This is a genomic window from Bacteroides sp. 11BF (genome assembly GCF_019633765.1).
In the GTDB taxonomy this organism is placed as follows: domain Bacteria; phylum Bacteroidota; class Bacteroidia; order Bacteroidales; family Bacteroidaceae; genus Bacteroides; species Bacteroides hominis.
The window spans coordinates 1-115,343 of sequence record NZ_JAFKPJ010000014.1 but is presented as its reverse complement, the minus strand read 5'-3'; the positions used below and the strand labels follow the sequence as shown (position 1 = coordinate 115,343).

Here is a 115,343-nt window from a genome sequence, read left to right as displayed (position 1 = left end):
TGTGTTGACAAACGAGAACGATTTGTTTGTCCCAAATGCAGACAAGGAAGTTAAGGATGTCGAAGGACCTATGGTGATGGTTAATCATGCACGCAGGGAACTTCGTCAACTCATGATCGAAAAAGGAATCTGCTATCTGCGTGCAGGTAACACAAAAGGCTCTGTGTTAGTTCAGGCTGGATTCGAACGTTTGCAATATGTATTGCTGCATACAGCTGGTTACGAACCTCAGTTATTCAAATTGAAGACAAAGGGTATGTTCCAAATCTGGACAAAAGAGACGCTTATTGAAAATGGCTTCAGTCCTCAAAGCTCACCCTATTATGTGGTACTCCATTTTGATAATCAACATCCATTACTGATGAACAAAGTACCTGAACTTAAGGAAAACAAGAATACATATAGAGCTAAAATTAAGAAACTAAGTGAATTTGTGGAGTAAAAGGAAAGGATAGGCTCAATCACCTATCCTTTTCGCTTTATATTTTATTGAAAATCTTCTGGATTGTAGTCAAATATTATAGTCTTATTGCTTTTTTGGTATGATATTACAACACATTGCATTTCTTCGTTATGAAGTCTTCCCGTTCTATCATATGTATCTGACTTAATTTGGACTGGATGATTATTTATGTAGCCATCAATACCTTGTCGTTCTTCCTCGGGTGAAGCTAACCGATAGTTTTGAGTGTTTATCTCTTCTGCTATTTTCTTAACGATGGCATTTTGGACCATTAATCCATCATAGGTTTTCGAAAACACAAAATCCTCTTCCCACTTTTGAATATCTTCTTTAGTTACAGTATTGAGACTTTGTACCATCTTTTGGAACATATCCCATGTTGCATCAGTAGCCTTTTGTATGCCCTCTGGATATTTATTTTTATGCCAGTTTATCCAATCTTGGTTTGTATATCCTATAAGAGTCTCATCATCTCTGAAAGTTTTTATATCTTCAGATACCTGTCCAACGTTTGCCGGTCTGGTTGCCTTTGAATAACCATTTGCAAGGTTAATAACTTGAGAAGAGTATTTTGGAAGCTGTATTTTCTGAGTACCATTAGCAGAAGACACATCATTAAATTTTATCTTTGACTTTGCCATTTTATTAAAAGTCAGTTGGGTTATACTCAATACTTATGCCATCCTTCTTCTTGTCGTAGTACACTATTGGTGCATTGATGGTTTCAGAAAGGCGTGCTTCTAATTTATATGTAGCAGACTTAATCTGAAGTGGCTTGTCACCAATAAAGCCATCAATACCTTGAGCTTCTTCTTCAGGATCAGCCTCTCTCCAAGACTTGTCTAACTGATTGGCTATCGCTGAAATAATAGCTGTCTGGAATTTCAAACCACAGAAGGTTTTACCATAGACAAGATCTTTCACCCAATTCTCGACCATCTCTTTGGTGATAGCATTGAAAGCACCCTTCATGGTCTCATACATGGCCCAGATCTTTTCAGTAGCATCATTAATTGCATCAGGGTATCTCTCCGTGTACCACTCAATCCACTCGTCAATGGTCCTACCATCAAACTCTTTAACCAGTTCTGACATCTGACCAACTACCTTAGGGCGAGTACCGCCAGCGTTACTATTTACCAAGTTAATAACCTGAGTCACATACTTTGGAAATTGATATTGAGGAGCATTTGACAACTCCGTAACCTCATCATTTGAAATCTTGAATTTCTTCATAAGATAATTGAGATAATAGCGATTTATAATTATTAAAATAACTCTGTTACATGAACACCCAAACCGTTTGCTATTTTGTGGATGCACACAAGTGAAGGGTTACGTTCGAGTCTTTCCACCATACCTATATAGGTGCGGTGAAGCCCGGCCCTTTCCGCGAGCTTTTCTTGTGAGATGCCTTGCGCTTCTCTAAGTGTTCTGACTCTTTGAGCAAACTGCTTCAAATAATTGCTATCTTCGATGTTTTGCATACAAATGTATAATAGTCTTTTGTGTATAATATAAAAGGATGTCAACATACAACTGTATGTATGTTACCGTAAACTCACTATATTATATTAGATATTTATCTTTTATTAATACAAAATAAGCAGATAATGAATTGTTTAAGCCACAAACCGACTAATCTTAAAAAAACAATCCTAAGTTCAGTCGGTTTCTTTATTAAGTGCATTTGCTTGCATATGACAAGCACAATCTCCATAAAAATTATTGTCCACGCTGTGAAAGACAAACTAAGCATCCAAGCCTTCGATATCATTGATCTCGTTAAACCGATACCTCTGCTTTACGAACAGTTGTTTCACTTGGACCTCGTATACTTTATAGTTTCATCGTTTTATTTTATTTTCACTCCACGGCAAATCCGATTGCGAGCCACCTCCACCAATACTCACATGAACTTGTGCCAAACCACTGCTGGACAATATAAGAGCAGCACCAAGTAGTTGGGCTTGCGCTTCACTGACTTGTTCCTACAATTCAAAGACAGTATTGACAAATGCCTCATCTGTCAACTCACCACGTAAATGTTGTTAGGCGATAGAATAGGATATCCTGATTTTCGTAGCCTCAAAAAGTTCATCCCCGACTTTCGTCCAGATATGGAGGGAAGAATTGTGGTAGTTCGGCACGAAGATTCGGATTAGTTTGTAGACAAGTAAACAAGAAAGTTTAATAAGAAAACTATCTATACAAACAGTAGCCTTTTTATTAAACCTTCTTATTTGTCATGCTTAAACGGAAATTAGGTCTATAAGATGCAAAGTTTACTTTTGGAACGGTGTTTCAAAAGACGTACGTCTGATGCAACAAAGATAAGGCGCTTTTTTCATCTGTGCAAATCTTTCTGCATCGTTTTAATTATCAGTTATTTATCTATTTCTCTTATATTTAATGCAGAGAGTAAAAATAATGTTTTAAAAGACGTACGTCTTTTGAAACGCCACCGTGTATTCAAGAGCGTTATATCTGATTGTAATACACAAACTTACGCATAATAAAAGTTGTATCAGACAGTCTTACGGACTTATACGAGATGTATAGGTTCGCAATGAGTCTTTGATATAATTATTCACTTTAATATCATAGTATATGAATAGAACTTTTATTATGCGAGAGTGTCTCGGTAAAGCCTTATGGCTGTTTTTGTGCCTTTCGGTGGCAGGATGTGCTGAAGATGACGGGATGCCCCATTTATCTCCTGACAGCGGGGATACTACCGACGAGTTAATCCCCATCGATGTCTGTCTGACAGGTGACAATAACTATCACTCTTCTTCTTTTAACAACGCTTCAACCCGTAACCATCCTCCCTTGATCGCCGAATGGGTGGGGGTAAAAGCTTTCTCACCTACACGCACAGGAGAGCAACCGGACTATGACGGTCCCCGGATAGCCTCGATGGAACTGGCGGAAGATACCCTGCCCCATGTAAATACCCGTGCAACCGTACCTGCAGGAGTTTATTTCCGGCTGATTGTTTTCTGGAAGTCCGGAAATAGCTATGTCTTCCAGTCGGCCGCCGATTACACCTCAAATGGTACGGGCACTCCTGTACTCAAACAAGGGAAATTGCTGACACGCTCGGGAACGATACGTGTAGTGGGTTACTCCTTTAATACCGCTACAGCTGCCGATCTGGGAACTATGCCTTCCACGTATGCCTACAACAGCAGCACAGTATCTATCCCTAATATGAGCAAAGACTTCATGACCTTCGATTCTGGAGATATAACGAATGTAAATAGCCTCAGCCACAACCTTCCGGTGAGTTTCAGTCAGAAGTTGTGCAAACTGACAATTACCATTAGTCCCACCGGATACCCGAGCAATACGATCAGTAATTGCACGGGTGTATACGTAAAACAAGGAGGAAACTCCACATCATGGACAATCGGTCCCTCGACCAATGTGGTAGCCGCCAATACGAATAATACGACCGCATTCAATCCGAACACGACCTTGAGTACAACCATACGCATGGTTCCATTTGCAGGGGCCAGAACGATTACAGTGCATTTCAATACGCTGACGGTAGGCGGACGGATTGTGAACAACAACACTGAAATTACCTCCACCCAAAGCGTACAACTGAAAGAGGGAAGGAGCTATACACTAAAAATACAGTTTAAGAAAGGTCCCGGCATCAATGTGTTGGAGAGTGATATAAATCTTACAGGTAACGGGTGTACGGCTCAGGATAAAAAAGACCTGGCCAAATTAATATGGGCGGACGGCAATCTGAAAAGTACAGGAGCGAGTAATAATTATGTGTGGGGAACAAATACAGAATATGGATACTATTATCAATGGCATAAAGATTATGGTGGAAACAATATAGATCCATGTACGAGACTTAACCCTACGACATATGGTTCGGGGTGGCGACTGCCAACAAAAAACGAATGGATAAAATTTGCAAGATGCTGTAATGTAAACTCCAAAGTAACTATTGGAGGTGCAAATGGGGTGTGGTTCTTGAACTCAACAAAGGGAGTATTTATGCAATTGGCTGGTTGGCGTGACTCTGGTGCAGGAACATCCGCAACAACCTGGCCCGGTACTTTTGGCGATTATCTATGTGAAACAGCAGGCTGGGTGTTAGATGTTGACCCGGGCCATATTCGTGTGCATGATGGAGCCAGCACTTCTTCTGGAAACTCTGTCCGTTGCGTAAAAGGTACCAAACAGTAATGTATTCACTTTTAAAATAGATAAATCATGAAAACCGAACTCAAAGGCTGGCTTGCGGACAATACCGTGACCACCGACAACAAAAAAGACAAAATCCTGGTATTGGAAAGCGCCGGAAACCTGACGCTATCCGATGTACTGGATGAAATGAAAAAAGAAGATACCGGCTTGCGGGCAGAGACTTTAAAGCATGCCGTCGATCTCTTTCAGCGCACAGTATCAGAATTGGTACTGAACGGATATTCTGTCAATACGGGGCTTTTTCGTGCTGTCCCACAATTTCGCGGGGTAATAGACGGTGGAGTATGGAATCCCGAGAGAAATTCTATCTATGTTTCCTTCAATCAGGATAAGGATTTACGTGAAGCCATCGCACGGACCAATGTGAAAATTCTGGGAGCCAAAGGTGACCCGGTCTACTTCATCGGCGGTGAGGACGCTGCCACCCGTGCTACGGATGGTAGTGCAACTGCCGGACGTAACTATCGCCTACAGGGCAAGAATATCAAAGTAGCGGGCACAGACTCTGCTGTAGGTATTGTATTGATTGACGGGAAAGGCATCGAAACGAAGTTACCGATGGATATGATTGCCATAAACAACCCCTCGGAAGTATTGGTGCTACTTCCTGCCGACATGAAAGACGGAACCTATGAGCTGCGACTGACTACACAATACTGCCACAGTTCGCAGACAATGCTAAAAACACCGAGAACTGTCAGTCGATTTATCAATATCGGCGCATCTCAAGGAGATGGCGATGGTGATATTGTAGATGACCCAACGGCCTAATAGTAAACATACCGGAACATAGCATATTGTTCCGCATTGAGTTTTCTCAATGCGGGACAATTTTGTATAATGTGTATACAGCATTATCTACGTCTCGTATACTACTCTATATACGTACTGTATACAGAGTTGCATACGGTGCGTAGACAGAACGGATCTGTTTCCCATATTCAGTTAGCCACCATTGCCTCTGTCGGAGTGACCCCATAAAGTGTACGGAAACATTTAGTGAAATAGGCGGGCGAAGTAAAACCGGTCATATAAGCTATCTCACTGATATTGTACTGCCGGGCTTTAAGCAAAAGCATTGCTTTATTGAGCCGGTAATTCCTCAGGTAATCAGTGGGTGAAACCCCGAACAGAGTTTTCATCTTCCGGTAAAGGTGCACCCTCGACAATCCCAAATGTTCACTCAGGTCTTCGATGCTGAAATCGGAGTTTTCATATTGCGTGTCGACAATGCTCAGCAGCTTGTCCCTGAACAACTCGTCTACCTTCATCAGTTTGCATACCTCCACATTGTCCATCGTACCGGCCCGGAGATTCTTCATATAGGCTTCCTTCATCTTTTGCCGTTCCGAAATCATGTTGATGATACGTATTTTCAGGAAGTCGATGTTGAAAGGTTTGGGAATATACTCGTCCGCCCCTTCGGCAATGCCGTAAATGCGCTGGCTGTCTTCGGACAAAGCAGTCAGAAGTATGATAGGGATATGGCTGAAAGCAAGATCGTTCTTCACCCGGTTGACCAACTGGAAACCATTCATACCGGGCATCAGCACATCACTCAGAATCAGGTGGAAAGCGACATCCTTCCCCAACAGGTCCAACGCTTCATTGCCATTACCGGCCACTTCGACCCGGAAATTGTCGGACAGCTCCTTCCGCAGGCTGTATCGCACATCGGGGTCGTCTTCCACCACCAGAATATGATAATCGTAGGTCGTGGACAGCATTTCATTCACTATCGTCGTATCCATTTCCATGTCATGATAACTCAGATTGAAACGGTCGGTCTCTTCCAGTATATATTCGTGGGTATAGTGAGCCATATCTTTGTAAAGCCGGACGCTGAACAAGGTATATTCTCCGGGCTGGCTCTCTACACGAATTTCACCGTCATGCAAATCGACGTATTCTTTCGAAAGATTAAGTCCGATGCCGAAACCTGCCGTACCGAATGTCTTATTACCGGTATAAAACCGCTCGAAGAGATGTTCCATGCTCTCTTTTGAAATCCCCCGCCCGTGATCCTCCACTTCCACCAGAACAGTTTCTGCCTCACCGATAACCCTGACGGAAATATCTCCGCCGCCATCCGAATATTTAAAAGCATTCGAAATGATATTCACCAATACCTGCTCTATCTTATTGACATCGATATGGATATTCAGCTCGTCGATGTTGGTGCAGAACTGATAATGGATCTGCTTCTCCTGAGCAATACCGGTAAAGTAATCGAAGACCTCTCTGACCATTCCTATCAGATCTACCTGACGCAGAATCAGTTTCATCTTGTCGTTGTCAATCCTGCGAAAATCAAGTATCTGGTTGACAATCCGGTAGAGCCGGTCTACGTTCCGCTTCATCAAAGCCACATCTTCCTGAATAGAAGGATCGAGCCTGGAGTTTTTAATCAGTTTGTTTACCGGCCCCAGTATTAACGTAAGGGGAGTACGGATTTCGTGGGAGATATTGGTAAAGAACTGCAGTTTCTGGTTCGAGATGTTTTCTATCTGGTTATTCTTGACCGCCAGTTCCTCCTTCTGCGCCTCTACAAGCTGGTTTTTATCATACAGTTCTTTGTTTTTGTTCTTGATACGAAGATTCATGTACATGACATATCCCAACAGAGGGATAATGAGTAACATCAACGCCAGGATCAATATGGTAGAGTTACGCAGGAACTTGAAACGAGACAGCAGATTGTCTTCTTCCTGCTTCTGGCGGTTGATCCGCTTCTGGTAATGATTCAGTTGTTCGGACTGTGCCAGAATAGTTTTTGCGTTTCCCCGGTTAATGATAGCGGTATTCAATACGTAGTTTTTCTTCACCTTCTCCCCATTGATAATGGCCATGGCCACCTGAATGGAGATAGCTCCTCCGGTAGGATACTGAAAAGAGGCTTCCAATTTCTCGTCGGCTACAGCCTGCAACCCGGCTCCATCACCATATACTCCGTCGATACCTATAAACCGGATACGTCTGCCGGACACAGAGTCACGCTTCATAATGACATCACGTGCAGCAAGAGCCATCACATCATTATGGGCATACACCAAGTCGATATCTGTAAAAGCAGGCAGCTTGCTGACAGCATCGTAAGCACTGTTATAGTGCCACTTACCAAAAACCTGGGTCACCCGGAAGTTTTTGTCGCTGCGGAGATGGTCAATAAACCCGTCATGGCGTTCCATGGCGGGCGAAGAACCTTCCAGTCCCCATATTTCAAGTATTTGGGAATTGGGAGAAAGTTGTCCGTTGATATATTCGCCGATGGCAGAACCGATGTTGTAATTATTGGCGCCGATAGAAACCGTATACTCATCCGACTGTATCTTACGGTCGTGGATAATGGTAGGAATACCTTTCCGGTAGGCTTCCACTGCCACGTCGGTAATGGGAACAGCTTCGTTGGGTGAAATGATAAGTACATCCACATTCTGCGAGATCAGTTTACGGATCTGGGCTACCTGCCGACTGCTGTTATCCATTGCATTATATACTACCAACTCCACGTTGCGGTAATTGGAGGCTTCAATCTGCATTTCGAGCAATACGGCTTCGCGCCAGGAATCGGAAGTGCACTGAGAAAAACCGATAACATATTTTCTGTCCGCCTCTTCCTTCCGTTGGCAAGAAGACAGGAATACGAACAGGCCTGCAAAAAGCAAAATGCCGAACCGAAATAGATTTGTGTTTTTCATGCTGTGTTCTCCTTAGTAATACGTATATAAGACGTCCTGAAGCAAAGAAACAGGACGCCTTATCAAAAGAAAATGTTCGTTACCAGATGGATTTTACCGAGAACACTTCCAAGTTCTTGACTTCTATGTTGTTACCCCAGAAGTGAAGTCCTTCGCGATTTCCTTCACGCGGGCTCCGTTTCATCGAATACGAATAAGCTCCTCCGTCGATGAAGACTTCGATGGAGGTACGGTCGATGTATATGTCGGCTGTCAGTTCCATACTGGTGCGGTCGTCGGGTGAATAGAACACACCGTTTATCAGATTGGAGTTCATGTCATAATCCACCAGAGGCTGTCCGTAAAGATTCAGTCCGGCACTGGTGGCATGTGATAACTTGATGGTAGTCCGTATCCGCAAACAGTCTTTATCGGAAAATGATTGCAACCGCCCGTTGGCTGCATCAGAAGTAAGTGATGTCCAGTTTCCTACCGGCCGGAACAGTTGCTCTGCCTCCCTGACAGGAACACTAAACAAACGGACTCCCTTTGAAGTAGTACGAAGAGTCAGTTCATTGGGCAGCAGCATCATTCCGTTGAACGGCATGCCATCGTGTGAAATTCGTCCCCAGCCTATCTGGATGCGACGTCCGTCGCTGGCAGGCAGGTTGCTATAGGTTTGGGCAGCATACATACTTCCTGTATAATAGTAGTACTTACCCGCCTCCGGAGTAAATGTCTGACCATCGAACGATCCCAGCATATAAGTACCCGAGGCTCCGTACATCACCCATTTCGTGTGATTCTTATCTCCGTCAACCGGCAGCTCAAACAGTTCGGGACATTCCCAGAAACCGGTAACATGGCTCTTGTACTCCCAGTTCTTCAGGTCGGAAGAGTTGTAGATGGAGTGTCCGTCCCGCTCGTTGAGCACCATCACCCAATGTTTGCCGGGTGCGTACCAGAAAACTTTCGGATCACGTGTGTCTTTACTATTCCATTTTGCCTTTGAGTCTATCACCGGATTGCCTTCGTATTTGGTAAACGTACGTCCCCGGTCGAGGCTGTAGGCAATGCACTGCCGCTGTTTCTCCGGATTATCCACTGTATAGGCGGCTACCAGTGCCGGCTCTCCTTTTTTATTAAATCCGGCGGTATTATCATAATCGATCACGGCCGAACCGGAGAAGATGGTTCCCAGTTCATCGGGGTGCAAAGCATCCGGCAGTTCCTCCCAATGTACCAGGTCACGGCTCACGGCATGTCCCCAGGTCATGTTCTCCCATTCCCGTTCGTAAGGATTATGCTGATAGAAAAGATGGTATTCACCTTCATAGTAAACCAATCCGTTAGGATCGTTAATCCATCCGCGACGGGTAGTGAAGTGAAATTGCGGACGGTTCTTCTCTTTATACAGGCTGTCTTGCCCCGCAATCACATCGTCCTGATAGATCTTCTCCAATCCAGCAGACTCTCCTTCATAGCTGATTCGGAGTGTCTTGCCTTTCCAGAAAGAAACATCGCAAAATACCCAATAATCGGGTTTCCCGTCGGCCAGGCGAATCACGAAATTACGTTCCGGAGCCCCTTTCACCTCGAATGTCATTTTCTTCCGGTCCATTTGGTGGGACACGGGAAGGTTGATATACTTCTTCGTAATCTTCAGCGTAACATCGCCGGCAAATGAAGCAAACAGGTTACCGGCAAGCAGCGTTGCGGCAAGAAATAATTTTGTAGTCAAATGCATAGTTTTATTTTGTTAGTTAATAATGGAAAACCTGAGTGCAATTTTACGCATTTTTTCAGGGATAAGCTATCACTCAGCGTACAAAACGTATCACTCAAGTTACCCGAAAGATATTCCCAATGGAAGCGACCGGCAGAGAATGACGGATTTAGCAAAGTTTATCACGGATTCAGCCAGAACCGGTAACCATAAAATGACCATCTTTGCAGCATATTACATTTTATATTATATCTGATCATCATGAAACATCTTACAAACATTTGCAAAGCAGCCTGTGGAGTCTGCCTGGGGGCAGCCTTATATGCCTGTACATCTACTGCCGTACAAACCGGGCCCCTGCCCACCAAAGGGCAACAAGCCATGATTGACCGTAAATACGGCATGTTTCTCCACTTCGGCATGAACACTTACCTCAACGTGGAATGGAGTGACGGCACTGCCCCCGCCTCAACGTATGCCCCTCCTGCCGACATCGCGCAGAAAGCCGCACAATGGGTGAAAACAGCCAAAGAAGCCGGAATGCGCTCCATCGTACTTATTACGAAACACCACGATGGCTTCTGCCTTTGGGACAGTAAATATACCGACCATGACATCGCCAATCCGGGCATCAAGCACAAAGTAGACATCGTACGCGCCGTATCGGATGCCTGCCACGAACAGGGAATCGCATTTTCCATATATTATTCTCTTTGGGACCGCCATGAACCCAGCTATAAGGATTCCGACAAATATAAATACATCGGGTTTATGAAAAATCAACTTGAGGAGCTGATGACCCAATATGGAACCGTACACGAACTCTGGTTCGACGGTGGATGGGACCGTAAAGTGGAAGACTGGCATCTGCAAGAGGTATACGATTACGTCAAAAAGATGCAACCAGAATGTCAGATATCTACCAACTGGACTATCGGCAAACGTCCGGTAGACATGCAGGAGGGCGATTCAATCATCTACTTCCCGTCTGACTTCCGTTTATGGGACCCGTTTCTCCCGGTAAAGGATGATCCTAAAATATATACACATAGCGGGAAGCAATACTATCTGCCTTTTGAAAGCACACAGACCATTTCTGTCCTTGGCAGTTGGTTCAATCATCCGGAAGACAGTACCGTACGTGAACTCGACGAGTTGGAGGAAATATTCTATGTGGCAACATCCAATGACAACTGTTTGCTACTGAATATCCCACCGGACACCAACGGCGAACAAAGCCCCAAAGCAGTGGAGCGCATCAAAGAACTGGCCAAGCTGCTGGGTATCGATTCCGGTAAACCGTTCCCGAAAACGTTGAAGCGTCCCCAGTCTATCACGACCGATGCACGGGCCGAAGCAAGCAGCACACTCAAAAACGACACCCTCCATTACGGAGCCAATTATGCAGTGGACAGTGACGTTACAACCTCCTGGATCAGTGCAGACTCCATCGGCTCCATCACTGTCACTCTGGACAGGGAAGCCAGTTTCAGCAAGTTCTTTATAATAGAATCAGAGAACAGCATCCGGAAGTTCTCCGTCGAGGCAATAAAGGAAGGAAAAGAGATACAGGTTTACCAAAGCGAAGTATTGCCACTCACCAATTCCAATAGTTTCATGGGATACGGAATCATCGAATTCACACTTCCCGAAGTATTGACAACCCGACAGTTCCGTATACAAATTCAACAGTCCGACGGACATCCCAGCATCTATTCCATCCGTTTAAAATAGTCCGACTGTCCCAATATAAATGGATAACGTATAAAAACACGTTATCCATTTGTTTTTTTAGCCCCAAACATTTACCTTTAAACCCGCATAAAACAATGTGTTTGCCTCAAACGATACATATGCCAATCTCAAACACGACATACACCTTTTCATTATCTATGCTCTACGCTGGCTTCAAGCGTGTAGAGAACTGGTGGAATTTCAGGAATGTCATCAGTCCGTTTTACCGCCTGTACTATATTGAGAACGGACGAGGAAGAGTATATATAAATAATGTGGTTTATGACCTTTTACCGGGCCAATTGTTCCTAATCCCCAAGTTTGCCTTCCACAGTTATGAATGCGATGACTTTATGGATCACTATTATATCTGTTTCTTTGATGATTTGAACGGAGTGCCGGGAGTGCTCAATCCACTTCAGCTAAACTTGCAACCGGAAGCCGCTCCGATGGACTTCTCACTGATAAAACGTTATCTGGAACTTAATCCGTACAAGTCATTACAGGTTGTAGACCCACAGAGTTATGACAATACCAAGTCACTTTATGAAAACAGGACCGAGAAAAATCTATCGCAGTTGTCCCACACCATAGAGAGTCATGGAATCCTGCTGCAACTTTTCTCCCGCTTCATTACAGAAGCCAGTATGAGTCAACTACACGGCAGTAACTCATACATCAAACTGGACGAGGTGATACAATACATCCACAAGAACCTCGACAAACGTATTACGGTAATCGAGCTATCCGAGCGGATGTGTCTCACCCCTGACCATTTCTCGAAAGTATTCAAAAAGATAATCGGTGTGTCTCCCTGCGAATACATCCAGATGAAACGTATCGAACGGGCACAAGCCATGCTGATCTCTTCGAAACTCAATATCATGCAGATAGCGGAATGTGTCGGCATTTATAATCCTGCGCAATTCACCCGCTTGTTCAGCAAGCTGACCCAATGTTCGCCCAGAGAATACCGGGCGAAACAATTGAATGATATCACTTACTTACGGAAGAAAGATTCAGCTTCTCACGCAAGCGGTTCAGAATCGTGATATCTTCTTGCCTCAGTTTGCCGTCACGACCGGGAGGGCAGTTTAAAATCAAAATATTGTCATTCCTGGTACATTGACGGTATAGTTTCGCCAACTCGTCAACAGACTTGAAGTTTGTATCCGTAGTATGATAAAACCAACGGTCACTAATACAAACGGTCGACTCCCAAGGCATATAATAATCTTTGCCGTCATGGGTAAACAGCTTCGGGTCATCGTCTGCCGGCAGGTACGGATCGCCCAGTCTGAAGTCACTCGGAAAATAACGAATCGGATATCCCGCCCGTTGATCACCCGGCAACACAGGATGCGCATCCGCATTTTCAGGTGAACCGATGCTCCAGTTGATGCCTATCTGGCATTCGGGTTCTTTCGACTTGATGGTTTGATAGATATCCATCACCGGCCAACGGTAATTCTGTTTCACCCATCCTCCGTCAAACCAGAACTCAACAATAGGAGTATGCTTTCGTGCAATGTCGACCAGTTCGGCGAGTTGCCGAAGCATATACTCATTGTATCCGGCATCTTTACTCCGGTCGTCAACGTCCCGGTTCATTTTGCGGTCCCAAAGTGAGTAATATAACCCAAGCCCAATTTTATACTTTTTGCAAGCCTTGGCCACAGCTTCTACCACATCGGTTTTGTTTCCGGAAGCAGCCACATCGTAATCGGTATACTTACTGTCCCAAAGACAGAACCCATCGTGATGTTTAGTGATCAGAATCACATATTTCATACCCGCGTCCCTGGCGGTTCTTATCCACTGTTCGGCATCAATGGCAACAGGCGCATACGAGGAAGCCGGCTTGGAACCGTCCGTCCACTCTTCATTATGGAAAGTATTGATGCCAAAGTGAATGAACATGCCATACTTACGTGCGATCTGCTTCTGTTGTGCCTTGCCGGGGAGGTCAGAGGGAACAGGAAGAATCAGTTTTTGTGCATGAGCACTTATGCCCAGCATCATTAAAAGAAAGCTGCTTAAAAAGAATCTCTTCATAACTAATAATAAACTTGATGGTACATCACAGGATTATTCTCTACACAGCACAAAGATACCGGACATCCCGAAAGGTAACTTTTCAAAAAACGGGGTATTATTGACTGTTTTAGTGTTATTGGGTAAGAAGATAACGACAGACAGGCGATAACAGAATCGTAACATCTTTGTCACCCAGCGTTCAAACAACTGTAAAAGTGACGAAACTTCCTCCCTCTACTTTTGCAACAAATTATTAACGCATACTAACAAATATGAAACGAATTCTGAAACTGGTATCATTCGTTCTTTTATTATCGAACATGGGCGGTCATCTCTACGCCGATGAAAAAGCAAACGTAGTAAAACAAGGTACGATCCGGGGACGTATCATCGACACATCCAAACAGACATTACCGGGGGCCTCGATCTACATCGAGAACCTGAAAACAGGAGTAACCAGCGACGTAAACGGTTTTTATACCTTCGCCAATCTCAATCCGGGAACTTACACCGTAAAAGTAAGCTATGTGGGATATGCTCCCGTAGAAATGAAAATAACGATTCCCGAAGGCAAGACGCTCGAAAGAGATGTCATACTGAATGAAGGGGTCGAATTGCAGGAAATTGTAATAGGCGGTGCTTTTCAAGGCCAGCGCCGCGCCATCAACTCACAAAAGAACAGTCTGGGCATCAAGAATGTGGTTTCTGCCGATCAGGTAGGTAAGTTTCCAGACTCAAACATCGGAGATGCGCTGAAGCGCATCTCGGGTATCAACGTTCAATATGACCAGGGTGAAGCCCGTTTCGGACAGGTACGCGGTACATCGGCAGACCTCAGTTCTGTCACGATCAACGGTAACCGTATCCCATCGGCAGAAGGTGATACACGTAACGTGCAGCTTGACCTGATTCCGGCGGATATGATTCAGACCATCGAAGTGAGCAAAGTGGTAACCTCGGACATGGACGGCGACGCCATCGGAGGATCGATCAATCTGGTCACCAAGAACTCTCCTTATAAACGTACGCTGACAGCCACAGCCGGTTCCGGCTACAACTGGATCAGCGAAAAGGCACAGCTGAACCTGGGATTGACTTATGGCGACCGCTTCTTTAATAATAAACTGGGAGTCATGCTATCGGCTTCGTATCAAAATGCCCCTTCGGGTTCGTACGATACGGAATTCCTCTGGGAGAAAGACGATAAAGGCAATGTATATATCAACGACTATCAGATACGCCAGTATTATGTGACCCGCGAACGCCAGAGCTATTCGGCAGCCCTGGATTGGGACATCAACGAAAACCATAAACTGATGTTCAAAGGTATTTTCAATAACCGGAACGACTGGGAAAACCGGTACCGCACTACTCTTAAAGATCTGGACGAAGAAGGCAAAGCAACCGTACGCGTACAGACTAAAGCCGGCACACCCGACAATCGGAATGCCCGTCTGGAACGCCAGCGCACAATGGACTTCACATTGGGCGGGGAGCATCTGTTCGGACCGCTATCTATGGACTGGAACGCCAGTTATGCCCAAGCAACCGAGGAGCGTCCGAACGAGCGTTACATCGACTTTCAGCTCAAGAAGCAACAATTCGATATGGATCTGAGTAACGAACACGAACCATTGGCTACTCCGAAGCCCGGCTCTACGATGACGCTGAACAAGGATTTCGGCCTGAAAGAACTTACCGAACAACAACAAGACATCAAAGAAGAAGATCTGAAATTCTCTATGAACTTCAAGCTTCCGTTCCAAAACGGAAATAAACTGAAGTTTGGAGCCAAAGTAGTGCGCAAAACCAAAGACAAGGAGGTGGATTTCTATGAATATACCCCGAAAGATGAAGATGCATTTATGACCCACAGCCTGCAAAATACGGTAGATCAGACTAACAAAAACTTCATGCCGAGTAACAAATACAAGGCAGGTGTTTATGCCAGCAAAGAATATGCAGGCTCACTGGATCTGAACAATCCTTCCTTATTTGACAAAGAACAGGTACAGGAAGAACTGGCAGGCAACTTCGAAGCACGCGAGACTGTAAGCTCGGGATACATCCGCTTCGACCAGAAACTCACCGACAACGTGGAGCTGATGACAGGACTACGCATTGAGAATACCAGCCTCAGCTATACCGGACGGACGTATGACGACGAAACAGACCAAACCTCAAAGACTGCCCGAGAGACAAACAGTTACATCAACTTCCTTCCGTCACTCCTTATGAAGTGGAGCATAAATGAAGATTTCAAGGTACGCGGTTCGTTTACCCAGACGCTGTCGCGCCCGAAGTATTCCGCCCTGGTGCCCAGCGTCAACATTAAACGTTCGGATAACGAAGTGACAGTGGGTAATCCCGGCCTGAAACCGACTCTTTCTTATAACTTCGACCTGAGCGCGGATTATTACTTCAAGAGTATCGGCCTGGTCAGCGCAGGAGTATTCTACAAGAAGATAGACGACTTCATTGTCAACCAGGTGGCTACGAACTACGAATACAACGGCAACCTATACAACCGCTTTATCCAGCCCAAGAATGCAGGCAATGCCAATCTGATAGGTATGGAACTCTCTTACCAGCGTGATTTCGGATTTATCGCTCCTGCCCTGAAATGTGTCGGCTTCTATGGCACGTATACTTTCACCCACTCCCGTGTAGAAGACTTCAACTTCGAAGGACGCGAGAACGAAAAGGACCTGAGCCTGCCGGGCTCTCCGAAGCATACCGCCAACGCATCACTTTATTTTGAGAAAAGCGGGCTGAATCTCCGCCTGAGTTATAACTTTGCCTCCGCCTTTATTGACGAGATGGGTGAAGACGCCTTTCACGACCGCTATTATGACCGTGTGAGCTATCTGGACGTAAACGCCAGTTACACTTTTGCAAAACACTACACCCTCTATGCCGAAGCAAACAACCTGCTGAATCAGCCGCTCCGCTATTATCAGGGGACAAAAGACCGCACGATGCAGGCGGAATATTATGGCGTAAAGATTAATGCCGGGTTTAAGATCAACTTCTAACCGGCTATCAGAGGAGGTTGAATCAACGGTGCAGCGGCTATTGAAAAACGGTGCACCGCTGATTAGGAAACGGTGCATCGCTCCTTTAAAAACGGTGCACCGTGAGTCTGAGATTAAAACCGTCTTCTCGCATCACTGATGAAAAAACGTATTCAATTCATTAATAATCAATATAAAAAACCATATTTATGAAATTAAAGAACTTACTGACACTTCTGTTTATCTTCATCGGGGCGGTAGCCTCAGCCCAGATCAGGGACTACTCTATATTCGACAAGAAGTTTAACTTCTATATTGCCAACGATCTGGGACGTAACGGCTACTACGACCAGAAACCAATCGCCGAATTAATGGGAACCATGGGCGAGGAAATAGGCCCTGAATTTGTACTGGCTCCCGGAGACGTCCATCACTTCGAAGGAGTACGCAGCGTGGACGACCCGCTTTGGATGACCAACTTTGAGCTGATCTACAGTCATCCGGAGCTGATGATCGACTGGTATCCTGTGTTGGGAAACCACGAATACCGGGGTAATACACAGGCTGTACTGGACTACAGCCGGGTGAGCCGCCGCTGGACCATGCCTGCACGTTATTACACCAAGACATTTGAAGAAAAAGGTGCCACCATCCGCATTGTCTGGATAGATACCGCTCCCCTGATCGACAAATACCGCAACGAAACCGAAACTTATCCCGATGCCTGCCGGCAGGATATGAACGGACAACTGGCTTGGCTGGATTCTGTGCTGACTGCAGCCAAAGAGGACTGGGTAATCGTTGCCGGCCATCATCCTATCTATGCCGAAACACCGAAAGACCAGAGTGAGCGCGGTGATTTGCAAAAACGGCTCGACCCTATCCTGAGGAAGCATAAGGTAGATATGTACATCTGCGGACACATTCACAACTTCCAGCATATCCGTGTACCGGGCAGTGATACCGACTATATCGTAAACTCTGCCGGATCGCTGGCGCGTAAGGTGAAACCGGTTGAAGGTACTCAATTCTGTAGTCCCGAACCGGGCTTTTCTGTATGTTCTGCCGATAAAAAGGAATTGAACTTACGTATGATCGATAAAAAAGGGAATATACTCTATACAGTGACCCGAAAGAAATAAATCACTCTCTCTTGAAAAATACACAACTTTCAAAGAGCCGGCTTCTTCGCGACGAAAGAGCCGGCTCTGTTTTATGGGGCACAGGAGCCAATTACGCAAACTGACACTGAGTTTTAATCTTTAGGAATATATAAGATAGAATCAGTCTCTATATCCTCTATAGTAAATCAGAACCTGAAAGCTCTATAGTACTCCTGCTTCTTCACTCTGCAATGAATCGGAGAACCAACTCTCTGAGAGATTCTATTTGTCAATATTCAAAAACAAATCAACAATCCACAAAACGTATTAAATAATTACCAAAAGTGAATTAAGAGCGTTTACCTCTCGAAAAATCGTCGTCTAAGACGACAAAAATTGTCATCTTAGACGATGTTTTGTTGAGATCGTGACGACGGTATATCGCCCTCTGGACGACGATTTTCAATTTTCCCGATTTTGTATAAAAAGAAAACCGCTACGGATAGCGGTTTCTAATGGTATTATGTCTTAATTTTTACTTATCTTGATTTCTGCTTTTTTTTAGAGGATCTATCCAGATGCTGACCAAGCGGGTGGGATTCTTCTTTTTAATCTCCGTAAAGATAGGAACAATCGTTTGAGAAAGCAAAGAAACAGGGCGAAAACTTATTTCTTACGATAAAAGACATAGAGTGTGCCATAAAGTATTTATTCTTAATTAACCGGAAACTTAACCGCTTGGGATCCTCCGTGGTGTGAGTTTTTGACTCATCCGCTTACTACTGCTTATCGGTTTTAGGTCTCAGATCATCTTTCGGAATGGTAGACTCGTTGCCGTCACGCATAGCCATATAGTGAGGTGACATGATTTCGACGCCCGCTTCATTAAAACGATCCTGAATGTTCTGATGCAGATCCGAATAAATTTGCGCCAGCTTATCCGCCTCGCGAATATAAGCATTGATCTGATAAACCGGGTACCAGTCGCTTAATGACGTTTCAAGTACAAACGGACGAGGATCATCAATCACTCCGGGAGTATTCAAGGCGGCTTCTATCAGCAACTGGTGCACCTGACGCCAGGGAGCATCGTAACCAATGGTCACCTCTGAGTGAATAATCAATCCGTATTCGCGCGCCGAAGAGCTATAGTTCACCGTATGGGACGACATGATAAACGAGTTGGGGATTGTCACCACTTCATTCTTCGGTGTCCTGATCCTGGTCACCAAAGGTGTTTTTTCTATCACGTTCCCGGTAGTATCATTCAGCTGGATGCGGTCCCCTAACTTGAAAGGACGCATATAGGTAATGACGAGTCCCGCAATGATATTACCGATCACCGTACTGGACCCCAACGAAACGATCAATCCGACGAAGACCGATATTCCCTGAAACACCCCGCTTCTGGATCCCGGCAAATAAGGATAGATCATCGCAATCATAAATGCATAAAGCAAAAAGCGGATAATATGGAAAGTAGGCATTGCCCAGTCGGGATAAAAACCGCCGAACTTAAGCCGCCCGGCCTCAATCTCACGGGACAGATAGTGGACAAAACGCACCAGATATTTAATAGCATACCAGATAATAAAGATGGTGAACAGATTGGGAATATAATCGACGATGCCTACCAAAATATCCTTCACCGGATTCCAGATGTACGAAAAGATCGTGTCGGCCAACCCCTTGGTCTGCGGAAAAATAACAAATAGAAGCGGAACAGTAATCAACAACTGGAGAAACACCAGCACATAACGCAACAGGTTGGAAAGGAAGATCAGCAAATTAACCTGCCGTTGTGTGTCCAGCAGTTCATAGTCCTGAATGGAAATGGGTTTCAACTTTGTGTCCTTCAGCTTCTGGATACGTACTTTCAGCTTACGGAAAAGCCAGGTAGTAAGCCGGAACAAGAGATATTGCCCCACCAATACTAAAACGAAATAGAGAATCCGTTTACCCAATTGCCAGAAGCTGTGTTCCTCTTTTAGTTCCTTCAGCTTCTTCACCACCACGATACGCTTATCTGCCGCCAGTTGCTCACGGGAACGTCCTTCCCACAACCCGTCCTGATCGGTAAACGAAGCAATGACCTTATTGCCATACATCAAATCGGACACTATATCACTGCTCTCTATATATACCGAATCGGGATGCAGCGTAAACCGTCTACCCAATTGGGTAATGGCCGCGTCAATCATTTCAGCCCTCTGCAACGGAGTATATCCTCCACGCTTGGTGTAGAGATAAAACAACGTATCACCCTCAACCACCACCGGTACGCCCGGAGTGAACTGACGGAGCGAGTCGATGCGTGCTTTCTGCTGTGCCAGCTTCACAGAATCGGCAGCAAAGGCCTTCAACCTCAACTGCTCCATTTCCATACGCATATTGGCTTCATTCAGACGTGCCTCTTCCAACTCCCTTTTCATATTTGCCATCCGTATGGAATCCGAATCATTCCGGACCGTGGTATGGGTAACGGCACTGTCGCCGGTCAGTATCTCCCGGACCGCTTTCCCTAACTGGGCAAACATACTGTTGGCCACTAACAGAAACAACAAAAGGCTGAATAATCTGTTCTTCTTCATATCAAAAACTCATATAGTCATTGTCACTAAAATGGATAAACGTGCCAAACATACAGATTGTTTTTGACATAGCATAGAGTGAAATCACTATATTTGCACCCGAATCAGTAATTTAAGGTATCAACATGGATATATTACTACTTATCGGAGGATTACTCCTTATTTTAGTGGGCGCCAACTGCCTGACGGATGGAGCTGCGTCCGTAGCCAAACGTTTCCATATTCCTTCCATTGTGATCGGACTGACCATTGTAGCTTTCGGGACATCGGCACCGGAACTGACGGTAAGTGTATCATCCGCCCTGAAAGGCAGTGCGGACATCGCTGTCGGCAACGTTGTGGGAAGCAACATTTTCAATACCTTGATGATCGTGGGTTGCACAGCCCTCTTCGCTCCCATTGTAATCACCCGGAACACCTTGAGAAAAGAAATTCCCTTGTGTATTCTTTCTTCCATTGTTCTGCTGATATGTGCCAACGATGTCTTTCTGGACAAAGCTCCCCGTAATACATTAAGTATTTCAGACGGATTGATTCTGCTCTGCTTCTTCACGATCTTTCTGGGCTACACATTTGCCATAGCTTCTCGTAATACGAACGACGCCCAGCCACCGGAAGAAGAAATCAAAAGTCTCCCGATGTGGAAATCCGTACTTTTTATTCTGGGCGGATTAGGCGGACTTATCTTCGGAGGACAGTGGTTTGTAGAAGGAGCAAGTAACATCGCCCGTAATCTGGGTGTCAGCGAATCCGTTATCGGACTCACACTCGTAGCCGGAGGCACCTCCCTGCCCGAACTGGCTACCTCCATTGTGGCTGCCTTGAAAAAGAATCCCGAAATAGCCATCGGCAACGTCATAGGCAGCAATCTGTTCAATATCTTCTTTGTGTTGGGGTGCAGTGCCTCCATCACCCCCTTACAGTTGGCAGGCATCAATAATTTCGATCTTTTCACGTTGGTCGGATCAGGCATCCTGCTCTGGTTTTTCGGATTATTCTTCGCCAAACGCACCATCACACGGATCGAAGGAAGCATTCTGGTCTTGTGCTATATAGCCTATACAACCTATCTTATCTATCAGATCTGAAAACATTGAGGCACACAGTTTTTAGTTTCTGTACGTGGTAATTTAAAGATTATCACGTATCTTTGCTGCCTCATCATAAATACAAGTTATGGCCATTACAATTAAAAAGGTATCGACGAAAAGAGAACTTAAGAAATTCATTCGTTTTAATTACGAATTATACAAAGAGAATCCCTATTCCGTACCTGACCTCTACGACGACATGCTGAACACATTCAATAAGAAGAAAAACGCGGCTTTCGAATTTTGTGAAGCCGAATACTTTCTGGCTTATAAAGACGGGAAAATCGTAGGGCGCATCGCAGGTATCATCAACCACCGTGCCAATGCCACCTGGAACAAGAAAGATGTCCGTTTCGGTTGGATCGATTTCATCGACGACCTCGAAGTATCTTCGAAACTCTTGCAAACCGTAGAAGAATGGGGCAAGTCCAAAGGAATGGAAAATATTCAGGGTCCCCTCGGATTTACTGACTTTGATGCAGAAGGCATGCTGATCGAAGGGTTCGACCAACTCAGCACCATGGCCACTATCTATAACTATCCCTACTATCCGCAACATATGGAGAAACTGGGATTCGACAAAGACGCCGATTGGGTGGAATATAAAATCTTCATTCCCGATGCCATTCCCGAAAAACATCAGCGCATATCCGATCTTATCCAACGTAAATATAACCTCAAGGTAAAGAAATACACTTCATCCAGAAAGATCGCAGCCGATTACGGACAAGCCATCTTCGAATTGATGAACGAAGCTTACAGCCCGCTGTATGGCTACTCTCCCCTCTCCCAACGCCAGATTGACCAATACGTAAAAATGTATCTCCCGATTGTCGACCTGCGGATGGTGACCCTGATTACCGATGCGGAAGACAAACTGATCGCCGTAGGAATTTCAATGCCTTCACTTTCAGAAGCATTGCAGAAATCACACGGACGATTACTCCCCCTCGGATGGTATTATCTGCTGAAGGCATTATTTATGAAACGACGGGCCAAAATGCTTGACTTGCTGCTTGTAGCCGTAAAACCGGAGTACCAGAACAAAGGTGTTAATGCTTTGTTATTTTCCGATTTAATTCCGGTTTATCAAAAATTAGGTTTTATCTTTGCAGAAAGCAACCCTGAACTGGAAATGAACGGAAAAGTTCAGGCACAATGGGAATACTTTAAAACCGAACAACATAAACGACGTCGTGCGTTTACTAAGAAGATAGACTAAAAACAATGGAAGAGAACGAACTGATACCTGTAGACAACAACCCTGTAGAATATACAGACGACAACATCCGCCACCTGAGCGACATGGAACATGTGCGCACCCGTCCGGGTATGTACATCGGTAAGCTGGGCGACGGTTCGCATCCCGAAGACGGAATTTATGTCCTTCTGAAAGAAGTTATTGACAACAGTATCGACGAGTTCAAAATGCAATCCGGCAAGAAGATTGAAATCAGAATTGAAGAGAATCTTCGTGTCAGCGTACGCGACTACGGCCGTGGTATCCCACAGGGAAAACTGGTAGAAGCAGTCAGTGTGCTGAACACCGGTGGTAAGTATGACAGCAAAGCATTCAAGAAGAGTGTCGGACTGAACGGTGTCGGCGTGAAAGCTGTCAATGCCTTGAGCTCAAATTTCGAAGTACGTAGTTACCGGGATGGTAAAGTGCGCTGCGCCACTTTTACCAAAGGTGAGTTGATAACAGATCACACCGAGGATACCGAGGAAGAAAACGGTACTTACATCTTCTTCGAGCCCGATAATACTTTATTTCTGAATTATACTTTCCGTCCCGAATTTATCGAGACGATGCTGCGCAATTATACCTACCTGAACACCGGGTTGGCCATTATCTATAACGGGCAGCGGATTCTTTCGCGTAACGGTCTGGTCGATTTGCTGAATGATAATATGACAGCTACCGGACTCTACCCCATCGTCCACCTCAAGGGAGAGGATATCGAAATCGCTTTTACCCATACAGGACAATATGGCGAAGAGTACTATTCATTCGTCAATGGACAGCACACCACTCAGGGAGGTACCCATCAAAGTGCGTTCAAAGAACACATTGCCCGCACTATCAAGGAATTCTATAATAAGAACCAGGACTATACCGACATCCGTAACGGATTGGTAGCCGCCATTGCTGTCAATGTGGAAGAACCCATGTTCGAGAGCCAGACTAAAATTAAACTCGGCTCTACCAACATGTCGCCGGGTGGCGTTACTGTGAATAAGTTCGTTGGCGACTTTGTAAAACAAGAGGTAGACAATTTCCTCCACAAGCACGCGGATGTAGCCGAAATCATGTTACAGAAGATACAGGATTCGGAAAAAGAACGCAAGGCCATTGCCGGAGTTACGAAACTGGCACGTGAACGTGCAAAGAAAGCCAATCTGCACAACCGGAAACTGCGTGATTGCCGTATCCACCTGAACGATGTGAAAGGCAAAGGCCTGGAAGAGGAATCGTGCATCTTCATCACCGAGGGTGACTCGGCAAGCGGTTCCATCACCAAAAGCCGGGATGTAAACACACAAGCTGTATTCAGCCTCCGTGGTAAACCACTCAATTCTTTCGGCCTGACCAAGAAAGTGGTTTACGAAAACGAAGAATTCAATCTGCTGCAGGCCGCATTGAACATAGAAGACGGCATAGAGGGATTGCGTTATAATAAAGTGATTGTAGCGACCGATGCCGATGTGGACGGTATGCACATCCGCTTGCTGCTGATCACTTTCTTCCTCCAGTTCTTCCCCGATCTGATCAAGAAAGGACATGTATACATCCTTCAGACTCCTCTTTTCCGCGTACGCAACAAAAAGAAAACACTCTATTGCTATACCGAAGAAGAGCGGGTGAATGCCATCAAAGAACTTAGCCCGAATCCGGAAATCACCCGGTTTAAAGGTCTGGGAGAAATCTCGCCCGACGAATTCAAACACTTTATCGGTAAAGACATGCGTCTTGAACAAGTGTCGTTGCGCAAAACAGACACGGTCAAAGAACTCCTTGAATTCTATATGGGTAAGAATACAATGGAACGGCAAAACTTTATTATTGACAATCTGGTTATAGAAGAAGACATCGCATAGACATGAGAAGAGCCATCTTTCCGGGAACGTTCGACCCGTTTACTATCGGACACTATTCTGTTGTACAACGAACCCTGACATTTATGGATGAAGTTGTCATCGGCATCGGTATCAACGAAAATAAAAATACGTACTTCCCGATAGAGAAACGTGTGGAAATGATTCGTAAGTTTTATAAAGACGAACCCCGGATCAGGGTTGAATCTTACGATTGCCTGACTATTGATTTTGCCCGTCAGGTAGATGCCCGATTTATCGTCCGTGGCATCCGTACCGTGAAAGATTTCGAATACGAAGAAACCATTGCCGATATCAACCGGAAACTGGCAGGAATCGAAACCATTCTGCTGTTTACCGAACCGGAACTCACTTGTGTCAGTTCTACCATTGTACGCGAACTGCTGGGCTATAATAAAGATATCAGTATGTTTATTCCCGAAGGGATGGAAATGTAATAAATCCATGTGATCATGAAAAAAATAATATACCTGCTTACCGGCTTGTGTTCCGTTTTAGGATTACAGGCACAAAACTTCGGCTCACCTGCCATGCGAAAATTGCAACTGGCAGAGTTCGCCATCTCTAATTTATATGTAGATACGGTCAATGAAAACAAACTCGTTGAATCGGCCATTATCGAAATGCTGGCACAACTCGACCCTCATTCCACCTATTCGGATGCCGAAGAGGTTAAGAAAATGAACGAACCTCTCCAAGGTAACTTTGAAGGAATAGGGGTACAATTCCAGATGATTGAAGATACGCTACTCATTGTACAACCGGTGAGTAATGGCCCTTCCGAAAAAGTGGGTATTCTGGCAGGAGACCGCATCATCGCAGTTAACGATACTGCCATCGCAGGAGTCAAAATGAGCACAGAGGAAATCATGGGACGTCTGCGGGGTCCCAAAGACTCGAAAGTAAATCTGACCATTATCCGGAGAGGTGTGAAAGAACCACTTTTATTCAACGTAAAAAGGGATAAAATCCCCATCCTCAGTCTGGACGCTGCTTATATGATTCAACCCAAAACAGGATACATCCGTATCAACCGTTTCGGAGCAACCACTGCAGAAGAGTTTCTGAAAGCCCTGAAAGAGTTACAGAAGAAAGGAATGAAAGACTTGATTTTAGACCTGCAAGGCAATGGAGGAGGTTACCTGAACGCTGCCATCGACCTGGCAAATGAGTTTCTGGGACAAAAAGAACTGATTGTTTACACGGAAGGACGTTCTGCGCAACGCAGTGAGTTCTTTGCCAAAGGTAACGGAAGCTTCCGTAACGGACGCTTGGTGGTATTGGTAGATGAATATTCGGCCTCGGCAAGCGAAATTGTAACAGGAGCCATTCAGGATTGGGACCGGGGTGTCGTAGTAGGACGCCGTTCTTTCGGAAAAGGATTGGTTCAACGCCCGATCGACCTGCCCGACGGCTCCATGATCCGCCTGACCATAGCCCGCTATTATACTCCTGCAGGGCGTTGCATACAGAAACCTTATGATAGCAACATCAACGAGAAGCCGGGAAAAGGAAAGAGTAGCGAAAGCAGTATCGATAAATACAATCAGGACCTTATCGACCGTTACAATCACGGCGAAATGGTAAGTGCAGACAGTATCCACTTCCCGGACTCACTAAAATGCCAGACTAAAAAGCTGGGACGCACCGTCTATGGCGGCGGAGGTATCATGCCTGATTATTTTGTTCCGGTTGACACGACTCTGTATACTGATTACCATCGTAACCTGGTAGCCAAAGGGGTAGTAATCAAAACGACTATGAACTTTATTGAAAATAACCGCAAGGCTTTATTGGATAAATATAAGACCTTTGAGAAATTCAATGAGAAGTTTGAAATAGACGACCAGATATTGAATTTCCTGAGAGAGGCTGCCGACAAAGAAAAGATAGAGTTCAACGAAGAGCAGTACAACAAGGCTTTACCACTGATTAAGACCCAATTAAAAGCTCTGATAGCCCGTGACTTATGGGATATGAATGAATACTTTCAAGTAATGAATGCTACCAATAAGAGTGTGGAGCGGGCATTGGAAATCTTAAATGATAAAGAATACGAGAAAATATTGAAATAACGATTCTCTAACGGAGAGTTATGAACGGTGAATGATGATCAGTCTACGCTTTTGGCAGAGTGTGCATCATTCACCGTTTATTGTTAATAATTTATGGTAACCTGCTTTTTCTCACCGAACAACCATTTATTGAGCCAGCGATTCACATAAATATTGGCTACCGCGCAACCGGCACCTATCACAGCTCCTGCCGCTACATCCGACGGGTAATGCACACCTTCGTTCATTCTTGAAAAGCCCACAGAACATGCCCAAAAGGCTGATGGAGCTATCACATACCACTTAGGATAACGGATACTCAAAGAAGTAGCCAACGAAAAGGCGGCTGCCGTATGCCCGGAGGGAAACGAAGGACTCGATTCATGGCTGCGCGCATTCACCCGATCCGGATAACGGTCATATGGCCGCTCACGGTCAAAAGCATATTTCATACCATATGTAATTACAACTGCCTCGGCTACACTCGTCCCAATATAAATAGCATCCTTCAATAACTCTTTATCTTTATCAATCCCTGCATATACAGCCATCGCCACCGGAACACCTACTGCGATATAAGGTGCCGATTTAGAAAAAGCCTTGCTATAATTCCTCGCAAACTTACCATCAAGACTGTTTATTTTATGTAACGTATTGATATCCCAGTTCTGAGCATACCCTCCCATCGAAGAAAGCACACAAAAACAAATAAGCACAAATTTCTTCATTTTTCTACTAATTTACTATTTTGCAGCAAAGATAGATTAAAAAGACAGAGTTTTCGCAAAAAAAACCTATCTTTGTTCCCCAAGTATTATTTACCCTGACACCTAACTTTAATTCATGGCCAGAGAAACTCTTTGTAATAGACAGACAGATTGTGCGCAATGTCCCAAAGCTACAGAAGGCATACTTGTTCATCGGACGTTTCCAAAAGGACAACATTTCCCGGCTGACAAATGCACACAAAACTGTATTCTGTTTATGCTACAAGGAGAGTTATTGATCAACAGCGAAGAGTATCCCGGCACAACGTTACGCGAAGGACAGTTTATCCTCCAGTCCATCGGCTCAAAATTAGAATTATTGGCGCTGACAGACGTAAGTTATGTAGTGTATTGGTTCAACGAACCACCTTTGATCTGTGAGCAACATTATCAGGAAATCCTCCAACAATCAGAATCACCCTTAACTTATACGCCTTTGGTAATGACCCAACGTATTACCAATTTCATGAAAGATATTTGTGATTACCTGAGTGAACAGATTCCTTGCGGTGCGTTTATCGATCTCAAATGTCAGGAACTTATGTATCTGATTACCTGCTATTACCCGTCACCCCAATTAAGTAGATTCTTTTATCCCATCAGCAGTTATACAGAAAGCTTCCAATATTTCGTCATGCAAAATTACGAAAAAGTGAAAAACGTGGAAGAGTTCGCACACTTGGGAGGCTATACAACTACTACCTTCCGCCGCTTATTTAAGAATATGTATGGAGTGCCGGTATACGAATGGATTCTGAGCAAGAAAAGAGAAGGTATCCTGGAAGATCTCCAGCACACCAAACAACGCATCACTGAAATCAGCAATCGTTATGGTTTCGATTCCTTATCACATTTTGCACATTTCTGCAAAGCTTCTTTTGGAGACTCCCCGCGTGCCCTTCGTACACGTGCAGCCAAAGGTGAAAAAATTACTACTCTAAAAACAGAATAGAAACCGCCCTTTGCCTGGCAAAAGAAAAACGGCCCGCTATTTGTCACCCATAGTAAGCAGACCTTCTGTTCCATTACCCTCCATTATATACCAGGACGATAACCATTACCACAAAACTTTATAAACATCCACTTCCTTGATGAAGCTTTTATTGGTGAGTTATTCCACGAATTATTTATTTAACAGTGCTCTAATTCGCCTATTCATCGGCTTCTCAAAATAATAGTAAGAGAGCAGGCTTAACGAGACGATGACACAAAATAGAATTGGAATGGAAACGTACCAGACTATATGAAAGTTATTTTCTTTCTGCCACTCCGCATAAGATAACAAAACAAAAAGATGAATCAGGTAAAAGCTAAAGCTAATCTCTCCCCCAATCACTAAAATACGATTGGACAAAAGACGTGAGACCCATCCCTTTTGCAGAGAGAAACTGATCAGGATGAACGCGATTGGTAGCCAATAGTAACAGGAATACCGATATACTTTTGGAACTTCAGCAGCATATAGATAGAATACCCAAAATAAGACGATCGATATTATTTCAATAATACTTCCTTGGAAAGATGTGATGTTTTTATTTTTCAAACGGTCGTACAGTTGAAACAACAACATGCCGACTATAAAATCCGGAAATCGAGCAATCGGATTAACGTACCAATATCCTTTTATATCACTTTCCGGAGTAAAATACATACCGACAATAACCAATATAGCGGAAATTAAAAATACACAGAACAAACCCTTATAGTTTCTTGCTATCGGCACCAGAAATGGAAAACAGAAGTAAAAAAGCTGCTCGCAACATAAGCTCCACGAAGGACTGTTAAATGAAAAAAAGTAATCAGCTTTAGGTATATAGGCATTTGTTAATGTGAGTGAAGCCAAAAAATGCTTGCTCCAATCCGTAAATCCCGATGCAATTACATAGCCTCCTAAAGCGGCAGCAATCAATAAAGTCAGGACATGCAAAGGATAAATACGGGCTATGCGCGCTACCCAGAAAGATCGTTTGGTCATTTTGCTTTCACTTAGTTTCTTTTGATAATTGTATGCTATAATAAAACCGCTTAGTACGAAAAAGAAACTAACACCGACAAAACCTTCTTTAAAAAAATGAAGATTGAAAAAGTCGTCTATTACATAACAATGTGCTCCAAAAACCATTAAAGCAAATATAAGTCGCAAAGAGGTGAGTGTGTTTATCATAAATCTGGTATTGCCTGTTTCTTTTGATCATTCCTTCTCTGGGATGCAAAATTAAGAAAAGAACAGTTCAAATATGCACTAAACAACTTCTTTTTATACAGATTAAGGTTAACTTCTTAAAAACAAATAATTTACTCTTCTAACAGATTCACAATAAATCACTTATAAACACAACCGGCAATCCTTTGCCAGGTTTCCTCATGGAGTGCTTTCAGTCAATCAGTTACTATTTTACCGGCCCTATTTATCCTGTTCCCTCCGGCCACTTCGGATTAAAGAATTATTTCTTTAATTCTTTGGTTAATCAATGTATTTCGTGTACTTTTGCACAATGAGAAAGAAGGCTCGTAAAACAGAAATTATAGTTCTAACAATTAAATAATTTAAAATCAATCATTTATGTGGTTAAGTAATTCATCTGTAGGAAGGAAAGTGGTGATGAGCGTTACCGGTATCGCCCTTGTCCTGTTTCTAACGTTTCACATGGCGATGAACCTTGTTGCGATCATCTCGGCTGAGGGTTACAACCTGGTTTGTGAGTTCCTGGGAGCAAACTGGTATGCGTTGGTAGCTACGCTGGGCCTGGCTGCCCTCTTCGTGATTCACATTATCTACGCTTTCTGGCTGACAATCCAGAATCGCGCAGCACGTGGTAGCGAACGTTACGCCGTAGTTGACAAACCCAAAACCGTAGAATGGGCATCACAGAACATGCTGGTGCTGGGTATTATCGTTATCTTAGGTTTGGGCCTTCACCTCTTTAATTTCTGGGCTAAAATGCAGTTACCGGAATTGATACACAACATGGGAGGAGTAGCAGACACAACTTATGCTGCCGATGGTGTTTATCACATCATGAACACTTTCTCTAACCCCGTATACGTAGTGCTGTACCTCGTTTGGCTGGGCGCCCTTTGGTTCCATCTGACTCATGGTTTCTGGAGCTCTATGCAATCTCTGGGCTGGAACAACAAGATTTGGATCAACCGCTGGAAATGCATCTCCAACATCTATTCAACCATCGTTGTTGTATGCTTTGCTCTGGTAGTAGTCGTATTCTTCGTTAAATCGTTGGCATGCGGTGCTTGCTAAATTGTAAATTGTAAATGATTAAATTGTAAATAGCATTATGACTAAGATAGATTCAAAAATTCCTGAAGGCCAGCTCGCCGAAAAATGGAGTAACTATAAAGCTCATCAAAAACTTGTTAACCCTGCCAACAAACGTCGCCTTGACATTATCGTTGTAGGTACCGGACTTGCCGGGGCATCTGCCGCCGCTTCTCTGGGCGAAATGGGTTTCAGAGTATTCAATTTCTGTATTCAGGATTCACCCCGTCGTGCTCACTCCATCGCAGCACAGGGTGGTATCAATGCAGCTAAAAATTACCAGAATGATGGTGACTCGGTTTACCGTCTTTTCTATGATACAATCAAAGGTGGTGACTACCGCGCACGTGAAGCCAACGTTTACCGTCTGGCCGAGGTATCAAACGCTATCATTGACCAATGTGTAGCTCAAGGTGTACCTTTTGCACGCGATTACGGTGGCACACTCGATAACCGTTCATTCGGTGGTGCACAGGTATCCCGTACGTTCTACGCCCGTGGCCAGACCGGACAGCAGCTATTGCTGGGCGCTTATTCAGCATTGAGCCGTCAAGTACAAAAAGGTACTGTTAAACTTTACACTCGTTACGAAATGCTCGACCTCGTTGTTATCGAAGGACGTGCACGCGGTATCATTGCCCGTAACCTCGTAACCGGTGAAATCGAACGTTTCGCCGCTCATGCTGTAGTAATCGGCACAGGTGGTTACGGAAACGCTTTCTTCCTTTCTACAAACGCGATGGGATCCAACGGTTCTGTTGCCATCCAATGCTACAAAAAAGGTGCTTACTTTGCTAATCCTTGTTTTGCTCAGATTCACCCGACCTGTATCCCGGTACACGGTGACAAGCAGTCTAAGCTGACATTGATGTCAGAGTCACTTCGTAACGACGGTCGTATCTGGGTTCCGAAGAAGATTGAAGATGCCAAAGCATTGCAGGCAGGAACTAAAAAGCCGACTGAAATTCCTGATGAAGACCGTGACTTCTATCTGGAACGCCGCTACCCCGCATTTGGTAACCTTGTTCCCCGTGACGTAGCTTCACGTGCTGCCAAAGAACGTTGTGACGCAGGTTTTGGTGTCAACAACACCGGTTTGGCCGTATTCCTTGATTTCAAATATGCCATCGATCGTCTGGGTGAAGATGTAGTTCGCGCCCGTTATGGTAACCTCTTCGACATGTACGAAGAAATCACTGACGAGAACCCGTACAAGACTCCGATGATGATATTCCCTGCTATCCACTATACAATGGGTGGTATCTGGGTTGACTATGAATTGATGACCTCTATCCCGGGTCTGTTCGCTATTGGCGAAGCTAACTTCTCTGACCACGGTGCCAACCGCCTGGGTGCATCTGCATTGATGCAAGGTCTGGCTGACGGATATTTCGTATTGCCTTATACTATCCAGAACTATCTGGCCGACCAGATTCAGGTACCACGTTTCTCTACAGACCTGCCCGAATTTGCGGCAGCAGAGAAAGAAGTGAAAGATAAAATCCAGAAGATTAAAGCTGTAAACGGAAAACATTCTGTTGACTCAATCCACAAGAAACTGGGTCACATTATGTGGGACTTCGTAGGTATGGCTCGTACTAAAGAATCTCTGCAGAAAGCTCTGACAGGTATTCAGGAAGTGAAAAAAGACTTCTGGACCAACGTTCGCATCCCGGGTGAAGTAAACGAACTGAACGTAGAACTTGAAAAAGCCCTCCGCCTGATCGACTTCATTGAAGTAGGTATGTTGATGGCTCGTGACGGTCTGAACCGTGAAGAATCTTGCGGTGGACACTTCCGTACAGAATATCAGACTCCGGAAGGCGAAGCATTGCGCGACGATAAGAATTTCTCTTACGTAGCATGCTGGAAATACACCGGTGAAGATTCAGAACCGGAATTGATCAAAGAAGACTTGAACTATCAATTCGTGAAAGTTCAGACTCGTAACTACAAGTCATAATTCGGTTAATCAATTAAAGGAAAACAAAAATGGATAAAAATATATCATTCACGCTGAAAGTATGGCGTCAGAAAAGCCCTAAAGCGAAAGGTGCTTTTGAAACATACCAAATGAAAGATATCCCGGGTGATACTTCATTCCTCGAGATGCTGGATATTCTGAACGAACAGATTATCAATGATGGTGGCGAACCTATCGTATTTGACCACGACTGCCGCGAAGGCATCTGCGGTATGTGTTCTCTTTACATCAACGGACACCCACACGGACCTGCAACTGGTGCTACTACCTGCCAGATGTATATGCGTCGTTTCAAAGACGGAGATACTATCACTGTTGAGCCGTGGCGTTCTGCCGGTTTCCCGGTAATCCGCGACTTGATGGTTGACCGTACGGCCTATGACAAGATCATGCAGGCCGGTGGTTACGTAAGCGTAAACACAGGTGCTCCTCAGGATGCCAATGCCATTCTTATCTCTAAGGACATCGCTGATGAAGCCATGGACGCTGCCGCATGTATCGGTTGTGGTGCTTGTGTAGCTGCTTGTAAAAATGGTTCTGCCATGTTATTCGTATCAGCCAAGGTTAGCCAGCTGAACCTGCTTCCACAAGGTAAAGTAGAAGCTGCCCGCCGTGCAAAAGCAATGCTTTCTAAAATGGATGAACTGGGATTCGGTAACTGTACAAACACACGTGCTTGTGAAGCAGAATGCCCGAAGAACATCTCCATCAGCAACATTGCCCGCTTGAACCGCGATTTCATCATCGCAAAACTGAAAGACTAAGCAAAACTTAGCATTTGATTAATAAGTAGGAAAATTCCCCGCCGGCATCGGCGGGGAATTTTTTTTATATGAAAAGTATTATTTCTTACGATGTCTACGATACCAGATAATGAAGCCGGTCAGGGGAAGTGAAGCACCTATCAGGCTTGCAAAGAACATTAGAATTTTACCGGGAAGCCCCCAGATACGTCCGTCATGAATTTCCAGATTCATACGACGGAATTTATCAGCAGCAGAAGCCTCGGTATATTTACCGGCATAAGGACCCGATCCTTTCAAAGGAACCAGTGTATATTGATCAAAAAACAAATTATCCGTACGGTAGTAAGAACCTCTCTTATGCACAACACTGACACGGAAAACTCCGTCAGCTTGCCCGGGCAAAGCAAAATAAAAGGTTTTGGCGGCAGGTTCTTCACTGCGTAACCGCGTATAAAGTAGGTCCAAAGGCGCCTCTACACGACTGCCCACCTGTAACGTATCAGATAAAGGAAGCACATAAGGCTTCAACTCTTCACCACCGGATGTAATGCCATATACGGCCTTACTAAACCAGTTCAGACTAAAGATCAATCCGGTAAAACACAAAATGAACAACAGAAAGGACGCATAGAAACCTACGATATTATGCAGATCAAAATTCAACTTTGAAAATGTACAAGGACGTTTCATTGTCAGTCGTTGTACAAGCGCCTTACGTGTCCAGCGCCTGGGCCACCAAAGCACAATACCCGTTATCAGGGTAATCAGGAAAATCAATACACTGTAACCAACAATAGGACTCCCGATCTCCCGTGGAAGCCACAAAGTGCGATGCCCGCCAAGTACAAACCGGAAGAAATCAAAATCACCGCTCTTCTTTATTACCGATTTCAATACCCGTCCATCATATGGATCGATAAAAACCGTGCTCATACCCATCTCCGGACGATAATAATCCACCCATACCGCATCTGATTCTTCTCCGTAAGTGATGGCTGTGGCAGACGCTCCTTCCATGACAGAATCTGCAATGGCAAGTATACGGGAAGGTAACAAAAACTCTTTCTCTTGCGGGTCTACAAAACGCCAGGGCTGTATGGCATCGGTTATTTCGTCTTTGAATGCATACAGACAACCGGTGATACAAACAATGAAAACGACTATTCCCGAAAGCAATCCAAGCCACAGATGCAGTTTTGCACAAGCCTTCCGAAAAGTTTTGCCCATCTCTTATCAATCCAAGCGGAAGAACCCGCCAACAAACGTAGTTGATACTTTGGCACCTCTGACCGCAGTAGCTGTCTGAGGATCTACCTGATATATATAAGTACCTTCTGAGGTAGTTACCGGACGATAGACATAGCCTCCATCCACCAAAGCGGCAAAACGTCGCCCACCATCTCCGTTATGCACCGGAATCTCTTTAATATCACGTACCGTTTTGTTATTAAGATCGATGATGCAACACTTCAGGCTTTTATCTCCCCAACGGTCAGCCGACGTTTGCGGACTGATGGTACTGACCTCAGCAAATACCAAACCATTGCCGATATATTTGATATGGGCAGGCTTCAGACCTCCGGAAACCGTTTCAAAGTCAAAATAATAGTCATCGAAACGCGTTTCACCTTTAGGGATGCGAAGGAAAGCAGCATTCTTGGTGCCCTGCGAGAATCCGTTAGCTATGGCAGAATTAGACATGACATACATGTCACCGGACTCTACCTTAAAAATGCCGTTAAACGCATTCCACGAACCGGCAGGGCCGGTACGAGTATCTTTCATCAGCGTTTTAAACTTCATATCCGGATAAGAATATACCGCAACAAAAGTAGTATCCGTATATAAGGTTTCAAAATTTGTAGGGTTCATCGGGAAATAGGTAACATATACATTGCCTTCGCTATAACACATACCGGTGATACTCGGCCATTCGAGCTGGTTCAGTGGAAATACCGGAGTCCGGACCTGGGAGGTGATGGAAACATCACTGATATTCACCGTATATAAAGTCATCTTGTCTCCACTCTCCTTATTGGCCGGAAGCTCCAGACCGATCATAGCCTGTCCGTCCATTTGAGTAAAGGCATTCAGCGAACTATTAAAGACAAAATCTCCACGCTCTGCCAGGTAGCCGGCTGCATCACGCACAATTCCTGTTGCACTGGTCAATCCCAGTCCACCTATACTAAATATGGTTTGCTCTCCTTGCTCATAATCACGGTATCCGTTCTGCTCAATCCCTTTACCCACCGCATTGATCGTACCGGACATCAGCTCAGATGCAGTAACCACGTAGTAAGTGGTAGTTCCATTTGAATTGATACCCAAGCTAAGCACATAGGGAGCAAAAGGGGTTTCCTCGTTCCCCAACCCCTCTTCTTCGCACGCCGTAACAGTCAATAAAGTGCAGGCAGCAAAGAAATACATATAAATTCGATAAATTGTATTCATCAGACTTTTTTTATTTGCTAAAGAAATATCTTAGTTTCACATTGAAAGCACGGCCGGGTTTCTGTAACCGGTAGTTATCATATAATTTCTGATTGGTCAGATTGGTACATTCAACGACAACACTGTACTTCCCGTTATCTATTGAATATCCCAGTGCCAGGTCGTGCGAAAACTGTTCGGGGATCACCTTCTTGGAGCTTTTCGCTCCCAGCCCCGGGAACGAAAGATAATATGAATGAATGTAATTCAGATTATAATCAAACGTCAGTACGGAGTTTCGCCAAAACAAATCATGGAAACGGAAGCCTGCATCGGCATTGGCAAATAAATACGGAATGTTTGGCAAACGCTCTTTGTAGGTAATGTTCTCTGTGATGCCTTCACCCACAAAGCTATCTTTAGTCTTTTCATACCGCTGTTGGTCTGTAATATCCTGATAAGTGAAATTGGCCCCCATATGGAACAGATCTTTATAGTTGTATCTGACGGCTGCCTCCACGCCTTTGGTCAAGACCTTGCCCAGATTCTCGTAACCCGTAGTCGGGTTACTGGTCAGGCTGACTCCTTTCAGGATGAAATCCGTCGTATAACGATAAATAAAATTTCCGTCGGCCGAAAGCTGGTGTGCCCCGAAAGTTCGAATGAAGCTCAATCCCAGATTCAGGTTCCGGCTGCTTTCCGGCTTCAAATCCGGATTCCGTTGCTGAATTAATCCGTCTCCAAACATCTCAATACTTTCCGGCAAACGATAAGCATGCTCATAAGAGAATTTCGCCTGCAAAGAAGGCAAGATATAATAAGTAGCGGCTGCGCCATAACCAAAGTTGGTCTTGTGGTCCCGTACCTTCTCCCAACGGGCATTTTCGGTATATTCATCCAGCCGCTTATAGGTAGAGCTATATAACTTATACATCTTCCCAAACACATTGGCATTCCAGCGGTCATAGCGAATCTGCCATCCCAGCCCGGTAATGTTCTTGGTCAGCTGTTGAGGTACATTGTTGTTTTCGTCATCCGGACGTACTTTATCATTCATTGTTCTTCGCATTGCAGAAACAACATGATTCAATATCAATGATTGGTGAGTATCGATCACATAACTGATGTTTCCGTTCCCCAGCCATTCGCGGTTCTTGATTTTAGAATCTGTATAATACCCTTCACCGGCCGAAGTAGATGGAACCGACTCTCCCAACCAGTTGTAGCGGCGGGTGATCGTATCCACATTAAAAGAATTTACCGAACTATACGTTCCATAAAGTGACAGCGAAAGCCCGTCAAGAAATAAGTCGTCTTTCTTATAACGGATAGAAGGGATAACAGACTCACTTTTCATTTTCACTCCGCCGTAGACAGCATCCATGGTAGCACCCGTCTGCACATCCTTATCGTTCTTTGACACAATAATGCCCGCAAGCAGATAATCTGCAAAAGGTTTACCGGTTATTCCCGTTTCCAGGCGGATACCGCCCGATTGATAGCCATCATGAAAGCGTTTCACCCATCGTTCGTCCACCTTTTTATTGGTAGCAAGGTCTATGATGGGTGCAAATACCTTATAATCATTATCCGAATAGTTATAGAACGCATTGGCGCGGACAGTAAATCCGGTCTTCAAATGGGTATAAGCCCCATTTACCGAGACTTTATGAGTATTGAAAGATCCAAACGAATAAGTGGCATCCAGGTAATTAGCATCTTTGCGGCTGACAATATTCACTGCCCCTCCCAGGGCATCAGCACCCAGGTTCACGGGTAATACACCTTTATATACCTCTACACGCTCTGCCATGTTGGCGGAGATATTGGCCAGATTAAATGATGATCCGAAGTTGTCCATCGGTATACCATCCAGAAAGAATTTCACCTGATTGCCCGAAAACCCGTTCAGGCTGAAATTATAGTTGGATCCTACCCCACCTTCTTCACGGATGCGGACGCTCGATACATTATTCAGCAATTTATTAAGGGGAGCAGCACTATTATAGGCCTTTTTGATATCAAGTACCGATATGGCATACGCCTGTTCCTGCTGACGACGAGCCTCGGATTTCCCAATCACTTGCACTTCATCCAGTTCTTCCGCCTGAGTATCAATCTCTATGTCCGGAATCCGGTTTACCGTCCCGGCAATCACACGTACCGGAACTTTCTTAGTCTTTACTCCTATGCCCGATACGACAATAGTCTGATTACCCGCCGGCACATCATTAATATGATAGATTCCTTTTTCATTGGTATATCCGCCGATATAAACCCCTTCAATAGCAACGGCAACCGGATAATAGGGCTGTTTCTCCCGATCGACGATTCGACCTGTAACCGTACCCTTACTTTGTTGTTGAACACCGGCATGTAAAACGCTTATAGACAAAGCAGAAAAGAAGCATAACAGAAATATTCTGTACAACAATTTGTGGTTCATCAATCACTATGTTTAATTAGGGCGCAAAGATACAACCCTATCCATAGAGGGGCAATCACTATATATAGGTATTCCGAAAAGGATGAATACCTACTTTCTGCGAGCAGAACAGCTATTTATCCTTGGGATTCCGAATTGCCCGGGGCGAAGCACCGAACGACTTCTTACAAAAATTAGAGAAATGGGGTAAAGACTCAAAACCATATTTGTAACAAATCTCCGAAATGGTGGCATTGGTATGCTTGAGATCATACATAATCCCCTCCTTACGGCGTTTCAGCATCCATTCGTAGACCGGTTCGTGGAAGATGGTATTAAAAATGCGACGGAATGTAGTTACGCTATATCCTCCCATGTGGGCCAGTTCCTCTACGGTTTTCACCCTCATATAGTTTTGCAGAACAAAATACTGAAAGCTATTGGTATATTGTGAGAGCGGATGAACCAATGAAGACAGGTCATAGTCTGAATAATAATACCCCAGAATAAAGCCAAGTTCTTTCCGTTTGAGTGATAACAGCTCCCGACAAATTTTATTTTCACTCAAATAGTTTTTTGATCCTTCAAGGAAATATTGCAACTCCGGGATAATTTTGAGAGGTGAGTAAATCAACGGTGCCGGAATTTCATTCATAATGTAGTCATAGCGTTGTTCACAAAAAAGCTCCGGCTGGTTAAAACTGTAACACACACACTCTACATCTGTCATAGCCAATACTTCCAACTTTGATCCGATGGCTTGAAGAATAAACTCTCCGGCACGTAACATCGTTCCGGCATATTCCTGACTATTGACTAATATTTCCCCTTTTAAGAGGAAAATCATCAGGTTCTCTTCACACTTCTGGGCAGGACGATGAAAACCTCTCGGATGAGAAGCATGCATAATGGCATTATCAACAGCCTTGGGACATATCTGACAGTTCATCTTATCTCCACAGAAGGAGTCGGACATAGCGCGTTGTGTTTTGTTTATGTTGCCGACAAATGTAGGAGATTTTTTTGAAAAAACAATTAAGAAAGAAGAAAATGGCATAAAAATAGGTTCATCCGACAAATACGTAACTGGATATCTTTCTCAATAGAGTTGATAATCAAAAGATTATATTTACCATAGTTTTCTTTTCAATGTAAAGGCATTTACCCCGGCATGTAAAAGCATTTACCTCGGCATGTAAAGGCATTTACCTCGGTGCGTAAAAGCGTTTACCTCGGTACGTAAATGAAGCCGGCATGCAAAGTAACGGATCCTCTACCGTAGGATAAACGTCGGCAAGACGCATCCTTCGGATGAACCTAAAAATAGCCCTGAGGTTTTTCTCAGAGCTATTTTTATACAATTCATTTATAACTATTTAGCATCATTCTCTTCGTCATCTGCATCACCCCAATCGCTGACGGCCGGTACGACTGTCATCTCCGTACCACCAGCAGGCAAAGTTAGAATATAAAGCACATTTTGCCCAACTTCCCACTTTGAATTAGCTGGAAGTGTCACTGTTTTATCACCACTAAACACGGTCATTCCATCAGCATCCTCACTTTTATAAGTTACAGTGATAACTTTACCTGTCACGTCCTGAGGAAAAAGCATCAAAGAAGCAGATTCATTTCCTAACAAATAGTAATTCTTATCTGTAACAAGTGTCGGAGACTGCGTTACTGTATATACATAATCTTGAGAAACCTTATCAGTCGGATCCGGGGTCCATTCTCCATTGGTGGCATTAAAACTATATTTAGCCTTTCCACCGGTAATACCGGCTATTTTTATAGCACTTACTGTATATGTAAGGTCATCACGACTCGGAACATACGCAAAATTAATACGGGATAGAATGTGCTTAAATCCCAAGGTCAAACTACCATTATTAACTCCCTCGGAAGTAGCTGTCTTATTCTGTTCATGCGCTACCACTAAATCTTTTTGATCGGCAACTGTAGTTGCCATAGTATATGTAAAAGAAGGGTATCCCGTAGCAGGAGCAGAAAAATCTGTCACCAATGTTGAAGGATAAGCAAAAAATTGAACTGATTTATCCGAGGCTGAAGGCCAATAATAGGTCTTAGTGTCACCTGCATCTTTAGTCCAGGTTAGATTATCTGATGTTTTATAGAGAACACCATTCATATAAGCATCGCCTAATGCAGTTCCGTCATAGGTTGCCCCGGTAATATAAGAGTGCACTTTAAAATCTCCTAAGTTAGCTTTGTTCGTAACTACCGCCCTGGTCGTAGTCTTTACAATAGTTCCAAATCCAATTTCCACCGGCTGTGCAGCCTTTTCAATCTCTTCATTCTGTGAGCAACCCGTAATTGCCATTGCAGCAACTGCTGCGAATAAAATCTTCTTCATAATAGTATGTTTTTTAAGTTATTAATGTTTTATCTGTATGTATTCCTTTTTTCTTATCCAACGGGCAACTCCACATTCGTTTCGTCGTCCCAGTCTCCTACATCACCGCCAATGCCACCACCTCCACCCGGAGGTACCTCCACATCGTCTACTTTTATTTCGTCTTCTATTTCAACTTCAACCAATGTCGGCGGTTTCGTTTCATCTCCTTCTCCTCCTTCACCACCGCCGGTAGGTTCTTGTACGGCTTCCGTTATATTAATCTTCACTTCCTGCACCGACTTGTCCACCTTAATAATCATCAGGTTCATCATCACCGGAAGTTCGATTTCGGCACGGCTAATAACAACTTCGGGTAGCCCAAAAGTGGTAAATACCCCTTCTATCTTTCCGCCTTTCACGTTCAGATCAATATTAATCGGACAGGCATCACACATGGCATAACCTTTTCCTAAAAAATAATGGTCTGCCATCCCACCGACACTCCCTATCACAGTAGAAACATTACTCAACCCCTGTGCTTTGATGCTAAAAGAGTAAGTTCTGACTACCAGCCTTGGTTTCAACTCCAGCGTCAATGTCTCCTCACTATTTCGTACATCCAGATCATCTATGTTTATCACATAAAGCGGATCCGGCCCCCAAACCATCTTTTCTGTTCCGGCAACCCCAAACTTACAGAGATTGGTGTAAGCCTGAATGGTTTCATAAGATTCTTCTCCACGAATCAAGACCGTTTCTGTATCGTAATTGTAAACCACAACCGAGTAATGTCCGGGAGGTACCGGTACCTCTCCACCGGTTGCCGACAAATATGCACTCTTCTTTTTACCTCTTCCATCTTTCGGATAAAAGATAACCTGCATTCCCTCCGGTAGTTTCTCTGTCACTCCTTCCCAGTTTAGCGCGATCCGTACTCCGCTAACCGGATAATCATCCAGCAGTTCCCGCCGGCTGCATCCAGTCATCAGCAACAACGGGCAGAAAAGCACGAAAAGCAACTGTCCTATATCTTTCATCCATCTCTATCTCCTTGCCGTTATAAGCCAGACCAATGATACCTTGGCTTTGGTAGGCCCGATAAAATTGTAACGTCCGCTATTTGTCCAGACTAACGAGCCTTCGTAAGGAGTATACTTACGGTATTCTGTTGTCAAGTATCCCACTCCCACACTAAACTCAAACGAAAGATGGCGGGCTACCTGTTTCGCATATCCATACGTAAACCCCGAAGCTGCATAATACTTTCCCTGATAACCATCTCCCTTAAACTGGAAGTCGTAAATACCTCCTTCTGCATAACATCCCAGAAAATGTCCTGTCAGCCTGCCGTGTTTCCGGCGATTTCCTAACCAGCAACGTCCTTCCACCCCTCCCGAAAGCAGCTGATAGCAGAACTCTTCTCTGCTGTTCAGCCACCAGGGACATTTGTATTCAGTATTCAAAGACCAACGCTTACCTAATGGTATTTCCACTTCTATATTGGGTGCCAACGCCAAGTCATAAAGCAGATTGTTCTTGACGGCCAATACCGTTTGCCGCCGCACCTTCTCCGATTCCATTACTGATTTTTCCCTATTTACCATGACAGGCTCTCCTCCGGCAAGTTTACCGGGAAGCGGTTTAGCAGTTTCCACTCCATATACCGGCTTTACTTCTTTTACCGTCATTGCCGGAAGCCGTTTTCTTTGCGGTACCGACAGTTCCGGTAATATCCGGTTCGCAATGTAATGGTAAGCTTTTCCTCCGTTAAGCCGACGCAATAAAGACTCACATTTTACAGGATCATCACGATGGTAATCCAACAACATCAGTACATCTCTCTGATCGGGCACCTGTGAATCTGCAGCAATCTTCTCGTACAAAACAGACCAGTCTATTTTTTGAAAATCGAACCCTTCTTTCCTTATGGCATCCGTCATCGTCATCATCGCAAAACCTTCACCCGGCAAAAAGAAAAGGATCCCCCAAAAGATGAATATATAGATGCGATTCTCCATAGTTGCTCTATTTGTATAAAGCAAATATAGAGCTTTGAAATTAAACGAAATACACTTAATCTAACTAAATAAAGGGGCTGGTTTGTTGTGTGAAACGATTGGAACGATTTTGCAAGTTTGACGGGATTTATCCTTCCCTAAAGACTGCTAAATAAACAGGAAGAAGAGACATTATAAAGGCATATCCGTGAAAAACCGTGAAGGAATTCAAAAGAGAGACAATATTCAGGGAAATATTTGGAGAATCATCCGAAGAGAATTACATTTGTAATGTGATTTTTTTCATAGTATTAGATTTAAGGTTAACAAAAGGTTGGAGTCAGGCGTGACTCCTTTTTTTTGCCCCTTTATTTAAGCAACTGATAGACTCCTCCCGCCAAGACCCGGATTACTCCTTTCATTTCCAGTTCAAACAGAATGACACTGATCTTATTGATAGGAATATCAGCCTGCACCATCAACGCATTGATCTGCAAATCTCCCAGCCGTCCGAGAATATCTACAATCCTCAGTTCTTCGGCAGATAAATCAGGAAAAAGATTCCGCTGTACGGTTGTCGGTTTAATAGTATGTGAACCGGTATCCCACCCCATTGCCTTCACAAAATCCGCCGCAGACTCCAACAAAACAGCCTTATTGTCCCGTATCAGCTGATTGCACCCTTTCGAATATTCATCAGTGACCCGCCCCGGGAAAGCAAAACAGTCGCGATGATAACTCCCGGCAATATCCGCCGTAATCAGAGAACCGCCTTTAGCGGCAGACTCCACCACAATAGTGGCATCGCTGATACCGGCAACAATACGGTTCCTACTGATGAAGTTATGTTTATCCGGATTTGTTCCGGAAAGAAATTCAGTTAACAGTCCACCCTGCCGGAGCATATCAATGGCTGTTTTACGATGTAACGAAGGGTAAATACGGTCCAGCCCATGAGCCAATACTCCCACAGTAGGAAGTTCGACAGCCAGTGCTGCCCGGTGGGCATTGATATCGATCCCATAAGCCAATCCGCTGACAACAAGTACATCCGGACATAAAGCCTGCAAATCCTGCAGGAAGCTAACGCAAATTTGTTTCCCGTAATCCGTTGCATTACGGGTCCCGACCATATTAATAATGTGGAAAGCATTGAGATCGGCTTTTCCTTTAAAGAATAATACGACAGGAGCATCATCGCATTCACGCAGTCTGGAAGGATAGCCCTCATCTGCCATCGTAAGGCAAGAGATACGGTTATCCCGTACAAACTCATATTCCTGTTCGGCACGCTTCAATGCCTGTGGAGAATCCAATGCTGCGACAACTGCCCGATTCACTCCGGGTAAGCGATCGGGCAATTCAGTCCGGTAACGGAATACATCGGCAGCACTCCCCATACCGTCTACCAGACGTTTGGCACCTATATGCCCAACGCCCGGTATTTGCGTGAGTGCAATACTGCATATCCGTTCTTCATCGGTGCTCATTGCAGGTAAGGCGCGAAAATCCGGTCGAATAATTCACTATCGCTCAAACGTCCATTTACCACACATACCGTTTCCACCGTCGATTTAACGACAACCTTATTATCGCTTTTCCGGAAGATGTCCTGATAGAACACATATTTGATACCTTCTTTCTTCATATACAATTTGGAAACGAATTCATCACCACTCTTTAATGGGGTTTTGAAGGCCATATTAATGCGGGCTACCACCGGGTCCACTCCCTCTTCGTGCAGTTTTGCAAAACTTACGCCTACCGATGAAAGAAACTCATGACGGGTATGTTCCAGATAATGTTGATAATTAGCGTTATTCACAATGCCTTGCAGGTCGCACTCGTAGTCACGTACCTTTAAAGTAAGTTCATAGATATACTTTTCCATCTTTATTCCAGTCCTTTAAATTTTTTCAGTTCTTCGGTCGAAACCAATTTATACAGTTTGTCACTCGGACGTATCTTATCCAGCTTCATAGAGAAGTGCTCTCCCTTCTTCACGGTTTCTACCGGTTTCAGGTCCACACGGGCCTCATCGAGCGTAGCAAACACAGCTCCGGTAGTAGGGCCGGTAATCAACAGCTTATCGCCTACACTCACTTCAGCCGCTTCCACCAGGAATTCGGCTACACCAATGTTGGAGAAGTATTTAATACCTTTCCCCACATAGATCTTACGTTCGGTTGCCGCCGATCCGTAATTCTTAGTCCATTCTCCCAGACGCTGTCCCAGATAGTAACCGTCCCAAAAGCCCCGGTTGAATACCGTTTTCAAGCGTTCATCCCACGCCGCAATCTTCTCGTCGGTAAACGTACCATCCAGACAGGCCTGAATAGCCTGCTTATAACACTCGACAACAGTACGTACATATTCGGGCCCGCGGGCACGGCCTTCGATTTTGAATACACGCACCCCGGCATCCATCATTTTATTCATGAAATGAATGGTCTTTAAATCTTTGGGCGACATGATGTACTGGTTGTCAACCTCAAGTTCCACATCGGTATCCTTATCACGGACAGTGTAAGAACGACGGCAGATCTGCATGCAGGCTCCCCGGTTGGCAGAATGATTCATTTCATGCAAAGACAGATAGCACTTGCCCGAAACAGCCATACAAAGCGCTCCGTGGCAAAACATTTCGATACGGATCAGCTCTCCGCCCGGTCCACAGATATGTTCTTCCTGAATCTGACGATAGATCTCCGCTACCTGTTCCAGATTCAGTTCGCGCGCCAACACCACTACATCGGCAAATTGCGCGTAAAACTTCAAGGCTTCTGCATTCGAGATATTCAATTGCGTAGACAGATGCACTTCCTGACCAATCTTGTTGGCATAACTCATCACCGCCACATCGGCGGCAATCACAGCCGAAATACCCGCTTCCTTGGCCGCGTCGACAATGGTACGCATCAGTTCAACATCCTTGTCATATATGATGGTATTCACCGTCAGATAACTCTTCATTCCATGTTCGTCACAGGTCCGGGCTATCTCGCGCAAATCCTCAATGGTGAATGTATTGGCCGAACGTGCACGCATGTTCAGATTCTCAATACCAAAATAAATAGAATCGGCTCCCGCCTGGATGGCTGCCGCGAGCGATTCGCGTGAGCCAACCGGAGCCATTATTTCAAAGTCACTTATCTTATACATAGTTACCAATTATAAGTTACGAGTCCGTAACTACTGAATATATCCTTTTTCTTTCAGGTTTGCCACTATCTCCTGGGCAATCCCCATTCCGATCTGCTGACCCGCTTCCATGGCCTCGGCAGTCATCACCGGAGTGGACTCGGCCAGCTTCTTTCCCACAGGCGATTCATAGAACTGGGTAATCTTCTTCAGGTCGTTTATCGTCAGATACCTGTAATAAATAGATACATATATATCCATAAACTGTGTGTTTGCCTTTTCGGACAACTGCTCTTCAAAAGTTTTCCAGAATTCATCCGGAACGTTCGAATAAGTATGTTTCATCATCCCGATCATCTGCGGAACCATCGATTTCACAGTAGTCATAGCGCCCGAGGCCTCGAGCATCTTGCTTAACGCCTCTTTATAAGCAGCATCCTGAGCCGAAACGGAAGTGGCAGACAAGATAAAAGTCAGGCACAGAGCAATGGAAAATAGTCTTTTCTTCATAATTTCTATCCAGTTAAATAAATGAATGGAGTGCAAAGGTAGGGGTTTTTTCCGTACTTTTGCAGCCAAATAATGAATAGAAAATCGTAAAAAGATGAAAATAGGCCACATAGACCTGGGTGAACGCCCTGTATTTTTGGCTCCGATGGAGGATGTCACCGATCCCGCTTTCCGCCTGATGTGCAAAAAGTTCGGAGCCGATATGGTATACACAGAGTTCGTCTCGAGTGATGCTTTGATACGTTCCGTCAACAAAACAACTCAAAAACTGACCATCTGCGACGAAGAACGTCCCGTCGCCATTCAGATATACGGTAAAGATACGGAAGCCATGGTTGGCGCAGCCCGGATTGTAGAAGAAGCACAACCGGATATATTAGACATCAACTTCGGCTGTCCGGTAAAGAAAGTTGCCGGAAAAGGCGCAGGCGCCGGTATGTTGCAGAATATCCCGAAGATGCTTGAAATAACCCGTGCCGTAGTAGACACGGTCAAAATACCCGTTACTGTAAAGACCCGTCTGGGATGGGATGCGGACCATAAAATCATTGTTGACCTGGCCGAACAATTACAGGATTGCGGTATTGCGGCATTGGCCATTCACGGACGTACCCGAGCACAGATGTATACGGGCGAAGCGGACTGGACCCTGATAGGGGAAGTAAAGAACAACCCGCGTATGCATATACCGATCATAGGAAATGGCGACGTAACTTCGGCTACCGGTGCCAAGGAGTGTTTTGAGCGGTATGGAGTAGACGCTATCATGATAGGACGTGGCAGCATCGGCCGCCCATGGATATTCCGCGAAGTGAAGCATTATCTTGAAACCGGAGAAGAACTGCCGCAGGAATCCTTTGAGTGGTATCTGAATGTATTGCGTGAAGAGGTACTAAACAGTGTAGCCCGCCTGGACGAGCGCAGAGGGATTATCCATATCCGCCGCCATCTGGCAGCAACTCCTTTATTCAAAGGAATACCCAACTTCCGGGAAACACGTATCGCCATGCTGCGAACAGAGTCGGTAGAAGAGCTTTTCCGGATATTCGATGGACTTCACCCCATCACTTAAACATCGGCACTGCAAACCATTTCTTGAACATCTTTGTCACCAGCACATACAGCACGAAAGCAGAGATAAAGCCCGCAATCGCATCAATCAGATAATGTGCCTGAATATAGACAGTAGCTCCGCAAAGCAACAGATAGAGCGGCAACAGGCAGGCAAAAAGTTTCTTGCTGCCACGCCAGGCCATAATCATCAGAATAGTCGAAACACCGACATGCGAACTGGGAAAAGCCGCCGTAGGACGCTCTCCCACTTGTTGCGAACCCTCTACCAGGCTATAAAAGAATCCATGCTGATAGCCGGGACCCGGAAGCAACTCCTGATTGTGATTGAAATAATCGCCAATAGCAGGAAAGACACCTTGTGAGACAGAATCCATGCCAATGGCAGGGAAATAGAACTGAGGACCGGCAACCGGAACGAATATATAAATAAGGTAGTAGATGAAAAAGCAGGTGACCAGTACAAAAGACATCTTCTCAAACAGATCGAACCGATAGATGAAATAGAATAACGTCACCACGAGAATCATCGGATAATATGCGAAGTACCCCATATTGAAGGGTTCGCTCACCCACATTTGCGGAAACGCGTGACAAAACCATACGGCAGGTTGCCCTCCGAACATCCACTGTTCGGCCGTAGCAAAAAGATGATCCAGGTTGGGGAAGACACGGTTGAACTCAAAGGTATCCGGATACCAGTATGACAAAAGACTCATCTGGATAGCGATACGCACAAAAGCGGAAAACTTACATGGAGCCAACCGGTAGAGATACATCAGCAAAAAAGTCATTGCCGCAATCACTGCCCTGTCCCACAACATGTGGAGCGGATGGTCCATCCGTTGAAACATGAATAAAATCAAGATAGAAGTTAACAGATTATATATCAATGTTATCTTCTCAACAGCAAACAAGCCCTTACGGCTTTCTACACGTTTAAATAAATCTAAAGCCATCCTTCGTTCTTATACCAGGCAATCGTTTCCTTCACTCCCTTTTCCAAATCGTATTCAGGAGCATATCCCAGTTCTTTCACAGCCGGAGTTATGTCGCATTGCCAATTTCTTTGTTTCATTATTTTATATTTGTCCGAATTCAGTGTGCTGCTCTTTCCCGAACGGGTCGCTATAAATTCGGCGAGCAAAGATACGACTTTTAGCACAATTAACGGACATTTGATGTGAATAACAAACGGACTCCCCAATTCTTTTTGAATCAGATCGGAGAAAGCACGGCTTTTATATACCTTCCCGTCAGCCAGAAAGTAAGCACGCCGGGATACTTCCTTCTCAATTCCCAGAAAAATAGCCTGTACAATATCTTTCACATACACAAATGTCAGATCCTGCCGTTTATATCCCACGGAGAAATCCGTATGTTGCCGGATGGACTTCGCCATCAGGAAATAGTCTGCCTCACGAGGTCCGTACACTCCCGTCGGACGGTAAATGACATACGGAAAACCGGGCAGGCTCTGGATATAAAGTTCCGCTTTCAGCTTACTTAATCCGTAAGCCGTATTCGGAGCCGGAGTATCTTCTTCACGGATGGGAGTATAATCCTTTTCACGTATCGGACCAAATACACTCAGGGTACTGATATAGATGAACTGCTTGGGAATCATATTGAGTTCGCGCAACGTATCGACAAAATATTTGGTCTGCAGATAGTTGACACGGTCGAAGTCGTTCTTGTCCGCACACTTGGTCACGCCGGCACAATGGACGATATAATCGAATTTATTGTACGTACCTTTATGGCCGGACAGTTGTGCCCGCAACTCATTGGGGTGTGCAAAGTCCAACTCAAGGAAGTGAATCTTGCGTTCTTTCAGGTATTTCTTACTGCTGGATGCACGGATCCCCGCCCAGACACCAAACCTGCGTTTCAAAGCTTCCTGAACAATGAAACTGCCGATAAATCCGCTTGCTCCGGTAATTAGAATACTCTCCATAAAATTCAGATCAAATGATAATTATTTCGTTGGTTCCACATGAATGCCTACATGGGTTCCTTTCCCAAACATCTCTTTTAGTTTATTTTCGATAGCAGTAGCCGTGCCATGCGCCTCTTCCAGAGTTATCTTCCCATCCATGCGGACATGAATTTCGATGGCATAATAACTGCCGATCCTGCGGGTACGCAAATGGTGGGGCTGACTCACTCCCGGAAAAGAGAGTACGGTCTGTTCAATCTCTTTCTCGACATCGTCCGGCAAGGACTTTTCAAGCAGTTCGTCCACACAAGGAATCAGCAACTGCACAGATACCTTCATAATAAAGAAACTGACTACCACTGCGGCAATCGGATCGAGTACCCGCCAATGATCTCCCAGCAAAATGGCCCCTCCAATACCGATAGCCGTTCCGATGGATGATAACGCATCACTCCGGTGATGCCAGGCATTGGCTACCACGGCCTGAGAATTTAACTTCTTGCCCTGAATCACGGTATACTGATACAGTATCTCTTTTGACACAATCGACACCAATGCCGCCACCAATGCCACTACACCGGGAGACTCCAACTGTCCGCCCTGCAAAAAAGTATAAATGGAAGAGGCACCATTCCAAAAGATACCGAAGCCGACACACAAAAGTAACAACCCGATGATGGCCGTAGCCAATGTTTCATATTTGCCGTGCCCATAATCGTGCCCCTTATCTTCGGGCTTCCCGGCGATACGGACAAAGACAATGACAACAATATCGGTGATGAAGTCGGATAGTGAATGGACAGCATCGGCCAGCATAGCCGCACTATGCCCGGTAATTCCGGCAAAGAATTTAAAAACGAGCAAAAGGAAGTTCACGACACTTCCCACGATCGTTACTTTATAAATTCCCTTCTCCCTGGAAGACTTTTCACTTTCCATTTGTTAGATTATTCATAATGTGAGGGGCAAATGTACATGAAAATCTTGAATTATTAATATTTAATCGCTTACTTTGTACTGATTGATATAAAACGAACCGATTATGGCTAAAAAGAAAGAAAAAAAAGCCGGCAAAAGAATGAAGAAGAAAGAACTGTCAAAGGTGGTTCTCGATTTCTTCCATGCCAAACAAGACGAGGTTATCAGCCTGAAATATATTTTCTCGGAACTGAAGTTAACCACTCATCCGCTAAAAATGCTCTGCATGGATATCCTGTCCGATCTCCTGGCCGATGACTACATTACCGAAGTAGATAAAAGCAAATATAAACTAAACAATCACGGTGTTGAAATGACCGGAACTTTCCAGCGTAAAAGCAACGGGAAGAACTCGTTTATCCCCGAAGGAGGCGGAGACCCGATTTTTGTCGCCGAGCGTAACTCCGCTCATGCGATGAATAACGATAAGGTGCGCATCGCCTTTTATGCCAAACGTCGCGGACGCGAGGCCGAGGGAGAAGTGATCGAGATACTGGAACGCGCCAACGATACATTTGTCGGCACACTGGAAGTGGAGAAATCGTATGCCTTCCTCGTCACGGAAAACCGTACGCTTGCCAACGACATCTTTATCCCTAAAGATAAACTGAAGGGCGGAAAGACCGGCGACAAGGCAGTGGTAAAGGTCACAGAGTGGCCGGACAAAGCTAAAAACCCGATCGGACAAGTGCTCGACATTCTTGGCAAAGCCGGTGACAATACGACTGAGATGCACGCTATCCTGGCCGAATTCGGATTGCCATACGTCTATCCGCAGTCGGTAGAAAAAGCCGCAGATAAGATTCCCGCAGAGATTTCCGCCGAAGAAATAGCCCGCCGCGAAGACTTCCGGAAAGTAACCACCTTCACCATCGACCCGAAAGACGCCAAAGACTTTGACGACGCTCTTTCCATCCGCCCGTTGAAGGACGGACTTTGGGAAGTCGGCGTACACATTGCCGATGTGACGCATTATGTCAAAGAGGGAAGCATCATCGACAAAGAAGCCGAAAAGCGTGCAACTTCCGTTTATCTGGTAGACCGCACCATACCGATGTTGCCCGAACGTCTCTGCAACTTCATCTGCTCACTTCGCCCCAACGAAGAGAAACTTGCTTTCTCTGCCATATTCGACATTACGGAAAAAGGAGAAGTGAGAGATTCGCGCATTGTACACACGGTCATAGAATCGGACCGCCGCTTTACTTACGAAGAGGCACAACAGATCATCGAAACCAAAGAGGGTGACTTCAAGGACGAGATACTGATGCTCGACACCATAGCCAAGGCCTTGCGTGAAAAGCGTTTTGCGGCAGGAGCCATCAACTTCGACCGTTACGAAGTGAAATTCGAAATCGATGAAAAAGGAAAACCCATCAGCGTTTACTTTAAGGAGTCAAAAGATGCCAATAAACTGGTAGAAGAGTTTATGCTGCTTGCCAACCGCACCGTAGCAGAGAAAATAGGCAAGGCACCCAAAGGAAAGAAGGCCAAAGTGCTGCCTTACCGTATCCACGATCTTCCTGATCCGGAAAAGCTGGACAACCTCGCACAGTTCATCGCCCGTTTCGGTTACAGACTTCGCACAAGCGGAACCAAGACGGATGTCTCTAAATCGATCAATCACCTGTTGGACGACATACAAGGAAAGAAGGAAGAGAACCTGATTGAAACCGTATCTATTCGTGCCATGCAGAAAGCGCGTTACTCTACGCACAACATCGGTCACTATGGACTGGCTTTCGACTATTACACCCACTTCACCTCTCCTATCCGACGTTTTCCGGACATGATGGTGCACCGGTTGGTAACCAAATATATGGATGGCGGACGCAGCGTATCGGAAACGAAGTACGAGGATCTGTGCGACCACAGTTCGAACATGGAACAGATTGCAGCCAACGCCGAACGTGCTTCCATCAAATACAAACAGGTGGAGTTCATGAGCGAACATCTGGGACAGACTTATGACGGAGTGATCTCCGGCGTAACGGAATGGGGACTTTACGTAGAACTGAACGAAAACAAATGTGAGGGCATGATACCTATCCGCGATCTGGACGATGATTATTACGAGTTCGACGAAAAGAACTACTGCCTGCGCGGTCGTCGCAAGAACCGTATCTACAGCCTGGGAGACGCGATCACTATCAAAGTGGCACGGGCCAATCTGGAGAAGAAACAACTGGACTTCGCACTGATAGAGTAACATTTTGTCAAAATGATAATCGGGACCCGCTCAGATTGCCTTATTTCTGGCAAGAGTACGTCCGCAAAGAAAAATCGCCTTCCACACGGATCGGCGATTTTCTTTTTATTATCCGGATAAGGGAAGTTGGCACAAAAGCGAAAGCATAAGTACATAGAAGCCGGACAAAGAAAAAGAAATAAAGGATATAAGGAATCATTTTATCTTTTCCTAAGCGCTCGCCATTCGGAAGCAACCAGAGAAATATATGGATTCACGCCGCTCCGAAACACCGGTAAAAGAAGATGTGAAACAAAAGACCTTTATTTTTCTTCAAAAGAAGTAAGCATTTCACCCGAAAGAAGTAAGCATTTTCGGAAAGTGCTTACTTCTTTTCGAGAAAAGCAAGGGGCTTCAACCCGAAAAGCCCGGGTTTCCGATCCCCTAAGCCCGGCTGTTGGAGTCCAAAAATCTGTTTTTGTGTTCCTGTGCTCCCTATCAGCCTGATAAAAGAGAAAGTACATGTAAGCGGAAACAGCCATTTACTCACTTTTTGAAATGAAACACAGACAAAACGCAGCAATCGGATCATCCTACAAGTTCTAATATATAAAATCCATTCCGACAATGTATCCAAGGTGCCGTGCAACACAACCTTTTTTAGTAATCTTGTAATAATAACATCGTTCGCCCGACTATAAAGTAAAGATTAGAACAAATGAAGTCAAACAAAAATGAATTTCTGAAGATGTTGACTGCCTATCAGGGGATTATCCACAAGGTAAACCGGGTATATTTCAGATCGGAAGCGGACAGAGAGGACAACTTTCAGGAAACCGTCTATCAGCTCTGGCGATCTTTCCCGGCATTGCAGAACAAGGAGAAACCCGCATCGTGGATCTATAGGGTAGCAATCAATACCTCTATTTCGAAAATAAGAAAGGATAGTCGCATCGAGTTTCATGACTCGCCGCCGGAAGGAGAGACCGTTGACCCTTGGGAACAGCAGGAACAGGACGAAAACTGGCAAAGACTTGTCAATGCCCTTCAAAAACTGAATGAAATAGACAAGTCTATCATGCTGCTTTATATGGAAGACTATAGTTATGAAGAAATAGCAGAAATAGTGGGGATAAGCAGCTCCGCCGTCGGCGTAAAGATTCACAGGCTGAAAAGCCGATTACAAAAACAATTTAAAAAGTAAAGCATCATGGAAGCACATGACATTAAAGAAACCTGGAAAGCGGGAGTGGAAAAGAATATCAAACCGTATCCCGAAGAGAAACTGAACGAGATGGTAATCAAATCCGCGAGAAAATCAATCAAGACAGTGTATCCCGGAACCGTCTTCCGACTCGTTGTGGTCGCCGTGGTTGTTTACCTTATTGTAATGCTGTTTATAAGAGAGCAAAGCATGGAAAGAGCGTACGTGGATATAGCCGCTTTGGCCGTATTGTCCGTTTCCTATTTCCTTTGGGAACGTTCCGCTTACAGAATGCGGAAATACACCAACGGCATGGCTGTAAAGGAATGGTTGGAATACCGGATAAAAGAAGTTGAGAAAAGCGTAAAGTTCAATACCAAATATGGTTGGATCGTATATACGTGTTCCTTTCTCTCGGCAATGGGCTTCTATGTGTTCTATCTGATGGCAATGAATATAACTCCCGGTATATTGAACGTCGTAGTTGTCCCACTCGGCATAGCCATTTACCTGCTGATCATAGACCGTTCTTTAGGACGGAATTACCGGAAAACCCTCCGTAAACTGAAAGATTTATATAAACAGTTTGAAGTGGAGGATTGAAAACAACTATATCAAGGAAACGAATCATCATCGGACAGGCACAGGCACTTACTGTAAGCACTGGCACATCCCATCCGACCGGAAATCAGAAAGTAAAAAAAACAAGTAGCCCCGGTCGGAAGATGAAAGTCGGAAAGACGGACTTTTATCTTCCGGCCGGTCCCGGAAAAGAGGAAACATTATTACCCCAAGCATCCATCAACGTTCTTGCTGAAAGGTGACGCCGCTTCAGAGACAGCCGGTCATTGCCCCATGCCGGACTACCGCTTAACCGTAAAGACCTGACTCTGACCTGCCGGAATTACAACTTCCTTCACCTTCCGCCCGATCTTCAAACGGCAGGCATTTCCCTGTTCGGAAAATACCTTTACCACAGTTTTACCTGATTTACTCCAGGCAATATCTATAATGAAACCACCGCGGGCACGCAGCCCCGTAACCTTTCCTTCTGCCCATACATCGGGTAATGCCGGCAGAACGTCTATCACACCGTCATGGCTCTGCAACAACATTTCCGCCACACCGGCAGTATACCCAAAGTTACCGTCGATCTGAAAAGGGGGATGTGCATCGAACAAATTCTTATATAATCCCCCATGCCGATTTACTTCCGGCCCGAAGTCGGTGGGGGTGAATAAATTCCGTATAATGCGGTAAGCGTGATTTCCATCGTGCATACGGGCCCACATGTTGATCTTCCATCCCATACTCCAGCCCGTAGCTTCATCTCCACGCAATTCGAGCGTACGGCGGACTGCACTGACAAGTTCGGGTGTCTTGCCCGGTGTTATTTCACATCCCGGATGGAATCCATACAAGTGTGACAAATGGCGGTGGTGCGGTTCTACTTCATCAAAGTCTTCACTCCACTCCATAATCTGCCCCCGCTTTCCGATACGGTAAGGCACCAGTTGCTTTGCTCCCATTACGTGCAGCAAGAGAGTATCGGCAGGAGGAAGAATAGAATCGGCAGCTAAAATCGCGGCTGCTTCGGCCGTATTGCTGAAGAGTTCACGAATAATGGCCATATCCATCGCCGGAGCCGGAGCTACGGCCGAAGTTTTCTTTTCCGGAGTCAGAAACTGATTCTCGGGTGAAACTCCCAACGGAGTTTGCCACATCCCGTCTTTTTCCACCAGCCAGGCGTTATAAAACCGTGCGGCATCGCGCATCAGCGGATAGGCGGTCTCACGGAGAAACTTCTTATCCCCCGAAAACAGGTAATGATCCCACAAATGCCGGCAAAGCCAGCCGGCACTCATATTCCACATAAACCAGGTAGGTTCACCGTCTGCCGGTCCCGACTCACGCCAGATAGAGGTGATATGATGGGAAGTCCAGCCGGGAAGGTTATACATCTTTGTAGCTGTAGCGGAACCATTGACCGCAAGTTCCCGAATCAGTCGGAAAAGCGGTTCACTGCACTCAGGCAGTCCGGTGGTTTCGGCCGGCCAGTAATTCATCTCAGTATTGATATTAATGGTATAACTGCTGCTCCATGCCGGAACCACATCCTTATTCCATATACCTTGCAGATTGGCGGGTTGTCCGCCTTCACGTGAAGATGCTATCAGCAGATAACGCCCATACTGAAACAAAAGTGCTGCCAGAGCATTGTCCGGATTGTCCCTGAATCCGATAATACGGCGGTCGGTAGGCAGACCAGAATAGTCTTTCTCCGATTTCAAAGTCAACGCCACACGACCGAACAGCCGTTGATAGTCCGCCAAGTGACGTTTCTTCAGATCTTCATAAGGCAGCTGCCCGGCAACGGAAAGAATCGTATCCAACTTGGCCTGATAATCACTGCCGTCCTGTGAAGGACTTCTATCAAAGCCATTATAGCTGGTGGCAGCAGCAACCAAAAGAATTATTTCACCCTCTCCGCTCACTTTCAACTGATTGTCTTGCAAGGTGGCATTTCCTTTCAGTACCTTCACCCGGCTTTGGAAAAACATCCCTTTGCCGCCAACCTCATCGGCATACAGCACTTGTTTGTCGGTCTTTCGGCGTCCGTGACTATCGAAAAGTTCCGGATGGCGATCTGTCAATCCGTTCTTTTCGAGGAAGTCCAGCGTCCACCGCTCTACACAACCCGGAGCCTGTCCCGAAAGAATCAACTCTTCACCCGTACCATCCACTTTCGCTGTCGGATGCTCCGATGTATAGCTCACCGCTACATTTACGGGCGACCGACGTGAAGCAGAGATACGAATCACCATTACCCGGTCCGGATTGGATATAAAGTATTCACGGGTATAGCGGATGCCTCCTGCCTGATAGCGAATAGTATGTACGGCATCTTGCAGATTCAGTTCACGCACATAGTTTTCCACCTTTCCCTGAACATCAAAGCTTAGAAAAAGGTCGGCCAGAGGTTGATAGCTCTGCGAAAGCCTGCCTTGCCAGTTCCGGGTTATCAATCGGTGGGCACCCGCATAATCGCCATGGTTCAACAAGGCAAGCACTTCATTGTATACACTTCCGATAGAAGGTACGCCAACACCGGAAAAAGGTTCACCGCTATATAGTGTGCTTTCATTCAGTTGCAAATGTTCTCTCCCGGCATCTCCGAATACCATCGCACCCAAATATCCATTTCCCAAAGGAAGAGCTTCATTCCAGTTGGCAGCAGGCTGCCGGTACCAAAGCGAAAGATTATTTCCGCCGAACAACAGGCAAGCTTCCAGTAAACAAAAAAGAGTGGTAAAAATGTGTTTCTTCATAACTATCAGGGTTAATTCATTTCAAAAACTGTATTTCTATATTCCCGGAAGGCAAAGTTATTAAAATAAATTTCCATCTTTGTATTCCTATCAAGAGAATATAGTTATGAAGACAGTAATCATTGAAAACAAAGAGCAGGTAGAAGAAATTATCTCCCGTTGCGATATTTGCTTTGTCGGTATCACCGACCTGGAAGGCAACCCTTATGTGATCCCCATGAACTTCGGCTATCAGGATGGAGTGATCTATCTGCATTCCGGCCCCACAGGCAGCAGCATCGATATGCTGGCAAAAAATAACCGTGTCTGCATCACTTTCAGTGTAGACCACGAATTGGTATTCCAGCACCCCAAGGTGGCATGCAGTTATCGGATGCGGGCCAAAAGTGTGATTTGCAGAGGACGCGTAAACTTTATCGAAGACCTGGAAGAAAAACGTGAAGCGCTCAATATATTGATGCGGCATTATAGCAGCCGGGAATTTGTATACTCAGATCCGGCAGTGAGAAATGTAAAAATCTGGGAGATACCGATTGAAAACGTTACGGCAAAAGAGTATGCGGTGCCGCATACGAAATAAATTCACCACAGATTACACGGATTCACTCAGAATTTTGATCCGATAGTTAGTAAGACGAATCATTAATCTGTGCAAATCCTGTGTAATCTGTAGTGAACAATGCATCAGAGCGGATACTCCTCGAACGCATATAAGATTGTCGACAGATAGCGTTCACCTGTATCCGGCAATAATACAACAATCAATTTTCCCTCATTCTCCGGAAGTCTGGCTAACTCGGTAGCTGCATATACTGCCGCCCCGGAAGAGATTCCGACCAAAAGCCCCTCTTTAGCCGCCAATTCACGACTGGTACGGATAGCATCATCGTTTCCTACCTGTTTAATCTCGTCTACCACAGCAGCATTATAGGTTTTGGGTATAAATCCTGCTCCAATACCCTGTATCTTGTGCGGACCGGGAGCACCACCCGATAATACCGGTGAATCGGTAGGCTCTACAGCCACAATTCGTACAGTAGGATTATGCTCCTTCAAAGCAGCCCCTACTCCACTTACGGTACCTCCCGTTCCTACTCCGGCCACAAAGATGTCCACCTTTCCATCGGTATCTCTCCAGATCTCCTGTCCGGTAGTACGTACATGAACCGCAGGGTTAGCCGGATTTTCGAACTGTTGCAGAATGACAGATCCGGGAGTAGCCGCTTGCAGTTCCTCAGCCTTGGCAATGGCTCCTTTCATCCCGTTTGCTCCCGGAGTAAGTACAAGCTCCGCTCCCAACGCCTTCAACAGGTTCCTGCGTTCCATACTCATCGTGTCGGGCATGGTCAATATCAGCTTATAGCCTTTGGAAGCAGCCACAAATGCCAAACCGACTCCGGTATTTCCACTGGTTGGCTCTATAATAACAGATCCTGGCCTCAACGTCCCCTTCACTTCGGCATCTTCAATCATGGCCAGAGAAATACGGTCTTTCACACTTCCGGCCGGATTGAAATATTCCAGCTTTGCTACTACACGTGCTTTGAGCCCTTTACTTGCGTTATAATTACTCAACTCCAGTAACGGAGTGTTACCGACTAAATCTGTCAGCTTCTTTGCTATCTTTCCCATATCTATCTATTATTAAATATCTGTTTATTAGTAATAGGACAAAGGTAGTGCAGATTTGGTTCATTCTCAATACCATAAGTATGGTAAATTCGTACTACGAATGAGGGAGAAATATTTTTCTAAAGAATCCAACCGAACCGCCGGTTACATTCCGGACACAGTAAAACGACGAATATAATTCGCCACCAGACAACAACCCGGAGTATATACCTGTCCGTGATCAAAGCCCTGCAATTCATAAAGTGATACTTTCTGATTACCAATATTCTTCAGTACTGAAGCCAGCAAAGCATTTTCTTCGTAACGGTCGGCCATTTCCAAATTCCGGTCACCGGTAATCAATATAAAAGGAGGTGTATTCTTACGGGCTTTGTTGCAAGGCGCATACCGGTCGATCACCGGAATACCTTCGGGCAGCGCGCGTTCTTTACGTATGGTGAAATGTGTAACAGTCTGCCCGCTGATAGGAAGATACGCAGCTATGCTGTCAGCATCTACTCCATATTTCCGAAGATATGATTTATCTAATCCGACCATTAAAGTCAAATAACCTCCGGCCGAATGTCCGGTAACAAAAACACGTTTGGGACTACCTCCATATTCTTCTATATGTTTACAGGTCCAGGCAACGGCAGCGGCTGCATCATCGGTATAAGCAGGGTTTTTAGCTTTAGGACTAAGCCTGTAATTGACAGCGACTACTGCAAATCCTTGATTCATAAACATCTCAGGAATGTGTTTTCCTCCCCCTTCCAATCCTCCGCCATGAAACCAGACAATCGTCGGAAAGTCTTTTTTCCCAACCGGATAATAGACATCAAGTTTACAGCGTTCCTTACGGTAACCATCCGTTTCCCCCGCAGGAATATACGAAATGTCTTTTACTGTTTTGTACGTCTCCTGTGCCTGTAAGGTGAAGGCAACGAACAGGAGAATAAATGATAAATACTTTTTCATGCTATTAAGTGTTTGTGAATTACTTGGGCAAATATAATACAATAACGACACTGTTTGAAAAAATAATAGCTTCCTTTATACACTCAATATCAAAAAAGTATAGAGAAGTGGCTGTATTAATTCCTATTTAATTACCTTTGTCAATATCATAACCTCCAAACACTTATTTCAATATGAGAAAGATCACCCTCATTATGTTTGTACTGCTAATCTGTGCAGCACAACAAGTAAAGGCACAAACTGACAGTATGCTCATCCGGCCGACAGTAGATAAGAGAGTCGAACTACTTAGCATTGTTTTCCGTTTAACGGGTAATCCGGAGTATAGCAAAAACGATTTCAAACTCTACACAGACCGCATCGAATCGCATTTTTCTCCATATAAAAACCACGAACTTATACTATTCGTACGCTCATTGGTCAAGACTGACGGTGTTTCATACGATGCAGTGATGAGTATGGCCGTCAATCTCGACGACCAGTTCAATCTGCCCGAAGATTATGGTTCACTGGACTCTCGTTGGAATAGGAATCAAGTAGGGTCATTTATCAAACTGTTAAAGAAGTTTGTCAAAGACAGTCGTTTCGATGCCTTTTATCACTCAAACGAAAACTTATATAAAGAGGCTGTAAATCGTTTTATGCCTATTTACAAAAACATAGATATCCAATGGTATAATGACTTCTATGGGCAGAAGTCCAACGACCGGTTTCACATTATACTTTCAATGGGCAACGGTTCGGGAAATTATGGACCGAGTGTCACTGACAAGGAAAACGTACATAATGTCTTTTCAATCATGGGAGCATGGGTTACCGATTCCGTAGGAATGGTTGTTTATCCATCTGAATTAATCTTACCAATTTTAATCCACGAATTCAACCATTCGTTCGTAAGCTTCGATCCGGAAATGTTCCGCACAAGCGGCGAACAGATTTATGCTGCGGTTGGCGAACAAATGGCGCACCAAGCCTATGGACAATGGTCTATTGTCCTCACCGAAGCAATGGTACGTGCGGCAGTTATAAAATACATGAAAGACCATAACTTCCCGGCTGTCGAAATCACCAAAGAAACCGTCATACAAAAAACACGTGGCTTTGTCTGGATAAGCAAGCTGGTCGATGAACTTGAGAAGTATGCCTCTAACCGCACGACATACCCGACTCTCAACAGCTATATGCCACGGCTGACAGAAGCTTACACAGGCTTTGCCCAATATACCGCAAACTATGATTCTATCCGCCCCAAAGTAGTTTCGATCGACGAATTTACCAACGGCGATACAACCGTTCGGAGCGACATCAAAACTATTACTATCCATTTTGACCGTCCTTTGGTGGGGCGCGGATACTCATTCAATTATGGTCACCTCGGAATGGATGCAATGCCCAAGATTTTAAACGTCAACTACGCCAATGACAACCGTACTGTGATTATCGGAGTAGAATTGTTACTCGGAAAAGAGTATGGAATCACTCTTTTAGGGCTTTCTTTCCGCACTCCGGAAGGAGATGGCATAAAACCCTATGAAATTTCTTTCAGAACGGCACAGTGACACAAATTCTCTCTCATTGTCTGTGATCCAGGTAGTAAAAGGCAATCCCATTTTGGACAAAAAGGGAAAGCAGATGACTGCATTAGCCTAAAATTGATTATCTTTGCACCCCAAAACGGAATATTATTAGAGTAATTGCTCTTTTTCAACTTTATAGGGTTACTCTTCCATTTGATAGAAATACACAACTGATTGATAATATAAAAAAGATTATAATATTATGGCATTGCAATGTGGTATTGTCGGACTACCCAACGTAGGTAAGTCAACACTTTTCAATTGTTTGTCCAACGCGAAAGCACAGGCGGCAAACTTCCCTTTTTGTACGATCGAACCGAACGTGGGTGTAATTACTGTACCCGACGAGCGTTTAAATAAACTGGCCGAATTGGTACATCCCAACCGTATTGTTCCTACAACGGTAGAAATCGTAGATATCGCCGGACTTGTGAAAGGTGCCAGTAAGGGCGAAGGACTGGGAAACAAATTTCTGGCTAACATTCGTGAAACCGATGCCATCATCCATGTACTCCGTTGCTTTGACGACGATAATGTAACTCATGTGGACGGAAGTGTGAATCCGGTACGGGATAAAGAAATCATCGATTACGAGTTGCAGCTAAAAGACCTGGAAACCATCGAGAGCCGCATACAGAAAGTGCAGAAACAAGCCCAAACGGGAGGTGATAAAGCTGCCAAGCAAGCTTATGACGTACTTGTGCAATTCAAGGATGCGCTGGAACAGGGCAAATCGGCACGTACAGTAACTTTTGAAACGAAAGACGAACAAAAAATAGCAAAAGAATTGTTTCTGCTCACCAGCAAACCTGTAATGTATGTTTGCAATGTAGACGAAGCAAGTGCAGTCAACGGAAACAAATATGTGGACATGGTACGTGAAGCCGTTAAGGACGAAGACGCCGAAATCCTCGTGGTAGCCGGAAAAACAGAGGCTGACATCGCCGAACTGGAAACTTACGAAGACCGCCAAATGTTCCTCGCCGAGATCGGTTTGGAAGAATCGGGCGTAGCACGCCTTATTAAATCGGCCTACAAACTGCTGAACCTTGAAACTTATTTCACTGCCGGCGTACAGGAAGTACGTGCCTGGACTTACGAAAAAGGTTGGAAAGCCCCACAGTGCGCCGGAGTAATCCATACCGATTTTGAGAAAGGATTTATCCGCGCAGAAGTAATCAAATATGAAGACTTCTTGCAATATGGCTCGGAGGCTGCTGTTAAAGAAGCCGGAAAGTTGGGCGTAGAAGGAAAAGAATACGTAGTACAGGATGGAGATATCATGCACTTCCGTTTCAATGTATAAGACATCTATTTTCAATTATAGACTGAGGAGCTGATCAAATGGTCAGCTCTTTTTTTCTCCTCCCCTCAAAACGAAAACTCCCCGCTTTCTAATACTATCTTCAAGCAAATCATTATCTTTGCGCCCGTATATTATGCCTAACAAGCAACACAAGAAAATATCATGAACATGGAAAGTACTAACAGACTTCGTTATCTTATCGCAGGAACCGGAGGCGTAGGCGGAAGTATCGCCGGCTTTCTGTCACTTGCCGGTAAAAACGTTACCTGCATTGCCCGCGGAGCACATCTGCAAGCGATACAACAGGACGGACTTAAACTGAAATCGGACTTAAAAGGTGAACATACATTACGGATGGACGCTTGCACGGCAGAAGAATATAACGGAAAAGCTGACGTGATATTTGTATGTGTTAAAGGATATTCCGTAGACTCCATCACAGAACTTATCAAACGGGCTTCCCATGAAAATACAATTGTAATTCCTATATTAAACGTATACGGTACCGGGCCGCGCATACAACGTCTGGTACCAGGAATCACTGTACTGGACGGATGTATCTACATCGTAGGGTTTGTTTCCGGACCGGGCGAAATCACTCAGATGGGAACTATTTTCCGTCTGGTATATGGTGCACACCGCGGAACTGTCGTTCCTGTGGGAATGATGAAAGCCGTACAGAAAGACTTACAGGAGAGCGGCATTAAAGTTGAAATCTCTCCCGATATTAATCGTGATACCTTCATTAAATGGTCTTTCATCTCGGCTATGGCAGTCACCGGAGCCTATTATAATGTTCCGATGGGAAAAGTGCAGAAACCGGGTAAGGTACGCGACACTTTCATTGGACTCTCTACCGAAAGTGCAGCCCTGGGAAAGAAACTTGGAATCGAATTTAAAGAAGATATAGTCACATACAATCTGAAAGTTATCGATAAGCTGGCTCCTGAGAGCACGGCATCCATGCAAAAAGACATAGCACGCGGACACGAATCAGAGGTACAGGGTCTGCTTTTCGATATGATAACAGCAGCTGAAGAACAGGACATTGATGTACCTACCTATCGGGAAGTTGCTAAAAAATTCATCAAACTATAAAGAAATAATTATGAACAACCTTCTTTTATCTATCAATTGGAATCCGAATCCAGAATTATTCAATCTTTTCGGCATCTCAATCCGTTATTACGGATTACTGTGGGCTATCGGAATATTCTTTGCTTATGTGGTAGTCCACTATCAGTACCGTGATAAGAAGATAGACGAAAAGAAGTTCGAACCGCTTTTCTTTTATTGTTTCTTCGGCATCCTCATCGGAGCACGATTAGGACATTGCCTGTTCTACGATCCGGCATATTACCTGAATCATTTCTGGGAAATGATACTTCCGGTCAAATTTCTTCCCGGAGGCGGATGGAAGTTCACGGGATATGAAGGACTGGCCAGCCACGGAGGTACGCTCGGACTGATTATTGCCCTTTGGCTTTACTGCCGTAAAACAAAGATGAATTATATGGATGTAGTAGACATGATTGCAGTAGCCACTCCTATCACAGCTTGTTTCATTCGCCTTGCCAACTTAATGAACTCTGAAATTATCGGTAAGGTAACAGATGTATCCTGGGCATTCGTTTTCGAACGGGTAGACATGCAACCCCGCCATCCGGCACAGCTTTACGAAGCAATAGCCTATTTTATCTTATTCCTGATTATGATGTTTCTTTATAAGAACTACAGCAAGAAACTACACCGGGGATTCTTCTTCGGACTTTGCCTGACAGCCATCTTTACCTTCCGTTTCTTCGTTGAATTCCTGAAAGAAAATCAGGTGGACTTTGAAAATGGTATGGCACTGAATATGGGACAATGGTTAAGTATTCCGTTCGTAATCATCGGCATTTACTTTATGTTTTTCTATGGAAAGAAAAAGAGTGCAAAATGAAACATATTATTGATATTAAAACCTGGGAGAGAAAAGAAAATTACGAGTTTTTCCTTGGTTTCCAGAATCCTACTATTTCTATTACTTCAGAAGTAGAATGTTCGGGTGCCAAAACCCGTGCCAAAGCTGCCGGAGAATCCTTTTTCCTGCACTATCTTTATGCCGTGTTGCGTGCTGTCAATGATATTAAAGAATTCCGGTTCCGCATCGATTCTGAAGGACAGGTAGTCTATTTCGATACAGTGGATATGCTGACTCCCATTAAAGTGGCAGATAACGGACGTTTTTTTACTGTACGACTTCCCTGGCATCCTGATTTTAAAACTTTCCATACAGAAGCCAAAGCCATCATTAACAGAATAGATCCGGATAAAGACCCTTATGAAGCAGAAAAGACAGGAGGTAATGATCTACTGGATGTAGTGCTGCTCAGCGCTACTCCCGATTTATATTTTACCTCACTGACCTGTACGCAGGAACATCGTCACGGTAGTAATTACCCGTTGATGAATGCAGGTAAAGCCGTCATAAGAGGTGGTGTATTAGTAATGCCCATCGCTATGACCATTCATCATGGGTTTATTGACGGACACCACTTATCTCTATTTTATAAAAAGGTGGAAGAATTTCTTAAATAATTATTTGCCCCTGACTATCTTTTTGATATCGTTCAGTTTGTTTAATGCTTCAATCGGAGTCAGATTATTCACATCCAGATTAAGTATCTCATCCCGGATCTGACATAAGACCGGGTCATCAAGCTGAAAGAAACTCAACTGCATACCTCCACGATTCTCACTGACTTCTGCCAGCGGTTTACCTGAAATTCCCTGCTGGCGGTTGTCAGATTCGAGCTGCTTCAGAATTTCATTGGCACGTTTCACAATACTTTTAGGCATACCGGCCATCTTGGCCACATGGATACCGAAAGAGTGCTCACTTCCCCCCCTTTCAAGTTTCCGGAGGAAAATAACTTTGTTATCCACTTCCTTAACCGATACATTATAATTCTTTATGCGCTTAAAGGATTTCTCCATCTCGTTCAGTTCATGGTAGTGGGTAGCAAAAAGTGTACGTGCTTTTGCCTTCGGGTGCTCATGAATATACTCCACAATGGCCCAAGCTATAGATATTCCGTCATAAGTAGAAGTACCACGTCCCAATTCATCAAACAAAATGAGACTCCGGGAAGATACATTATTCAAAATATCAGATGCTTCATTCATCTCGACCATAAAAGTAGATTCTCCTACAGAGATATTGTCACTGGCACCGACACGTGTGAATATCTTATCCACCAATCCGATATGAGCACTCTCGGCCGGAACGAATGAACCAATCTGTGCAAGCAGGGTGATCAATGCAGTTTGTCTTAATAAAGCCGACTTACCGGCCATATTCGGACCCGTAATAATGATAATCTGCTGCGTTGCATTATCCAGCATCACATCATTAGCTATGTATTTCTCTCCAATCGGCAATTGCTTTTCAATTACCGGATGACGCCCTTGACGAATATCCAGCACATCACTGTCTTCAATAACCGGACGGATATAATTATTCTCTTTAGCTACATTGGCAAATGACAGCAAACAGTCAATGCGTGCTATTTGGTTAGCATTGATCTGAATGGCAGGAATAAACTCACTCAGCGCTTGCACCAATTCTGTATACAAGCGGGTCTCCAATACCAATATCTTATCTTCTGCACCCAGGATCTTTTCTTCATATTCTTTCAATTCCTGAGTAATGTAGCGCTCTGCATTTACCAATGTCTGCTTGCGTATCCACTCTTGCGGCACTTTATCTTTATGTACATTCCGCACTTCAATATAGTATCCGAAAACACTGTTATAGGCAATCTTCAAACTTGGTATTCCTGTCAGTTCGCTTTCACGCTGCTGTATCTGAAGCAAATAATCTTTACCCGAATAAGCTATCTGACGTAATTCATCCAGTTCCGGATTCACTCCGTCTTTAATGACTCCTCCCTTATTTATCAACAAAGGAGGATCATTATTAATTTCCTTCTCAATGCGGTCGCGAATAGAAATACAAAGATTCAACTGCTCTCCAATACGATTCAAACTGGGGTTATCAGCTTGCCGGCAAGCCTCTTTAATAGGTTCAATTGCTTGTAAAGCAACTTTTAACTGTACTACCTCACGTGGAGAAACCCGCCCGACGGCCACTTTCGAAATGATACGTTCCAAATCTCCAATCCGATGCAACTCGTCTTCGATCAACTCCCTGAAATCCGGTTTACGAAAAAAGTATTCTACTACATTTAATCGATCGTTAATAGGCTTCTCGTCTTTTAACGGAAATACCATCCAACGCTTCAGCAGACGCGCTCCCATAGGGCTGATAGTTTTATCGATTACATTGAGAAGGCTACTTCCACCATCATTCATGCTACCGATCAACTCCAGGCTGCGCACTGTAAATTTATCAAGACGTACATACTTGTCCTCTTCAATACGGGCTAATGAAGTGATATGCCCCACCTGAGTATGCTCCGTCATGTCCAGATATTGCAGAATAGCTCCGGAAGCAACAATACCGTTTTTAAGATGCTCGACTCCAAATCCTTTCAGATTTTTCGTCTCAAAATGTTTCAGTAATTTCTCCCTGGAACTGGATTCGGTGAACACCCAATCATCCAGTTCAAAAGTAAAAAATTTACTTCCAAAGTTTCCTTCGAACATTCCACGTTTTCCACGTTCAAAAAGCACCTCTTTCGGGGCAAAGTTATTCAGCAGCTTATCTACATAGTCAAAAGGTCCTTCTGCTGTCAAAAACTCTCCGGTAGAAATATCCAGAAATGCTATTCCACAAGCGGATTTTCCGAAATGAACAGCAGCCAGAAAGTTGTTTTCTTTATAATTTAAAACGTTATCATTGATAGAAACACCGGGAGTGACCAACTCCGTAATGCCACGCTTCACCAACTTTTTCGTTGTTTTAGGATCTTCAAGCTGATCACATATAGCCACCCGCTTACCGGCACGGATCAGCTTCGGCAAATAAGTATCTAATGCATGATGAGGAAAACCTGCCATTTCAATGGTTTTTCCTTTCCCATTGGCGCGTTTCGTGAGAGTAATTCCTAATATTTCAGCCGCAATAATCGCATCGGTAGAATAAGTTTCATAGAAGTCCCCACACCGGAACAGCATCACTGCATCCGGATGCTTAGCCTTCAGGTCAAGGAATTGTTTCATCATCGGGGTTAATTCAATATCATTGCTCACGGATAGTCTTCTTTTTTAAGTTCATAAATAACAAGGCAAAGATAAGGGTTTCCTACTAATCTACCTACCTTAACAGATAGTTTTACCATACCTAAAAAGATGTATATTTACTAACCTTACCAGTTATCCCGCCAATAAAATCGGTTACACCAATTTCTAAATAAACCTTTCAAAAGGAGGTATATTTATTAATAACTTTATTAATTCCATTAAAATATATTATAATATACCGTTTTTCACCAGAATTATTTGCAGTTTTCGTGGAAAGCCGTACATTTGCAATGTGTTTTTCATAGTATTAGATTTAAGGTTAACAAAGGTTGGAGCAAGGCGTTGCTCCTTTTTTTATGTCCCTACTCCATGTCTCATCGGGAATCAAGATAAACATCGTTTCAATCCGATTCACCACAAAAAATAGTAATTAAAGATCCTAAAACATTTAATAAACCGCACTTTTTTCTTAAAACGTGTTATAAAACATGCTTTTATTCTTGGATTATTTGCTATTCCCATGAAAAGCCGTACATTTGCAATGTGTTTTTCATAGTATTAGATTTAAGGTTAACAAAGGTTGGAGCAAGGCGTTGCTCCTTTTTTTATGTCCTTACTCCACAGATTCCAATAATTTCCCTTCCAAATGAATGTAATTCATTCCACACAGATGGTCACACTTTCTTCAAAGAGAGATTATTTTTTCCATTGATAATCAATATCAACCCGTCTCGCAATGGCATATTGAATTAGGAAAATATAAAGTAGCGGAAGATGCACGATACACACTGACAGATCCCAGAAAAAGTGTTTTTGATAATGCAGCGATATTGACTCTTATCGGAAAATGGGATAATAAACTCTTCTTTTCGGCAACAGCCAATAAACAAAATTATCTGCTTTACTATGATCTAAAAGAAAAGAAATCCGGTAATATCCGACTCCCCTATCCGCAATATTCATTCGCCATACCGAAAAACACTCATTCATACCTGAATCCATGTCTGATGACGGAAAATATCTGATCTCGTATGAAATACAAGAAAATGATGAGAATCCAGTGATCATATTGGCCGAAAAATAAAAAAATCGGGATATATTCCATAAAGATTATATCCCGATCGTTATCCTTTCAGCACATCTTCGTGCTCAAACCTATTGAATGAATGTCATCATTTTTATCTTTTGAGTAATCATATGTCTAATCGATGATTACAAATATAAACACTAAAATTTAAATTATCAACAAATATAAGATTTTTATTTTCTGATCCTTCCCTTTCATACCTATTTTGTTTTTTAGCTATCTTCGTGGTTATCTGAAAATAATCATGTAAATTTGCTCCCTCATATTAAAGTATATATTATAAATCACTATAAACAAAAGGTTATCGCTATGGAATATAATTTCAGGGAGATCGAAAAGAAATGGCAGAAAATATGGGTAGACCACCATACCTACCAAGTAAATGAAGATGCATCCAAACAAAAATTCTATGTACTCAATATGTTCCCTTACCCTTCGGGAGCCGGATTACACGTAGGTCATCCGCTCGGATATATTGCTTCGGACATCTATGCACGTTATAAACGCCTGCAAGGATTTAATGTCCTGAATCCGATGGGTTATGATGCTTACGGACTGCCAGCCGAACAATATGCTATCCAGACCGGACAACACCCTGCAATTACTACCATCAATAACATCAACCGTTATCGTGAACAGTTGGATAAGATAGGATTTTCATTCGACTGGAACCGTGAAATACGTACTTGTGATCCCGAATATTATCACTGGACTCAATGGGCATTTATAAAAATGTTCAACAGCTATTACTGTAATGATGAAAAACAGGCACGTCCCATCGAAGAGTTGATCGAAGCCTTCGAAGCCAATGGAACGAAAAACATGAATATAGCCTGTGGTGAAGAAATGAATTTCACAGCCGACGAATGGAAAGCTAAGAGTGAAAAAGAACAACAGGAAATTTTAATGAACTACCGTATAGCCTATTTAGGCAATACGATGGTAAACTGGTGTCCGGCTTTGGGTACCGTACTTGCCAATGACGAAGTGGTTGACGGTGTTTCTGAAAGAGGCGGTTATCCGGTCATTCAAAAAGTGATGCGCCAGTGGTGTCTGCGTGTATCTGCTTATGCGCAGCGTTTACTTGACGGACTTGAAACCGTAGAATGGACTGACTCACTGAAAGAAACCCAACGTAACTGGATTGGACGTAGTGAAGGTGCTGAAATGAATTTCAAAGTGAAAGATTCCGATCTTGAATTTACCATCTTTACGACTCGTGCCGACACTGTATTCGGAGTTACTTTCATGGTGCTTGCCCCAGAAAGTGAATTGGTATCCCAATTAACGACCCCTGCACAAAAGGCAGAAGTAGACGCTTATCTGGAACGTACCAAAAAACGTACCGAACGCGAACGCATCGCCGATCGTAGTGTTAGTGGCGTATTCTCCGGAAGTTATGCCATTAATCCATTAACCAATGAACCTATACCGGTATGGATCAGTGATTATGTACTGGCAGGTTACGGTACTGGTGCCATCATGGCTGTACCTGCACACGACAGCCGTGACTATGCTTTTGCCAAACATTTCAATCTGGAAATTCGCCCGTTGATTGAAGGTTGCGACGTCAGTGAAGAAAGCTTCGACGCCAAAGAGGGTATTATGATGAACTCTCCACGTCCGGAAACTCCTGAAGGGGGCCTCGTACTGAATGGCTTAACTGTAAAAGAAGCCATTGCTAAAACCAAAGAATACATCAAAGAAACCGGATTGGGACGTGTAAAAGTAAATTTCCGTTTACGTGACGCCATTTTCTCGCGTCAGCGTTATTGGGGCGAACCATTCCCGGTTTACTATAAAGACGGAATGCCTTACATGATCGATGAAAGTTGTCTCCCGTTAGAGTTGCCGGAAGTAGCTAAATTCCTTCCTACAGAAACAGGTGAGCCCCCATTGGGACATGCTACCAAATGGGCATGGGATACTGTCAACAAGTGTGTGACAGACAATGACAAAATCGACAATGTAACCATTTTCCCATTGGAACTGAATACAATGCCAGGCTTTGCAGGTTCTTCTGCCTATTATTTGCGTTATATGGATCCGCGTAATCACGAAGCACTCGTTGCTCCTGCCGTAGATCAATACTGGAGAAATGTAGACCTGTATGTGGGCGGTACGGAACATGCTACCGGACACTTGATTTACTCACGTTTCTGGAATAAATTCCTGCATGATTTAGGCATATCTGTAGCTGAAGAACCTTTCCAGAAACTGGTCAATCAAGGAATGATACAGGGACGAAGCAACTTTGTTTATCGTATCAAAGATACCAATACTTTCGTATCTCTGAACCTGAAAGATCAATATGAGGTAACTCCTATTCATGTTGACGTAAATATTGTATCTAACGATATTCTCGATCTGGAAGCTTTCAAAGCATGGAGACCCGAATACGAAACTGCCGAATTCATCCTGGAAGACGGTAAATATATCTGTGGATGGGCTGTTGAAAAGATGAGTAAATCTATGTTCAATGTAGTTAATCCGGATATGATTGTCGAAAAATATGGCGCCGATACACTTCGTATGTACGAAATGTTCCTCGGACCGGTTGAACAATCCAAACCCTGGGACACGAACGGAATAGATGGCGTACATCGTTTCATTAAAAAATTCTGGTCGCTATTCTATGACAGAAACGGCGAGTATCTGGTAAAAGACGAACCGGCTACCAAAGACGAACTAAAGGCACTTCATAAGCTCATTAAGAAAGTAACCGGTGATATTGAACAGTTCTCCTACAATACTTCGGTAAGTGCTTTCATGATCTGTGTCAACGAACTCTCAAGTTTGAAATGCAGCAAAAAAGAGATATTGGAGCAGCTCGTTGTGGTCCTCGCTCCCTTCGCTCCCCATGTTTGCGAAGAATTATGGGATACATTAGGAAACACCACTTCCGTATGTGATGCACAATGGCCGGCATTTAATGAACAATACCTGGTAGAAGATACGGTTAATTACACGATTTCTTTCAATGGCAAAGCCCGTTTCAATATGGAGTTTCCTGCAGATGCCGCCAGCGATGTAATTCAAGCCACCGTACTTGCTGACGAACGCTCGTTGAAATGGACAGAAGGTAAAACACCGAAAAAAGTTATTGTAGTTCCGAAGAAGATTGTTAACGTTGTTATTTAATACCTACACACAAAATGATAAGCAAACCCACAAAATCCGATGTAATGCGAGAGTTGAGAGATTATATCTTTATCACTCTCGGACTGATAAGTTATGCGTTAGGCTGGACAGCCTTTCTTATTCCTTATCAGATTACTACAGGTGGAACAACCGGTATCGGTGCCATCATCTATTATGCAACAGGCTTTCCTATCCAATGGTCTTATTTCATCATCAATGCTGTGCTGATGACATTTGCCATTAAGATACTTGGTCCGAAGTTCAGTATAAAGACGACATACGCCATCTTTATGCTCACTTTCTTCTTATGGTTCTTCCAACTGGTTATTGTGGACGATAAAGGAGCTCCGCTTCAGTTGGTAGGAGAAGGTCAAGACTTCATGGCCTGTATTATCGGTGCCATCATGTGTGGACTCGGATTAGGGGTAGTATTCAATAATAACGGCAGCACAGGCGGTACTGATATCATTGCAGCCATTGTTAATAAATACAAGGATGTTACTCTTGGACGAATGATTATGTTTTGTGATATCATCATTATCAGTTCATGCTACTTCATCTTCAATGACTGGCGCAGAGTGATATTCGGTTTTGTTACCTTGTTCATCATTGGTTTTGTGCTGGACTACGTGGTTAACAGCGCCCGCCAGTCTGTACAATTCTTTATCTTTTCGAAAGATTATGCAAAGATTGCCGACCGCATAACGAAAGAAACCCATCGGGGGGTAACCGTGCTTGACGGATTAGGCTGGTATAGCCAAAACAATGTAAAAGTATTAGTCGTGCTTGCCTATAAACGCCAGTCTCTCGACATCTTCCGCCTGGTGAAGGATATCGATCCGAATGCTTTCATTTCACAAAGCTCAGTAATCGGTGTATACGGCGAAGGATTCGACCGCCTGAAAATAAAATAAATCCAGAGCGAAAAAACAGATGAAAATAGAGCGTAGCGAAGAAGTTTGAAACTATATTCGTTACGCTCTATTTTTATTTGATTGAGGGCCAAAGAAAAGCCACATTAAAGCCAAACAGCACAGAACTTCCTCCCAAATATTTCTAAAAAGGAGTCGCAAAATGAATAAATGCAAAACCTTATTTTTTCATAACTTTGCATTATGACAAAAGCTAATTACTTAAATAATCCATTTGAATCCCTGATAGGAACTAATAACCTGTCTATTCCATCCAAGACGATATTGCTGGAAGAAGGTAAGATTGCCGATAGACTGTACTTAATTCATAAAGGGTGTTTACGTCTTTTTTTCTATAATGAAGGCAAAGACATTACTTTCCAATTCTTCTTTGAGGGAGATTTTGTTGCATCATTCGATAGTTTATATAGACGTAAACCGAGTCTTTTTTCATTGGAAAGTATTGAGCCCACGGAAGTATCAACGATAAAAAGAGATGATTTTTATCATCTTATTGAGCAAACACCTTCATTAAAACAAATATATGAAGAAAAGCTCATAGACCGATTTCATGTTTACCAGCAGTTGTTTCTTTCCCGTATAAAGAACACCCCACAACAACGATATGAGGAACTGCTAAAAGAATATCCCGATATTATACAACGAGTTCCGCAACATTACATAGCTTCCTATCTCGGTATTACCCCTGTATCATTATCTCGAATAAGAAAAAGACGTTAATTCATTTCTTTACAATTGTTATCGTACTGTAGGTATCAAATTCATGACCTTTGTATCCGTAAAATCAGCTAATTAAAAAAGATGAAACGGATATATATAATAGACTGGATCTTAATACCTTTATTTATCCTTACCTCATACACAGGGATAGGACTGCATATTGCCGCACATGAAAACGACCATGAAATATGGCACAATTGGGCGGTATTTCATGTGATAGCAAGTTTATTGTTCCTGATAACCGTCATATTCCATATAATAACTCATTGGAATTGGTATAAAGGAATTGTAAACAAAGGAATAGGACAGAAAAGTAGAGTTACATTATGGTTATCCGCAACATTTACACTTGTTGTTCTTACAGGTATTATATTGTTCAACGTAGATGGGGCAAACTCTTCAATAGGGTTATGCCACTATAATATTGGAATTTTAATGAACGTACTTTCTATTGGACACATATTCAAGCGAATTCCCATTTTACGAAAATGTTTGAAGAAAAAATAAATTCAAACTCAATTCAGTCCGATTAAATTCATCACTGTATCCTTATCTTCCACATTTATTGTCAGGCTGGTGTACACATCAGCAGATATCTATGAAGAATTGAATAACCTAAATTAAGAAGTCAATATTTGTACATTCAGAGAATTGTTATACTTTTGTATCCAGAAAGAGTTATTTAACAGTATAGCACCGCAAATCGCTGAAAATCGAACCATTGCTAACTTGTTATCTCTGTTTCTCAAGAACCTCACTAATTATTCTCAATCGGTTAAGTCAAGTCGATTAAAATCTAAAATAAATAACAGACAATGAAACGTAAACTTGTTTTTGCCACTAATAATGCACATAAACTGGAAGAAGTATCATCCATATTAGCAGATAAAGTTGAACTGCTCAGCCTTGACGATATAAACTGCCATACAGATATTCCCGAAACAGCGGACACTCTGGAAGGTAATGCGTATCTGAAATCATCCTTTATTTACCAAAACTATGGATTGGACTGTTTTGGTGATGACACCGGATTGGAAGTTGAAGCATTGGGAGGGGCTCCCGGTGTATATTCGGCTCGCTTTGCCGGAGGAGAAGGACATAATGCAGAAGCCAACATATTGAAACTCATGCAGGAGCTGGAAGGAAAAGAAAACCGCAGAGCACAGTTTCGTACTGCCATTTCGCTTATTCTGGACGGAAAAGAGTATCTTTTTGAAGGAGTGATAAAAGGCGAAATAATCAAGGAAAAAAGAGGTAATTCAGGCTTTGGATATGATCCTGTATTCATCCCCGAAGGATATGACCGGACTTTTGCAGAACTGGGAAATGAAATAAAAAATCAAATCAGTCATCGTGCTTTAGCCGTAAACAAATTATGCGAATTTCTCCGCTCCATCTGATTGATAAAAACGGATAGATAAATGATTTTATATCTCCTGCTAAGAGAGATTATAGTATAACACAACAGCGTGTATATAACGAACTCTTTTTGCGCTTTATCCAGTCCAAAACTTTAAATCTCCATTATCAAAACATCCGGATGTTATTAGTTATAACATCCGGATGTTTTGATATATAACATGGGGATCTTTTCATATAAAACATCCCCATGTTTTTGCGTTATAATTCTAACTTTAATTCTTTTAATACCATTACTTCTCTATCATTCTTTACCAACTTTTTCATCCCTTCTTTAAAGAATAGCTTCCGATTGAATGAACCTGCTCTATCAAATTACCTATATTCTATTATTAACAGAGATTTCAACTATCCCTGTTAATAACAAAGAGCCGTATTATACCTTTATATATAAGTATAATACGACTCTTTCATATCATAGATCTATCAATTATTAACCGTAAAGTTAACTATTTATTCACAGCCTGTTTATAAACCCAGTTTCTCTGAAATTTCCAACATTCGTTTAATCGGTTTCACTGCTTCTTTAGCAACTTCCGGGTCAACAGTTACTTCAGGGAATTCATATTTAAGGCAATTATAGAGCTTTTCCAGCGTGTTCAGTCGCATGAAGTTACATTCATTGCATCCGCAGGTACTATCGTTAGGAGGGGCAGGAATGAATGTTTTTTGCGGGCACTTCTTTTGCATTTCATGTATGATGCCTGCTTCGGTAGCTACAATAAACCGTTGCTTGTCACTGTTCACTGCATATTTTAATAAGGCAGCCGTAGACCCCACTACATCGGCCAGTTTCAATACTACACTTTTACACTCAGGATGTGCCAGTACTACGGCATCGGGATATTGAGCTTTTAACTCCACTATTTTCTCCACCGAGAATTGTTCATGCACATGACAAGCTCCGTCCCATAACAGCATTTCACGTCCTGTGATCGAGTTTATATAATTCCCCAGATTACGGTCCGGTCCGAAAATAATTTTTTCATCTTTCGGGAAACTTTCCACAATCTGTTTTGCGTTAGTCGAAGTAACCACCACATCCGTCACTGCTTTGACTGCTGCCGTTGTATTTACGTACGAAATCACCGTATATCCCGGATGTTCCTTCACAAAGGCAGCAAACTTATCTGCGGGACAACTGTCTGCCAATGAACATCCCGCATTCAAATCGGGTACCAATACCTTCTTTTCCGGACAAAGCACTTTTGCAGTTTCACCCATGAAATGAACTCCACACATCACAAGAATATCCGCATCGGTTTTAGCCGCGATTTGAGCCAAAGCCAGACTGTCGCCAATGTAATCGGCAATATCCTGTATTTCGCCTTTCTGGTAATAGTGTCCCAAGATTACCGCATTCTTTTCTTTTTTCAGTTCATTGATGGCTGCTTTCAGATCAATGCTTTTGTCTACGGGCTCGTCAACGAATCCCTTATTCACCCATTCTTCTCGATTCATTATATTCTTATTTTTTCTCTTCTTTTAAAAAGAAATCCTTTGTTAGTGATTATAGCCTGTTAATAGTGTTAGCAAATAAACCGGCTTTTTCTTGCCGGATAAGTTATTAGTTACTTATCTAAGTTTATAATCAGTTTATGAACGTGTCTATTTATTGATAATAAGCTATATTGCTAACTTCATTAACACCTTGTTGATAAAGTGCAAAGTTAAAAACTTTATGGATATAAACAGGCTAATTAGTACTGAAAAATCTGTTGAAGTATGCTTGGAAAGTTGAAGCTAACTTTTTTGTATTGTTCATATCCCGTTGCTCTTATACCTTCATTTGAATAATGCAAGAATTAGTTTTCAAAATATATGCTGATTCTTTTGACAGGTTTTAAACCGTTATCAACACCTATGTTAACAAGAAAAGAATTACTTTTGCAACATACTAACAGAAACGACATCATCATGCGAAAATTGAAAATAACCGAGCTGAACCGGATAAGTATAGAAGAGTTTAAAGAAGCTGATAAATTGCCTTTAGTTGTAGTGTTGGATGATATACGGAGCTTGCATAATATCGGTTCTGTGTTTCGTACGGCAGATGCTTTCCGGATTGAATGTATTTATCTGTGTGGAATTACGGCTACTCCTCCCCATCCCGAGATGCATAAGACAGCTTTGGGAGCCGAGTTTACAGTGGATTGGAAGTATGTTAATAACGCAGTTGAAACGGTTGATAACCTCCGGAGTGAAGGATATGTGGTATACTCTGTCGAACAGGCAGAAGGGAGTATCATGTTGGATGAGTTAGTACTGGACCGCTCAAAAAAATATGCCATAGTTATGGGAAATGAAGTAAAAGGAGTGCAGCAGGAGGTTATTGACCATTCGGATGGTTGCATTGAAATTCCTCAATATGGTACAAAGCATTCATTGAATGTATCGGTAACGGCAGGAATTGTGATCTGGGATTTATTTAAAAAGTTGAAGTAGTCTTGTAGATGCTCTTTGTTAAATATCTTATGGTTTTAGAATAAATTACTGTATAATTATTAAAAATAAATAAATAAAAATAGTAATATTATTCTATTTATATGGTTTTTATGATATTGCAAAATAAACCTAAACCTAAAGATATTCTAAAACATTGAAAACATTATTAGTCTATATATTGGTATTTTCCTTGTGCTATACGAATGCATATTGTCAAAGTATACCAAGAGAAGTGACATTAGATGAAGTGATAAACAGACTATCTCTGGAATCATCATCGGCTAAAATAGAATTACTTAACTTCCAAAACGACTTATTGCAATACGAGAATTATAAGAAAAGCTTTCTCCCTGCATTTGTGCTGAATTTTAATCCTATCAATTTTAACAGGTCACTGCGATTATTGCAACAACCGATCGATGGAAGTTATTCTTATGTAGAGGACAATTCAAATAATACTAATTTTGGTACTACTGTACGACAGAAAATAAGCATAACAGGAGGGGAACTGAGTATTGGAAGTAATATAAATTATTTGAATGAGTTTTCACGTAAACAAAACAGTTTTAGTACAAATCCGTTTTTTATAAGCTATTCGCAGCAGTTGTGGGGAGGAGGAAAATTACAAAGGTTGGAAAACAAAATTGAACGTGCCAAAAACGAAGTGGCCGTGAAACAATATTGTTCAAACATTGCCCAGATCCAGCAACAAGCATTGACGCTTTATTTATCCGCCATACTGAGTAAGATGGATAGTGAACTTGCCATAGATATCAAACAGAGCAACGACACTCTGTTACATATTGCAGAGATAAAATTGAGGAATGGAAGTATCACTGAATATGATTACAAGCAGATGGAATTGCAGTCCTTAAACTTGCAATACATGTATGAAAATGCGGTCAAACACTATGCGGAATCAATACAAAAACTTTTTACTTTTTTAGGAATAGAAAATAATGCCGAAATTACAATACCGGATTTTGACTTACCCTTAACCATCGATGCTCGGCTTGCAATCTACTATGTGAAAAAAAATAATCCAATTTCAAATCAGCAAGAGATTCAACAGTTGGAAGAGGAGAAAAACCTGTTCTCTATCAAATTGAAGAATAGGTTCAATGGAAATATAAGTTTAAACTATGGAATAAATCAGTATGCTGAAACATTGGCCGATGCTTACCGGCATGGAAATACAAGACAGTCCGTGGTCATTGAATTTCAAATACCTATTTTTCAGTGGGGCATCAACAAAAATAATATCCGGATCGCAAAGAATAATTATGATGCAAGTCGGTTGCGAATAGAAAAAAAAATGTTTGAATTTGAGAACGAAGTAAAAGAAAAGATAAATGCTTATGATCATAGTGTAAAGCTTTGGCTGACAGCATCAAGAGCCTATGCGTTATCGAAAGAACAGTATAAGATGTTGACGAAAAAGTTTTCATTGGGAAAAGTGTCGGTATATGAACTTGCCACCGCACAAAAAGAGCGAAATGATGCTATGCAGCGTTACTACTCTGCCATCAAAGATTCTTACGAAAGCTTCTTTACATTACGTAATTTGGCTTTATATGATTTTAAAAAAAATGTCGAATTAGAAAAAATACTCTTCAATGATTAGTGATACAACCATACGAAAACTTGTTGATTATATCTCACTGAATGCCTGCTCTGTCAACTCTTCCGGTCTTTACAACGGAAAGTCAGGAATCTCTTTAGCGTTATTTGAAACTGCTAAATGTTTGCAAGATACTGAAATTGAAGATAAAGCTTTCAGCCTATTCCAAGAATCTTTAATAAGAAAAACAAATGATTATGGCTTTGAAAATGGTATGTCCGGAATAGGATATGTCCTTATCTATCTAATAACAAATAAATTAATTGATGCCGATTTTGAAGATTTGTTTGGAGACCAATGCGAAGCAATAATCAAACATTTTGAAAACATTGACAAGCAGCCGGATAAGCTGTTAGTTTCATATAAAATTATTTATTTTTTATTTGTCTTGGATAAATTACAAAAGCAAGATGAGAGAATATATTCAATTATTGAGAAAATATTTCAAGGACTGGAACTTTATTTATCACTTCAGTTTTTCGATTGGAAAAATATTTATTACATAAATAGTAAAGATTATGTATTACAAATGTATGAGGCTTATTTAAAGTTGGTCGATTTTTGCAATTATAAATATTTTTCAAAATCATTGATGGATAGTTACGTTACATTATATAGTGAGGGAAGAATTGCGAGTTCACTTGTTAGGGGGTATTATTTACGTAGTATCATTACTAAAAATAATATGGTTGGTTTTAATGATGTAATAAGAGATCATATCAGATATGGACAAAAGAATATTAATCCAGCTATTCTCTTTTTGGACCAAAAGATAAATTTAACGGGAATCATAGAAAACGCTGATGAAAATCGTGTAAAAATTCAGCGTATAGAAATGGATTTGTCTGAAGAAAGTTTAGAAAGGATAAAAAGAATGGTTCGTCCCAATTGTATACATGTTGGATATCAATATGGATTGGCCCGTTATCTTGGCTTTTGCGCGAATAAAAAATTTCCTTTACTTTAATAACTTGATAACAATGTGTGAGATATCTGTTGTAATGCCTGTCTATAATGCCGAAATGCATATAAAAGATGCGATAGAAAGCGTCTTAGAGCAATCTTTTGTGGATTTTGAGTTCATCCTCATAGACGATGGTTCTACCGACCGCACGTCTTCTATTATTCAGTCATATAATGATAAAAGAGTACGTCTTATTCAAAACAGTCATAATTTTATAGAGTCATTGAACCTTGGAATAGAGAATTCTTTAGGAAAGTATATGGCTCGTATGGATGGAGATGATATAATGCATATCGATAGACTAAAAATTCAATATGCGATTATGCAAGAATATCCGGATGTAACTGTTTGTGGAACTTGGATGAACAGTATTGGAACATATTCACAAACGAATGGTTTATTGAGTACCTTGAGTGGGTTGGTTGAACAACCACTGTTAAAATTTACAAAGGGAAATTTCTTGTTTCATCCCACTACTATGATAAGGATGGATTTTTTGAAAAAGAATGCATTAAAATATGAGAACTGCCCTTATGCCGAAGATTTTAAATTTTGGGTGGAGATAGCAAAGTCAGGAGGGAGATTTTATATTGACAGTCAACCATTACTCTATTACCGAATATCAGATAGTCAGGTCAGTAGCCAAAAAAGTAGTGAGCAAAGAGCAACAACAGAGTCTATAATTAATGAGGTTTTGGAATATCTGATAGAACTCAATAAAAATGAATATCCGGAATTAGTGGCAGTTTATGGTGATTTATGTAAGTTGTACGAAAAACAATTACTTACTAAATGTGAAGTATTAACTTTATTTCAAAATTTATTTTCAAAGAATGAAAAGAAGTTGAACCTATAATAAATTTAATAACAACTTTAAAATTCAACAACAATGAAAAAGCTAACAAGAAAAAGTTTAGATGAACTGGCGAAAACAATGCCGGTAATTGAAGAGTCATTGCAAATGAGCTACGTTGGGGGAGGAAATGGAACATCAGCTAATCCTTATACCCAAGCGGAATTCGATAACATGCTTAGCAATGACAACTGGAACGGTGGTTATGTAGAAGGAATGGGATATGTAGCTACCAATACGTATATTTATGGGAGTTCGGTATACTCGGGATCGGTATCACAAATGTATTATACATTTCCTGATTATGTCACCTCGATCTCCTCTACAGGGTGGGACAGATTTCTCTCCGAAGCTGTAGGGCTTACTCCGTTAGGATCACTCGTAAGCCATGTTTCACAAGACATCACCAATATGGAATTATCTATTTTGAGAGAGCTGTTGGAAAAGGGCTATAACGCTTCGTCTTCTTTCAACTTTGTTAAAACGAATATACCGTACGGAGGGACTCAAATTTCAGTTTATGATGCTGCCACGGGTCAGTTTGTTACATCAAGAACGGTTGGTGAATGAAATTCCACGCATAAGATCCTTCGGCTTTAATGAAAATAAAACCTTATAAAAACATCGGTTATGAAATACCTTATATTATTGGCGTCGGTTATTTTTTTAGCGCAATCTTGCTCGGTTGCACCCTCCATGCGTGAATCCGCCCGATCGTACGACTGGGCTACGTACACTAATTTTTCCTGGCAATCAAAAATAGATAGCGCGATCAGCTCTTATCCGCTTTTATTGTATCCGTCATATGAAGCTAAGGGGAGCGCGGGGTTCATGGTACCGCTTTTTTATCATATGGATAAAAAAAAGCGGGCAGATATTGAAGTGAGGATAAAGTATAAAACAGAAAACTGCAATGACCTGTATTTGAAGCTGAGTGGGATTAGTGAATGCAGGGAGGTCACTTCCGTGGATACGTTTCGGTTGTCTGCCGCCAACACATGGAGGGTAGCCCACCGGAGTGTGGATATAGCTTCTCCTCTGTTGCTGGGGGTGGCTCTTGAAGCCCAAGGGGAGAAGCCCAGGAAAAAGGATTTTCCGGTCGATCCTTTAGGATCGGCGGATAATTCCTTTAAGCCCGGGGAATACTCTAAAATATGGATTGACTCTTTGGATATCTTAATTGATGGAAAATATGAGGTTGAACTCCCATCATTGAATAACGGTGCAACGGCTTCCGTTCGGGAATTGGATGTGATACCCGTGAACGGCGACGATCTTAAGTCTCTGTCCTTTTCCGATAAGAGGATACTTGCCATCGGAGAGAGCGTGCATGGCACCGGAACGATGAATGACATGGGTGTTGAAATAATCAAGAATAGGATCGAACACGGAAAATGCAGGCTCGTCTTGTTAGAAATGCCCCTAACATTGTCTTTCCATATCAACCGGTATTTGGAGGGGGACGAGCGGTTCAGGGCGGACAGTATCGCTTCCTCTTTTGACAAGGTCTTATTTTCTTCTTCATCCTTTGTGTCTCTTATGCGATGGATTAAAGAATACAACCGGCATTCGGAAGAAAAGGTGAGCTTCTTTGGCATTGACCGGAACGTTTTCCGGTTACAAAGCAGTATCGACCTGTTTTACTTCTTTTACACGCTCCGTAGAGGTAAAGGTGACGAAGGCTTGAAAGCGATATGTGAGTCTCTTTTGTTGTCGGACGAGAAGTTTCCTTTTAAAGCGGCGGACTCTGTGTTAAATGCCAATCATGGCTTCAAGGGCATACTTACCCGGAGAGAAGCGGAAATAATGAGTTATTGCCTGAATGCGGAGAAGGAAGCAACTGCTGATGAACTTAATCGTTTTTTGGGCAGGGATTCCAGCATGTACGAGAATGCGAAGTTCTTAATGAAAACAATGCTTAAAAAAGATGAAACGACTACCGTATATTGTCATTTGGGGCATGCGAATTATACAAGTATCGCTGGATGGCTGGGACCGGACATGCGCCCTTTCGGAGAATATATGAAGGGTTCATACGGTGATGACTACTCCGCCGTGGGACTGCTTGCCGGAGGGGGAAGTTATCTGACATGGGTATTTCCTGGTAAAATGGGAATAAGGCGATTGCAGTCTTCGTCGTCTGCCGGATTGGAATACTGTATCGAACGTTCGGGTATCAGTCCGTGTTATTTGCCGATGGATAAACTGTCCGATGCGGATGTTTTGAAAATGAGATATATAGGAAATACAGAATCGAAAATTGGACAATTCCAGTGGGTTTTTCCAAAATGTATGATGGACGGAGTGCTGTTCACAAAAAACGCGTCCGCCATAAATAAGAGGGAAGAGTTTTTTAAAATGAACTTAGACTATCATGTCCAAACTTTATTTGCTCTTATGTATTTGTATGAAAAGAAAAGAAAATGGATTCCATAAACCTTTTCTCCGAAATATTCGGAAAAAAGGTGGTACTTCCTCTGACTTTATCGCTATTTTTGAATCCATAGTGGCATAATGGCGATTATGAAATGTTATGGTATTCTAAAGGGTTGAGAGATGGTTTGGCGAAAGGACGAGAAGTCAGAGGAAACTAAGTATTGATAATCTTTATAAATAATATTAAACATGAATTCAATAACAAAACTCCATGTATTGTTTTTCTTTGTATTTATATTCTATGCCGTATCATGTACCGCTAAATTAGAGAAACAAACATATACGAATGTATATGATTTACATTTTGCTATGCGGTCTGATTCTGCGGTGGTTTATCCGTGGCGCGAAAATGGAGCATATAGCAATTATACTATCCCTGCTTATATACAAGATTCAAATCGGAATTTGTTTGCTAAGAAATATTTTAAAGGATTTCCTTTTTCTAAGCAGTTAAGATCAGAGTATGAACAGAGAATTTTACTTCCAAATAATAACATAAAAGAAGCTGTAATCGGATTTGAAGGTAAAGGTGATAATATAAAACTTGTCTCCATCATCTTGGATGCCATAGGTAAACAGGAAAACATTCTTTTCTCTGACACCTTAAGATTCAGGCCTGACAGTATATTAAGCTTGGTTACCCAAAACATTAATTTGACTAATGCGGAGATGTTAAACGTACGAATTAATGTGGAAGGAGAAATTGATAAGGATGCTTATATTGCTTTCTCTCGATTGGACATACTGATTGACGGTAAGCCTATCGACGAATTTCCTGTTCGAACCCTTTCCCCGTTGATAGTAGATAAAAAAATTAACTATACGAGTATAAATGTTGATAGAAAAATAGGATTGGAGCAAATCAATGAAATCAATGATAAAAAGATTATCGGCTTAGGGGAGTCAGTCCACGGGAATGACGGTATAAAAAATTTGGCGTATCAATTGATTATCCAGGCAGTGGAAAGGTTAAATTGCAGATTAGTACTGCAGGAAATGCCCCTCGAACAATCATTTGCCTACAATAGGTTTATACAAGATGACAATTATGAACTTGATTCTTCCTTGGTTATCAACCATGCTACAATTAATTTTTTAAAAAGGTTGCGGAGCTTTAATTCTGGTAAAACGAAAGATTCTAAAGTTAAATTATATGGCATGGATTACAATTCACTTCTTTCTTCCACTCAAAGTTCCGCTATGGATATTTTTGATTTTATTACCGGGCTTAACAAAAAATCGCAGATTCCGGAAGTTGATCAATTATCCCTGCTGTTAATGAAAAAAGATCGTAACTGTGCGATAAACTTTCTTGATACTCATCGAGATAAGATAAAAAAACTTCTTACTGCTGAAGAAATAGAATGTATCTTGCATATTCTGAGGGTTTCAAAGCAAGCCGGAGATGCCGGAATAGAAAGATTCATACGGCGGGATTCCATTATGTTCGTAAATGCAAGATTCTTAATTGACAAGTTCGCCAAAGACGAAAATGTAAAAACGGTAATCTACGGGCATGCGGGACATATTAATCCTATTTCGAGTTATCCTGCCGTACCTTGTATTCCTTTCGGGAGGTATATGCGCAAAGCGTATGGTGAAAGTTACTCTCCTTTGCTATTTCTGATAGGGAGTGGAGAAGCCATAGCATATGATGAGCATTATAACAGGAAAGATAATTGGTTGAGTAGTCCTCCTGAAAACAGTATGGAATATTTTTTAAGTCTTATTGATGACAATGTTTTTTACACCCCCTTAACTGTCGATTTTAATGAATTAACGCTGTCTCGATTTCAGGGGAGTCACCATATCCCACAAGAATTTTATCCATTTAACTTATATCAAAGATTTAAAGGCGTGTTTTTCATAAAAAGTACGGATTGTACCCATAAGGATGAAAAAGAAATCTCTTTTGAGAAAGCTTCTGATAGGCTTATAATGAAAATAAAACAAAGACAGGAAAAAATAAAGGAGATACAGAAGCGGATAGAAAATTTGTAAAAATATCGGTTATGAAATACCTTATATTATTGGCATCGGTTCTTTTTTTAGGGCAATCTTGCTCGGTTGAACCCTCCATGCGGTAAATCCGAGATCGTACGACCGGGTGAGTGAAACTAATTTTTTCATGCAATCAAAAATAGATCTCAATATATGAATATTGCATTTTTAACAACATTAAATCCGGCTGATATAAATAATTGGTCGGGAACGACATTCCATTTGTTTCACGCTCTAAGCAGAAAGCATCATGTAAAAGTGATTGGACAGAATACCCTTCCTCAGGCAGCGTATTTCACCAAAGATAATTATATTAAAAAAAATTTATTAGAGAACTATGTTTCTGTTTTCGGGAAATTATGTACCGAACAATTGACAAATTATGATCTTGTGTTTTTTGGAGATTTATATTTAGCTCCTTTTCTGGATGTAAATGTTCCGGTCGTGCATCTTAGTGATGTGACATACCACTCATTCCAAAGCTACTTAAACCCACTAAAGAATGAAGAACAGATAAAGAAAATAGAAATGATGGAGAAGAAATTATTGAATAAATATACTGCCATCATTTATAGTTCGGAATGGGCAAAGCAAAGTACAATAAATTATTATGATATAGAGTCGGGTAAAATTCATGTAGTGGAATTTGGGGCAAATATCCCTACTCCTTCAGACTATAAGATAGATATACAGACAGATATTTGTAATTTAGTCTTTATCGGAAAAAATTGGCAGAAAAAAGGTGGAGATAAAGTTTTAGGGGCATATAGAAAGCTTAAATCCGATGGATTTCGATGTACGCTTACGATTATTGGTTCTATTATTCGGGAACCTTATGATGAAGATGAGAATTTAGTTATAATTCCTTATTTAGATAAATCCCAACCGGAACATTTGGAAAGATTTTGTAAGATCTTGCAGAAAGCTCATTTTTTAGTACTTCCTACAGAGTTCGACGCATTTGGAATTGTGTTTTGTGAAGCATCGGCTTATGCCGTACCCAGCATTGCCTCCAATGTGGGTGGAGTGAGTCAACCGGTACGTGAAGGGAAAAACGGGTATTTGCTCATGCCGGATGCTACAGCTGAAGACTATGCTGAGAAAATAAAGTCGGTTTTCGCTGACAAAGAAAACTATCTGAAACTCCGGATGTCATCGCGGCAAGAATTTGAAACCCGTCTTAATTGGGAGGTATGGAGCGAGAAAGTAAATAAAATATTGGAAGAAATTGTAGAAGAACATCATAAGAATAATGGGAACAAACAACAGTGATTTTTATCTTCCTGTATATGTCATCAACCTTAAAGAGCGCACGGAACGGCGGCAGCATATAGAGGAACAGTTTCAAGGGAAGGTAGAGTTTGCTCTCCATTGGATAGAGGCAATCGAACATTCCATTGGAGCAGTGGGATTATGGCAAAGCATGCTAAAGGCTGTACAAACAGCTATCGACAAAAGGGATGATATCATGATCATTTGCGAAGACGACCATATATTTACCCCCGCATATAACAAAGATTATTTGTTTGCCAATATAATAGGAGCAAACGCTCAAGGTTCCGAGTTGCTTTCGGGAGGTGTCGGAGGATTTGGCACAGCGGTACCAGTGGACACAAATCGCTATTGGATGGATTGGTTTTGGTCTACGCAATTTATCATTATTTTTAAGCCGCTATTTCAAAAGATATTAGACTATGACTTCAAAGACACTGATACGGCAGATGGAGTTTTATCTGTCCTTGCTAAAGATAAGATGACTATCTATCCGTTCATCTCCGTTCAAAAAGATTTTGGCTATTCGGACGTAACCGTCTACAATGGGACTCCGGGGATGATAAGCAACTATTTTTCTCAGGCAAACTACCGCTTGAGAATGATTCATCATGTTAGTCATAAATTTAAAGAACAGGCAAAAAGATGAATTCAAGAATACAAAAGCAGGAACAACCTATATGTTCACCAAAAATTATTTTGCCTAATCCTAACAAAAAATCTGATGTAATTGCCAGATCTGAGGAAGTACAAGCCATTATTGACCGTATGCCCACCTACTGGGCAAAATGGGTGATACTATGTGTAGGGGTACTGATGGGAATGATCATATTACTTGGTTTTTTGATACAGTATCCCGATACGGTAGACGGACAAATATCAGTAACCGCAAATGCAGCACCGGTACGTTTGGTCGCTAACAGTAACGGACGGATTACGTTGTTTCAACCCAATAAAGCATTACTGCATAAAAATGATGTGATTAGTTGTATCGAAAGTGGTGCGGATTACAAACATATTTTATGGATTGATTCTTTTTTGAAGACACTTAATGACAAAAGCACAATTCGTGTTGCGTTGCCCGATACGCTGTTGCTTGGGGAAGTCAGTTCCGCATACAATTCCTTTTTACTTTCCTTTTTGCAATATGAGCGGTTACTTACTTCTGACATTTATTCAACCATGCGACAAAAATTGCAACAACAAATTATTTCTGACGAAGCAGTCATTGCCAATTTTAATAATGAGCTGCGATTAAAAAAACAAATATTGGATAACTCCCAAAACCAATTGAGTAAGGACAGTATATTGCTGTCGATGAAAGGAATAAGCGAACAAGAATACCAGCAAAAGTTCTCGACACATCTTTCTTTAAAAGAATCACAATTAAATTTGCAAAGTAACCGACAGATGAAACAATCGGAAATAAGTCGTAATCAATTGGAAATACAGCGTATCTGTTTGGAAGAAACTGAGGCTAAAGAAAAAGCCTATTCCGATTATATCACTCGGAAGAATGAACTTTCAAATGCCATTAAACTCTGGAAAGAGCATTATTTGCAATATGCGCCTGTAGAAGGGGAGTTAGAATATCTTGGTTTCTGGCGGAACAATCGTTTTGTACAGTCCGGGCAGGAGCTATTCTCCATCATTCCCGATAAAACTAATATCTTGGGTGAAGTAGTGATACCTTCTTTCGGTGCAGGAAAAGTAGAAGTTGGGCAAACAGTAAACGTAAAAATGGACAACTATCCATATGATGAATATGGATTACTGAAGGGAGTGGTGAAATCTGTTTCACGCATTACCAACAAGATAAAAACTCAAAATGGAGACATGGATACTTATCTGGTAATCATATCTTTTCCCGATGGTACATTAACTAACTTTGGGAAAATATTACCCCTCGATTTTGAAACAAAAGGTACAGTTGAGATTATCACCAAACGAAAACGTTTGATTGAAAGACTATTTGATAATTTAAAATCAAAAGGAGAAAAATAAGAATATGCTACTCCACCGTTTTCCCGTAGAATACCAAATGGATTCGCAAGACTGCGGACCCGCATCCCTTAAAATTATTGCTAAGCATTTTGGTAAGTTTTACTCATTGCAGTTCATGCGTGACCGTTGCGGCATTACCAAAGAAGGTGTATCGCTACTTGATCTAAGTACCGGGGCAGAAAGTATCGGGCTGCGAACGCTTGCCATAAAATGTACCATTGATGATGTGGTGAACAGCATTCCGTTTCCTGCAATTGTGTTTTGGAATGACAGTCATTTCATCGTGGTATATCATTCTGATAGGAAATACATATGGGTCTCGGATCCAGCAAAAGGACGCATAAAATACACGCACGAAGAATTTCGAAAGGGTTGGTATCAAAGGGATGAAAGCCAAGGTGTATTACTTGCCGTGGAACCAACTACTGATTTTAAGAATAGTAAAGCTGAACAAGAACAGAAGAGAAACAGCTTTTCGAGTATTCTCAAATATTTTTTTCCATACAAAAAGAGTTTCGGGTTAATATTTATTATTATGCTCGTTGTTACCGCCTTACAAGGTATGCTGCCATTTATCTCTAAAGCGGTGATTGATGTCGGCATTAAAACTTCGGATAGGAACTTTATTAATATGGTACTGATAGGGAATATCTGTATTTTGTTGAGTGTAATGATTTTCAATGTGTTGAGGGATTGGATATTATTGCATATCACGGCGCGGGTAAATATTGCTTTGATCTCTGACTACTTGATAAAATTGATGAAGCTACCTGTTACTTTCTTTGAGAATAAGCTGCTGGGCGATATTTTGCAACGGGCACAAGATCATGAACGTATACGCAGTTTCATTATGAATAATTCTTTGGCATTGATATTTTCAACGCTTACATTTGCCGTCTTTAGTATTATTTTATTGATTTACAATTCTATAATTTTCTATATATTTTTATCAGGATCGGTTCTGTACGCTTGTTGGGTGTTACTGTTTTTGAGCATACGTAAAAAACTAGATTGGGAATATTTTGAACTTTTGTCCAAAAACCAAAGCTATTGGGTGGAAACCGTTTCGACCATACAGGATATCAAAATCTACAATTATGACAAGTACCGGCGGTGGAAATGGGAAGAAATTCAGGCACGGCTTTATCATGTCAATAAGCGTGTTCTTGCCATAACCAATGCTCAAAATCTGGGTGCCCAATTTATAGAAAATATCAAAAATATGGCTATCGTGTTTTTCTGTGCTATGGCGGTTATCAAGGGTGAAATAACATTTGGAATAATGATTTCTACACAATTTATTATTGGCATGCTCAATGGTCCGCTTGTGCAATTTATTAATTTTGTGGTATCAGCGCAATATGCCAAAATTAGTTTCTTACGCATCAACGAAATTCGTCAGTTGGAAAATGAGGATGAATTACTTTCTATTGGCAGTACAACCATCCTTCCGGAAAGAAAAACAATTCTATTAGAGAATATACATTTTCAATACACGCCTAACTCTCCTTTGGTTCTGCGTAATATTTACTTGCAAATACCGGAAAACAAAATCACGGCAATTGTGGGAGGAAGTGGTAGTGGTAAGTCAACTCTTCTGAAACTATTGGTTCGGCTTTATAAGCCCAGCCATGGAGAAATAAAAATGGATAAGATGAATGTAAGTGCCATTAATCTGCGCCAATGGAGAAACATGTGTGGTGTGGTAATGCAAGATGGAAAAATGTTCAGTGATACCATCTTGAATAATATTGTATTAGATGATGAACAAATTAATTATACGCGTTTGCGGGAAGTTTGTCGCATCGCTCAAATTGAGGATGAGATAAACGCGATGCCCAAGGGTTTTGAAACGACCATTGGAGAAACCGGACGCGGGTTGAGTGGAGGACAAAAGCAGCGTTTGTTGATTGCTCGTGCGCTGTATCGGGATCCGAAATTTCTCTTTATGGACGAAGCCACAAACTCTTTGGATTCAATAAATGAACGAAAAATTGTGAATGCCTTGAACAATGCATTTGAACAGCGTACTGTTGTTGTTATTGCTCACAGGCTTAGTACCATTCGTAATGCTGATCAAATTGTGGTGTTGGACAAAGGTTTTATCGTTGAGACCGGAACTCATGAAATATTGATGGAGAAAAAGGGGCATTATTTTGAGTTGGTTTCTTCACAGATACAAGATTAACGGAGAATATCCGGAAGCGTGTATCAAAAGTCACTGCCATGACACGTTTATAAGATAATGTGAATTTTGGAATAACTTATCACTGAAAGTGGGAAATGAATCCGGAAGGATACATTACAATTGTCCGCTTTCCACTAATACTATCACGCGTTCAGTCAGCTTATCTTCTCCTTCGGGGTCATATTGTTTTTTTAAACTGGCTCCGAAAAGAGCAGCAAATGTCTGATAGAAGCCTGCTTTAAAAGGCCCCATGAATGCTTTTACCAGTTCATAAGAACTCTGATGACTTTGGCGGTCTACCAACTTTATCAACAGCTTGCCTTGTGCAAAAGAGAGTTTTTTCATTCGTGGAGTATATTGTTCCTTCAACCCTTTTTCTACTCGTTTAATATGGCGTTGCCGGGCTTTTTCATTGGGTAAAGTTTGTAAGTATTCGTAAGTTTCAATGATAGTCTGGTTAATTTCTCTGGCAATGGGATATACCTTTTTTACGTTTCTCACTAATTTGTAATATTCCATCTGCTCCTTCTTATTCCTGAATTTTAAAGGCTTGAATATGTAGATGGTCGGAATCTGAAAGGCAGGTATTGTATCACCGTTATAAACACACATAGGTACCAGATATCCACCGAGATTTGTTTTTTCCTGTGCCTGTGATGCAGAAGAAAACAATAAGGCGATGGATAACATCAGTAGTCCTATGATAAGCCTCATATTCATTTTGCAAAAATAAGGGAATAAATTTATATTTATGATTTTCCTTGCAGCATTAACCTATTTAAATTATCTTCGACAATTCGTTTACTATTTAAAACACAATAATCACACATGAAATGAATAGATATATATCTATATTCTGTGTATTTCTACTTGTTAATATAGCGTTGATAACTTCTATTTGCCATGCTCAGAATAATTCGGATTATCCTTGGGAGGACATAATGGAAAACCTGTCAATAGCCGATGAAGAAGGGGATACGCGCAATTGGGAGAATGAATTGGAGGAATTAACCGATCTTGTTAACAACCCTGTTAATATAAACTCTGCCACCAAAGAGCAGCTACAGCGGTTTCCTTTTCTTAATGATGTTCAGATTGAGAATTTACTTGCGTACATTTATATTCACGGATCGATGCAGACTGTCTATGAACTTCAGTTAGTGGAGGAGTTGGATCGGCAGACTATTCAATATCTGCTTCCTTTTGTCTGTGTAGAGCCTGTTGATAAGAAAGAGTCTGTTACGTTAAAGCAGATTTTAAAATATGGAAAACATGAAGTGGTGACTCGTATGGATGTGCCTTTGTATAGGCGTAAGGGATATGAGAAAAATTACCTGGGTCCTGCTGTTTATAACTCGGTGAAATACGGATTTCACTATCGGGAAAAAGTTTATGCAGGCATAGTTGCCGAGAAAGATAGCGGCGAACCTTTCGGAGCTTTACATAATAAGCAGGGATACGATTACTACTCTTTCTATCTACTCCTTCATGATATAGGAATACTGAAAACGGGAATTGTAGGAAACTATCGGTTGAATTTCGGTCAGGGACTGGTACTCGGACAAGGTTCTATGTTTGGAAAAACAGCTTATTCTTCGTCTTTCACTTTCAGAAATACAGGGATACGCAGACATGCTTCTACCGATGAATATAATTATTTCCGTGGGAGTGCCATAGCTTTAAAATGGAAACAATGGAAACTTTCTATGTTTTATTCACATCGTTCGTTGGATGGAGTAATAAAAGACGGTGAAATTACCTCGATTTATAAAACAGGTTTACACCGAAGCAAAAAGGAAGCTGATAAAATGAATCAATTGGTTATGCAGATGGGCGGAGGAAATATCAGCTATACCGGGAATAGTTATCAACTGGGGATAACCGGTGTTTACTACTGTTTTAACAGGTCTTATGAACCGGAACTTAAAGGCTATTCAAAATACAATCTGCATGGTCGTTCTTTTTATAATCTGGGTATGGATTATAAATATCGTTTTCATCGTTTTTCTATACAAGGAGAAGCTGCTTTGGGGATCAGTGGTATGGCTTTTATGAATCAGGTACTTTATTCTCCTTTACAAGATATACGGTTGATGTTGGTTCACCGTTATTATTCACATGATTATTGGGCTATGTTTGCTCATTCATTTAGTGAAGGAAGTAGTGTTCAGAATGAAAACGGATGGTATTTAGCTGCTTCTGTAAATCCTTTTAGTCGCTGGACGTTTTTCATTTCTGCCGATCTGTTTTCTTTTCCCTGGTGGAGGTACCGGATAAGTAAGGCTTCGAAAGGAGTGGATCTGCTCTTTCAGGCAGATTACGTTCCGTCGAAAACGGTTGATATGTATGTGAATTACCGTTATAAACGGAAAGAGCGTGATGTGACCGGTACGAAGGGAAAGGTGATTCTGCCTACCTATCATCACCGGCTGCGTTATCGTTTGAACTATTTACCCTGTTCTTCGTTATCTTTCCGGACAACTGTAGATTATAACCATTTTCATTCATCCGGGAAAACGGCGGGGAAAGGTTATCAACTGACGCAAAAGGCCGGATGGAAACTTTCCCGGTTGCCTCTGACAACAGAATTGCAAGGTAGTTATTTCCATACAGACGATTATGACTCACGTGTTTATATTTATGAAAAAGGGTTACTGTATTCTTTTTATACTCCCTCTTTTCAGGGAGAAGGTATTCGACTGGCTATTCATTTTCGCTATGATATGAACAAGCATTGGACAGCAATTGCCAAGCTCGGACAAACTACGTATTTTGATCGTGATGAAATAGGTTCCGGCAACGACCTGATCAGGGGAAATAAAAAAACGGATATACAAATGCAGCTGCGTCTAAAGTTTTAGTAATTTTGTAGAAATTCAAAACAGTTTCTAAGATTGAACGATTAAACAGAATTAAGTATGACTATTATTTTTCCTTCTCCCATATTCGGACCGGTTCATTCACGTCGCTTAGGGGTCTCACTTGGAATAAATTTACTTCCTTCCGACGGAAAAGTATGTTCTTTCGATTGCATTTATTGTGAATGTGGTTACAATGGCGAACATCGTCCTAAATCTTCATTACCGACCCGCGAAGAAGTACGTATGGCTCTGGAAGATAAATTGAAAGAGATGAAAAGTAACGGACCTGCTCCCGATGTACTGACTTTCGCGGGAAACGGTGAGCCGACTGCTCATCCTCACTTTCCGGAGATTATCAACGATACACTTGCTTTGCGTGATGCTTACTTTCCGGATGCAAAGGTGAGTGTGCTCAGTAATGCTACTTTTATCAACCGTCCGGCTGTATTCGATGCATTGAATAGGGTGGATAATAATATTTTGAAGTTGGACACGGTGGATGAAGAGTATATCCGGACTGTAGATCGTCCGAACGGACGATACGATCTGAATGGAACAGTCGGACTTTTAAAAGCTTTTAAAGGCAATTGTATCGTGCAGACTATGTTTATGAAAGGAAAATATAAGGGGAAAGATGTGGATAATACTTCTGACAAGTATGTACTTCCCTGGCTGGAAGTTGTGAAGGATATCGCCCCGAGACAGGTAATGATTTATACGATCGACCGTGAAACTCCCGATCAGGATTTGCAGAAAGCCACTCCCGAGGAGTTAGACCGGATTGTGGCTCTTCTTACGAAAGAGGGACTTTCGGCCTCTGCTTCTTATTGAGAATTATTTTTAATATGTCATTTATAAACAGATTTTAATAGGATGAAATCAATTGCTATCAACGAACTTACTGATAATTTCTTTGAGTCCATCAGTAAAGAATGGATGCTGGTAACTGCCGGTAATAAAGATGCGTTTAATACCATGACCGCCAATTGGGGAGGTATTGGTTTTTTGTGGAATAAACCGGTGGTTTATGTTTTTATTCGTCCGGAAAGATATACGTTCGATTTTATACAAAATAACGATTATTTTACTCTTTCTTTTTTAGGACAGGAGAATAAGGCCATACATAAAATATGCGGCTCTAAGTCGGGACGTGAAGTAGATAAGATAAAAGAAACCGGATTAAAGCCAATTATTACGGATAAAGGTAATATTCTGTTTGAACAGGGAAGACTTAATATGGAATGTCGGAAAATGTACACAGATGTGCTGAAGAAAGAAAATTTTCTGGATCCGTCTGTCTATGAACAGTGGTATACTACCCATGGAGGTCTGCATCATGTCTATGTGGCAGAGATTACAGGAGTGTGGATAAAAGAGTAAATTTTAAATCATTTGAACCTATGAAAAACAATTATCTGATATGTTCCCTGCTGTTTACCACGGGTATGCAGAATGCTTGGGGAGTCCAAGCGACAAACCATAAAACAAATCCGGATAAAACGAAACCCAATATTATTCTGATTTTGTGTGATGATATGGGATTTTCTGATTTATCGTGTTATGGGGGAGAAGTGCATACGCCCAATATTGATTTCTTGGCGGAAAACGGAATACGTTTCAGCCAGTTTAAGAACACAGGGCGCAGTTGTCCCAGCAGAGCTGCTTTGTTGACAGGCAGATACCAACACGAAGTAGGTATGGGTTGGATGACTGCTGTAGATGAACATCGTCCCGGATATAGAGGTCAAATATCAGAGCAATATCCTACTATCGCAGAAGTGTTTCGGGAAAACGGATATCATACTTATATGAGTGGTAAATGGCATGTTACCGTTGACGGTGCATTCTCCAAGCCAAATGGAAGCTATCCGGTTGAGCGGGGATTCGAAAAATACTATGGTTGTCTTTCTGGAGGTGGAAGTTATTATACTCCGAAACCCGTATATTCCGGGTTACAGCATATTGCAGAGTTTCCAGAAGACTATTATTATACCACAGCCATTACCGACTCTGCCGTTAGTTTTATCCGTCAGCATCCGGTTGAAGAGCCTATGTTTATGTATTTGGCCCACTATGCCCCTCATTTACCTTTGCAGGCTCCTAAAGAAAGAGTGGACGCTTGCCGTGAAAGATATAAAGTGGGATATGATGTGTTGCGTAAACAGCGTTTCGAGCGCATCCGGAAAAATGGTTTAACGGATTCCGAAAAACAGCTGCCGGTATTTGAGAGGGAATTCAGAGGAAAACGGCCGGCCTGGGATAGTCTTACTCCGCAGCAACAGGAACGTTGGATTACGGAGATGGCTACTTATGCCGCTATGATTGAAATTATGGATGATGGTATTGGAGAAGTAATAAAGACCACTAAAGAGAAAGGTATATTTGATAATACCGTATTTTTATTCTTAAGTGATAATGGAGCCACCAATGAAGGTGATCTGATCACACAGCTGCGGGCTGATTTGAGTAATACTCCTTTCCGCAGTTACAAACAATGGTGTTTTCAGGGAGGTACCAGTTCACCTTTGATTGTAATGTATGGAGGCGGGCAACCTGATGGGAAGAAAGGAGTGGTTTGTCATGAATTCACTCACATTATCGATCTTTTTCCCACTTGTCTGGATATAGCTTCTGTGAAATATCCCCGGGAGTTTAGGAATCATTCGATTAATGCTCCGGAAGGTAGAACCATTTTTCCGGCATTAAAAGGAAAGAAGCTACCGAAAAGAGATTTGTTTTTCGAACATCAGACATCTTGTGGAATCATATCCGGGGACTGGAAGTTAGTCAGGGCCAATGGTAAGCAACCCTGGGAGTTGTTCCATTTATTGCAGGATCCGTTTGAGCAAAATGATTTGTCTGCCAATTATCCGGAAAAAGTAAAAACACTGGAGAAAAAATGGGATGAATGGGCAGAGAAGCAACACGTATTTCCATTTGAATACAGGCCATGGACAGAACGTATTAATTATTATAAATCGCTGTATCCCGATCAGTCCGGGAAAGATTAAATACTTGAGTAAAGTAAGTAAGAGGAGTTGTATCAAAACTCTTTCACCATAGATTACACAGATTATCATAGACTAAGAATATTACTTTAGATTTACTCTAAAGTTACTCTGTGTCCTCTGTGGTGAGTTTCGATACATCCTCTTATATTTTCTTATCCGGAAAAGTACCTTTCCTTTATTGAGGGAAGGAAGTTAAACCAGATTTTTTCTTTTCAAATACATCCAATATCCTGTAATAGGTAATGAAGTTCCTATCAAAGCAGCAATAAAGGTGATGATTTTTGAAAACATTCCTGCATAGGTTCCGAAATGTAAGGCACGTACTACTTTCCAGACGGGAGCCCCCCGTTTTACTTCCACATCAAAGATAAAACTTACTACATCTCTGTACCATTGAAAGGACCACATTAATCCGGTCAGTGCACATACCAGCAAGATAAGTGCTCCATAGAATCCCAGTACGGAGTGTAGATCGAACATGAATCTCCGTTTTCCTCTTTGGTGTTCTATTGTCAGCCGGCTTTTTTTCCATTTGCGTGGCCAGTAAACTGTAAGCCCGCTGATCAATATAAAGATGAAAAAAAGAGTGGAGATACCTACTATCATTTTGCCTGCCGTCCGGGTATCATCCATAAGCCACCGATGCAGCTTCATCACTATCATTAACGGACTTTCGCGGATAGATTCATATCCCATCATTGCCAGGAGTTCCTCTTTGAATACGAGGATGGCACCTGTAAAGCAAATAATACTGATCAGAATCCCTGCCGGAAGGGAGAGCCAAAGATGAATATAACGGCAATATCTTTTTATCTTCATTTAAAAACGGTAAGAGATTATTGCTGAGAAATTACGTGGATCGATCTGGTTGATGTATCCTCCACGATAGTAAGAATTATATCCTAATGCGTCGAACAAATTGTTCAGGTATACACGGGCAGTAAACTTGTGGATACTATAGGCCAACTGGGCGTTTATTGTAGTATAACCGGGCATGTCAAAAGGCTTTTCGTTGGTCATGGAACCGTGTCCGTCCGGCTTGATTGCAAAATCATTCACAGGACGTTTACCTACGAAATAGACTCCTATACCGGCTGATAGTCTTTTTAATACTCCTTTGTCAAATCGGTATTGAATCCATCCGTTAGCAGTATGTTTAGGGGTATTCATCGGGGCTGAACCATTTTTAAAGGCCGGGCTGTTTTCGTATTTTGCATCCAGATAAGCGTAACCCATCATTACTTGGAGGTTTTCAAGTATACTTCCGCTTAATTCGGTTTCAATACCTTTCCTTTTCAGACTTCCCGCTTTATCAAAATAACCGGTAGGTTGCGTAGTTCCCGGATGATAAGTACTATAAGAGAGGTTTTTAGTAAGGATATCGAAATATGTCAGATTAAAGCGCAGGCGGTTATTCAGCCAGTCAGACTTGATGCCTACCTCAAATTGGCGGGTATTCGACGGACCTATTTCGTCTCCGTTCTCCATTCGTCTGGCTGCATGGAGGAGGCTGGTAGTGGTTGTATATGAACCGAACAAATTAATGTTCTTTATAGGAGTCAACATGATGCCCAACATCGGATTCCAGGCATCTCCGGTAGTGGGACCTGCACTTGTATCGTCCTGGCTGCTGATATAACTGTACCTCAGTCCCAGAATAGCTTTTATATACTTATTAAAAGTCATTACCTCCTGTGCCATTATTCCATAACTTGAAGAATTGGATTTTACCGGGGTCTCGGGAACAAATTTAACCGCGACAGGTAGCACATTCGAGATGCTCGGGGCCAGTACGTTGATAGTGTCTATATTGACAGGGGTATAATTGGTGATCGACAGATCGGTGTTTTTGTAGTCGAATCCCAATTGGAATGTATGTTTAACAGGACCGGTGAAAATATCTCTGCCGATAAAGTCAAGCTGGAAAGTTGAGTTGCGGTCATCGCGTAATGAACGTGAAATCGTTCTTCTACGCATGTTATATTCTTTATTGACTACGGTTTTTACGGAAGTACTTGTATTATCCACTTTATATGAAGAGCCGAAGTATGCTGCCCGCACACTGATATTATCTGTCAACTGGCGGGTGATGCGTGCGGCATAAGTCAGCGTCTTGTTGTTTACATTATCGTTTTTGAATCCCAGGAATTTGTTGTGTGGCATGTCGTACAGATTCTCTTCCGTATCTTTCGATAGATTGACTGAACTGGTATAAGGAGTACGGTTATCATTCAGGTAATCCATTTCTATGGTAATGCTTGTTTTGTCGTCCGGACGCCATTCTAATGAAGGGTTGATATATACGCGATTGGAATGGATGACCGGGCGATAATTATCCGAACGTTCGAAGGCACCGTTCATACGGAAAGCGATCGTCTGATTTTTATCCAGAACGGACTGTACGTCGAATGTGGGACGGAACAATCCCCAGCTGCCTGCACGCAAAGATATTTCTCCTTCATTGGTGAACTTGGGTGTTTTGGTTACTACGTTGATTACTCCGCCTGCACTTCCGAGATCGTTTCCGATACCTTGTGTGACGGCTGCAGAACCCTTGATAACCTGTACACTTTCTACTCCCTGCATTTCGGATAAAGCAGATCCGGTACGGAAATCGGAATCTATCCGGACTCCATTCTTTAAAATAGGTACTCCCCGGTATCCGCGGATGGACATACTTTCTCTTACTCCGCCATATGATCCGAAAAGAGTAACTCCGGGTACATTTTTTGTAACATCGATTACGGTGAGTGCTCCCTGTTCGGCAATCGATTTTTCTGAGATTACAGAAATACTCTGTATCTGTTCACTGGGGCGTAATGGCATGCGGGTGATGGCATCCAGTTTTTTCGGTTGTTTATATCGTTCTCCGAATACTTCTACTGTCGATAATAAGTTTTCGTCAGGTAAGAGGGTGAAAGAGAGTTGTGCCACATTCCTTGAAGTGAGATCAACAGTACGCGTCTGAGTGACATATCCCACAAAACTGATATTTATCTTGTAAACCTTATGAGCCAGATTGCGCAAAATAAAACGGCCTTCACTATTGGTTGTTGTTCCGATGGTGGTTCCTTCTATCTGGACAGTGGCCGAAGCCAATGGTGTATCTGTTTCATCGTAGACTACTCCACGGATGGTGGGTACTCTATCGGCGGACTCTGATTCTGTGGCAAAAAGTAACGATGGGAATATTAGTAAAACTAATACAAGCAGGGCACTATACATTTGCTTCATACATTTAACGGCATTAAATTAATATTAAAAATTAGCGAGCCGCAAAGGTATGTGTACATGAAAGAGTCTACAATACCTATAAAAAGGTATAATGCAACACAAAATCCATAGAATTGGTGATTATTAAAAATAAGGAAAGCGGATGAAAGTGACCTCCGTCCACTTCCACCCGCCTGTTGTGTGCAGATAGTATCAGATTATAAATTCATAATTTCTTTGGCTCTGTCCAGTGCTACATTAATGTTCGGACAGATGTTTTGTTTTCCCAGTAATTCATAGAAGCCGGATTTCTCGAGCGTGTTGTGCACTTTTTCATTTACTCCCGAGAGCACAATGGTGATCTTTTCTTTTTGAGACATTTTGCAGAGGCTGGTCAGGTTATGAATACCGGTTGAATCGATAAATGGAACTTTACGCATACGTATGACGCGTACTTTGGGACGGTCGCCCAGTTGTGCCATTGTCTCTTCAAATTTGGTTGCGATGCCGAAAAAGTACGGACCATTAATCTCATATACCTCCACTCCCGCAGGTATTATCAGATGTTCTTCGCGCACCGCGATGTCCAGTTCGTCATTCGGATCTATTTCGTCTTTGATGACAGATATTTCGGTAGTTTCCATTACACGGCGCATGAACAAGATACATGCAATCACCAGGCCTACTTCGATGGCGATAGTCAGGTCGAAGATGATGGTGAGGAAAAAAGTGATAAGCAGTACTGTTACATCCGATTTGGGATTTTTCAGTAATGCCTTGAAAGTGCGCCATTCGCTCATGTTATAAGATACGATAACCAATACTCCTGCCAGACATGCCATTGGGATGTACTGTGCCAAAGGCATCAGGAAAAGGAGGATCAGCAATAAAACTACAGCATGGATTATACCGGCCACCGGTGTTTTACCGCCATTATTGATGTTTGTCATTGTACGGGCGATGGCTCCGGTAGCAGGAATACCGCCAAATAACGGTGTGATAAGGTTGGCTGTTCCCTGGGCAATCAGTTCGGTGTTTGAATCGTGCTTATCGCCCGTTACACCATCGGCTACGGTTGCTGACAATAACGATTCGATTGCTCCCAAAACGGCAATGGTAATAGCTACCGGGAACAAGTCCTTGATGGCCTCCCAATTGAGTGCAGGCATGGTCGCGTCAGGTAATTCGGATTTGATTGTAAAACGGTCGCCAATGGTATCGATGGTGTCAATACCGGCGTATGTTTTCAATAAATATACTACTGCCGTTACTACAATGATGGCAATAAGGGAACCCGGAATTTTCTTTGAGAACCGGGGGGTAATGGCAATAATGATGATACTGGCAATACTCACAATAGTGTTCCACCAATTGATTGTATCGAAATGGCGGAAATAAATCATCCATTTTCCGATAAAGTCTCCCGGTACTTTCTCTCCACCAAAGTTTAATCCGAAAATATCAGCAATCTGTGTTGTGAAAATGGTGACGGCTATACCGCTGGTAAAACCTACAATAATCGGGTAAGGAATAAATTTAATAATTGCGCCCAATTTAAAAACTCCCAATAAGATAAGGAGTATGCCGGCCATCAGGGTAGCTACAATCAATCCTGCTTCTCCGTATTGCTGGATGATGCCATAAATGATGACAATGAATGCTCCGGTAGGTCCTCCGATCTGTACTTTGCTTCCTCCGAGCAACGAGATGATGAACCCCGCAATGATAGCCGTGATAATTCCCTTTTCGGGTGATACGCCTGATGCGATACCAAATGCGATGGCCAGAGGCAAGGCTACGATACCTACAATGATACCTGCCATCAAATCGGCCATAAACGTTTCTTTAGAGTAGTTCTTCAAGGCTGAGAATAACCTTGGTTTGAAATCAAACACTTTCATTTCTTTCTTTACTTATATAATGTGATAAATGTCGTTATAATCCTTGTTTTGCAAAGTCGAGGTTGCAAAATTACATAAAATAAATGGTAATAAGATGTTTTTGAACATCTTATTTATTTTTGATCAGTTTTGTCTATATTGCAATAGATATTATTAATGAATAAAATTCCGGGTTTTGTGAACTAAATCCTTATATTTGCGTTGTTAATAAAGGCAAGTAACCGACAAACGTAATTACCAATCTAAAATATATCAGATTATGACTAAAAGTATTAAAGGCACTCAGACAGAAAAGAATTTGCTGACATCATTTGCAGGTGAATCACAGGCAAGAATGCGTTACACTTATTTTGCAAGCGTGGCTAAAAAAGAAGGTTACGAACAGATTGCAGCTATCTTTACAGAGACTGCCGATCAGGAAAAAGAACATGCAAAACGTATGTTTAAGTTCCTTGAAGGGGGTATGGTTGAAATCACTGCAAGTTATCCTGCTGGTGTTATCGGCAACACTCTTCAGAATCTGCAGGCTGCCGCAGCCGGTGAACACGAAGAATGGTCTATGGATTATCCTCATTTTGCAGATGTTGCAGAGCAGGAAGGTTTCCCGATGATCGCCGCTATGTATCGTAATATCTCTATTGCGGAAAAAGGTCATGAAGAAAGATACCTTGCTTTCGTGAAGAACATTGAAGTTGCATCTGTATTTGCCAAAGAAGGAGAAGTTATATGGCAGTGCCGTAACTGTGGTTATATCGAAGCAGGTAAGGAAGCTCCTGAGGTATGTCCTGCATGTCTGCACCCACAAGCATATTTCGAAATTAAGAAAGAAAATTATTAATAGAATCAGACTGTATTTTGGAGAAAGGTGGAGCTGTTTAATTATGGCTCCACCTTTTTTCTATGCTTTTTTATTTACCGGCGTGTGGATAGTCAACCGTGTAGTGCAGACCACGGCTTTCTTTACGTTCCATAGCCATGCGCATAATCAGATAACCCACATTAATCATATTACGCAGTTCACATATTTCTTTAGATGCCACGCTGCGTTTGAACAGGCTTTCGGTCTCTTCGTATAGGATATCCAGGCGGTCCCAAGCGCGTTTCAACCGGAGATCGCTACGGACAATACCAACATAAGTGCTCATAATCTGATTTACTTCTTTCATACTTTGAGTAATAAGTACCATTTCTTCCGGTGAGCGGGTACCTTCATCATTCCATTCCGGAATCTCTTCGTTATAAGAATATTGGTCAATCACCGATAAACAATGTTTGGCGGCGGCATCTGCGTAAACCACTGCTTCTATCAACGAGTTTGAGGCTAACCGGTTGCCTCCATGTAAACCTGTACACGAACATTCGCCGGCAGCGTACAAACGTTCAATAGAGGATTGGGCGTTCAAGTCTACCTTAATACCTCCACACAGGTAGTGTGCAGATGGTGCCACGGGAATATATTCTTTGGTAATGTCGATTCCTAAGCTGAGGCATTTCTCGTATATGTTAGGAAAATGTTTTTTGGTTTCTTCAGGATCTTTGTGTGTTACGTCCAGATAAACATGGTCGTCCCCACGATTTTTCATTTCATTGTCAATGGCACGTGCCACGATATCACGGGGTGCCAAAGATAAACGTGGATCATATTTTTGCATGAATTCTTTTCCGTCCATTGTGCGGAGCACACCGCCATATCCACGCATTGCTTCCGTAATAAGGAAAGAAGGACGGTCGCCCGGATGGTAAAGAGCTGTTGGATGGAATTGTACGAACTCCATGTCTTTTACGGTTCCTTTAGCCCGGTATACCATGGCGATACCGTCTCCGGTCGCTACAAGCGGATTAGTAGTGGTCTGGTAAACAGCCCCCACTCCACCTGTTGCCATTAGTGTCACTTTGGCCAGATATGTATCCACTTTACCTGTTCGGGGATCGAGTATATAAGCTCCGTAGCATTTTATGTCCGGTGTCTGGCGGGTGACAGTTACTCCTAAATGGTGTTGTGTCAGGATTTCTATGGCAAAATGATTTTCAATTACCGTAATATTGGGATGTTGTTGTACAGCTTGAATCAGACTGTCCTGAATTTCAGCGCCGGTATTATCTTTATGGTGTAAAATACGAAATTCCGAATGGCCGCCTTCCCGGTGTAGATCGAACTCCCCTTTTTCATTTTTGTCGAAGTTTACACCCCAGCTGATCAGTTCTTGTATTTGTGCAGGAGCCTCACGCACGACTTTCTCTACAGCAGTACGGTCGCTGATCCAGTCACCGGCAATCATTGTGTCTTCAATATGTTTCTCGAAATTGTCTACCAGCAGATTGGTCACTGAGGCCACTCCTCCTTGGGCAAAATAAGTGTTTGCTTCTTCCAGCCCACTTTTGCAAACAAGGGCAACTTTTCCTTTATGTGCCACTTTTAGGGCAAAACTCATTCCGGCGATACCGGAACCGATTACGAGGAAATCGAACTTTTTAACCATAAGTTTTAGTGTTTAGCGACGCAAAGCTACAAAATAAGTTTTTTCGTTGTGCTTTTCGTTGCCATTAATTCATAATTTTACTAACTTTCCGCCAAAAATCTGACAAAATGAACCGTATTTTTCATGCTCGCATTGTCTGGTACCAGTATTTTCTGCTGGTTGTATTGGGCATTAATGCTTTTGGTTTCTTATGGTGTAAGAATATTATATTGGCTACTTTGATGATGTTGTTTCTGATTGTTATCATCGAACAGATCATACATACAGTTTATACCGTTACCACTGACGGTTTGCTGATACTTAACTATGGGCGGTTTATCCGTAAGAAAACTATTCCCATAGCAGAAATTACTTCAGTCCGCAAAGTGCATTCTATGAAATTCGGAAGTTTTGCAGTGACAAACTATTTATTGATAGAATATGGAAAGGGAAAATATGCTTCTGTACTTCCGGTGAAAGAAAAGGAATTTATAGAACTGATTGAAAAAACAAGAAACTTAATTTAGTAAGCTATGAAATACCAGGTTATTATTATCGGCGGGGGACCTGCCGGTTACACTGCTGCCGAAGCTGCTGGAAAAGCAGGTTTAAGCGTGTTGCTTTTTGAGAAACAGAATTTAGGAGGAGTTTGTTTAAACGAAGGGTGTATACCTACAAAAACATTGCTCTATTCGGCAAAGACATATGATGGGGCTAAACATGCTTCAAAGTATGCTGTAACAGTTTCTGAGGCTTCGTTTGATCTTTCGAAGATCATTGCTCGTAAGTCGAAGGTAGTACGCAAGTTGGTTTTGGGGGTTAAATCAAAATTAATGTCTAATAATGTTACTATCATAAATGGAGAAGCAACAATCTTGGACAAAAACAAAATCTGCTGTGGCGAAGAAATCTATGAATGTGATAACTTAATTCTTTGCACAGGATCCGAGACTTTCATTCCTCCTATTTCCGGAATCGATACGGTAAATTATTGGACACATCGGGAAGCATTAGACAATAAGGAATTGCCCGCTTCGCTTGCTATCGTAGGTGGTGGAGTGATTGGTATGGAGTTTGCATCATTCTTCAACAGTCTGGGTGTGAAAGTGACCGTCATTGAAATGATGGACGAGATCTTGGGAGGCATGGATAAAGAGCTTTCTGCTCTGTTGCGTGCTGACTATGCCAAACGGGGCATTACATTTCTGTTGAGTACTAAAGTTGTTTCGTTGGCACAATCAGAGGAGGGAGTCTTAGTTTCTTATGAGAATGCAGATGGTGCCGGAAATGTGACTGCGGAGAAATTGTTAATGAGTGTAGGTCGCCGTCCGGTAACAAAAGGTTTCGGACTTGAGAACCTGAACCTTCAACGGACAGAGCGCGGAAGTATTTTAGTAAACGGGCAGATGGAAAGTTCATTGCCCGGAGTATATGTATGTGGGGATTTAACCGGATTTTCTTTATTGGCACATACGGCAGTCCGTGAAGCGGAAGTAGCCGTACATGCAATTCTCGGTAAAACAGATACAATGAGTTATCGTGCTATTCCCGGTGTAGTGTATACCAATCCTGAAATAGCCGGAGTCGGGCAAACAGAAGAGTCGCTTATTGCGAAAGGTATTGCTTATCGTGCTGTAAAGCTTCCTATGGCATATTCTGGACGTTTTGTTGCCGAAAATGAAGGGGTAAACGGTGTATGTAAAGTATTGCTTGGAGATGATGATACGATTTTGGGAGCACATGTTTTAGGCAATCCGGCTTCTGAAATTATCACATTAGCAGGTATGGCCATAGAAATGAAACTAAAAGCGGCCGAATGGAAGAAGATTGTTTTTCCCCATCCTACTGTTGCCGAAATATTCCGTGAAGCATTGTAAGAGTTACAAGTTGTAAGTTACGGGTTATAAGTATCATGCGTATAATGGCGCAGTTACTCGTAACCCGTAATTTATGACTTGTCATTCGTTGTTTATAAGCATTATGAAGAAACTGAATTTATTTATTTTATTCTCTTTTTGTTTTTCAATTATTATCCGGGGGCAGGTAGATTTCGCCGCAATTGATTCACTTATTAAGAAGGAATTGCCCCAAGGTTCCGAAGTTGGTATTTCCGTGTATGATCTGACTGCAAAGAAATCACTCTATACATACCGTGATGCCAAGCTTTCGCGTCCGGCATCTACCATGAAACTATTAACTACTATAACTGCGCTTGCCCGGCCGGATGCAGATGAACCTTTCCGGACCGAAGTGTGGTATAAAGGTATTATAGAACATGATACGCTCCGCGGAGACATTTATGTGATTGGCGGATTCGACCCGGAGTTTGACGATGAAGGTATGAATGCATTGGTGGAGGAAGTGATAACTTTTCCTTTTTCAGTATTGAAAGGGAGAATCTATGGAGATATATCGATGAAAGATTCTCTTTATTGGGGAAGCGGTTGGGCATGGGATGATACTCCCTATTCTTTTCAGCCTTATTTGTCGCCATTGATGTATCATAAAGGTGTAGTGAAAGTAACGGCTGTACCGGGAACGATACGTGGTGACTCGGCGCGCCTGAGTTTTGAACCATCGTCCTCTTATTATACTGTGATCAATGAAACTGAGACACGCACTCCTTCTGCCGGTAAATTTTCTGTTTCGAGAGGATGGTTAGAGAATAAAAATAATCTTATTGTCAGTGGAAATGTAGAGAATAGAAGAATTGGTGATGTGAATGTGTATTCTTCGCAGGACTTCTTTCTGCATACCTTTGCCGAACGTTTACGTAATAGAGGGATAGAGATTTCGGAGCAGTATGCTTTCGACAGCTTTCAGCCCGACAGTCTTTCTACCCGCATGGCACGTTGGGAATGTCCCGTTCAGAAAGTAGTAGACCAGATTATGAAAGAAAGTGATAACTTGAGTGCGGAAGCATTACTTTGCCGTTTAGGAGCACAAGCTACAGGCAAAAAGCAAGTTTCGGCTAAAGACGGGATCGATGAGATCCATCGGCTGATTAAAGATTTGGGGCATGATCCGGACAATTATAAAATAGCTGATGGTTGTGGATTGTCAAATTACGATTACCTCTCTCCTGCCCTGTTGGTTGATTTTTTGAAGTTTGCTTATTCGAGAACGGATATTTTTCGGAAGCTCTATAAAGCTCTTCCGGTTGCAGGTATTGATGGAACACTTAAGAATCGTATGAAAAAAGGGTCGGCATTTAAGAATGTACATGCCAAAACGGGATCTTATACTGCCATTAACACATTAGCCGGTTACCTAAAGATGGCTAACGGTCATCAGGTGGCCTTTGCCATTATGAACCAAAATGTATTGTCGGCAGCCAAAGCAAGGAATTTTCAAAATAAAGTATGCGAAATACTGGTAAATTGTAAATGATGAACGATGAACACTTTGCAGAAGTCACAGTCGGTTCATCGTTCATCGTTTATCGTTTATTTTTCGTATTCTGCCCAGTTCACGTTTTTCATATCTCCGCTTTTAGCCAGTTCGGCATGCATTCCCAAAGCGGCTTGAATGGCGTGAGGAGTCTGTGACTTATTACCGGCCAGTTTCAGATAATCCCATAAGATTTGTTTGTAATCCGGGTGTGCACAGTTTTCGATGATTGCCTGTGCTCTTTCCTTCGGACTTTTGCCACGCAAATCGGCTACTCCCTGTTCGGTTATAACGATATTAACGGAGTGCTCACTGTGATCCAGATGAGAAACCATCGGAACGATGGAACTGATTTTGCCTTCTTTAGCCACTGACGGACAAGTAAAGATGGAAATATAAGCATTGCGTGTAAAATCGCCCGAGCCGCCGATACCGTTCATCATCTTGGTTCCACCGATATGGGTAGAGTTTACGTTACCATAAATATCTGCTTCAATGGCGGTATTGATAGAGATGATTCCTAAACGGCGGACTACTTCCGGACTGTTAGAGATTTCAGACGGACGGAGAATCAGTTTATCACGGAAGAAGTCCATGTCGTCATAAATGCCTTGCAGACAGTCATTGGTTACGGTCAGTGAGCAGGCACTTCCGAATTTTACACGACCTTCACGGATTAATCCGATCACAGAGTTTTGGATAACTTCGGTATACATTTCGAAAGCAGGGATTGTTTTATCGCGTCCCAATGCTCCTAAAACTGCGTTGGCGATGTTACCTACTCCCGATTGTAACGGAAGGAATGTGGAAGGAATAATGCCACGTTTCATGTCGGCAGCCAGGAAGTCGGCCACATTCTGACCAATCTTATCAGTAATAGGATCGGCAGCCGCAAATGAACGGGCTTCATCCGGCCAGTTTGTTTCTACGATACCTACAATCTTTTTCGGGTCGACTTGTATATAAGGTAGTCCGACGCGGTCACTCGGTTTGTAGATTGGAATTTCACGACGGTAAGGCGGGTCGAGCGGTTCGTACACGTCATGCATTCCCATCATATTTTTGCTATGTGCACTGTTCAACTCAATGATGATCTGATCGGCCAGTCGGCAGACGGTTGGTGCAATTCCACCGGCAGCTGTCAGATAGATTTTTCCATCCGGAGTCACTTCACAAGCTTCGATGATAGCTACATTCACTTTTCCCATGAATCCGTAGCGCACTTCTTGTGCCATTTGTGAAAGGTGAATGTCATTATAGGCAATCTCACCGTTATTCACTGCTTTACGGAAATCGGGATTGGTTGTGTAAGGGGCACGATAACGGATAGCCTTTACACGTGATAATATGCCATCACATGAGTCGCCGGTAGAAGCTCCGGTAAAGATGCCGATCTGGAAAGGGTTTCCTTTTGCATGTTCCGCTTCCGCTATTTTCGCTATTTCGGAAGTGACAGCTTTGGCCGTTCCTGCGGGGGTAAAACCGCTGAGGCCGATGTTATAGCCATGTTTTACAAGGCTGGCAGCTTCTGCTGCAGAAATAGATTTGAATGCCATAATTATAGTATTATTTTCGTGTTAGGAATAATCTTTCAATATTTTCTATTCAGAATTTCGGACCAGATAATGGCTTTTCGGGCTTCTTCAGCCGAGCGAATGGTAAATTCCGGATCATCTGTCGGGGATGTTTCCATTTTCGGAGGAATTGTTTTATTTTTCTTCACTTCCGCTTTCGGAGGGAGCGGTTGGGAACGGAATGTTTGATGTTTTCGCGGTGTTTGAAGGACTTCGGCCTCTTCCGTATCCGGAATGGGTACGAAAGGTTTTTGGGCAGATCTTTCCGTTTTGCTCTTTTTGATCTGTCTGATAAGAGGTAATGCGAAAACAGCCATAATGACGAGGACTTTTAAAATATCATCCATAGTACTTTTATTTTCTACAGTCCGCCAAAGTTATACATTTAATCTGATTGATACCAATATTTTGGCATGAAAAAAGGGCAGCTTCACAGCTCCCCTTAATTTTTTTAACCTAAACCTTAACTATGAAAAAATCTAATGTTTCTTTCATTGCACAAATGTGTGAAATAAAATTAATAGTGCCAAATCTTTACGCCATAAATGTTTGTTCTATTAACATAAATTATCCTTTTGCCTCTGAATCGATAAGCAAAAGTGTTATTTTGGTTTCATTTCACAACTTTTTGAGGATGAAGCTGTATCTTTGCAGGTACAAATTTAAATTCTGAATTTATGAACGAATTGACGGGAGCGGACTTTAAATCCGCAACTGCTGATGACAACAAGAAGTTGTTTATCGAGACTTATGGCTGCCAGATGAATGTGGCCGATAGTGAAGTAATTGCCTCTGTGATGCAAATGGCCGGTTATTCGGTTGCCGAAACGCTGGAAGAGGCTGATGCGGTATTTATGAATACTTGCTCTATCCGTGACAATGCCGAGCAGAAGATTCTGAATCGTCTGGAGTTTTTTCATTCGATGAAGAAAAAGAAGAAGCATCTGATTGTAGGCGTGTTGGGATGTATGGCCGAGCGAGTGAAAGATGATTTGATTGAACATCATCATGTAGATCTTGTAGTGGGGCCGGATGCTTATTTGACTCTTCCGGAACTGATCGCTTCTGTGGAAGCGGGTGAGAAGGCAATGAATGTAGAGCTTTCGACTACGGAAACCTATCGGGATGTGATTCCTTCACGTATCTGCGGTAACCATATCTCCGGATTTGTATCCATCATGCGTGGTTGCAATAACTTCTGCACCTATTGTATAGTGCCTTACACCCGTGGTCGTGAACGCAGCCGAGATGTGGAAAGTATTCTGAACGAAGTGGCCGATCTGGTATCAAAAGGTTACAAAGAGATTACTTTGTTGGGGCAGAATGTAAACTCTTATCGTTTTGAGAAGGAGGGAGGAGAAGTGGTTACCTTCCCAATGTTGCTTCGTGTGGTAGCTGAGGCGGCGCCGGATGTACGTGTCCGTTTCACAACTTCGCATCCCAAAGATATGAGTGATGAAACTTTGGAGGTGATTGCACAAGTGCCTAATGTATGTAAACACATTCACCTTCCCGTGCAAAGCGGTAGCTCGCGCATTCTTAAGTTGATGAATCGTAAATATACGCGTGAATGGTATCTGGATCGTGTATCGGCTATTAAGCGTATTGTTCCCGATTGCGGGCTTACTACGGATATATTCTCCGGTTTCCACTCCGAGACAGAGGAAGATCATCAGGAGTCACTTTCGCTGATGGAGGCTTGTGGCTATGATGCGGCATTTATGTTTAAATATTCCGAGCGTCCCGGTACTTATGCATCTAAACATCTGGAAGACAATGTTCCCGAGGAGGTAAAAGTCCGTCGTCTGAATGAAATAATTGCTTTACAGAATCGTTTGTCTGCTGAATCCAATACCCGCTGTATCGGAAAGACCTATGAAGTATTGGTAGAAGGTGTTTCGAAACGTTCGCGCGATCAGTTGTTCGGCCGTACCGAGCAGAACAGGGTGGTTGTATTCGATCGTGGTACTCACCGGATAGGCGATTTTGTGAACGTAAGAATTACGGAAGCCAGTTCTGCCACGCTGAAAGGTGAAGAAGTTTTCGGATAATCCGTAGTTTTGCATATAAAATAAAAGGTGTAGTCATTGAGAACGTATGGCTACACCTTGTTTGTTATATGGCTACAATGTTTTATCTTTGTGCGTACCTTAGAAAATAGAACACCATGAAGAACAAACTATTTATTTTAATTGCACTCTGCATTTCAATCCATGTTTTAGCTCAAGAACCTAAAAAGGAAATTCCTTTAAAATATGGTGCCACTAACATCGGCAAGCGTCAGGACGAAGCTATGAAGCGGTTTCGCGACAATCGTTTGGGAGAATTCATTCACTGGGGACTGTATGCCATTCCCGGTGGCGAATGGAAAGGTAAAGTATATAATGGAGCTGCCGAATGGCTCAAGTCGTGGGCTAAAGTTCCTGCTTCTGAATGGCTGGGGCTGATGAAACAATGGAATCCGGTAAAATTTGATGCACGCCAATGGGCGAGAATGGCCAAAGAGATGGGAGTAAAATACGTCAAGATAACAACGAAACATCACGAAGGATTCTGTCTCTGGCCGAGCCGGTATAGTGAATATACCGTAGCGCAGACTCCATTTAAGAAAGATATCTTAGGCGAGTTGGTAAAAGCCTACAATGATGAAGGTATCGACGTGCATTTCTACTTTTCGGTAATGGATTGGAGCCATCCGGATTATCGTTATGAGATTTCATCGAAAGAAGATAGCGTTGCTTTCAGCCGTTTTCTCACTTTCACCGATAATCAGTTGAAGGAATTGGCTACCCGCTATCCGACGGTTAAGGACTTTTGGTTCGACGGCACTTGGGATGCAAGTATTAAGAAGAATGGTTGGTGGACGGCTCATGTAGAGCAGATGTTGAAGAATCTTGTGCCGGGAGTCACTGTCAATAGCCGGCTTCGTGCCGATGATTATGGCAAGAGACACTTCGATAGCAATGGCTGTCTTATGGGAGATTATGAGTCGGGGTACGAACGTCGTCTTCCTGATCCGGTGGAGGACTTGCAGGTGACTAAATGGGATTGGGAAGCTTGTATGACCCTTCCCGAAAATCAGTGGGGATATCATAAGGATTGGTTGCTGAGTTATGTCAAGACTCCGGTAGAAGTAATCGACCGTATTGTGCATGCTGTATCGATGGGAGGGAATATGGTAGTCAATTTCGGTCCTCAGGCCGATGGTGATTTCCGTTCGGAAGAGAAGGAGTTGGCTGTAGCTTTGGGTAAATGGATGAAGAAGTATGGTGAGTGTATTTATGGCTGTGGCTATGCCGGATGGGATAAACGAGACTGGGGATACTATACCCGTAAAGGTCAAGAGATTTATATGGTTGTATTCAATTGTCCCTATTCGGGTTTCCTTGATGTAAAGGTTCCGAAAGGCACAAAAATAGAGAAAGCCGCTTTATCGGACGGACAGGAACTGAAGGTTGTCGAGACCACCCGGAATGAATATAATGTAGCTATGCCTTCGCAAAATCCGGGAGAACCCTTTATAATTAAATTGCAAATTAAAGAAACTTCCGCTACGACAGACAAGTACCGGGATGCATTGACATAGTAGAATTTCCTTATCTGTGCGTTCACCCGCAAAAAGGTGACCAATCATTAAAATAAAATATTATGAGAAAACTATCTTATTTAATTATTGCATGCTTATGCCTGTGCAGTAGTATTTTTCCCTTGATGGCACGACAGGTTACCGCATTCAATACCGGCTGGCAATTTAAGAAAGGTCCTTTTGCAGCCGATCCGATGCGGGCTGCTTCACAATGGGACGGAAAGTGGGAGACTGTTGAGATTCCACATACCTGGAATGCCAAGGATATGCAAGTTCAATCGGGCTCTTTCTATGAAGGGGTGGGTTACTATCGGAAAACACAGTTTTTTCCTCAAGATTTGAAAGATAAACGTATATTTCTGCGTTTCGAAGGAGTAGGGGCTTGTTCGGAAGTATACGTCAATGGAAAATTGGTCGGCACTCACAAGGGTGGCTACTCTGCTTTTGCCTATGAAATAGGTACGGTCCTTCAGTTCGGAACAGAGAACGAGATCGTTGTTAAAGCCGACAATAAGGCCCGTCCCGACGTAATTCCGGTCAATCAGAATCTTTTCGGAGTATATGGTGGTATTTACCGTCCCGTATGGCTGATTGTAACTGAGCAGAATAACATTACGGTTACCGATTGTGCCTCTCCGGGTGTTTATATTACCCAAAAGAATGTTTCAAAAAAGTCAGCCGATATAACTGTGAAGGTAAAATTGGATAATGCCGGGCTCCAACCTGCTGCTTTGACTCTTGAAAATGCTATTTATACGCAGGATGGGCGTAAAGTAAGTGTACACAGCCAGTCGTTCGACCTGACTCCGCAAGGAACACAGACCTATACATCTACTTTTAAGATGAAAGATCCGCACCTCTGGCACGGACGCAAAGATCCCTATCTCTATAAGGTTGTCTGCAAGCTGATGGCAGATGGAAAAGTAATTGACGAGGTGGTGCAACCTCTTGGTGTGCGTAAATATGAGATTGTGGCCGGGAAAGGTTTTTTTCTGAATGGAGAAAAGTATCCGATGTATGGCGTAACCCGCCATCAGGACTGGTGGGGACTGGGCAGTGCGCTTAAGAATGAACATCATGACTTCGATCTGGCTACAATAATGGATGTGGGGGCTACTACTGTCCGTTTTGCCCACTACCAACAGTCAGATTATCTCTACTCCCGTTGTGATACACTGGGACTGATTATCTGGGCCGAAATACCTTGTGTAAACCGGGTGACCGGATACGAAGCGGAAAATGCCCAAAGCCAGCTTCGTGAACTGATCCGTCAAAGCTTCAATCACCCTTCTATTTATGTATGGGGGCTTCATAACGAAGTATATCAGCCTCATGAATATACAGCTGCCTTGACCCAATCTCTTCATGATCTTGCTAAGACGGAAGATCCGGATCGTTATACCGTTTCGGTCAATGGATACGGACATATGGAACATCCGGTCAATTTGAATGCGGATATACAGGGTATGAACCGTTATTTCGGTTGGTACGAGAAGAAGATACAGGATATCAAACCTTGGGTAGAACAACTTGAAAAAGAATATCCTTATCAGAAGCTGATGTTGACTGAATATGGTGCCGATGCCAACCTGGCCCATCAAACCGAATATTTGGGTGACGCCCTCAATTGGGGCAAGCCGTTCTATCCGGAAACATTCCAGACTAAGACACACGAATATCAGTGGAGTGTCATCAAAGACCATCCATATATCATCGCTTCTTATCTTTGGAATATGTTTGATTTTGCCGTACCGATGTGGACACGTGGCGGTGTTCCCGCACGTAATATGAAAGGACTGGTTACCTTTGACCGTAAAATAAAGAAAGACTCTTATTTCTGGTACAAGGCCAACTGGAGTGAGAATCCGGTTCTTTATCTCACGCAACGTCGTAATGTCGATCGTGAAAAACGAATGACTACCGTTACTGTCTATTCTAATATCGGGACTCCTAAAGTATATCTGAATGGAAAAGAACTGGGCGGTATTCGCAAAGGATATACCGATGTGCATTACATCTTCGATAATGTGGCACTTGCTGATGGGAAAAATGTTCTGAAAGCTGTAGCCGCAATCAAAGGAAAGGAGTATACCGATGAAATCGTATGGAACTATTCCGGTGAGAAAAACCGGGAAGTAGATTCTTATGAGAATAAGAATGAACATTCAGGTTTTTGATAATAGATTTGTCCCACGTACCCGGGCTTATGAGCCCAGGTATGTGTGACGAGATCATGAAAAGGTTATAAACCCTTACGGGCATTATAAAATCTCTTTGATATAGCGCGTAGGCGGCACTTTATAGAACTTCTTGAATCTTGCTCCGAAATATTTAGCATCGCAAAAGCCTAAATAACGTGAGTTCGATATAAGGGTTAGAATTATTTATTTGAAAATTAGGAACATAGCGATAAAAGTATTA

89 protein-coding genes (1 of these 89 running past the window's edge) are annotated in these 115,343 nt (G+C 42.6%); 54 read left to right on the top strand and 35 right to left on the bottom strand.

Annotation, left to right across the window (positions count from 1 at the left end; translation table 11 throughout):
• Nucleotides 1-442 carry the 3' portion of a site-specific DNA-methyltransferase gene (locus JZY04_RS15300; protein ID WP_250704994.1) on the top strand. It extends 944 nt beyond the left edge of the window, so only the last 442 of its 1,386 coding nucleotides appear in the window; the start codon falls outside the window, past its left edge; the stop codon is at nucleotides 440-442.
• A gap of 44 nt (nucleotides 443-486) precedes the next feature.
• Here JZY04_RS15300 and JZY04_RS15295 read toward each other — a convergent pair whose 3' ends face one another.
• The 3 genes from JZY04_RS15295 to JZY04_RS15285 are packed head-to-tail and all read right to left on the bottom strand — an operon-like array spanning nucleotide 487 to nucleotide 1,950.
• Nucleotides 487-1,104, bottom strand: a complete 618-nt coding sequence (locus tag JZY04_RS15295) for an MjaI family restriction endonuclease (protein ID WP_122143194.1) — start codon at nucleotides 1,102-1,104, stop codon at nucleotides 487-489.
• 4 nt (nucleotides 1,105-1,108) lie between these two features.
• Nucleotides 1,109-1,699: an MjaI family restriction endonuclease gene (locus tag JZY04_RS15290; protein ID WP_032542149.1), complete on the bottom strand. Its 591-nt coding sequence runs from the start codon at nucleotides 1,697-1,699 to the stop codon at nucleotides 1,109-1,111.
• Between the two features lie 32 nt (nucleotides 1,700-1,731).
• Nucleotides 1,732-1,950, bottom strand: coding sequence for a helix-turn-helix domain-containing protein (locus JZY04_RS15285; RefSeq protein WP_122143195.1), 219 nt, complete (start codon nucleotides 1,948-1,950; stop codon nucleotides 1,732-1,734).
• Nucleotides 1,951-3,073: 1,123 nt separating this feature from the next.
• Between JZY04_RS15285 and JZY04_RS15280 the strand changes: the two genes are divergently transcribed.
• The gene (locus tag JZY04_RS15280; RefSeq protein ID WP_122143196.1) at nucleotides 3,074-4,675 is read left to right on the top strand and encodes a fimbrillin family protein; all 1,602 of its coding nucleotides are present in this window, start codon (nucleotides 3,074-3,076) and stop codon (nucleotides 4,673-4,675) included.
• 27 nt (nucleotides 4,676-4,702) lie between these two features.
• A complete protein-coding gene (locus JZY04_RS15275; RefSeq protein ID WP_122145994.1) occupies nucleotides 4,703-5,467 on the top strand; it encodes a DNA-binding domain-containing protein in 765 nt (254 codons plus the stop codon).
• 170 nt (nucleotides 5,468-5,637) lie between these two features.
• On the opposite strand, the gene JZY04_RS15270 is transcribed toward JZY04_RS15275, so the two are convergent.
• On the bottom strand, nucleotides 5,638-8,394 hold the full coding sequence (locus tag JZY04_RS15270) for a substrate-binding domain-containing protein (protein ID WP_122143198.1): 2,757 nt from the start codon (nucleotides 8,392-8,394) through the stop codon (nucleotides 5,638-5,640).
• Nucleotides 8,395-8,473: 79 nt separating this feature from the next.
• Entirely contained in the window at nucleotides 8,474-10,120 is a 1,647-nt protein-coding gene (locus tag JZY04_RS15265; protein WP_122143199.1) for a glycoside hydrolase family 32 protein, read from the bottom strand.
• 240 nt (nucleotides 10,121-10,360) lie between these two features.
• On the opposite strand from JZY04_RS15265, the gene JZY04_RS15260 reads away from it, so the two are divergent.
• Together JZY04_RS15260 and JZY04_RS15255 are read left to right on the top strand one after the other, a co-directional pair.
• The gene (locus tag JZY04_RS15260; protein WP_122143200.1) at nucleotides 10,361-11,833 is read left to right on the top strand and encodes an alpha-L-fucosidase; all 1,473 of its coding nucleotides are present in this window, start codon (nucleotides 10,361-10,363) and stop codon (nucleotides 11,831-11,833) included.
• 119 nt (nucleotides 11,834-11,952) lie between these two features.
• Nucleotides 11,953-12,885 carry an AraC family transcriptional regulator gene (locus tag JZY04_RS15255; RefSeq protein WP_122143201.1) on the top strand — a complete coding sequence of 311 codons (933 nt, stop codon included), beginning with the start codon at nucleotides 11,953-11,955 and terminating at the stop codon, nucleotides 12,883-12,885.
• Here the strand turns inward: JZY04_RS15255 and JZY04_RS15250 are convergent.
• Nucleotides 12,830-13,888, bottom strand: a complete 1,059-nt coding sequence (locus JZY04_RS15250; protein ID WP_122143202.1) for an alpha-L-fucosidase — start codon at nucleotides 13,886-13,888, stop codon at nucleotides 12,830-12,832. The genes JZY04_RS15255 and JZY04_RS15250 overlap by 56 nt on opposite strands.
• A gap of 254 nt (nucleotides 13,889-14,142) precedes the next feature.
• On the opposite strand from JZY04_RS15250, the gene JZY04_RS15245 reads away from it, so the two are divergent.
• Nucleotides 14,143-16,905: a TonB-dependent receptor gene (locus JZY04_RS15245; RefSeq protein WP_122143203.1), complete on the top strand. Its 2,763-nt coding sequence runs from the start codon at nucleotides 14,143-14,145 to the stop codon at nucleotides 16,903-16,905.
• Between the two features lie 188 nt (nucleotides 16,906-17,093).
• The gene (locus JZY04_RS15240) at nucleotides 17,094-18,026 is read left to right on the top strand and encodes a metallophosphoesterase (RefSeq protein ID WP_005782938.1); all 933 of its coding nucleotides are present in this window, start codon (nucleotides 17,094-17,096) and stop codon (nucleotides 18,024-18,026) included.
• 740 nt (nucleotides 18,027-18,766) lie between these two features.
• Here the strand turns inward: JZY04_RS15240 and JZY04_RS15235 are convergent.
• The gene (locus tag JZY04_RS15235; RefSeq protein ID WP_005822472.1) at nucleotides 18,767-20,578 is read right to left on the bottom strand and encodes a mechanosensitive ion channel family protein; all 1,812 of its coding nucleotides are present in this window, start codon (nucleotides 20,576-20,578) and stop codon (nucleotides 18,767-18,769) included.
• Between the two features lie 125 nt (nucleotides 20,579-20,703).
• Here JZY04_RS15235 and JZY04_RS15230 point away from each other — a divergent pair, with 125 nt between their 5' ends.
• From JZY04_RS15230 to JZY04_RS15210, 5 genes are all read left to right on the top strand, one after another.
• Entirely contained in the window at nucleotides 20,704-21,666 is a 963-nt protein-coding gene (locus JZY04_RS15230; RefSeq protein WP_005782936.1) for a calcium/sodium antiporter, read from the top strand.
• 88 nt (nucleotides 21,667-21,754) lie between these two features.
• Nucleotides 21,755-22,891 carry a hypothetical protein gene (locus JZY04_RS15225; protein WP_032540912.1) on the top strand — a complete coding sequence of 379 codons (1,137 nt, stop codon included), beginning with the start codon at nucleotides 21,755-21,757 and terminating at the stop codon, nucleotides 22,889-22,891.
• A 5-nt stretch (nucleotides 22,892-22,896) separates the two neighbouring features.
• Entirely contained in the window at nucleotides 22,897-24,768 is a 1,872-nt protein-coding gene (locus JZY04_RS15220; protein ID WP_005782933.1) for a DNA topoisomerase IV subunit B, read from the top strand.
• Nucleotides 24,769-24,770: 2 nt separating this feature from the next.
• Nucleotides 24,771-25,223 carry a pantetheine-phosphate adenylyltransferase gene (coaD, locus tag JZY04_RS15215; protein ID WP_005812543.1) on the top strand — a complete coding sequence of 151 codons (453 nt, stop codon included), beginning with the start codon at nucleotides 24,771-24,773 and terminating at the stop codon, nucleotides 25,221-25,223.
• A 15-nt stretch (nucleotides 25,224-25,238) separates the two neighbouring features.
• A complete protein-coding gene (locus tag JZY04_RS15210; protein WP_122143204.1) occupies nucleotides 25,239-26,861 on the top strand; it encodes a S41 family peptidase in 1,623 nt (540 codons plus the stop codon).
• 83 nt (nucleotides 26,862-26,944) lie between these two features.
• On the opposite strand, the gene JZY04_RS15205 is transcribed toward JZY04_RS15210, so the two are convergent.
• Complete coding sequence (locus JZY04_RS15205; protein ID WP_005782927.1) at nucleotides 26,945-27,568, bottom strand: phosphatase PAP2 family protein; 624 nt, start codon at nucleotides 27,566-27,568, stop codon at nucleotides 26,945-26,947.
• A gap of 115 nt (nucleotides 27,569-27,683) precedes the next feature.
• Between JZY04_RS15205 and JZY04_RS15200 the strand changes: the two genes are divergently transcribed.
• Entirely contained in the window at nucleotides 27,684-28,559 is an 876-nt protein-coding gene (locus JZY04_RS15200) for a helix-turn-helix transcriptional regulator (RefSeq protein WP_005782925.1), read from the top strand.
• A gap of 171 nt (nucleotides 28,560-28,730) precedes the next feature.
• Here JZY04_RS15200 and JZY04_RS15195 read toward each other — a convergent pair whose 3' ends face one another.
• Complete coding sequence (locus JZY04_RS15195; protein WP_122143205.1) at nucleotides 28,731-29,771, bottom strand: acyltransferase; 1,041 nt, start codon at nucleotides 29,769-29,771, stop codon at nucleotides 28,731-28,733.
• A gap of 399 nt (nucleotides 29,772-30,170) precedes the next feature.
• On the opposite strand from JZY04_RS15195, the gene JZY04_RS15190 reads away from it, so the two are divergent.
• From JZY04_RS15190 to JZY04_RS15180, 3 genes are read left to right on the top strand one after another with little or no spacing between them, the layout of a single operon-like run.
• Nucleotides 30,171-30,863: a succinate dehydrogenase/fumarate reductase cytochrome b subunit gene (locus JZY04_RS15190; RefSeq protein ID WP_005782920.1), complete on the top strand. Its 693-nt coding sequence runs from the start codon at nucleotides 30,171-30,173 to the stop codon at nucleotides 30,861-30,863.
• Between the two features lie 37 nt (nucleotides 30,864-30,900).
• Complete coding sequence (locus JZY04_RS15185; protein WP_005782919.1) at nucleotides 30,901-32,844, top strand: fumarate reductase/succinate dehydrogenase flavoprotein subunit; 1,944 nt, start codon at nucleotides 30,901-30,903, stop codon at nucleotides 32,842-32,844.
• Between the two features lie 29 nt (nucleotides 32,845-32,873).
• Nucleotides 32,874-33,629 carry a succinate dehydrogenase/fumarate reductase iron-sulfur subunit gene (locus tag JZY04_RS15180; protein ID WP_005782917.1) on the top strand — a complete coding sequence of 252 codons (756 nt, stop codon included), beginning with the start codon at nucleotides 32,874-32,876 and terminating at the stop codon, nucleotides 33,627-33,629.
• A 78-nt stretch (nucleotides 33,630-33,707) separates the two neighbouring features.
• Here JZY04_RS15180 and JZY04_RS15175 read toward each other — a convergent pair whose 3' ends face one another.
• The 11 genes from JZY04_RS15175 to JZY04_RS15125 all read right to left on the bottom strand — a co-directional run bounded on the left by JZY04_RS15175 (nucleotide 33,708) and on the right by JZY04_RS15125 (nucleotide 46,476).
• On the bottom strand, nucleotides 33,708-34,838 hold the full coding sequence (locus JZY04_RS15175) for a PepSY domain-containing protein (RefSeq protein ID WP_005782916.1): 1,131 nt from the start codon (nucleotides 34,836-34,838) through the stop codon (nucleotides 33,708-33,710).
• A gap of 6 nt (nucleotides 34,839-34,844) precedes the next feature.
• Complete coding sequence (locus tag JZY04_RS15170; protein ID WP_032541938.1) at nucleotides 34,845-36,065, bottom strand: DUF4374 domain-containing protein; 1,221 nt, start codon at nucleotides 36,063-36,065, stop codon at nucleotides 34,845-34,847.
• A gap of 10 nt (nucleotides 36,066-36,075) precedes the next feature.
• Nucleotides 36,076-38,490 (bottom strand): TonB-dependent receptor, encoded by a 2,415-nt coding sequence (locus JZY04_RS15165; RefSeq protein ID WP_122143206.1) that lies wholly within the window; start codon nucleotides 38,488-38,490, stop codon nucleotides 36,076-36,078.
• A 112-nt stretch (nucleotides 38,491-38,602) separates the two neighbouring features.
• On the bottom strand, nucleotides 38,603-39,445 hold the full coding sequence (locus JZY04_RS15160; protein ID WP_005782910.1) for a helix-turn-helix domain-containing protein: 843 nt from the start codon (nucleotides 39,443-39,445) through the stop codon (nucleotides 38,603-38,605).
• Between the two features lie 396 nt (nucleotides 39,446-39,841).
• Nucleotides 39,842-40,846, bottom strand: a complete 1,005-nt coding sequence (locus JZY04_RS15155) for a fimbrillin family protein (RefSeq protein WP_122143207.1) — start codon at nucleotides 40,844-40,846, stop codon at nucleotides 39,842-39,844.
• A gap of 53 nt (nucleotides 40,847-40,899) precedes the next feature.
• Entirely contained in the window at nucleotides 40,900-41,865 is a 966-nt protein-coding gene (locus tag JZY04_RS15150) for a DUF5119 domain-containing protein (protein ID WP_122143208.1), read from the bottom strand.
• Between the two features lie 6 nt (nucleotides 41,866-41,871).
• The gene (locus JZY04_RS15145; protein ID WP_122143209.1) at nucleotides 41,872-42,846 is read right to left on the bottom strand and encodes a DUF3575 domain-containing protein; all 975 of its coding nucleotides are present in this window, start codon (nucleotides 42,844-42,846) and stop codon (nucleotides 41,872-41,874) included.
• A 347-nt stretch (nucleotides 42,847-43,193) separates the two neighbouring features.
• Complete coding sequence (gene dprA, locus JZY04_RS15140) at nucleotides 43,194-44,315, bottom strand: DNA-processing protein DprA (RefSeq protein WP_122143210.1); 1,122 nt, start codon at nucleotides 44,313-44,315, stop codon at nucleotides 43,194-43,196.
• Nucleotides 44,312-44,716 carry a thioesterase family protein gene (locus JZY04_RS15135; RefSeq protein WP_005782900.1) on the bottom strand — a complete coding sequence of 135 codons (405 nt, stop codon included), beginning with the start codon at nucleotides 44,714-44,716 and terminating at the stop codon, nucleotides 44,312-44,314. The genes dprA and JZY04_RS15135 overlap by 4 nt, the downstream gene beginning before the upstream one ends.
• Before the next feature lie 2 nt (nucleotides 44,717-44,718).
• Nucleotides 44,719-45,960, bottom strand: a complete 1,242-nt coding sequence (locus tag JZY04_RS15130; protein ID WP_005812518.1) for a peptidase U32 family protein — start codon at nucleotides 45,958-45,960, stop codon at nucleotides 44,719-44,721.
• Between the two features lie 57 nt (nucleotides 45,961-46,017).
• Nucleotides 46,018-46,476: a DUF2059 domain-containing protein gene (locus JZY04_RS15125; RefSeq protein ID WP_005822479.1), complete on the bottom strand. Its 459-nt coding sequence runs from the start codon at nucleotides 46,474-46,476 to the stop codon at nucleotides 46,018-46,020.
• A 94-nt stretch (nucleotides 46,477-46,570) separates the two neighbouring features.
• Between JZY04_RS15125 and dusB the strand changes: the two genes are divergently transcribed.
• A complete protein-coding gene (dusB, locus tag JZY04_RS15120) occupies nucleotides 46,571-47,548 on the top strand; it encodes a tRNA dihydrouridine synthase DusB (protein ID WP_122143211.1) in 978 nt (325 codons plus the stop codon).
• Here the strand turns inward: dusB and JZY04_RS15115 are convergent.
• The 3 genes from JZY04_RS15115 to JZY04_RS15105 are packed head-to-tail and all read right to left on the bottom strand — an operon-like array spanning nucleotide 47,541 to nucleotide 50,425.
• On the bottom strand, nucleotides 47,541-48,506 hold the full coding sequence (locus JZY04_RS15115; RefSeq protein WP_005782893.1) for a phosphatase PAP2 family protein: 966 nt from the start codon (nucleotides 48,504-48,506) through the stop codon (nucleotides 47,541-47,543). The genes dusB and JZY04_RS15115 overlap by 8 nt on opposite strands.
• Nucleotides 48,497-49,504, bottom strand: coding sequence for an NAD(P)-dependent oxidoreductase (locus tag JZY04_RS15110; protein WP_005812513.1), 1,008 nt, complete (start codon nucleotides 49,502-49,504; stop codon nucleotides 48,497-48,499). Before JZY04_RS15110 ends, JZY04_RS15115 begins: the two co-directional genes overlap by 10 nt.
• Nucleotides 49,505-49,525: 21 nt before the next feature.
• The gene (locus JZY04_RS15105) at nucleotides 49,526-50,425 is read right to left on the bottom strand and encodes a cation diffusion facilitator family transporter (RefSeq protein WP_122143212.1); all 900 of its coding nucleotides are present in this window, start codon (nucleotides 50,423-50,425) and stop codon (nucleotides 49,526-49,528) included.
• 103 nt (nucleotides 50,426-50,528) lie between these two features.
• On the opposite strand from JZY04_RS15105, the gene rnr reads away from it, so the two are divergent.
• From rnr to JZY04_RS15085, 4 genes are all read left to right on the top strand, one after another.
• Nucleotides 50,529-52,673: a ribonuclease R gene (rnr, locus tag JZY04_RS15100; protein ID WP_122143213.1), complete on the top strand. Its 2,145-nt coding sequence runs from the start codon at nucleotides 50,529-50,531 to the stop codon at nucleotides 52,671-52,673.
• A 697-nt stretch (nucleotides 52,674-53,370) separates the two neighbouring features.
• Nucleotides 53,371-53,856 (top strand): RNA polymerase sigma factor, encoded by a 486-nt coding sequence (locus JZY04_RS15095; RefSeq protein ID WP_122143214.1) that lies wholly within the window; start codon nucleotides 53,371-53,373, stop codon nucleotides 53,854-53,856.
• Nucleotides 53,857-53,862: 6 nt separating this feature from the next.
• Nucleotides 53,863-54,459 (top strand): hypothetical protein, encoded by a 597-nt coding sequence (locus JZY04_RS15090; protein ID WP_122143215.1) that lies wholly within the window; start codon nucleotides 53,863-53,865, stop codon nucleotides 54,457-54,459.
• On the top strand, nucleotides 54,456-54,680 hold the full coding sequence (locus JZY04_RS15085; RefSeq protein WP_122143216.1) for a hypothetical protein: 225 nt from the start codon (nucleotides 54,456-54,458) through the stop codon (nucleotides 54,678-54,680). The genes JZY04_RS15090 and JZY04_RS15085 overlap by 4 nt, the downstream gene beginning before the upstream one ends.
• A gap of 39 nt (nucleotides 54,681-54,719) precedes the next feature.
• Here JZY04_RS15085 and JZY04_RS15080 read toward each other — a convergent pair whose 3' ends face one another.
• Nucleotides 54,720-57,185, bottom strand: coding sequence for a glycoside hydrolase N-terminal domain-containing protein (locus JZY04_RS15080; RefSeq protein WP_220577434.1), 2,466 nt, complete (start codon nucleotides 57,183-57,185; stop codon nucleotides 54,720-54,722).
• Nucleotides 57,186-57,291: 106 nt separating this feature from the next.
• Here JZY04_RS15080 and JZY04_RS15075 point away from each other — a divergent pair, with 106 nt between their 5' ends.
• Nucleotides 57,292-57,765, top strand: coding sequence for a pyridoxamine 5'-phosphate oxidase family protein (locus tag JZY04_RS15075; protein WP_005782870.1), 474 nt, complete (start codon nucleotides 57,292-57,294; stop codon nucleotides 57,763-57,765).
• A 104-nt stretch (nucleotides 57,766-57,869) separates the two neighbouring features.
• On the opposite strand, the gene cysK is transcribed toward JZY04_RS15075, so the two are convergent.
• Nucleotides 57,870-58,817: a cysteine synthase A gene (cysK, locus tag JZY04_RS15070; protein WP_032531534.1), complete on the bottom strand. Its 948-nt coding sequence runs from the start codon at nucleotides 58,815-58,817 to the stop codon at nucleotides 57,870-57,872.
• Between the two features lie 144 nt (nucleotides 58,818-58,961).
• A complete protein-coding gene (locus tag JZY04_RS15065; RefSeq protein ID WP_005782868.1) occupies nucleotides 58,962-59,774 on the bottom strand; it encodes an alpha/beta hydrolase in 813 nt (270 codons plus the stop codon).
• A 173-nt stretch (nucleotides 59,775-59,947) separates the two neighbouring features.
• Between JZY04_RS15065 and JZY04_RS15060 the strand changes: the two genes are divergently transcribed.
• From JZY04_RS15060 to JZY04_RS15040, 5 genes are all read left to right on the top strand, one after another.
• Nucleotides 59,948-61,333 carry a DUF4932 domain-containing protein gene (locus tag JZY04_RS15060; protein WP_122143218.1) on the top strand — a complete coding sequence of 462 codons (1,386 nt, stop codon included), beginning with the start codon at nucleotides 59,948-59,950 and terminating at the stop codon, nucleotides 61,331-61,333.
• A gap of 220 nt (nucleotides 61,334-61,553) precedes the next feature.
• The gene (ychF, locus tag JZY04_RS15055; protein WP_005782865.1) at nucleotides 61,554-62,657 is read left to right on the top strand and encodes a redox-regulated ATPase YchF; all 1,104 of its coding nucleotides are present in this window, start codon (nucleotides 61,554-61,556) and stop codon (nucleotides 62,655-62,657) included.
• 168 nt (nucleotides 62,658-62,825) lie between these two features.
• On the top strand, nucleotides 62,826-63,755 hold the full coding sequence (locus tag JZY04_RS15050; RefSeq protein ID WP_122143245.1) for a ketopantoate reductase family protein: 930 nt from the start codon (nucleotides 62,826-62,828) through the stop codon (nucleotides 63,753-63,755).
• Nucleotides 63,756-63,765: 10 nt separating this feature from the next.
• Complete coding sequence (lgt, locus tag JZY04_RS15045; RefSeq protein WP_122143219.1) at nucleotides 63,766-64,599, top strand: prolipoprotein diacylglyceryl transferase; 834 nt, start codon at nucleotides 63,766-63,768, stop codon at nucleotides 64,597-64,599.
• Nucleotides 64,596-65,237, top strand: a complete 642-nt coding sequence (locus JZY04_RS15040) for a chloramphenicol acetyltransferase (protein ID WP_122143220.1) — start codon at nucleotides 64,596-64,598, stop codon at nucleotides 65,235-65,237. Before lgt ends, JZY04_RS15040 begins: the two co-directional genes overlap by 4 nt.
• Here the strand turns inward: JZY04_RS15040 and mutS are convergent, their stop codons facing one another.
• Entirely contained in the window at nucleotides 65,238-67,853 is a 2,616-nt protein-coding gene (gene mutS, locus JZY04_RS15035; RefSeq protein WP_204368786.1) for a DNA mismatch repair protein MutS, read from the bottom strand.
• A gap of 1,387 nt (nucleotides 67,854-69,240) precedes the next feature.
• On the opposite strand from mutS, the gene leuS reads away from it, so the two are divergent.
• From leuS to JZY04_RS15010, 5 genes are all read left to right on the top strand, one after another.
• Complete coding sequence (gene leuS, locus JZY04_RS15030) at nucleotides 69,241-72,072, top strand: leucine--tRNA ligase (protein WP_122143221.1); 2,832 nt, start codon at nucleotides 69,241-69,243, stop codon at nucleotides 72,070-72,072.
• A 14-nt stretch (nucleotides 72,073-72,086) separates the two neighbouring features.
• A complete protein-coding gene (locus JZY04_RS15025; RefSeq protein ID WP_005782852.1) occupies nucleotides 72,087-72,986 on the top strand; it encodes a YitT family protein in 900 nt (299 codons plus the stop codon).
• Nucleotides 72,987-73,187: 201 nt separating this feature from the next.
• Nucleotides 73,188-73,724, top strand: a complete 537-nt coding sequence (locus JZY04_RS15020) for a Crp/Fnr family transcriptional regulator (protein ID WP_122143222.1) — start codon at nucleotides 73,188-73,190, stop codon at nucleotides 73,722-73,724.
• 81 nt (nucleotides 73,725-73,805) lie between these two features.
• Entirely contained in the window at nucleotides 73,806-74,231 is a 426-nt protein-coding gene (locus JZY04_RS15015; RefSeq protein WP_122143223.1) for a DUF4405 domain-containing protein, read from the top strand.
• Nucleotides 74,232-74,539: 308 nt separating this feature from the next.
• On the top strand, nucleotides 74,540-75,124 hold the full coding sequence (locus tag JZY04_RS15010) for a non-canonical purine NTP diphosphatase (RefSeq protein ID WP_032540935.1): 585 nt from the start codon (nucleotides 74,540-74,542) through the stop codon (nucleotides 75,122-75,124).
• A gap of 487 nt (nucleotides 75,125-75,611) precedes the next feature.
• Here the strand turns inward: JZY04_RS15010 and nadA are convergent, their stop codons facing one another.
• Nucleotides 75,612-76,604, bottom strand: a complete 993-nt coding sequence (gene nadA, locus JZY04_RS15005; RefSeq protein ID WP_022011334.1) for a quinolinate synthase NadA — start codon at nucleotides 76,602-76,604, stop codon at nucleotides 75,612-75,614.
• Nucleotides 76,605-77,060: 456 nt separating this feature from the next.
• On the opposite strand from nadA, the gene JZY04_RS15000 reads away from it, so the two are divergent.
• The 11 genes from JZY04_RS15000 (at nucleotide 77,061) to JZY04_RS14950 (ending at nucleotide 90,927) form a co-directional block, all read left to right on the top strand.
• Nucleotides 77,061-77,588 (top strand): RNA methyltransferase, encoded by a 528-nt coding sequence (locus tag JZY04_RS15000; protein WP_122143246.1) that lies wholly within the window; start codon nucleotides 77,061-77,063, stop codon nucleotides 77,586-77,588.
• 154 nt (nucleotides 77,589-77,742) lie between these two features.
• Nucleotides 77,743-79,212 carry a TolC family protein gene (locus JZY04_RS14995; RefSeq protein ID WP_122143224.1) on the top strand — a complete coding sequence of 490 codons (1,470 nt, stop codon included), beginning with the start codon at nucleotides 77,743-77,745 and terminating at the stop codon, nucleotides 79,210-79,212.
• Complete coding sequence (locus JZY04_RS14990) at nucleotides 79,205-80,176, top strand: lanthionine synthetase LanC family protein (RefSeq protein WP_122143225.1); 972 nt, start codon at nucleotides 79,205-79,207, stop codon at nucleotides 80,174-80,176. Before JZY04_RS14995 ends, JZY04_RS14990 begins: the two co-directional genes overlap by 8 nt.
• Nucleotides 80,177-80,189: 13 nt before the next feature.
• A complete protein-coding gene (locus JZY04_RS14985; RefSeq protein WP_122143226.1) occupies nucleotides 80,190-81,029 on the top strand; it encodes a glycosyltransferase family 2 protein in 840 nt (279 codons plus the stop codon).
• A gap of 33 nt (nucleotides 81,030-81,062) precedes the next feature.
• Nucleotides 81,063-81,596 carry a hypothetical protein gene (locus JZY04_RS14980; RefSeq protein ID WP_122143227.1) on the top strand — a complete coding sequence of 178 codons (534 nt, stop codon included), beginning with the start codon at nucleotides 81,063-81,065 and terminating at the stop codon, nucleotides 81,594-81,596.
• Between the two features lie 60 nt (nucleotides 81,597-81,656).
• The gene (locus JZY04_RS14975; protein WP_122143228.1) at nucleotides 81,657-83,462 is read left to right on the top strand and encodes an erythromycin esterase family protein; all 1,806 of its coding nucleotides are present in this window, start codon (nucleotides 81,657-81,659) and stop codon (nucleotides 83,460-83,462) included.
• Between the two features lie 189 nt (nucleotides 83,463-83,651).
• On the top strand, nucleotides 83,652-85,463 hold the full coding sequence (locus JZY04_RS14970; RefSeq protein WP_122143229.1) for an erythromycin esterase family protein: 1,812 nt from the start codon (nucleotides 83,652-83,654) through the stop codon (nucleotides 85,461-85,463).
• A 153-nt stretch (nucleotides 85,464-85,616) separates the two neighbouring features.
• Nucleotides 85,617-86,735, top strand: a complete 1,119-nt coding sequence (locus tag JZY04_RS14965; protein WP_122143230.1) for a glycosyltransferase family 4 protein — start codon at nucleotides 85,617-85,619, stop codon at nucleotides 86,733-86,735.
• A complete protein-coding gene (locus JZY04_RS14960) occupies nucleotides 86,716-87,384 on the top strand; it encodes a glycosyl transferase (RefSeq protein ID WP_005814001.1) in 669 nt (222 codons plus the stop codon). Before JZY04_RS14965 ends, JZY04_RS14960 begins: the two co-directional genes overlap by 20 nt.
• Nucleotides 87,381-88,739 (top strand): HlyD family efflux transporter periplasmic adaptor subunit, encoded by a 1,359-nt coding sequence (locus JZY04_RS14955; protein WP_005813999.1) that lies wholly within the window; start codon nucleotides 87,381-87,383, stop codon nucleotides 88,737-88,739. The genes JZY04_RS14960 and JZY04_RS14955 overlap by 4 nt, the downstream gene beginning before the upstream one ends.
• A 4-nt stretch (nucleotides 88,740-88,743) precedes the next feature.
• Entirely contained in the window at nucleotides 88,744-90,927 is a 2,184-nt protein-coding gene (locus tag JZY04_RS14950; RefSeq protein WP_122143231.1) for a peptidase domain-containing ABC transporter, read from the top strand.
• Between the two features lie 114 nt (nucleotides 90,928-91,041).
• Here JZY04_RS14950 and JZY04_RS14945 read toward each other — a convergent pair whose 3' ends face one another.
• Nucleotides 91,042-91,641, bottom strand: a complete 600-nt coding sequence (locus JZY04_RS14945; protein WP_181996481.1) for a DUF4294 domain-containing protein — start codon at nucleotides 91,639-91,641, stop codon at nucleotides 91,042-91,044.
• A 119-nt stretch (nucleotides 91,642-91,760) separates the two neighbouring features.
• Here JZY04_RS14945 and JZY04_RS14940 point away from each other — a divergent pair, with 119 nt between their 5' ends.
• From JZY04_RS14940 to JZY04_RS14925, 4 genes are read left to right on the top strand one after another with little or no spacing between them, the layout of a single operon-like run.
• Entirely contained in the window at nucleotides 91,761-93,788 is a 2,028-nt protein-coding gene (locus tag JZY04_RS14940) for a helix-hairpin-helix domain-containing protein (RefSeq protein WP_122143233.1), read from the top strand.
• A 57-nt stretch (nucleotides 93,789-93,845) separates the two neighbouring features.
• Nucleotides 93,846-94,619 (top strand): radical SAM protein, encoded by a 774-nt coding sequence (locus tag JZY04_RS14935; protein ID WP_005782835.1) that lies wholly within the window; start codon nucleotides 93,846-93,848, stop codon nucleotides 94,617-94,619.
• A gap of 42 nt (nucleotides 94,620-94,661) precedes the next feature.
• Nucleotides 94,662-95,168, top strand: coding sequence for a flavin reductase family protein (locus JZY04_RS14930; protein ID WP_022011330.1), 507 nt, complete (start codon nucleotides 94,662-94,664; stop codon nucleotides 95,166-95,168).
• Between the two features lie 20 nt (nucleotides 95,169-95,188).
• On the top strand, nucleotides 95,189-96,799 hold the full coding sequence (locus JZY04_RS14925; RefSeq protein WP_122143234.1) for an arylsulfatase: 1,611 nt from the start codon (nucleotides 95,189-95,191) through the stop codon (nucleotides 96,797-96,799).
• A gap of 192 nt (nucleotides 96,800-96,991) precedes the next feature.
• Here JZY04_RS14925 and JZY04_RS14920 read toward each other — a convergent pair whose 3' ends face one another.
• The 3 genes from JZY04_RS14920 to JZY04_RS14910 all read right to left on the bottom strand — a co-directional run bounded on the left by JZY04_RS14920 (nucleotide 96,992) and on the right by JZY04_RS14910 (nucleotide 101,913).
• Entirely contained in the window at nucleotides 96,992-97,618 is a 627-nt protein-coding gene (locus JZY04_RS14920) for a PepSY domain-containing protein (protein ID WP_122143235.1), read from the bottom strand.
• Nucleotides 97,619-100,033: a TonB-dependent receptor gene (locus JZY04_RS14915; RefSeq protein WP_032540942.1), complete on the bottom strand. Its 2,415-nt coding sequence runs from the start codon at nucleotides 100,031-100,033 to the stop codon at nucleotides 97,619-97,621.
• Nucleotides 100,034-100,230: 197 nt separating this feature from the next.
• Nucleotides 100,231-101,913: a SulP family inorganic anion transporter gene (locus JZY04_RS14910; protein ID WP_005782825.1), complete on the bottom strand. Its 1,683-nt coding sequence runs from the start codon at nucleotides 101,911-101,913 to the stop codon at nucleotides 100,231-100,233.
• A 259-nt stretch (nucleotides 101,914-102,172) separates the two neighbouring features.
• Between JZY04_RS14910 and rbr the strand changes: the two genes are divergently transcribed.
• Nucleotides 102,173-102,751, top strand: coding sequence for a rubrerythrin (rbr, locus tag JZY04_RS14905; RefSeq protein WP_005782823.1), 579 nt, complete (start codon nucleotides 102,173-102,175; stop codon nucleotides 102,749-102,751).
• Nucleotides 102,752-102,821: 70 nt separating this feature from the next.
• On the opposite strand, the gene nadB is transcribed toward rbr, so the two are convergent.
• A complete protein-coding gene (gene nadB, locus JZY04_RS14900) occupies nucleotides 102,822-104,393 on the bottom strand; it encodes an L-aspartate oxidase (RefSeq protein ID WP_005782820.1) in 1,572 nt (523 codons plus the stop codon).
• A gap of 107 nt (nucleotides 104,394-104,500) precedes the next feature.
• On the opposite strand from nadB, the gene JZY04_RS14895 reads away from it, so the two are divergent.
• From JZY04_RS14895 to dacB, 3 genes are all read left to right on the top strand, one after another.
• Complete coding sequence (locus tag JZY04_RS14895) at nucleotides 104,501-104,899, top strand: PH domain-containing protein (protein ID WP_122143236.1); 399 nt, start codon at nucleotides 104,501-104,503, stop codon at nucleotides 104,897-104,899.
• A 6-nt stretch (nucleotides 104,900-104,905) separates the two neighbouring features.
• The gene (gene lpdA, locus JZY04_RS14890) at nucleotides 104,906-106,249 is read left to right on the top strand and encodes a dihydrolipoyl dehydrogenase (protein ID WP_122143237.1); all 1,344 of its coding nucleotides are present in this window, start codon (nucleotides 104,906-104,908) and stop codon (nucleotides 106,247-106,249) included.
• Nucleotides 106,250-106,352: 103 nt separating this feature from the next.
• The gene (dacB, locus tag JZY04_RS14885; RefSeq protein WP_122143238.1) at nucleotides 106,353-107,762 is read left to right on the top strand and encodes a D-alanyl-D-alanine carboxypeptidase/D-alanyl-D-alanine-endopeptidase; all 1,410 of its coding nucleotides are present in this window, start codon (nucleotides 106,353-106,355) and stop codon (nucleotides 107,760-107,762) included.
• Between the two features lie 56 nt (nucleotides 107,763-107,818).
• Here the strand turns inward: dacB and JZY04_RS14880 are convergent, their stop codons facing one another.
• Together JZY04_RS14880 and JZY04_RS14875 are read right to left on the bottom strand one after the other, a co-directional pair.
• A complete protein-coding gene (locus tag JZY04_RS14880) occupies nucleotides 107,819-109,318 on the bottom strand; it encodes an acetyl-CoA hydrolase/transferase family protein (RefSeq protein WP_005782811.1) in 1,500 nt (499 codons plus the stop codon).
• 35 nt (nucleotides 109,319-109,353) lie between these two features.
• Nucleotides 109,354-109,683, bottom strand: a complete 330-nt coding sequence (locus JZY04_RS14875; protein ID WP_032531548.1) for a hypothetical protein — start codon at nucleotides 109,681-109,683, stop codon at nucleotides 109,354-109,356.
• A gap of 330 nt (nucleotides 109,684-110,013) precedes the next feature.
• Between JZY04_RS14875 and miaB the strand changes: the two genes are divergently transcribed.
• The 3 genes from miaB (at nucleotide 110,014) to JZY04_RS14860 (ending at nucleotide 115,099) form a co-directional block, all read left to right on the top strand.
• Complete coding sequence (gene miaB / locus JZY04_RS14870; protein WP_005782802.1) at nucleotides 110,014-111,387, top strand: tRNA (N6-isopentenyl adenosine(37)-C2)-methylthiotransferase MiaB; 1,374 nt, start codon at nucleotides 110,014-110,016, stop codon at nucleotides 111,385-111,387.
• A 116-nt stretch (nucleotides 111,388-111,503) separates the two neighbouring features.
• Nucleotides 111,504-112,922: an alpha-L-fucosidase gene (locus JZY04_RS14865; RefSeq protein ID WP_122143239.1), complete on the top strand. Its 1,419-nt coding sequence runs from the start codon at nucleotides 111,504-111,506 to the stop codon at nucleotides 112,920-112,922.
• A gap of 62 nt (nucleotides 112,923-112,984) precedes the next feature.
• The gene (locus JZY04_RS14860) at nucleotides 112,985-115,099 is read left to right on the top strand and encodes a glycoside hydrolase family 2 TIM barrel-domain containing protein (protein ID WP_122143240.1); all 2,115 of its coding nucleotides are present in this window, start codon (nucleotides 112,985-112,987) and stop codon (nucleotides 115,097-115,099) included.
• The last annotated feature ends 244 nt before the right edge of the window (nucleotides 115,100-115,343 follow it).

What these genes read in the sequence shown, in the direction of transcription:
- JZY04_RS15290 (WP_032542149.1), bottom strand. Translation starts at nt 1,699, where the DNA reads ATGAAGAAATTCAAGATTTCAAATGATGAGGTTACGGAGTTGTCAAAT.
- JZY04_RS15020 (WP_122143222.1), top strand. Translation starts at nt 73,188, where the DNA reads ATGACAAAAGCTAATTACTTAAATAATCCATTTGAATCCCTGATAGGA.
- JZY04_RS15260 (WP_122143200.1), top strand. Translation starts at nt 10,361, where the DNA reads ATGAAACATCTTACAAACATTTGCAAAGCAGCCTGTGGAGTCTGCCTG.
- leuS (WP_122143221.1), top strand. Translation starts at nt 69,241, where the DNA reads ATGGAATATAATTTCAGGGAGATCGAAAAGAAATGGCAGAAAATATGG.
- rnr (WP_122143213.1), top strand. Translation starts at nt 50,529, where the DNA reads ATGGCTAAAAAGAAAGAAAAAAAAGCCGGCAAAAGAATGAAGAAGAAA.
- JZY04_RS14930 (WP_022011330.1), top strand. Translation starts at nt 94,662, where the DNA reads ATGAAATCAATTGCTATCAACGAACTTACTGATAATTTCTTTGAGTCC.
- JZY04_RS15225 (WP_032540912.1), top strand. Translation starts at nt 21,755, where the DNA reads ATGGCCATTACAATTAAAAAGGTATCGACGAAAAGAGAACTTAAGAAA.
- JZY04_RS15000 (WP_122143246.1), top strand. Translation starts at nt 77,061, where the DNA reads ATGCGAAAATTGAAAATAACCGAGCTGAACCGGATAAGTATAGAAGAG.
- JZY04_RS15240 (WP_005782938.1), top strand. Translation starts at nt 17,094, where the DNA reads ATGAAATTAAAGAACTTACTGACACTTCTGTTTATCTTCATCGGGGCG.
- JZY04_RS15160 (WP_005782910.1), bottom strand. Translation starts at nt 39,445, where the DNA reads ATGTCCGACTCCTTCTGTGGAGATAAGATGAACTGTCAGATATGTCCC.
- JZY04_RS15205 (WP_005782927.1), bottom strand. Translation starts at nt 27,568, where the DNA reads ATGAAGAAATTTGTGCTTATTTGTTTTTGTGTGCTTTCTTCGATGGGA.
- JZY04_RS14940 (WP_122143233.1), top strand. Translation starts at nt 91,761, where the DNA reads ATGAATAGATATATATCTATATTCTGTGTATTTCTACTTGTTAATATA.
- JZY04_RS14865 (WP_122143239.1), top strand. Translation starts at nt 111,504, where the DNA reads ATGAAGAACAAACTATTTATTTTAATTGCACTCTGCATTTCAATCCAT.
- JZY04_RS14970 (WP_122143229.1), top strand. Translation starts at nt 83,652, where the DNA reads ATGAATTCAATAACAAAACTCCATGTATTGTTTTTCTTTGTATTTATA.
- JZY04_RS15270 (WP_122143198.1), bottom strand. Translation starts at nt 8,394, where the DNA reads ATGAAAAACACAAATCTATTTCGGTTCGGCATTTTGCTTTTTGCAGGC.
- JZY04_RS14875 (WP_032531548.1), bottom strand. Translation starts at nt 109,683, where the DNA reads ATGGATGATATTTTAAAAGTCCTCGTCATTATGGCTGTTTTCGCATTA.
- JZY04_RS14895 (WP_122143236.1), top strand. Translation starts at nt 104,501, where the DNA reads ATGAACCGTATTTTTCATGCTCGCATTGTCTGGTACCAGTATTTTCTG.
- JZY04_RS15105 (WP_122143212.1), bottom strand. Translation starts at nt 50,425, where the DNA reads ATGGAAAGTGAAAAGTCTTCCAGGGAGAAGGGAATTTATAAAGTAACG.
- coaD (WP_005812543.1), top strand. Translation starts at nt 24,771, where the DNA reads ATGAGAAGAGCCATCTTTCCGGGAACGTTCGACCCGTTTACTATCGGA.
- JZY04_RS15135 (WP_005782900.1), bottom strand. Translation starts at nt 44,716, where the DNA reads ATGGAAAAGTATATCTATGAACTTACTTTAAAGGTACGTGACTACGAG.
- JZY04_RS15180 (WP_005782917.1), top strand. Translation starts at nt 32,874, where the DNA reads ATGGATAAAAATATATCATTCACGCTGAAAGTATGGCGTCAGAAAAGC.
- JZY04_RS15110 (WP_005812513.1), bottom strand. Translation starts at nt 49,504, where the DNA reads ATGGAGAGTATTCTAATTACCGGAGCAAGCGGATTTATCGGCAGTTTC.
- lpdA (WP_122143237.1), top strand. Translation starts at nt 104,906, where the DNA reads ATGAAATACCAGGTTATTATTATCGGCGGGGGACCTGCCGGTTACACT.
- JZY04_RS15095 (WP_122143214.1), top strand. Translation starts at nt 53,371, where the DNA reads ATGAAGTCAAACAAAAATGAATTTCTGAAGATGTTGACTGCCTATCAG.
- JZY04_RS14975 (WP_122143228.1), top strand. Translation starts at nt 81,657, where the DNA reads ATGAAATACCTTATATTATTGGCGTCGGTTATTTTTTTAGCGCAATCT.
- JZY04_RS15015 (WP_122143223.1), top strand. Translation starts at nt 73,806, where the DNA reads ATGAAACGGATATATATAATAGACTGGATCTTAATACCTTTATTTATC.
- JZY04_RS15025 (WP_005782852.1), top strand. Translation starts at nt 72,087, where the DNA reads ATGATAAGCAAACCCACAAAATCCGATGTAATGCGAGAGTTGAGAGAT.
- JZY04_RS14910 (WP_005782825.1), bottom strand. Translation starts at nt 101,913, where the DNA reads ATGAAAGTGTTTGATTTCAAACCAAGGTTATTCTCAGCCTTGAAGAAC.
- JZY04_RS15165 (WP_122143206.1), bottom strand. Translation starts at nt 38,490, where the DNA reads ATGAACCACAAATTGTTGTACAGAATATTTCTGTTATGCTTCTTTTCT.
- JZY04_RS14920 (WP_122143235.1), bottom strand. Translation starts at nt 97,618, where the DNA reads ATGAAGATAAAAAGATATTGCCGTTATATTCATCTTTGGCTCTCCCTT.
- JZY04_RS14955 (WP_005813999.1), top strand. Translation starts at nt 87,381, where the DNA reads ATGAATTCAAGAATACAAAAGCAGGAACAACCTATATGTTCACCAAAA.
- JZY04_RS15090 (WP_122143215.1), top strand. Translation starts at nt 53,863, where the DNA reads ATGGAAGCACATGACATTAAAGAAACCTGGAAAGCGGGAGTGGAAAAG.
- JZY04_RS15220 (WP_005782933.1), top strand. Translation starts at nt 22,897, where the DNA reads ATGGAAGAGAACGAACTGATACCTGTAGACAACAACCCTGTAGAATAT.
- JZY04_RS15040 (WP_122143220.1), top strand. Translation starts at nt 64,596, where the DNA reads ATGAAACATATTATTGATATTAAAACCTGGGAGAGAAAAGAAAATTAC.
- JZY04_RS15210 (WP_122143204.1), top strand. Translation starts at nt 25,239, where the DNA reads ATGAAAAAAATAATATACCTGCTTACCGGCTTGTGTTCCGTTTTAGGA.
- JZY04_RS15195 (WP_122143205.1), bottom strand. Translation starts at nt 29,771, where the DNA reads ATGATAAACACACTCACCTCTTTGCGACTTATATTTGCTTTAATGGTT.
- JZY04_RS15285 (WP_122143195.1), bottom strand. Translation starts at nt 1,950, where the DNA reads ATGCAAAACATCGAAGATAGCAATTATTTGAAGCAGTTTGCTCAAAGA.
- JZY04_RS15280 (WP_122143196.1), top strand. Translation starts at nt 3,074, where the DNA reads ATGAATAGAACTTTTATTATGCGAGAGTGTCTCGGTAAAGCCTTATGG.
- JZY04_RS15145 (WP_122143209.1), bottom strand. Translation starts at nt 42,846, where the DNA reads ATGGAGAATCGCATCTATATATTCATCTTTTGGGGGATCCTTTTCTTT.
- JZY04_RS15010 (WP_032540935.1), top strand. Translation starts at nt 74,540, where the DNA reads ATGAAACGTAAACTTGTTTTTGCCACTAATAATGCACATAAACTGGAA.
- JZY04_RS15130 (WP_005812518.1), bottom strand. Translation starts at nt 45,960, where the DNA reads ATGGCTCCGGTTGGCTCACGCGAATCGCTCGCGGCAGCCATCCAGGCG.
- nadB (WP_005782820.1), bottom strand. Translation starts at nt 104,393, where the DNA reads ATGGTTAAAAAGTTCGATTTCCTCGTAATCGGTTCCGGTATCGCCGGA.
- JZY04_RS14915 (WP_032540942.1), bottom strand. Translation starts at nt 100,033, where the DNA reads ATGAAGCAAATGTATAGTGCCCTGCTTGTATTAGTTTTACTAATATTC.
- dacB (WP_122143238.1), top strand. Translation starts at nt 106,353, where the DNA reads ATGAAGAAACTGAATTTATTTATTTTATTCTCTTTTTGTTTTTCAATT.
- JZY04_RS15155 (WP_122143207.1), bottom strand. Translation starts at nt 40,846, where the DNA reads ATGAAGAAGATTTTATTCGCAGCAGTTGCTGCAATGGCAATTACGGGT.
- JZY04_RS15075 (WP_005782870.1), top strand. Translation starts at nt 57,292, where the DNA reads ATGAAGACAGTAATCATTGAAAACAAAGAGCAGGTAGAAGAAATTATC.
- JZY04_RS14980 (WP_122143227.1), top strand. Translation starts at nt 81,063, where the DNA reads ATGAAAAAGCTAACAAGAAAAAGTTTAGATGAACTGGCGAAAACAATG.
- nadA (WP_022011334.1), bottom strand. Translation starts at nt 76,604, where the DNA reads ATGAATCGAGAAGAATGGGTGAATAAGGGATTCGTTGACGAGCCCGTA.
- JZY04_RS14950 (WP_122143231.1), top strand. Translation starts at nt 88,744, where the DNA reads ATGCTACTCCACCGTTTTCCCGTAGAATACCAAATGGATTCGCAAGAC.
- JZY04_RS14960 (WP_005814001.1), top strand. Translation starts at nt 86,716, where the DNA reads ATGGGAACAAACAACAGTGATTTTTATCTTCCTGTATATGTCATCAAC.
- JZY04_RS15170 (WP_032541938.1), bottom strand. Translation starts at nt 36,065, where the DNA reads ATGAATACAATTTATCGAATTTATATGTATTTCTTTGCTGCCTGCACT.
- JZY04_RS14945 (WP_181996481.1), bottom strand. Translation starts at nt 91,641, where the DNA reads ATGAGGCTTATCATAGGACTACTGATGTTATCCATCGCCTTATTGTTT.
- JZY04_RS15245 (WP_122143203.1), top strand. Translation starts at nt 14,143, where the DNA reads ATGAAACGAATTCTGAAACTGGTATCATTCGTTCTTTTATTATCGAAC.
- JZY04_RS14965 (WP_122143230.1), top strand. Translation starts at nt 85,617, where the DNA reads ATGAATATTGCATTTTTAACAACATTAAATCCGGCTGATATAAATAAT.
- JZY04_RS15295 (WP_122143194.1), bottom strand. Translation starts at nt 1,104, where the DNA reads ATGGCAAAGTCAAAGATAAAATTTAATGATGTGTCTTCTGCTAATGGT.
- JZY04_RS15190 (WP_005782920.1), top strand. Translation starts at nt 30,171, where the DNA reads ATGTGGTTAAGTAATTCATCTGTAGGAAGGAAAGTGGTGATGAGCGTT.
- dusB (WP_122143211.1), top strand. Translation starts at nt 46,571, where the DNA reads ATGAAAATAGGCCACATAGACCTGGGTGAACGCCCTGTATTTTTGGCT.
- JZY04_RS15235 (WP_005822472.1), bottom strand. Translation starts at nt 20,578, where the DNA reads ATGAAGAAGAACAGATTATTCAGCCTTTTGTTGTTTCTGTTAGTGGCC.
- JZY04_RS15050 (WP_122143245.1), top strand. Translation starts at nt 62,826, where the DNA reads ATGGAAAGTACTAACAGACTTCGTTATCTTATCGCAGGAACCGGAGGC.
- JZY04_RS14990 (WP_122143225.1), top strand. Translation starts at nt 79,205, where the DNA reads ATGATTAGTGATACAACCATACGAAAACTTGTTGATTATATCTCACTG.
- JZY04_RS15185 (WP_005782919.1), top strand. Translation starts at nt 30,901, where the DNA reads ATGACTAAGATAGATTCAAAAATTCCTGAAGGCCAGCTCGCCGAAAAA.
- JZY04_RS15250 (WP_122143202.1), bottom strand. Translation starts at nt 13,888, where the DNA reads ATGAAGAGATTCTTTTTAAGCAGCTTTCTTTTAATGATGCTGGGCATA.
- JZY04_RS15255 (WP_122143201.1), top strand. Translation starts at nt 11,953, where the DNA reads ATGCCAATCTCAAACACGACATACACCTTTTCATTATCTATGCTCTAC.
- JZY04_RS15275 (WP_122145994.1), top strand. Translation starts at nt 4,703, where the DNA reads ATGAAAACCGAACTCAAAGGCTGGCTTGCGGACAATACCGTGACCACC.
- JZY04_RS15230 (WP_005782936.1), top strand. Translation starts at nt 20,704, where the DNA reads ATGGATATATTACTACTTATCGGAGGATTACTCCTTATTTTAGTGGGC.
- lgt (WP_122143219.1), top strand. Translation starts at nt 63,766, where the DNA reads ATGAACAACCTTCTTTTATCTATCAATTGGAATCCGAATCCAGAATTA.
- JZY04_RS14935 (WP_005782835.1), top strand. Translation starts at nt 93,846, where the DNA reads ATGACTATTATTTTTCCTTCTCCCATATTCGGACCGGTTCATTCACGT.
- miaB (WP_005782802.1), top strand. Translation starts at nt 110,014, where the DNA reads ATGAACGAATTGACGGGAGCGGACTTTAAATCCGCAACTGCTGATGAC.
- JZY04_RS15125 (WP_005822479.1), bottom strand. Translation starts at nt 46,476, where the DNA reads ATGAAGAAAAGACTATTTTCCATTGCTCTGTGCCTGACTTTTATCTTG.
- ychF (WP_005782865.1), top strand. Translation starts at nt 61,554, where the DNA reads ATGGCATTGCAATGTGGTATTGTCGGACTACCCAACGTAGGTAAGTCA.
- JZY04_RS15060 (WP_122143218.1), top strand. Translation starts at nt 59,948, where the DNA reads ATGAGAAAGATCACCCTCATTATGTTTGTACTGCTAATCTGTGCAGCA.
- JZY04_RS15265 (WP_122143199.1), bottom strand. Translation starts at nt 10,120, where the DNA reads ATGCATTTGACTACAAAATTATTTCTTGCCGCAACGCTGCTTGCCGGT.
- JZY04_RS14925 (WP_122143234.1), top strand. Translation starts at nt 95,189, where the DNA reads ATGAAAAACAATTATCTGATATGTTCCCTGCTGTTTACCACGGGTATG.
- dprA (WP_122143210.1), bottom strand. Translation starts at nt 44,315, where the DNA reads ATGAGCACCGATGAAGAACGGATATGCAGTATTGCACTCACGCAAATA.
- JZY04_RS14860 (WP_122143240.1), top strand. Translation starts at nt 112,985, where the DNA reads ATGAGAAAACTATCTTATTTAATTATTGCATGCTTATGCCTGTGCAGT.
- JZY04_RS15115 (WP_005782893.1), bottom strand. Translation starts at nt 48,506, where the DNA reads ATGGCTTTAGATTTATTTAAACGTGTAGAAAGCCGTAAGGGCTTGTTT.
- JZY04_RS15175 (WP_005782916.1), bottom strand. Translation starts at nt 34,838, where the DNA reads ATGGGCAAAACTTTTCGGAAGGCTTGTGCAAAACTGCATCTGTGGCTT.
- JZY04_RS15150 (WP_122143208.1), bottom strand. Translation starts at nt 41,865, where the DNA reads ATGAAAGATATAGGACAGTTGCTTTTCGTGCTTTTCTGCCCGTTGTTG.
- rbr (WP_005782823.1), top strand. Translation starts at nt 102,173, where the DNA reads ATGACTAAAAGTATTAAAGGCACTCAGACAGAAAAGAATTTGCTGACA.
- JZY04_RS15200 (WP_005782925.1), top strand. Translation starts at nt 27,684, where the DNA reads ATGGCCAGAGAAACTCTTTGTAATAGACAGACAGATTGTGCGCAATGT.
- JZY04_RS15080 (WP_220577434.1), bottom strand. Translation starts at nt 57,185, where the DNA reads ATGAAGAAACACATTTTTACCACTCTTTTTTGTTTACTGGAAGCTTGC.
- JZY04_RS14880 (WP_005782811.1), bottom strand. Translation starts at nt 109,318, where the DNA reads ATGGCATTCAAATCTATTTCTGCAGCAGAAGCTGCCAGCCTTGTAAAA.
- JZY04_RS14985 (WP_122143226.1), top strand. Translation starts at nt 80,190, where the DNA reads ATGTGTGAGATATCTGTTGTAATGCCTGTCTATAATGCCGAAATGCAT.
- cysK (WP_032531534.1), bottom strand. Translation starts at nt 58,817, where the DNA reads ATGGGAAAGATAGCAAAGAAGCTGACAGATTTAGTCGGTAACACTCCG.
- JZY04_RS15065 (WP_005782868.1), bottom strand. Translation starts at nt 59,774, where the DNA reads ATGAAAAAGTATTTATCATTTATTCTCCTGTTCGTTGCCTTCACCTTA.